At 73.3% G+C, this 114,825-nt stretch carries 91 protein-coding genes (2 of these 91 running past the window's edge); 24 read left to right on the top strand and 67 right to left on the bottom strand.

Annotated features, from left to right (window positions below):
• Window positions 1-1,322, top strand: the 3' portion of a protein-coding gene (locus R4Z62_RS33365; RefSeq protein WP_491521777.1) for a sensor histidine kinase. 7 nt of this gene lie to the left of the window's left edge; only the last 1,322 of its 1,329 coding nucleotides appear in the window; the start codon falls outside the window, past its left edge; the stop codon is at window positions 1,320-1,322.
• Here R4Z62_RS33365 and R4Z62_RS33360 read toward each other — a convergent pair.
• Window positions 1,228-2,763, bottom strand: coding sequence for an aromatic amino acid ammonia-lyase (locus tag R4Z62_RS33360; RefSeq protein WP_491521776.1), 1,536 nt, complete (start codon window positions 2,761-2,763; stop codon window positions 1,228-1,230). The two genes, R4Z62_RS33365 and R4Z62_RS33360, sit on opposite strands and share 95 nt — an antisense overlap.
• 62 nt (window positions 2,764-2,825) lie before the next feature.
• Here R4Z62_RS33360 and R4Z62_RS33355 point away from each other — a divergent pair, with 62 nt between their 5' ends.
• The 4 genes from R4Z62_RS33355 to R4Z62_RS33340 are packed head-to-tail and all read left to right on the top strand — an operon-like array spanning window position 2,826 to window position 8,099.
• Window positions 2,826-4,400 carry an FAD-dependent oxidoreductase gene (locus R4Z62_RS33355; RefSeq protein WP_491521775.1) on the top strand — a complete coding sequence of 525 codons (1,575 nt, stop codon included), beginning with the start codon at window positions 2,826-2,828 and terminating at the stop codon, window positions 4,398-4,400.
• On the top strand, window positions 4,397-5,467 hold the full coding sequence (locus R4Z62_RS33350) for an alpha-hydroxy acid oxidase (RefSeq protein WP_491521774.1): 1,071 nt from the start codon (window positions 4,397-4,399) through the stop codon (window positions 5,465-5,467). Before R4Z62_RS33355 ends, R4Z62_RS33350 begins: the two co-directional genes overlap by 4 nt.
• Window positions 5,464-6,828 (top strand): cytochrome P450, encoded by a 1,365-nt coding sequence (locus tag R4Z62_RS33345; RefSeq protein ID WP_491521773.1) that lies wholly within the window; start codon window positions 5,464-5,466, stop codon window positions 6,826-6,828. Before R4Z62_RS33350 ends, R4Z62_RS33345 begins: the two co-directional genes overlap by 4 nt.
• Window positions 6,825-8,099: a cation:proton antiporter gene (locus R4Z62_RS33340; RefSeq protein ID WP_382845455.1), complete on the top strand. Its 1,275-nt coding sequence runs from the start codon at window positions 6,825-6,827 to the stop codon at window positions 8,097-8,099. The genes R4Z62_RS33345 and R4Z62_RS33340 overlap by 4 nt, the downstream gene beginning before the upstream one ends.
• A gap of 94 nt (window positions 8,100-8,193) precedes the next feature.
• Here the strand turns inward: R4Z62_RS33340 and R4Z62_RS33335 are convergent, their stop codons facing one another.
• The 4 genes from R4Z62_RS33335 to R4Z62_RS33320 all read right to left on the bottom strand — a co-directional run bounded on the left by R4Z62_RS33335 (window position 8,194) and on the right by R4Z62_RS33320 (window position 13,475).
• Window positions 8,194-9,642 (bottom strand): class I adenylate-forming enzyme family protein, encoded by a 1,449-nt coding sequence (locus R4Z62_RS33335; RefSeq protein WP_491521772.1) that lies wholly within the window; start codon window positions 9,640-9,642, stop codon window positions 8,194-8,196.
• Entirely contained in the window at window positions 9,635-11,179 is a 1,545-nt protein-coding gene (locus tag R4Z62_RS33330) for an NAD(P)-binding domain-containing protein (RefSeq protein ID WP_491521771.1), read from the bottom strand. Before R4Z62_RS33330 ends, R4Z62_RS33335 begins: the two co-directional genes overlap by 8 nt.
• A 118-nt stretch (window positions 11,180-11,297) precedes the next feature.
• Window positions 11,298-12,902, bottom strand: coding sequence for an ABC-F family ATP-binding cassette domain-containing protein (locus R4Z62_RS33325; protein ID WP_491521770.1), 1,605 nt, complete (start codon window positions 12,900-12,902; stop codon window positions 11,298-11,300).
• Window positions 12,903-13,097: 195 nt separating this feature from the next.
• A complete protein-coding gene (locus R4Z62_RS33320) occupies window positions 13,098-13,475 on the bottom strand; it encodes a winged helix-turn-helix transcriptional regulator (RefSeq protein WP_491521769.1) in 378 nt (125 codons plus the stop codon).
• Between the two features lie 134 nt (window positions 13,476-13,609).
• Here R4Z62_RS33320 and R4Z62_RS33315 point away from each other — a divergent pair, with 134 nt between their 5' ends.
• Window positions 13,610-14,449 (top strand): SDR family oxidoreductase, encoded by an 840-nt coding sequence (locus R4Z62_RS33315; protein ID WP_491521768.1) that lies wholly within the window; start codon window positions 13,610-13,612, stop codon window positions 14,447-14,449.
• A 64-nt stretch (window positions 14,450-14,513) separates the two neighbouring features.
• Here R4Z62_RS33315 and R4Z62_RS33310 read toward each other — a convergent pair whose 3' ends face one another.
• Both R4Z62_RS33310 and R4Z62_RS33305 read right to left on the bottom strand, forming a co-directional pair.
• Window positions 14,514-15,251 carry a serine aminopeptidase domain-containing protein gene (locus R4Z62_RS33310; protein ID WP_491521767.1) on the bottom strand — a complete coding sequence of 246 codons (738 nt, stop codon included), beginning with the start codon at window positions 15,249-15,251 and terminating at the stop codon, window positions 14,514-14,516.
• A gap of 314 nt (window positions 15,252-15,565) precedes the next feature.
• Complete coding sequence (locus R4Z62_RS33305; RefSeq protein ID WP_491521766.1) at window positions 15,566-17,341, bottom strand: M4 family metallopeptidase; 1,776 nt, start codon at window positions 17,339-17,341, stop codon at window positions 15,566-15,568.
• Between the two features lie 266 nt (window positions 17,342-17,607).
• Here R4Z62_RS33305 and R4Z62_RS33300 point away from each other — a divergent pair, with 266 nt between their 5' ends.
• A complete protein-coding gene (locus R4Z62_RS33300) occupies window positions 17,608-18,462 on the top strand; it encodes a transposase (RefSeq protein ID WP_491521765.1) in 855 nt (284 codons plus the stop codon).
• Here the strand turns inward: R4Z62_RS33300 and R4Z62_RS33295 are convergent.
• From R4Z62_RS33295 to R4Z62_RS33285, 3 genes are all read right to left on the bottom strand, one after another.
• A complete protein-coding gene (locus R4Z62_RS33295; RefSeq protein ID WP_491521764.1) occupies window positions 18,366-19,901 on the bottom strand; it encodes a sigma-70 family RNA polymerase sigma factor in 1,536 nt (511 codons plus the stop codon). The genes R4Z62_RS33300 and R4Z62_RS33295 overlap by 97 nt on opposite strands.
• A 195-nt stretch (window positions 19,902-20,096) precedes the next feature.
• On the bottom strand, window positions 20,097-20,771 hold the full coding sequence (locus R4Z62_RS33290) for a lysozyme family protein (protein ID WP_491521763.1): 675 nt from the start codon (window positions 20,769-20,771) through the stop codon (window positions 20,097-20,099).
• Window positions 20,772-20,918: 147 nt separating this feature from the next.
• Entirely contained in the window at window positions 20,919-22,139 is a 1,221-nt protein-coding gene (locus R4Z62_RS33285; protein ID WP_491521762.1) for a TerD family protein, read from the bottom strand.
• Between the two features lie 275 nt (window positions 22,140-22,414).
• On the opposite strand from R4Z62_RS33285, the gene R4Z62_RS33280 reads away from it, so the two are divergent.
• Window positions 22,415-22,948: a hypothetical protein gene (locus R4Z62_RS33280; RefSeq protein ID WP_491521761.1), complete on the top strand. Its 534-nt coding sequence runs from the start codon at window positions 22,415-22,417 to the stop codon at window positions 22,946-22,948.
• 95 nt (window positions 22,949-23,043) lie between these two features.
• Here R4Z62_RS33280 and R4Z62_RS33275 read toward each other — a convergent pair whose 3' ends face one another.
• The 9 genes from R4Z62_RS33275 to R4Z62_RS33235 form a co-directional block, all read right to left on the bottom strand.
• Window positions 23,044-24,942 (bottom strand): ABC transporter ATP-binding protein, encoded by a 1,899-nt coding sequence (locus R4Z62_RS33275; RefSeq protein ID WP_491521760.1) that lies wholly within the window; start codon window positions 24,940-24,942, stop codon window positions 23,044-23,046.
• Window positions 24,939-25,517, bottom strand: coding sequence for a TlpA family protein disulfide reductase (locus R4Z62_RS33270; RefSeq protein WP_491521759.1), 579 nt, complete (start codon window positions 25,515-25,517; stop codon window positions 24,939-24,941). Before R4Z62_RS33270 ends, R4Z62_RS33275 begins: the two co-directional genes overlap by 4 nt.
• On the bottom strand, window positions 25,505-26,029 hold the full coding sequence (locus R4Z62_RS33265) for a S26 family signal peptidase (RefSeq protein ID WP_355482031.1): 525 nt from the start codon (window positions 26,027-26,029) through the stop codon (window positions 25,505-25,507). Before R4Z62_RS33265 ends, R4Z62_RS33270 begins: the two co-directional genes overlap by 13 nt.
• Window positions 26,026-26,601, bottom strand: a complete 576-nt coding sequence (locus R4Z62_RS33260; RefSeq protein ID WP_491521758.1) for a MauE/DoxX family redox-associated membrane protein — start codon at window positions 26,599-26,601, stop codon at window positions 26,026-26,028. The genes R4Z62_RS33265 and R4Z62_RS33260 overlap by 4 nt, the downstream gene beginning before the upstream one ends.
• A 237-nt stretch (window positions 26,602-26,838) precedes the next feature.
• A complete protein-coding gene (locus R4Z62_RS33255; RefSeq protein WP_064537082.1) occupies window positions 26,839-27,027 on the bottom strand; it encodes a hypothetical protein in 189 nt (62 codons plus the stop codon).
• A 692-nt stretch (window positions 27,028-27,719) separates the two neighbouring features.
• Window positions 27,720-30,116 carry a SpoIIE family protein phosphatase gene (locus tag R4Z62_RS33250; RefSeq protein ID WP_491521757.1) on the bottom strand — a complete coding sequence of 799 codons (2,397 nt, stop codon included), beginning with the start codon at window positions 30,114-30,116 and terminating at the stop codon, window positions 27,720-27,722.
• A 318-nt stretch (window positions 30,117-30,434) separates the two neighbouring features.
• Window positions 30,435-31,772 (bottom strand): M20/M25/M40 family metallo-hydrolase, encoded by a 1,338-nt coding sequence (locus R4Z62_RS33245; protein ID WP_382852519.1) that lies wholly within the window; start codon window positions 31,770-31,772, stop codon window positions 30,435-30,437.
• A complete protein-coding gene (locus R4Z62_RS33240) occupies window positions 31,769-33,175 on the bottom strand; it encodes a cytosine permease (RefSeq protein ID WP_355482022.1) in 1,407 nt (468 codons plus the stop codon). Before R4Z62_RS33240 ends, R4Z62_RS33245 begins: the two co-directional genes overlap by 4 nt.
• Window positions 33,176-33,177: 2 nt before the next feature.
• Window positions 33,178-34,131 (bottom strand): DUF1177 domain-containing protein, encoded by a 954-nt coding sequence (locus R4Z62_RS33235; protein ID WP_491521756.1) that lies wholly within the window; start codon window positions 34,129-34,131, stop codon window positions 33,178-33,180.
• 260 nt (window positions 34,132-34,391) lie between these two features.
• Here R4Z62_RS33235 and R4Z62_RS33230 point away from each other — a divergent pair, with 260 nt between their 5' ends.
• From R4Z62_RS33230 to argB, 3 genes are all read left to right on the top strand, one after another.
• Window positions 34,392-35,174, top strand: coding sequence for an IclR family transcriptional regulator (locus tag R4Z62_RS33230; RefSeq protein ID WP_382852528.1), 783 nt, complete (start codon window positions 34,392-34,394; stop codon window positions 35,172-35,174).
• Window positions 35,175-35,248: 74 nt separating this feature from the next.
• Complete coding sequence (pepE, locus tag R4Z62_RS33225) at window positions 35,249-35,974, top strand: dipeptidase PepE (protein ID WP_491521755.1); 726 nt, start codon at window positions 35,249-35,251, stop codon at window positions 35,972-35,974.
• A gap of 188 nt (window positions 35,975-36,162) precedes the next feature.
• Window positions 36,163-37,026: an acetylglutamate kinase gene (gene argB, locus R4Z62_RS33220; protein WP_491521754.1), complete on the top strand. Its 864-nt coding sequence runs from the start codon at window positions 36,163-36,165 to the stop codon at window positions 37,024-37,026.
• A gap of 88 nt (window positions 37,027-37,114) precedes the next feature.
• Here argB and R4Z62_RS33215 read toward each other — a convergent pair whose 3' ends face one another.
• Together R4Z62_RS33215 and R4Z62_RS33210 are read right to left on the bottom strand one after the other, a co-directional pair.
• The gene (locus R4Z62_RS33215; RefSeq protein WP_064537075.1) at window positions 37,115-37,345 is read right to left on the bottom strand and encodes a hypothetical protein; all 231 of its coding nucleotides are present in this window, start codon (window positions 37,343-37,345) and stop codon (window positions 37,115-37,117) included.
• Between the two features lie 17 nt (window positions 37,346-37,362).
• Window positions 37,363-37,575 carry an MbtH family protein gene (locus tag R4Z62_RS33210; protein ID WP_064537074.1) on the bottom strand — a complete coding sequence of 71 codons (213 nt, stop codon included), beginning with the start codon at window positions 37,573-37,575 and terminating at the stop codon, window positions 37,363-37,365.
• A gap of 155 nt (window positions 37,576-37,730) precedes the next feature.
• Between R4Z62_RS33210 and R4Z62_RS33205 the strand changes: the two genes are divergently transcribed.
• Window positions 37,731-38,846, top strand: coding sequence for an alpha/beta fold hydrolase (locus tag R4Z62_RS33205; RefSeq protein ID WP_491521753.1), 1,116 nt, complete (start codon window positions 37,731-37,733; stop codon window positions 38,844-38,846).
• 69 nt (window positions 38,847-38,915) lie between these two features.
• Here R4Z62_RS33205 and R4Z62_RS33200 read toward each other — a convergent pair whose 3' ends face one another.
• The 8 genes from R4Z62_RS33200 to R4Z62_RS33165 all read right to left on the bottom strand — a co-directional run bounded on the left by R4Z62_RS33200 (window position 38,916) and on the right by R4Z62_RS33165 (window position 59,063).
• The gene (locus tag R4Z62_RS33200; RefSeq protein WP_491521752.1) at window positions 38,916-40,619 is read right to left on the bottom strand and encodes an ABC transporter ATP-binding protein; all 1,704 of its coding nucleotides are present in this window, start codon (window positions 40,617-40,619) and stop codon (window positions 38,916-38,918) included.
• Complete coding sequence (locus R4Z62_RS33195; protein ID WP_491521751.1) at window positions 40,606-51,522, bottom strand: amino acid adenylation domain-containing protein; 10,917 nt, start codon at window positions 51,520-51,522, stop codon at window positions 40,606-40,608. The genes R4Z62_RS33200 and R4Z62_RS33195 overlap by 14 nt, the downstream gene beginning before the upstream one ends.
• Window positions 51,523-51,576: 54 nt before the next feature.
• Window positions 51,577-53,367 carry an ABC transporter ATP-binding protein gene (locus R4Z62_RS33190; RefSeq protein WP_491521750.1) on the bottom strand — a complete coding sequence of 597 codons (1,791 nt, stop codon included), beginning with the start codon at window positions 53,365-53,367 and terminating at the stop codon, window positions 51,577-51,579.
• Window positions 53,364-54,428, bottom strand: coding sequence for an iron-siderophore ABC transporter substrate-binding protein (locus R4Z62_RS33185; RefSeq protein ID WP_491521749.1), 1,065 nt, complete (start codon window positions 54,426-54,428; stop codon window positions 53,364-53,366). The genes R4Z62_RS33190 and R4Z62_RS33185 overlap by 4 nt, the downstream gene beginning before the upstream one ends.
• An 83-nt stretch (window positions 54,429-54,511) precedes the next feature.
• Window positions 54,512-55,378 carry an ABC transporter ATP-binding protein gene (locus tag R4Z62_RS33180; RefSeq protein ID WP_064537068.1) on the bottom strand — a complete coding sequence of 289 codons (867 nt, stop codon included), beginning with the start codon at window positions 55,376-55,378 and terminating at the stop codon, window positions 54,512-54,514.
• A gap of 41 nt (window positions 55,379-55,419) precedes the next feature.
• Window positions 55,420-56,481, bottom strand: coding sequence for a FecCD family ABC transporter permease (locus tag R4Z62_RS33175; protein WP_491521748.1), 1,062 nt, complete (start codon window positions 56,479-56,481; stop codon window positions 55,420-55,422).
• Window positions 56,478-57,539, bottom strand: coding sequence for a FecCD family ABC transporter permease (locus R4Z62_RS33170; RefSeq protein ID WP_491521747.1), 1,062 nt, complete (start codon window positions 57,537-57,539; stop codon window positions 56,478-56,480). The genes R4Z62_RS33175 and R4Z62_RS33170 overlap by 4 nt, the downstream gene beginning before the upstream one ends.
• Window positions 57,540-57,695: 156 nt before the next feature.
• On the bottom strand, window positions 57,696-59,063 hold the full coding sequence (locus R4Z62_RS33165; RefSeq protein ID WP_491521746.1) for a lysine N(6)-hydroxylase/L-ornithine N(5)-oxygenase family protein: 1,368 nt from the start codon (window positions 59,061-59,063) through the stop codon (window positions 57,696-57,698).
• 330 nt (window positions 59,064-59,393) lie between these two features.
• Between R4Z62_RS33165 and R4Z62_RS33160 the strand changes: the two genes are divergently transcribed.
• Window positions 59,394-60,341, top strand: a complete 948-nt coding sequence (locus tag R4Z62_RS33160; RefSeq protein ID WP_491521745.1) for a methionyl-tRNA formyltransferase — start codon at window positions 59,394-59,396, stop codon at window positions 60,339-60,341.
• Window positions 60,342-60,624: 283 nt separating this feature from the next.
• Window positions 60,625-61,599, top strand: coding sequence for an L-threonylcarbamoyladenylate synthase (locus R4Z62_RS33155; protein ID WP_491521744.1), 975 nt, complete (start codon window positions 60,625-60,627; stop codon window positions 61,597-61,599).
• A 116-nt stretch (window positions 61,600-61,715) separates the two neighbouring features.
• Here R4Z62_RS33155 and R4Z62_RS33150 read toward each other — a convergent pair whose 3' ends face one another.
• The gene (locus R4Z62_RS33150; RefSeq protein WP_491521743.1) at window positions 61,716-63,278 is read right to left on the bottom strand and encodes an MFS transporter; all 1,563 of its coding nucleotides are present in this window, start codon (window positions 63,276-63,278) and stop codon (window positions 61,716-61,718) included.
• A complete protein-coding gene (locus R4Z62_RS33145) occupies window positions 63,275-64,828 on the bottom strand; it encodes an FAD-dependent monooxygenase (protein ID WP_491521742.1) in 1,554 nt (517 codons plus the stop codon). The genes R4Z62_RS33150 and R4Z62_RS33145 overlap by 4 nt, the downstream gene beginning before the upstream one ends.
• A 71-nt stretch (window positions 64,829-64,899) precedes the next feature.
• Here R4Z62_RS33145 and R4Z62_RS33140 point away from each other — a divergent pair, with 71 nt between their 5' ends.
• Entirely contained in the window at window positions 64,900-65,544 is a 645-nt protein-coding gene (locus R4Z62_RS33140) for a TetR/AcrR family transcriptional regulator C-terminal domain-containing protein (protein ID WP_355484447.1), read from the top strand.
• 77 nt (window positions 65,545-65,621) lie between these two features.
• Here R4Z62_RS33140 and R4Z62_RS33135 read toward each other — a convergent pair whose 3' ends face one another.
• Entirely contained in the window at window positions 65,622-66,290 is a 669-nt protein-coding gene (locus tag R4Z62_RS33135; RefSeq protein WP_237305509.1) for a TetR/AcrR family transcriptional regulator, read from the bottom strand.
• A 133-nt stretch (window positions 66,291-66,423) separates the two neighbouring features.
• On the opposite strand from R4Z62_RS33135, the gene R4Z62_RS33130 reads away from it, so the two are divergent.
• Window positions 66,424-67,035 (top strand): NAD(P)-dependent oxidoreductase, encoded by a 612-nt coding sequence (locus tag R4Z62_RS33130; RefSeq protein ID WP_491521741.1) that lies wholly within the window; start codon window positions 66,424-66,426, stop codon window positions 67,033-67,035.
• Between the two features lie 77 nt (window positions 67,036-67,112).
• Here R4Z62_RS33130 and R4Z62_RS33125 read toward each other — a convergent pair whose 3' ends face one another.
• Together R4Z62_RS33125 and R4Z62_RS33120 are read right to left on the bottom strand one after the other, a co-directional pair.
• Window positions 67,113-67,484, bottom strand: a complete 372-nt coding sequence (locus tag R4Z62_RS33125) for an ankyrin repeat domain-containing protein (RefSeq protein WP_491521740.1) — start codon at window positions 67,482-67,484, stop codon at window positions 67,113-67,115.
• A 145-nt stretch (window positions 67,485-67,629) separates the two neighbouring features.
• On the bottom strand, window positions 67,630-69,126 hold the full coding sequence (locus R4Z62_RS33120) for a catalase (protein WP_491521739.1): 1,497 nt from the start codon (window positions 69,124-69,126) through the stop codon (window positions 67,630-67,632).
• A 205-nt stretch (window positions 69,127-69,331) separates the two neighbouring features.
• On the opposite strand from R4Z62_RS33120, the gene R4Z62_RS33115 reads away from it, so the two are divergent.
• The gene (locus R4Z62_RS33115) at window positions 69,332-70,240 is read left to right on the top strand and encodes a squalene/phytoene synthase family protein (RefSeq protein WP_491521738.1); all 909 of its coding nucleotides are present in this window, start codon (window positions 69,332-69,334) and stop codon (window positions 70,238-70,240) included.
• A 6-nt stretch (window positions 70,241-70,246) separates the two neighbouring features.
• Here R4Z62_RS33115 and R4Z62_RS33110 read toward each other — a convergent pair whose 3' ends face one another.
• From R4Z62_RS33110 to R4Z62_RS32985, 26 genes are all read right to left on the bottom strand, one after another.
• The gene (locus R4Z62_RS33110) at window positions 70,247-70,792 is read right to left on the bottom strand and encodes a P-loop nucleotide/nucleoside kinase family protein (protein ID WP_355484454.1); all 546 of its coding nucleotides are present in this window, start codon (window positions 70,790-70,792) and stop codon (window positions 70,247-70,249) included.
• Between the two features lie 75 nt (window positions 70,793-70,867).
• Window positions 70,868-72,184 (bottom strand): sulfate adenylyltransferase subunit 1, encoded by a 1,317-nt coding sequence (locus R4Z62_RS33105; protein WP_491521737.1) that lies wholly within the window; start codon window positions 72,182-72,184, stop codon window positions 70,868-70,870.
• 2 nt (window positions 72,185-72,186) lie between these two features.
• Window positions 72,187-73,119 (bottom strand): sulfate adenylyltransferase subunit CysD, encoded by a 933-nt coding sequence (gene cysD / locus R4Z62_RS33100; protein WP_491521736.1) that lies wholly within the window; start codon window positions 73,117-73,119, stop codon window positions 72,187-72,189.
• A complete protein-coding gene (gene cysC, locus R4Z62_RS33095; protein WP_064537051.1) occupies window positions 73,116-73,697 on the bottom strand; it encodes an adenylyl-sulfate kinase in 582 nt (193 codons plus the stop codon). The genes cysD and cysC overlap by 4 nt, the downstream gene beginning before the upstream one ends.
• A gap of 19 nt (window positions 73,698-73,716) precedes the next feature.
• Entirely contained in the window at window positions 73,717-75,018 is a 1,302-nt protein-coding gene (locus R4Z62_RS33090) for a condensation domain-containing protein (RefSeq protein ID WP_491521735.1), read from the bottom strand.
• Window positions 75,018-76,544, bottom strand: coding sequence for an amino acid adenylation domain-containing protein (locus R4Z62_RS33085; protein WP_491521734.1), 1,527 nt, complete (start codon window positions 76,542-76,544; stop codon window positions 75,018-75,020). The genes R4Z62_RS33090 and R4Z62_RS33085 overlap by 1 nt, the downstream gene beginning before the upstream one ends.
• Complete coding sequence (locus R4Z62_RS33080) at window positions 76,541-76,816, bottom strand: phosphopantetheine-binding protein (RefSeq protein ID WP_064537048.1); 276 nt, start codon at window positions 76,814-76,816, stop codon at window positions 76,541-76,543. The genes R4Z62_RS33085 and R4Z62_RS33080 overlap by 4 nt, the downstream gene beginning before the upstream one ends.
• A 32-nt stretch (window positions 76,817-76,848) precedes the next feature.
• Window positions 76,849-77,232 carry a VOC family protein gene (locus R4Z62_RS33075; protein WP_355484645.1) on the bottom strand — a complete coding sequence of 128 codons (384 nt, stop codon included), beginning with the start codon at window positions 77,230-77,232 and terminating at the stop codon, window positions 76,849-76,851.
• Between the two features lie 37 nt (window positions 77,233-77,269).
• Window positions 77,270-78,520 (bottom strand): MFS transporter, encoded by a 1,251-nt coding sequence (locus R4Z62_RS33070; RefSeq protein WP_355484643.1) that lies wholly within the window; start codon window positions 78,518-78,520, stop codon window positions 77,270-77,272.
• Between the two features lie 125 nt (window positions 78,521-78,645).
• On the bottom strand, window positions 78,646-79,395 hold the full coding sequence (locus R4Z62_RS33065) for a sulfotransferase-like domain-containing protein (RefSeq protein ID WP_355484641.1): 750 nt from the start codon (window positions 79,393-79,395) through the stop codon (window positions 78,646-78,648).
• Complete coding sequence (locus R4Z62_RS33060; RefSeq protein ID WP_491521733.1) at window positions 79,392-80,480, bottom strand: M20/M25/M40 family metallo-hydrolase; 1,089 nt, start codon at window positions 80,478-80,480, stop codon at window positions 79,392-79,394. Before R4Z62_RS33060 ends, R4Z62_RS33065 begins: the two co-directional genes overlap by 4 nt.
• On the bottom strand, window positions 80,477-81,301 hold the full coding sequence (locus R4Z62_RS33055) for a [LysW]-aminoadipate kinase (protein WP_491521732.1): 825 nt from the start codon (window positions 81,299-81,301) through the stop codon (window positions 80,477-80,479). Before R4Z62_RS33055 ends, R4Z62_RS33060 begins: the two co-directional genes overlap by 4 nt.
• 2 nt (window positions 81,302-81,303) lie before the next feature.
• Window positions 81,304-82,314: an N-acetyl-gamma-glutamyl-phosphate reductase gene (argC, locus tag R4Z62_RS33050; protein WP_064537043.1), complete on the bottom strand. Its 1,011-nt coding sequence runs from the start codon at window positions 82,312-82,314 to the stop codon at window positions 81,304-81,306.
• The gene (locus R4Z62_RS33045) at window positions 82,311-83,198 is read right to left on the bottom strand and encodes a RimK family alpha-L-glutamate ligase (RefSeq protein WP_064537042.1); all 888 of its coding nucleotides are present in this window, start codon (window positions 83,196-83,198) and stop codon (window positions 82,311-82,313) included. The genes argC and R4Z62_RS33045 overlap by 4 nt, the downstream gene beginning before the upstream one ends.
• On the bottom strand, window positions 83,191-83,358 hold the full coding sequence (locus tag R4Z62_RS33040) for a hypothetical protein (RefSeq protein WP_018569679.1): 168 nt from the start codon (window positions 83,356-83,358) through the stop codon (window positions 83,191-83,193). The genes R4Z62_RS33045 and R4Z62_RS33040 overlap by 8 nt, the downstream gene beginning before the upstream one ends.
• A gap of 52 nt (window positions 83,359-83,410) precedes the next feature.
• Entirely contained in the window at window positions 83,411-84,340 is a 930-nt protein-coding gene (locus tag R4Z62_RS33035; protein ID WP_491521731.1) for a transketolase family protein, read from the bottom strand.
• Window positions 84,333-85,208, bottom strand: a complete 876-nt coding sequence (locus R4Z62_RS33030; RefSeq protein WP_491521730.1) for a transketolase — start codon at window positions 85,206-85,208, stop codon at window positions 84,333-84,335. The genes R4Z62_RS33035 and R4Z62_RS33030 overlap by 8 nt, the downstream gene beginning before the upstream one ends.
• Window positions 85,209-85,216: 8 nt before the next feature.
• A complete protein-coding gene (locus tag R4Z62_RS33025; protein WP_382849414.1) occupies window positions 85,217-86,482 on the bottom strand; it encodes a DegT/DnrJ/EryC1/StrS family aminotransferase in 1,266 nt (421 codons plus the stop codon).
• Window positions 86,479-87,555, bottom strand: coding sequence for a BtrH N-terminal domain-containing protein (locus R4Z62_RS33020; RefSeq protein ID WP_491521729.1), 1,077 nt, complete (start codon window positions 87,553-87,555; stop codon window positions 86,479-86,481). The genes R4Z62_RS33025 and R4Z62_RS33020 overlap by 4 nt, the downstream gene beginning before the upstream one ends.
• Complete coding sequence (locus tag R4Z62_RS33015; protein ID WP_159393138.1) at window positions 87,552-88,136, bottom strand: beta-sandwich domain-containing protein; 585 nt, start codon at window positions 88,134-88,136, stop codon at window positions 87,552-87,554. The genes R4Z62_RS33020 and R4Z62_RS33015 overlap by 4 nt, the downstream gene beginning before the upstream one ends.
• Entirely contained in the window at window positions 88,133-88,711 is a 579-nt protein-coding gene (locus R4Z62_RS33010) for a GNAT family N-acetyltransferase (protein WP_064537036.1), read from the bottom strand. The genes R4Z62_RS33015 and R4Z62_RS33010 overlap by 4 nt, the downstream gene beginning before the upstream one ends.
• 49 nt (window positions 88,712-88,760) lie before the next feature.
• Window positions 88,761-89,987, bottom strand: coding sequence for a cytochrome P450 (locus R4Z62_RS33005; RefSeq protein ID WP_491521728.1), 1,227 nt, complete (start codon window positions 89,985-89,987; stop codon window positions 88,761-88,763).
• A gap of 109 nt (window positions 89,988-90,096) precedes the next feature.
• The gene (locus R4Z62_RS33000; RefSeq protein ID WP_491521727.1) at window positions 90,097-92,748 is read right to left on the bottom strand and encodes an acyl-CoA dehydrogenase family protein; all 2,652 of its coding nucleotides are present in this window, start codon (window positions 92,746-92,748) and stop codon (window positions 90,097-90,099) included.
• 37 nt (window positions 92,749-92,785) lie between these two features.
• Window positions 92,786-95,986, bottom strand: coding sequence for a non-ribosomal peptide synthetase (locus R4Z62_RS32995; protein WP_491521726.1), 3,201 nt, complete (start codon window positions 95,984-95,986; stop codon window positions 92,786-92,788).
• 659 nt (window positions 95,987-96,645) lie between these two features.
• The gene (locus R4Z62_RS32990; protein WP_491521725.1) at window positions 96,646-99,792 is read right to left on the bottom strand and encodes an amidohydrolase family protein; all 3,147 of its coding nucleotides are present in this window, start codon (window positions 99,790-99,792) and stop codon (window positions 96,646-96,648) included.
• Between the two features lie 164 nt (window positions 99,793-99,956).
• Complete coding sequence (locus tag R4Z62_RS32985; protein ID WP_064537031.1) at window positions 99,957-100,457, bottom strand: Lrp/AsnC family transcriptional regulator; 501 nt, start codon at window positions 100,455-100,457, stop codon at window positions 99,957-99,959.
• A gap of 141 nt (window positions 100,458-100,598) precedes the next feature.
• Between R4Z62_RS32985 and R4Z62_RS32980 the strand changes: the two genes are divergently transcribed.
• The gene (locus R4Z62_RS32980; protein WP_064537030.1) at window positions 100,599-101,285 is read left to right on the top strand and encodes a nitroreductase family protein; all 687 of its coding nucleotides are present in this window, start codon (window positions 100,599-100,601) and stop codon (window positions 101,283-101,285) included.
• A 273-nt stretch (window positions 101,286-101,558) separates the two neighbouring features.
• Window positions 101,559-103,385: a hypothetical protein gene (locus tag R4Z62_RS32975; protein ID WP_491521724.1), complete on the top strand. Its 1,827-nt coding sequence runs from the start codon at window positions 101,559-101,561 to the stop codon at window positions 103,383-103,385.
• Window positions 103,386-103,421: 36 nt separating this feature from the next.
• On the opposite strand, the gene R4Z62_RS32970 is transcribed toward R4Z62_RS32975, so the two are convergent.
• Window positions 103,422-104,285: a class I SAM-dependent methyltransferase gene (locus tag R4Z62_RS32970; protein WP_491521723.1), complete on the bottom strand. Its 864-nt coding sequence runs from the start codon at window positions 104,283-104,285 to the stop codon at window positions 103,422-103,424.
• Window positions 104,286-104,420: 135 nt separating this feature from the next.
• Here R4Z62_RS32970 and R4Z62_RS32965 point away from each other — a divergent pair, with 135 nt between their 5' ends.
• A complete protein-coding gene (locus R4Z62_RS32965) occupies window positions 104,421-105,005 on the top strand; it encodes a TetR family transcriptional regulator (RefSeq protein WP_064537027.1) in 585 nt (194 codons plus the stop codon).
• 178 nt (window positions 105,006-105,183) lie between these two features.
• Here the strand turns inward: R4Z62_RS32965 and R4Z62_RS32960 are convergent, their stop codons facing one another.
• Window positions 105,184-106,011, bottom strand: a complete 828-nt coding sequence (locus R4Z62_RS32960) for a M55 family metallopeptidase (RefSeq protein ID WP_389597755.1) — start codon at window positions 106,009-106,011, stop codon at window positions 105,184-105,186.
• A 167-nt stretch (window positions 106,012-106,178) separates the two neighbouring features.
• Window positions 106,179-106,532 carry a beta/gamma crystallin domain-containing protein gene (locus R4Z62_RS32955; protein ID WP_064537025.1) on the bottom strand — a complete coding sequence of 118 codons (354 nt, stop codon included), beginning with the start codon at window positions 106,530-106,532 and terminating at the stop codon, window positions 106,179-106,181.
• Window positions 106,533-107,001: 469 nt separating this feature from the next.
• Between R4Z62_RS32955 and R4Z62_RS32950 the strand changes: the two genes are divergently transcribed.
• On the top strand, window positions 107,002-107,367 hold the full coding sequence (locus R4Z62_RS32950) for a hypothetical protein (RefSeq protein ID WP_491521722.1): 366 nt from the start codon (window positions 107,002-107,004) through the stop codon (window positions 107,365-107,367).
• On the opposite strand, the gene R4Z62_RS32945 is transcribed toward R4Z62_RS32950, so the two are convergent.
• Window positions 107,316-108,494 (bottom strand): response regulator, encoded by a 1,179-nt coding sequence (locus R4Z62_RS32945; protein ID WP_355485500.1) that lies wholly within the window; start codon window positions 108,492-108,494, stop codon window positions 107,316-107,318. The two genes, R4Z62_RS32950 and R4Z62_RS32945, sit on opposite strands and share 52 nt — an antisense overlap.
• Window positions 108,495-108,947: 453 nt before the next feature.
• Window positions 108,948-109,436, bottom strand: a complete 489-nt coding sequence (locus R4Z62_RS32940; protein ID WP_491521721.1) for a hypothetical protein — start codon at window positions 109,434-109,436, stop codon at window positions 108,948-108,950.
• A gap of 209 nt (window positions 109,437-109,645) precedes the next feature.
• On the opposite strand from R4Z62_RS32940, the gene R4Z62_RS32935 reads away from it, so the two are divergent.
• The 3 genes from R4Z62_RS32935 (at window position 109,646) to R4Z62_RS32925 (ending at window position 113,265) form a co-directional block, all read left to right on the top strand.
• Window positions 109,646-111,307, top strand: a complete 1,662-nt coding sequence (locus R4Z62_RS32935) for a helix-turn-helix domain-containing protein (RefSeq protein WP_491521720.1) — start codon at window positions 109,646-109,648, stop codon at window positions 111,305-111,307.
• A gap of 439 nt (window positions 111,308-111,746) precedes the next feature.
• Window positions 111,747-112,649 (top strand): GNAT family N-acetyltransferase, encoded by a 903-nt coding sequence (locus tag R4Z62_RS32930; protein ID WP_064537834.1) that lies wholly within the window; start codon window positions 111,747-111,749, stop codon window positions 112,647-112,649.
• A 67-nt stretch (window positions 112,650-112,716) separates the two neighbouring features.
• Window positions 112,717-113,265, top strand: coding sequence for a GNAT family N-acetyltransferase (locus tag R4Z62_RS32925; RefSeq protein ID WP_382852223.1), 549 nt, complete (start codon window positions 112,717-112,719; stop codon window positions 113,263-113,265).
• A 35-nt stretch (window positions 113,266-113,300) separates the two neighbouring features.
• Here R4Z62_RS32925 and R4Z62_RS32920 read toward each other — a convergent pair whose 3' ends face one another.
• Entirely contained in the window at window positions 113,301-113,969 is a 669-nt protein-coding gene (locus R4Z62_RS32920; RefSeq protein WP_491521719.1) for a DUF5825 family protein, read from the bottom strand.
• Window positions 113,970-114,030: 61 nt separating this feature from the next.
• A protein-coding gene (locus R4Z62_RS32915; RefSeq protein ID WP_491521718.1) for a RiPP maturation radical SAM C-methyltransferase crosses the window boundary here: on the bottom strand, window positions 114,031-114,825 show its 3' end. The gene runs 1,119 nt beyond the window's last position; 795 of the gene's 1,914 nt are visible here — the last part of the coding sequence; its start codon lies beyond the right edge, outside the window; it ends in the stop codon at window positions 114,031-114,033.

Here is a 114,825-nt window from a genome sequence, read left to right as displayed (position 1 = left end):
AGCCGGAGCACGGCGGCGACGGGGCGGTGCGCCGGGCGCGGCGGCGGATCGCCTGGACCACCGGGGCCATCATCACCCTGCTGGTCACCGTCGTGGGCGGGGTCGCGTACGCCGTGATGACACACGCGCAGGACGACCAGGTGCGCCGCGAGGTGCGCTTCGGCGCGGCGCACGGCGACCTGTCGCGGCCGCCCGGGTGCATGTGGCTGTACGGTCCGGGTGCGACGGTCCTGCCGAACGCTCCGGCCGGATTCCCCCTGCGCACCGATCTGGACCGGGTGCGGCGGGGCCGCGCGCCGGTGGAGCGCACGGTGCGCAGCGGGGACGCCGTGTATCTGGTGCGCACGCAGGTCCGGGACGACGGCGCCGTGGTGCAGGCCGTGTTCGACCTGCGGTTCCAGCTCGCCGACCGCAGCCATCTGTGGTTCGCGCTGGGGGTGGCCGAGGCGGTGGGTCTCGCCGCGGCGGGCGTCACCGGCGCGGTCCTCGGGCGCCGGGCGGTGGCGCCGCTGGCGGAGGCGCTGTCCCGGCAGCGGCGGTTCGTGGCGGACGCCAGTCATGAGCTGCGTACGCCGATCACCCGGGTGCACACACGGGCGCAGATGCTGGCGCGGCGGGCGGCGGCCGAGGGGCTGCCGCCCGCGCACCGGGAGGGTCTGGTCCGGCTGGTCGCCTCCGTCGGACGGCTCGGCGAGGTGCTGGACGATCTGCTGTCGTCGGCGACGCTCGCGGCCGGACCGGCGTGGCGGGCGACGCGGCGGCGGGTGGAGCTGACGGCCCTGGTCCGCTCGGCGGCCGCCGAGGAGGCGGAGCGCGTACGGGAGCGCGGGCTGACCGTCCGGGTGGACGGGCCGCCGTATCCGCTGTGGGTCGACGGGGTGGCGTCCGCGCTGCGCCGGGCGGTCGGGGAGCTGCTGGCCAACGCCATCGCCCACACCCCGCCGGGCGGCCGGATCGAGCTGGCGCTGTCCCGTTCGGGCTCGACGGTGGTGCTGGCGGTCTCGGACACCGGTGCCGGTTTCGACGCCGGTGAGGCCGAGGGGCTGTTCCGGCGCTTCCACCGGGGCGGCGGGGGCCGGTACGGGCTGGGGCTCGCCCTGCTGCGGGAGGTGGTCACGAGTCACGGCGGCACGGTCGTGGCGGCGGGCCGTCCGGGGCACGGCGCGCGGTTCACGCTGCGGCTGCCGCAGAGCGCGCCGTCGCCGCCGGTGGCCGCGGACCGCGGGGTCAGGGCATGGCGTGGGTGGCGAGCAGCCGTGCCGCTGTCCGTACGTCCTCGTCCAGTGGCCGGTCCGGGTCGACCGGGTCGATCGCGGCGCTGAGGGCGTCGAGGAGGGCGGCGCACCGGGGCGCGGTGGGCCGTCTGGCGCCGACGTGGACGGCCTGGCGCAGGCCGAGGGCGAGGGAGCCGCACAGCAGGCCGAGCAGTTCGGCCAGGTCGTGGGCGCGCAGGGCGCCTTGGGTGCCGAACGGGACGATGTCCTGGTTGTGGAGGTTCGTGGGCAGGCTCTGCATGGCGGCGGGGGTCGCGCAGCGGCGGATCTCCGCGACGAAGGCGGTGGTCGCCAGTTGTACGCCCTGGAGGCCGTGCTGGGCGCCGGGTTCGGTGGCGAGCATGGGCGGGAGGCCGCCGTTGCGGGCCGGATCCACCAGCAGGTCGAGCTGGCGTTCGGCGAGGTTGCCGAGCTGTGCGGTGACGGAGGCGAGCAGGTCGGCGGCGAACGCGGCGGGCTGCCCGAAGAAGTTCCCGCCGTGCACGGCTCTGCCCTCCGCCGGGTCGGGGTGGACGGGGTCCCCCACGCCGGGGAAGAACAGCGGGTTGTCGCTGACCCCGGCCAGGTCGGCGGCGATCACCGCGTCGATGTGGCGCAGCGCGTCCTCGGCGGCGCCGAGCAGTTGCGGGGAGCAGCGGATGCTGTACGGCTCCTGGAGCGGGCGGGTGCCGGACGGTGTGGTCCCGGCCAGCCGGTGCCGCATGCGGGTGCCGGTGTCGACGGCGCCGGGATGGCCGTAGGCGCGCAGCAGGTCGGCGTCCAGGAAGCCGGGGTCGCAGCCGAGCAGGTCGGCCAGCAGGCAGGTCAGGGCGGTGAGCGCGCGGTGGGCCGTGCGGACGGTGTCGTGGGCCAGGGCCAGGGCGGCGGTGGTGACGGAGGTGCCGTTGACGAGGGCGAGGGCGTCGCGGCCGTCCAGGGCGAGGGGGCGCAGTCCGGTGGCGGCGAGCGCCTCGGCGGCGGGCATGCGGCGGCCGTCCGCGTAGGCGTGCCCCCGGCCGCGCAGGGCCTGGGCGGCGTAGGCGAGCGGGACGAGGTCGCCGCTGGCGCCGACGGAGCCGTAGCGCGGCACGGCGGGCGAGAAGGTGGTGGCGAACATCGCCGCGAGCCGTTCGACGACCTCGGCGGAGACCCCGGACAGGCCCTGGGCGAGGGAGCGGGCGCGCACCAGCAGGGCGGCGCGCACGATGCCGTGCGGCAGGTCGGGGCCCTGGCCGGCGCCGAGGTGGGCGAGGGTGTTGTCGCACTGGTCGGCCTCGTCGGCCCGGCCCGGGTAGCCGACGAGGGCGCCGAAGCCGGTGGTGGCGCCGTAGATCGGCCGCTCCCCGGTGCCGTCGTCGCCGTCGCGCAGGGCGCGGAAGAGGCGGCGCCCGCGGTCCAGCCGGGCACGGGCCGCTTCGTCCACGGTGACGGTCAGGGGCTCGGCCGCGCGGCGCAGGACGGCGGGTGCGAGGGGGCCGGTGAGGGTGACGGTGTCCGTGGTGGTCAGCACGTCCGGAACGGTAGGCGGGGAATCTCAGAGCGCTCTGAAATCCGCTGGATAGCTTCCGGGCCATGGCGCATGACTACGTGATCATCGGAGCGGGGCCCGCGGGACTTCAGCTCGCCGCCTCCCTGGAGCGTGCCGGTGCGGACTACGTGGTCCTGGAGCGCGGCGGCGTCCCGGGCGCGTTCTTCACCCGTTTCCCCCGGCATCGCACCCTCATCTCGACCAACAAGGTGCACACCGGTTACCAGGATCCGGAGCTGCGGCTGCGGATGGACTGGAACTCCCTGCTGAGCGACGATCCGGAGCTGCTGTTCACCCGGTACAGCCGGCGCTACTTCCCGGCGGCCGACGACATGGTCCGCTATCTGGCGGACTTCGCCGAGCGCACCGGCGTCCGCGTGCGGTACGGCACCTCGGTGGAGCGCGTCTCGCGCGACGCCGACGGGTTCACCGTGACCGACGCCGCCGGGGAGACCCGGCGGGCGCGGCGCGTGGTGGTGGCCACCGGGGTGCCGCTGGCGAACGTGCCGTCGATCCCCGGCATCGGACTGGCCGAACGCTACGACACGTTCGACACCGACCCGGAGCCCTTCACGGACCAGCGGGTGCTGGTGATCGGCCGGGGCAACTCGGCCTTCGAGACGGCCGACAGCCTGATGGAGACCGCGGCGGTCATCCACCTGGTCGGCTCCGGTTCGCTGCGCCTGGCCTGGCAGTCGCACTACGTCGGCCATCTGCGGGCGGTGAACAACAACTTCCTGGACAGCTACCAGCTCAAGTCGCAGAACGCGCTGCTGGACGGGCGGGTCCTGGAGATCCGGCGGGACGGGGACGGCTTCCGCGTGCCGGTGGCGTTCGAGCGGGCCGACGAGGTGGTGAAGGACCTGCGCTACGACCGGGTGATCGTCGCGACCGGGTTCCGGTTCGACGCGTCGGTCTTCGACGGCACCTGCGCGCCCGAGACCGTGATCGACGGCCGGTTCCCGGCCCTGACCGCCGTCGGTGAGTCGGTGAACGTGCCGGAGCTGTACTTCGCCGGGACCCTCACACAGGGCCGCGACTTCAAGAGGTCCACCACCGGTTTCGTGCACGGCTTCCGCTACGCGGTGCGCGCCCTGTACCGGGAGCTGCGCCGACGTCACCACGGCGAGCCCTGGCCGGTGGCGGAGCTGGGCCGGGAGACCGGGGCGGCCGTCGACCGGATCATCGAGCGGGTCAACCGGTCCTCCGCGCTGTGGCAGCAGTTCGGCGTCCTCGGCGACCTGCTGCTGCTCGCCCCGGACGGCACGATGCGCCACGCCGAGGAGGTCCCGGTCGGGCACGTGGCGCGGGCCGTGCGCGCCGGGGACTTCGGGGAGGTGGCCGCGTACGCGGTCGTCACCCTGGAGTACGGGGCCGACCACGACCGGGTGGACCCGTTCGACGTGTCGGCGGGCCGCTCCGCGCGGCGGGACGCGCCGGGCCTGGACGGCCGCTATCTGCATCCGGTGGTGCGCTGGTACCGCGCCGGGGAGGACGTCGCCGAGCACCATCTGGCGGAGAACCTGGAGAACGAGTGGGACAGCGAGGACGTGCACCGGGGCCCGCTGCGCGCGTTCCTCGCCGCCCGGCGCGGCCCGGCCGCCCCGGTGGCGCCGTGACGCTGCGCGCGCTGCACGAGACGGCACGCCGGGCCCTGGACCCGGTGCACTACGACTATGTGGCGGGCGGCGCGGGCGAGGAACGCGTCCTCGCGGACAACGAGCGGGCGTTCGACCGGTACGCGCTGCTGCCCAGGGTGCTGCGCGGCAGCGAGCGGCGGGACACCTCCGTCGATCTGCCGGGCGCCCGCGGGGCGGGCCCGGTGGTGGTCGCGCCGACCGCGTTCCACCGGCTGATGCACCCGGACGGCGAGCGGGCCACGGCTCGGGCCGCGGCGGCCGAGGGCGCCGTCCTGGTGACGGGCGCGGCCGCGACCGTCGCGGTGGGCGAGGTGGCCGCGGCGGCCCGGGAGGCGGCGGCCGGCTCGGCCGTGTGGTTCCAGCTCTATCCGCATCCGCGCCACGAGGTCACCGAGGCGCTGGTGCGGCGGGCGGAGGAGGCGGGCTGCACGGCCCTGGTGGTCACCGTCGACTCCCCGGTGTTCGGGCGGCACACCCGGGACCTGCGCAACGGGTTCACCGACCTGCCGCCCGGCTGCGCCGCCGAGAACATGCGCAACCTGCCCGGCGCCCCGCCGGGCGGGCTCACCGACATCCCCATGTCCCCGGCCCTGACCTGGCGGGACTTCGACGCGCTGCTGGGTACGACCTCGCTGCCCGTGCTGGTGAAGGGCGTCCTGCACCCGGCGGACGCGCTGCTGGCCGTGGAGCACGGCGCGGCCGGGATCGTCGTCTCCAACCACGGCGGCCGCCAGTGCGACACCGTCCCGGCGGCGGTGGACTGCCTGCCGGCGGTCGCCGAGGCGGTCGCGGGCCGGGTGCCGGTGCTGCTGGACGGCGGAGTGCGCCGGGGCGGCGACGTGGCCGTCGCGCTCGCGCTGGGCGCGACGGCGGCCGGGGTGGGCCGCCCGGTGCTGTGGGCCCTGGCCGCCGAGGGCGAGGCGGGCGTGCGGCGGGTCCTCGCGGAACTGCGCGACGACTACGACCACACGCTGGCCCTGTGCGGGGGCGCCCGCAACGCCGATCTGACGCGGGACATGGTCGTCCCGAGAGGCGGGACGCGGTGAGCGGCGGGCGGACGGCGGACACGTGGTGGCTGCCGCGCGCCGTGGTGGCGCTGCGGGCGCGCATCTTCGAGAAGGTGAACCACGACCGGGCCGTGACGCTGCCCAACGCGGCCCACGGGCCGGAGGTGTTCGAGCGGGTGTACGCCCATCCGGCCGCGAACGGCCGCAGTGCCGGGGCGGGTCTGTCGGATCTGTTCTGGTACTGGCTGTCGCCGGGGTCCGAGGTGCACCAGGAGCACCTGGAGCCGGGCGCGCGCTACGAGGACGTGGCCGAGACGACCCGGCGGATCCTGGCCGGCGGCTCGGCCGACCTGGCGGCGGCGGCCGCCCGCGCGGTCGCCGGTGTCCTGGACGCGCTGCCCGCGGACCGGATCAGCCTGGTGCGGCTGCGCGACCTGGTGATGCCCGCCTGGGCGGAGTTCTGCTACTGGCTGGTGTTCCGCGAGCCGTGCCCGCCGCACGCCCGAAAGCTGATCACCGCGCACGCCGACGATGTGATCAACGCCCTGAAGTGCACGGGGCTGCGCCATCCGCGGCGCAGGGCGCGGCTGACGGCGTATGTGCGCGAGCGGCTGGCGGCCGGTGACGTGCCGCACCGGCTGCCGGCCTCGCTGTCGCCCGAGGAGCAGGTGTTCTACCTCCAGGGCACGTTCTTCAACACGGCCGTCGTGCAGCTCTCGGAGGCGACGGCGCATCTGCTGCTGGCGCTGGCCCGGCATCCCCGGGTGCAGCGGCGGCTCGCGGACGACCCGGGCGACGACCGGTACCTGACCCAGGTGCTCGACGAGACGATGCGGCTGTATCCGCTGTTCGGCATCGCGCACCGCATCACCACCGACGACATCCCGCTCGACGCCCGGACCACGCTGCCGCGCGGCTCGGTGGTGTGCTTCAGCTACCCGGACTACCACGCCACGGGCTACGAGCGGCCCGACGTCTTCGACCCGGACCGCTGGGCTTCGCTGTCCGCCAGGGACGCCCATCACATCCCGTTCGGGGTGGCGGCCAACCGGCCGTGTCCGGCGTGGCGGCTGTCGCCGCTGGTGCTGCGGGCCGCCGTACGCGAGGTGCTGGGCCGCTTCCGGCTGGAGTCGACGGTCTCGCACACCCGGTCCATCCCGCACCGCGCGCCCTGCCTCATGGTCCCGCGCGGCCTGGAGCCCGGCAGGCGGCTGGCGCCGCTGCGGGGCTTTCTGCGGGTGCGCGACGGCGTGGAGGACGTCACCCGGGGGGTGCGGCAGCTCGTGCTCGGCACGGTGATGGTGCTGCACGCCCGCCGCCAGCGCCCCGCAGCACGCTACTTCGAACGGTTCCCGCCCGGCCGGTGCCCGGTCGCGCGCCCAGGAGGTGACGGCGGATGAAGCCGACGGAGCTCGCCCCCGTGTTCTTCCTCGCCGTCGTGGTGATCCTGGCCGTCTGCCGGCTCGTCTCGGGGCTGCTGCGGCGGGTGGGGCAGCCGCCCGTGGTCGGGGAGATGCTCGCGGGCGTGGTGCTGGGCCCCTCGGTGCTCGGCGCCCTCCTGCCGGGCGTCGAGGCGCGGCTGTTCCCCGAGGAGTCGCGGCCCGTCCTGTACGTGGTGGGGCAGATCGGTCTCGTCGCGTTCATGTTCCACGTCGGCTGGGACTTCCGGGTGGACCGGCTGCGCGGTGTCGCCCGGCCGGCCGCGATGGTGTCCGCGGCCGGGGTGCTGGTGCCGGTGGTGCTCGGGGCGGTGCTGGTCGCCGCCGTCGGCGAGCGGACCGGCACGCTCGCGCCGGGGGTGCCGCTGGTGGTGTCGGCGCTGTTCGTGGGGGTGGCGCTGGCGGTCACGGCGTTCCCGATGCTGGCGCGGATCATCGCCGAACAGGGCCTGGCCGGGACCCGGTTCGGGTCGCTGGCGCTCGGTGCGGGCGCCGTGGACGACGCGGTGGCGTGGGTGCTGCTCGCGGGTGTCTTCAGTATCTCCGGGGGCAGCGCGGGGCTGGTGTCGCTGGCCGTGGCCGGTGCCCTGGGGCTCGTCGTGGTGCTGGGGGTGGTGACGCGTCTGCACGGCCGCACCGTGCGGCTCGCGGAGCGGGCGGCGCCCGAGAGCCTGCTGCCGGTGCTGGTCGGCGCGCTGTTCCTGGTGGCCTGGTACACCGACGAGATCGGGCTGTACGCGGTGTTCGGGGCGTTCTGCCTCGGACTGGTCTTCCCGCGCTCGGAGCGGCTGGACCACACGGTGGAGACGCTGAAGCCGGTGGGCACGGTGTTCCTGCCGCTGTTCTTCACCTACTCGGGGCTGAACACGGACTTCGCCCTGCTGGGCTCGGGGCCGGTGCTGCTGCTGACCCTGGGGTGCGTGCTGGTGGCGGTGGCGGGGAAGTTCGGCGCGTGCTGGCTCGCCGCGCGGCTGGCCGGGGAGCCGGGGCCGGTGGCGCTGCGGGTGGGGGCGCTGATGAACGCGCGGGGGCTGATGCAGCTCATCGCGCTCAATCTGGGCCTCGCGGCGGGCATCGTGACCCAGGCGCTGTTCAGCGCGCTGGTGGTGGTCGCCGTCGTCACCACCGTGATGGCGACACCGCTGCTGCACTGGATCGACCGGCGGGAGCGGGCACGCCTCGGCCCGTCCCGCGCCGGGGCCCTCGCGCCCGGGGTGCCGGAGGGGCGCTGACACGGGGCCGGGCTCCGCCGACGCGTGCGCGGCACGTGTCGGCGGAGCCCGGTGGGCGGCGCGACGGTCGGTCCGGTGGACGGTCCGGTGGCCGTCAACCCCCAGCCGCCAGGCGCCTCTTGTCGGGTTTCCCGGCGGGGGTGAGCGGTACCTCGTCGAGGAGGGTGAGGCGGGTCGGCGCGGTGGCCTCGCCCAGCTCGGCGGCGACCAGGGCGCGCAGTTCACCGAGCCGGGGGAGGCGGCCCGGTGCGGGCACCACGAAGGCGTGGACGGCCTCACCTGTGTCGTCGTCGGGGACGGCGACGACGTACGCCTCCCCCACCGCCGGGTGCGTGGCGAGCACCCGCTCGACGGGACCGGCGTAGTACACGTCGGCATTCACGATGATCACGTCGCGGACGCGCCCGGTGAGCCAGAGCCGGCCCTCGCCGTCGAGGTGGCCGCGGTCGCGGGTGCGGACCCAGCCGCCGGTGAACACCTCCGCGCTCAGGGCGGGTTCGCCCCAGTAGCCGCAGCCCTGCGAGGGGGTGCGCACGAAGAGCTCGCCGTCCGTTCCGGGCGGCAGGCGCCGGCCCTCGGCGTCCCTGACCTCCAGCTGGACCGGGGGGACGCCCAGCGAGCCGGGTTCGTCGTCCGGGGTGGCCATGGAGATCATGCCGGTCTCCGTCTGGCCGTAGCCGTGGAAGACCACCGGTCCGAGCGCGTCGGCCGCCTCGCGCAGCCGGTCGGCGTCGAGCGGGGAGCCGGAGACCATCAGGGCGCGCAGTGCGCCGAGGTCCACGGGCCGGGCCCGGACGCTCGCGACGAGCTTCGTCAGGCGGGCCACGGTGATGACGCTTCCGGTGGCCCGGTGGCGCACCAGGCTGTCGGGGAAGGCCGGGGCATCGGCGGTGACGAGGGTGCCGCCCGCGGCGAGGGCGAGCAGCCCGTACTCCATCATGACCTGGCTGGCCAGGGTGCCGAAGACGAGGAACCGCTCCAGCCGCGGGGCGAGTTCGCGGACGGCGGGCGGCCAGCGGTCGGGGTGCGCCGCCCAGGCCGCGGTCATCGCGGCGTAGGTCTGGGCGCACGCCTTGGGGACGCCGGTGCTGCCGCTGGTGTGCAGGAGCCGGGCGATGTCCTGCGGCCGGGCCGAGACCAGCGGGCGGCGTCCGTCGTTCTCGGTGGCGAGCAGGTCGTCCAGGGCGAGGACGGTGCCGGGCCGCGCGCCGGCCGCGCCGTCCGGGGAGTCGGTGACCCGGAAGGCGGTGCCGGTGAGCACGTGCTGCCGCTGGCGTGGCGTGAGTCCCGGCCGTACGCCCACCACGCGGGCGCCCACGGCGTGGGCGGCGAGGACGGCGGCGAACGCCTCGGGGCCGACGCCGAGCAGCAGGGCGACGCCGTCGCCGGGGCGGACGCCCCGGGCGCGCAGGCCGCTCGTCACCCGCCCTGTCAGGGCCAGGAGCCGGTGTCCGGTGACGACCCGGTCGCCGTGCTCGAAGACGGGACGGTCGCCCGCCGCTTCGAGGAGGTCGAGGACGGCGCCGGGGAACTGCTCAGCCAAGGCAGGACTTCACGAACGCGGCGAGCGGCTGCCGGTGGACGGCCGGGATGTCCCAGTCGTTCTCCAGGTTCTCCGCCAGGTGGTGGGTCCCTGCGAGTTCGCCGTCGCGGTAGTGGCGCACCACGGGGTGGAGATAGGTGGCGTCCATGGCGTGTTCGGGGTCGTTCTCGCTGACGCGGGGCACGGTGACGTCGAACGGGTCGACGTGGTCGTGGTCGGGCCCGTACTCCAGGTCGACGACGAACCGGTGGCGAGCGGGGCCGAGTTGGCCGTCGGTGACATAGTCGAGGGGGACCTCCTCCTGGTGGAGGGCGTGGTCGTCGTGGACGGTGACCACGTCGCCGAGGAAGCCGAACTGCTGCCACAGGCCGGAGGAGCGGTTGACGCGCTCCACGAGGGCGTCGGCGACGGCCTCCGGGGCTGCGGGCAGGGTGCGGGCCGGCCAGGGTGTCGCGTGGTGGCGGGCGCCGAGGATGCGGTGCAGGGCGCGCACGCCGTAGCGGAATCCGTGGATGAAGCCGTTCGTGGAGCGTTTGAAGTCGCGCTGCTGCGTGAGCGTGCCGGCGAAGTACAGGCCGGGCACGTCGACCGACTCGTAGGCGGAGGTCTGGGCGGGGAAGCGGCCGTCGACGGCGAGGGCCGGCCGGCAGCCGGCCTCGAACGGCGAGGCGTCGAAGCGGAATCCGGTGCAGACCACGACGCGGTCGTAGTGGAGTTCGCGGAGCCGCTCGGTGGTCCGGGCGTAGCGGAACTCCACCCGGTAGCCGCCGTCCGCCCGCCGTTCGATCCGCTCGACGGTGCCGTCCAAAACGGCGTTCTGCGACTTGAGCTGGTAGCTGTCGAGGAAGTTGTTGTTCACCGCGCGCAGGTGGCCCACGAAGTGGGTCTGCCAGGCCAGTTTCAGCGAGTGCGGCCCGGCGACGTGGATGACGGCGGCCTTCTCCATGAGGGAGTCGGCGGTCTCGAACGCGGAGTTGCCCTTGCCGAGGACGAGCACCCGCCGGCCGGTGAAGGAGGCCGGGTCGGTGTCGAAGTCGGTGTAGCGTTCGGCTTCCTCGATGCCGGGGATGTCCGGGATGTGGGGCAGGGACAGGCCGGTGGCGACGACGAGTCGCCGGGCCCGCCAGGTCCGGCCGGTGTCGTCGCGTACGGTGAAGCCGTCGTCGTCGCGGGAGACGGAGGCGGCCCGGACGCCGTACTCGACGCGGGCGCCGGTGCGCCGGGCGAAGTCGCCCAGATAGCGCACCATGTCGTCGGCGGCCGGGAAGTAGCGCTCGCTGTACCGGGTGAACCGCAGTGCGGGATCGTCGGTGAGCAGCGAGTTCCAGTCCATGCGCAGGTCGCGTTCCGGGTCGGTGTAACCGGTGTTGACCTTGTTGATCGATATGAGCTGCCGATGCCGGGGGAAGCGGGTGAAGAACGTCCCGGGCCCGCTCCCCCGCTCCAGGACGGCGTAGTCGCGTCCCTCGCGTTCCAGCAGAGCGGCGAGCTGGAGTCCGGCCGGTCCGGCCCCGATGATGAGGTAGTCGCGCACCATGGGGCGGACGCTAGCGGGCACGGATCAGAGGACTCTGAGATTGCGGCACCGCCGCCCGTCCGCCGGACCCGGAGGCGGCCCCGGCGGACGGGTGCGGACGAGGGCGGGCGGGGGCGGGTCAGGCGAGGGCGACCAGGGCGCGGTGGTCCTCGCTCCACAGGTCCTCGTCCGCGTCCGGCAGGAGCAGGACGCGGCCGGGGCGCAGGGCGTCGATGGCGCCCTCGTCGTGGGTGACCATCACGATCGCGCCCGGGTAGGAGCCGACGGCCGCCAGGACCTCGGTACGGGAGGCGGGGTCGAGGTTGTTGGTCGGCTCGTCCAGCAGCAGCACGTTGGCACCGGAGTGGACCAGCCCGGCCAGCGCCAGGCGGGTCTTCTCCCCGCCGGACAGGACCCCGGCGCTCTTGTCCGCGTCGTCCCCGCCGAACAGGAACGCGCCCAGGACCCGCCGCGCCTCGCCCTCCGTCAGGTGCGGCGCGGCGTCCGACAGGTTCTGCAGGACCGTGCGCCCGGGATCGAGGGTGTCGTGCTCCTGGGCGAAGTAGCCCAGCCGCAGCCCGTGTCCGTGCACCACGCGGCCGGTGTCGGGCCGCTCGGCGCCGGCGAGGATGCGCAGCAGGGTGGTCTTGCCCGCGCCGTTGAGGCCGAGGACGACCAGGCGGTTGCCCCGGTCCACGGCCAGGTCCACGCCGTCGAGGACCCGGCGGCCGCCGTAGGACTTGGTCAGTCTGACCGCGCCCAGCGGCATCCGGCCGCACGGCAGCGGCTCGGGCAGCCGGATCCTGGCGGTCTTCTCCGTGCGGCGGGCCGGTTCCAGATCCGCCAGCATGCGGTCCGCGCGCCGGGCCATGCTGCGGGCCATGGCGGCGGTGGCCGAGCGGGCCTTCATCCGCTCCGCCTGCGTGTGCAGGGCCGCGGCCTTGCGCTCGGCGTTCGCCCGCTCCCGCTCCCGCCGTCGCCGGTCCGCCGCACGCTGCGTCAGATGGGCGGTCCAGCCGGTGTTGTGGATGTCGATGGTCGCCCGGGTAGCGTCCAGGTGGAAGACCCGGTTGACCACACCGGCGAGCAGAGCGGTGTCATGGCTGATCACCACGAGACCGCCCGGGTACTCGCGCAGGAACGCGCGCAGCCAGCCGGTGGAATCGGCGTCCAGGTGATTGGTCGGCTCGTCCAGCAGCAGCACGCCGCCGTGGCCGGCGAACAGGATCCGTGCCAGCTCGACCCGGCGCCGCTGGCCGCCCGAGAGGTCGCCGACCGGCTCGGGCAGCACCCGCTCGGGCAGGCCGAGCCCGGCCGCCACACGGGCGGCCTCGGCCTCGGCCGCGTACCCGCCGCCGGCCTGGAAGGCGGCCTCGGCCGCGGCGTAGGCGCGCATCGCCCGCTCAAGGTCGCCGGACGAGACGGCGCCGGCCATCGCGGTCTCGGCCGCGCGCAGGCGACGCAGTGCCGCGTCCAGGCCGCGAGCGGACAGGATCCGGTCCATGGTCGTGACCGCCGGGTCGGCGGCGCGGGAGTCCTGCGCGAGGTGGGCGACCGCGCCGGTGCGGGTGATCGTCCCGGCGGCGGACTCGGCCCGTCCGGCCAGGGCGGTCATCAAGGTGGTCTTCCCCGCTCCGTTGCGGCCGACCAGGCCGATACGGTCACCGGGGGAGACAGTGAAAGAAATACCCGAGAGCAGCAGGCGGGCGCCCGCACGCAACTCGGCATCGCGAACAGTGATCACGGGATGACGCTCCGAAAAAGCGAAAGGACACACTTCTGGCGTGGAAGCGGGTCCTCGGCTAGGAGATTCGGGGCGTAGACATGTGCTCCACCATAGCCGACGCCGCCCGGCGGGCCACAGCCCCGCCCGGCTCCCGGGGCTCCGGCAGGGGCACGTACGCACGCGCCGTGTGCCGCTCCGCGGCGGCGGTCGCGGTCAGCGGTCCTGCGCGCCGCGCGGCGGCAGCCGCCGTGTGATCCGGTCGAAGAGATCCGTCAGCGGCTCGCCGACGTCCCGGCCGAACTCGGTCAGCCCGTAGGTGACCTGAGGCGGTGTCGTCGGCTCGACCTTCCGCCAGACCAGGTCGTCCTGGACCAGCGCGCGCAGCGTCTGGGCGAGCATCTTCTCGCTGATGCCCCGGATGCTCTCGCGCAGCTCGTAGAACCGCAGGTCGTTGTTCCGCAGGGAGATCAGCACCCAGACGCCCCACCTGCTGGTCACATGGTCGACCACGTCACGCGCGGGGCAGTCCGTGTGAAACACGTCATACCGCTCCCCCGCCCCGGCCTGTCTGTCCTGCACGCCTCCCGCCATGCCATGAGCTTACCCGGAGGTACGTCCTTACCAGGAGTTAGCCCGTGCTCCTAGCGTGACGAGCGCACAGAACCGCTGACGAACAACCTCTGGCGAACAGCCTGTGACGAACAACCTCTGACAAGGAGCTACTCATGATCGTGGTGACCGGGGCCACCGGGAACATCGGCCGGCCGTTGACGCAGGCGCTGGCCGAGGCGGGACAGCGGGTGACGGCGGTGTCGCGGCGCCCGGCGGCGGTGCCGGGCGGGGTACGGCACATGGTGGCCGACCTGTCCGAGCCGGCCGGCCTCAGGCCCGCGCTGGAGGGGGCCGACGCGCTGTTCCTGCTGCTCTCCGGCGATCTGCACGCCGCCGGAGCCAGCCCCGCCGACATCCTCCGGGAGGCCACGGACAGCGGGGTCCGGCGGATCGTCCTGCTCTCCACGCTGGGTGTGGTGACCCGGCCCTTCGGCGCCACGCGGATCGCGATGCGCGCGCTGGAGGACACGCTGCGCGAGTCCGGCGCGGACTGGTCGATCCTGCGGCCGGGCGGCTTCGCCTCCAACGCCCTGTGGTGGGCCGAGTCCGTGCGCACGCGGCAGCTCGTCGCCGCGCCCTTCGGTGACGTCGGGGTGCCGGTCGTCGACCCGGCGGACATCGCGGCGGTCGCGGCGGCCTGCCTGCTGGACGACCGCCACACCGGCGGCGTCTACGAGCTGACCGGCCCGGAGGTGATCACTCCCCGTCAGCAGGCGCGGGCCCTCGCCGACGCGCTGGGCTCCCCGGTGAGGTTCCAGGAGCTCACCCGCGCGGAGGCCAGGGCCGCCATGGCGCAGAGCATGCCGGCGGAGCTGGCCGACGACACCCTGGACATCCTCGGTTCGCCGAACCCGGCCGAGCTGCGTGTCAGCCCGGACGTCCAGCGGGTCCTCGGCCGCGCCCCGCGCCCCTTCGCCGACTGGGCGGCGCGCAATGTGGCGGCGTTCCGCTGACGCATGGCCGCCCCCGGTCCCGGATCCTTCTTCGCCCGTCCGGGACCGGGGCCGGTCGCACCGCCTACACGATGACCGCGTCCGGGCTCGTCAGGCTCCGCGCGGCCAGTCCCGCCGTCCTGCCGTCCTCGGGCGCGCGGGCCGGTGGGACGAGGTCCTCGTCGCGGAGCAGGTCCGCGGTGATCTCCGCCGCGGACCGATGCCAGAAGCCGGCCCGGCGCAGCATGGCGTGGTCGCCCCCTCGCACCAGCACCGCGCCGGCGCACGCGCCGCGGGCGCGGGCGCGCCGGACGTAGGCGACGGACGCGGCGGGGCTGGTCACCCGGTCCCGGTCGCCGTGCACGACCACGAGGCGTCTGCCGCGCAGCTGGTCGACTGGCTCGTCCTCGACCACCCAGGGAGCGAGCGCCAGGACGCCTCTGACCTGAGGATGGCGGGACGCCGTCAGTGCGGCCCGGCCTCCCATGGAGTGCCCGATCAGTACGACGGGCACCGCGCCGTGGGCCCCGGTCAGCTCGTCCAGCGCGGCCAGGGCGTCCTGGGCCGGGTCGCCCTCGTTCCAGCCCCGGTGCCGGTAGCGCACCTCGCCGAGGAGCACTTCCGCGGGGGCGACAGCGGATGCGGCGGACCGGAGCACGGGGCGCATGCGCAGTGCGGCCGGGTGCCAGTGCCGGGGGCGCGCGCGGCTCTCCTCCTGGCCGCCGTGCAGCGTGAGTACGGCGGCCCGGACCCGCGGGGGCAGGTGCCGCACCCGCAGCGGGGATCCGCCCGTGTCCCCCCGGTGCTGTGCCGTCGCCGCCATCGCTCTCCTCCCCGGCCCGCCCCCGGACGCTCCCGCCGGGGATCCGTGCCCGCCCACGGGCCGGACCGGCCCGGACAGGACGGTCCCGGCTCGGCTCACCGAAGTCCGCCCGAGTTCCGGAGTGCCAGAGTACGGCCGCGCCCACGTCGGCGGCGACGACGCACGACGCCGGGCGGACCGTCCTGTGCGGACGGTCCGCCCGGGTGCACCCGCCCCGGGACCGGCGCCGACCGCGGGCGCGCTGAGCGGGTGGAGGTCCGGCCCGCCCGCCGGCTCGTGGCAGCCGGGCGGGCCGGACGTCTGGTCGCGGCGGATCAGGGCTGGTTGGCGGCGGTCACGTTGACCGCCGCCCAGGCCTTGTCGACCGCGGCGTACTCGGTGCTGGTGGTGCCGTAGAGGTCGCCCGCCGCCTTCAGCGTCGCCGTGCGGGCGTCGTGGAAGTCGGTGGTGGAGACCATGTACCGGGTCAGGGCCTGGTAGAAGACGCGCAGCGCCTTGTCCCGGCCGATGCCCTGGACGGTGGAGCCGTCGTAGGTGGCGGAGTCGTAGGTGACGCCGTTGACGGTCTTGCGGCCGCTGCCCTCGGCGAGGAGGTAGAAGGCGTGGGAGGAGACGCCGGACCCGGCGTGCACCTCGGCGTTCACGGTGGAGGTGCCCCAGTAGTCGACGGTGCCTTCGAGCCGGTCGAGGGACGGCTTGTCCAGGCGGCGCAGGAAGCCCTGGTCCAGACCGAGCTGCTCGCCCATCAGGTAGTTGCCGGTCTTCGGGTTCGTGCTGAACTCGGTGGCGCTGCCGAAGATGTCGGCGAGCGACTCGTTGAGGGCGCCCGGCTCGCCGTACTGGTTGCCCTGCGAGTCGACCCGGGTCGGTTCGAGACCGGCGGTGGCCGCGACGACGCCGTGGGTGAGTTCGTGGCCGGTGACGTCCAGCTGGACCAGCGGCTTGGTGAAGGTCTGGCCGTCCCCGTCGCCGTAGATCATGCAGTGGCAGGTGTCGTACCAGGCGGCGTTGCCGTAGGCGGTGCCCCAGTGGACCACGCCCTTGGGGCCGACGCCGTCGTTCTGGATGCCGTTGCGGCTGAACGTCTTCTTGTAGAAGTCGAAGGTGGCGGTGAGCCCGTGCGAGGCGTCCACCGCGGCGGTGGCGTTGTCCTTGGTGGTGCCGTCGCCCCAGGTGTCGTCGGAGTCGGTCAGCGGGGAGGCGGCGGTGAAGATCTTCGCGTCCTCGCGGGTGGCGTGCCTGGCGTCGCGGATCTCGGCGTCGCCGCGGGTGGTGTCCTTGAGCAGGTACGTCCGGGCGGCCGTCTGCGTGGTGTCGAGGGTGACGGTGCCGGAGAAGAGGGACAGGCCCTTGCCGACGGCGGGAGCGGGGTAGCCGGAGCTCCTGCCGGACGGGCGGACGAGCGCGCTGCCCGCGGTGCTCCTCGGGCGCGGGGTCTCGCCGCGCTGGTGGAGGCGCGTCACGACCCGCGGTGACAGGAACCCGTCGACGGTGGGCGTGCTGCGGAGCACGGCGCCGGTGGCCGCGTCGACGAGGACGGTCCGGGCGGCGTCGGGCGAGCCGTCCGCGGCCGTGACGTCGACCTCGTACGCGAGGGTGCTGGTGCCCGCCGTGTGGTCCACCACCAGCCGGGGCGCGGCGGCCTGCCCGCCGCGCACCTGGGCCGCGGCGTGCTTCTCGGCCTCGCGCGGGGTGAGGTCCGCGGTGGTGGAGGGCAGGGAGACCGCTCTGCCCGCGGCGCGGGTCACGCCGAGGTAGGAGGAGTCGGCGCCGAGGTGGACGACGAGGTCGCCGCCGACGACCGGCACACCGCGGTAGAGCTGGGCGAACCGCACGTGCCGCTTGCCGTCCTGATCGGCCATCACCTCGACGGCCCTGAGCCGCGTCTGTGCTCCGACCCCGGTGGCGGCGGCGTGGGCGAACGCGGCGGCCTGTGCGGCCTCGACGGTGGCGGACGTCCGGCCGGCCGCGGGAGCCGCCGTCGCGGGGGTGTGTCCGGCCGGTGCGGCCACGGCCGTACCGGCGGTCGCGGCCAGGGCGGTGGCGGCGACGAGGGCGAGAGCCGTTCGGGATATTCGCGCGGAACGCATGCGTGGTCCTCGGAAGTCGAAGATGTGGGGAGTGGGGAGTGCGTGCGTCTCGTCCGAGTCGGCCGAGGCGCCCGCTGCCGAGGACCCTGACATGCTTGGCATGCGCACGTGAAGAAGGTGGCGGCGCAGATTGCCGAACCCTTTATTTCCGCAGCTCATTGTGAAACGGCCGCCGTGCGGGCGGGGCCGGGCAGGAGCCGCGCGCACGACACGGCGGCCGAGGAGATTTTTCGTTATGGCCGCACGGCCGCGGGGTCACCCCCGGCATGACGCACAATCACGACCGCCCGGCGGTGCCCACCTCACCGCCCGGGACCGCGCCGGTTGCGCCCCGGGAGACGGTGTGCCCACGGCATCCGGCCGACAGCGAGCCGCACGGTGTACGGCGCGCGGATCCGTACGACGCGCGGGAGGCGCAGGCGCGTTCGGCCCTGGCAAGGGTCTGGGCGCGCGTCGCTCCCCTGCTGCCCCCGCCCGCCGAGCGGCGGTCGAGGCATCCGGGCCGAAGGCCCGTGCCCGACCGGGTGGTGCTGTCCGTGGTGCTGCACGTGCTGCGCGAGGGCATCCCCTGGCACACCGCCCGCACCGGGGAACTGGGGTGCTCCGGTGTGACCGCCTGGCGCCGTCTGCGCGTCTGGGCGCGGGCGGACACCTGGCCCCGGATCCACGAGGCCATACTCCGTGAACTCGACGGTCCCGCCCGCCTCCGCGCCGTGCACGCCCTCGGGGCGGCGCGGTCGAGGGCGGACGGCACCGCCGCGCACCCCGGACCGGCGCCGTTCGCCGCGCCGCCCAAGCCGCGCCCCCCATCGCCCACGGACACGTCGCCCACGGGCGGCGAGGACGACGACGCGCTGGTCGCGGCCATCACGCGCGCGGTGACCGCGGCGGACGAGGCGGTGCTCGGACCGCTGCTGAGGCGCCTGGCCGGGCGGGCCGACACACGCGTCGTGCTGCGTCTGGGCGAAGCGCTCGCCGTGGCGTCCGCGAGCGGCCGGACCGACCGCGCGTCCCGGACGGAGCACTACGAGCCCGCCAGCACCTCGGTCCACGCGCGCTCGCTGCCCGAGACCACGAGCCCCACGCCCACGTCGGTGTACCGGCAGTCGACGAGAAGCTGACGCATGTGGTCCTCCGCCCATTCCCGTGCCACCGCCGCGGCGTCCTTGTCGCCGAACGCGGTGGCCTCGCCGACGGACGTCCAGGCGTACCCGGCCGCCGTCACCCGCTCCCCCACGTCGGCCGTCCGGCCGCCCGGCGGGTCGACGGTGCCGCGCGCCGCGACGGCGCGTGCGTCGCTCTGGGCCACCCGCGTCAGCCGCGGATCGGTCCTCAGGGGCGCGCAACCGCTGCTCGCGCGCAGCGCGTTGGTCCGGTCGAGCAGATCGCGGCGGCTCGCGGCCTCGACCGCTCGCGCGGTGGCGGCCGGTGTCGAGGCGGGGGTACGTGCGGGGGCGGGGGCGGACGTGCGGGCGGGCGCGGGGGTGGTCGCGGCCGGCCGTACGTCGGGGCTCGTGGGCGGGTCGGGGAGGGCCGGTGGTTGCGAGGCGGCGGGGGCGGTGGCCGTGGGGCGGACGGGCGGGGCCGCGTCGGGCTCCTTCTCCGGTGCCCGGTACACCGTGATCAGGAGGGCGACGGCTGCCACCGCCGCCCCGGCCGCGGTGGCCTTGGCCGCGGTGCCGGGCCGGACGGCGCGCCGCCCGGCGTCCAGCACGCGGTGGACGGCGGCCGCTCCGTGCGCCGCGCCGCCGTGGGCGGCCAGGGCCGCCGTGCCGTGCCCCGTGAGGGGGGCGGCGTGCAGGGCGAGGGGCACCGCCACCAGTCCCATCCCGGCGAGCAGCCCGTCGACCGGGAGCAGGTCCGTGGCCGACCGCGCGCATCTGTCGCACCCGCGCAGGTGGCGGGCTATGCGCTTGCGCCACAGGGAGCCGGGGGTCCCGTCCCATGTCCGGGTCAGCGCGGCCAGGGTCCGGCACCCGTCGCGGGATCCCGTCGCCCGGACGACCTGCCGGCACACGTCCAGTTGCTCCTTGACCCGCTGCACCCGTACCCCGGTGTGGGCGCGGGAGAGTCCCAGTGCCTCGGCGACCTCCCCGCGGGTGAGTTCACCGGCCGTCTCCAGCCACCACAGGGACAGCACCTGGCGGTCGGAGGAGTCCAGCCACCGGGCCGCCTCGGCGACCTCCCGCCGCTGTCCCGACAGTCCCAGGCGCAGGATGGTCAGTTCGGCGAAGTCCCCTTCGACCGCGTCCACGGCCGCGGCGTCCAGGGGCAGCGGCCTGCGCTGGGCGACCGACCACCTCCGGCGCACCTGGTTCATGGCGATCGCCACCAGCCAGGCCCGGAACCTGGCCGGGTCCCGCAGCCCGTCGAGACCGCTCAGGGCCCGCAGCAGGGTGTCCTGTACGACGTCGTCGACGTCCGCGTGGCCGTTCAGTGCCCGGCCGACGACGTTGTAGACCAGGGGCAGATACGCGGACACCAGCCGGTCCCGCGCCGCGGGATCCCCTCGCCGGGCCGCGGCGACGAGCGCTGTCTCGTCCGTGCTCTGTTCGCGCATCAGCTTCCTTCCGGTCTCCGCACCACGGGTGCCACGATAGGGAGACCCTGCGCGATCCATCGCACAACAGGAATCGCGGACGCGGCTCGCGTGACGTCCGTCACAGCCGCTCGCAGTCCGGGGCGGCGAGCGGCGTCACGACGGCGGAGAGAGCGGCGCGGCCGGGGTGTCGGGCCACCGGGCCGGACTCCCCGGTCATCGCGCCACGGCCTCTTCCGCCTTGGACCAGTTGGCGTGCAGCTTGTCCAGGTAGGACCGGGCCTGGCTGCCGGGCCGTACGCCGCGGGCGAATGCCAGCATGTTGCCCGCGCCGGTGTTGTAGCCCAGGGCCAGCAGTTCGTCCTCGCTGAGGGAGCCGGTCCGGTGGGCGGGCAGTTGCGTCCTGAGGTCGTGCAGGTACCAGGCCGCCGCCTCGATGGCGAGGTTCCTGTCGTCGGGCAGCTCCGACCATCGCCGGTCGGCGAAGTCCCGGCCCTTCTTGACCTGGTCGAAGGTGGCGCGGTGCATGTTCGCGATGCCGAAGGCGGCGTCCGGCTTGTACTTCTGCCACGCCCGCTCGAGGGCCGGATCGTGGGGTTTGTACGCCTCGTTGCACAGGATCGCCATCAGCAGCCGGGCGCTGACACCGGCCCGTCCGGCCTGGGTGCGGACCTCGGAGGCGTAGGCGGCGGGATCGTACGCGGCGGAAGTCCCTGACGCCGAGGGCGCCGCCGGGCCCGCCGGAGAGGACGGGTGCGAGACGGGCGTTCCCCCGGAAGGCGGGGCGTCGCTCCGGGAGAAGTGGCCCGTCCGCACAAGGGCACAGGCCACCAGGGCGAGGACCACGGCGGGCAGCCAGAGGCGCCGCTTCGGTTTCCGGGACGTCGACATGCCACCTTCTTCTCTCGCGCCCCGTCTTCGGCCGATGACGCACGTGTACGGCAGGACGGACGGCCTCCCGGTCCCGGACCCGGCCGGCGGGCGGACCCGCTTGCCCCGCCGCCGGAGCCCGGGGCCGGGACCGGGACCGTCGCCCGGTCAGTCCTCGTAGTAGTTGTTGACGACCACGTCGGGCTCGTCGTCGTCGAACGCCTCGTTCAGCAGGGCGCCTCCGACGAGACCGGCCGCACCGGCACCGATGAGGGCCCCGGTGCCGAAGCGACGGCCGCCGCCCTGCTGCTGCGCGTGCTGGTCCTGGTACGGCTGGCCGTATCCCTGCTGCGGGTATCCCTGCTGGGGGTAGCCCTGTTGGGCATGACCCTGTTGGGGATAGCCCTGCGGCGCACCGGTCTGCGGGTATCCCTGCTGGGGCGGGGTGTAGAAGGGCGGCGCGGTGGTCTGCACCCGCTGGGCGCAGCCGCCGCACACCTGCACGGGCCGGGGCACGCCCCACTGCGGGGACCAGGTCACGGTCGTCTCACCGGGGCCGTGGTGGGGGTCGAAGAAGCATGTCACGGGGGAACTCCCTGAGGGTTGCGGTGATACTGCCGCCGCCGGGGCGGCCGGGGAGAAGAGGGTCGGTGTCGGCACAGGTGCCGTGGGTGCCGGTGGAACGTGGACGGGCGGCGTGTGCACCGGTGGCGGGGAGGCCGGGAACGCGGCCCGGTCCGATCCCGGGATCGGGGCCGGGGTCAGGGTCGAGGCCGGGGCCGGGGCCGGGGCCGGGGCCGAGGTCGGGGCCGCCGGGGACGGCTCCTCCAGGACGCCCACGCCGTAGTCCGTGGCGATGCCGGCGAGCCCGGAGGCGTACCCCTGGCCGACCGCGCGGAACTTCCACTCCGCGCCGTGCCGGTACAGCTCGCCGAAGACGAGCGCGGTCTCGGCGGACAGACCGCCGGGCGCCAGGTCGTAGCGGGCCAGTTCCGTGCCGCTGTCCCGGTCCAGGACACGGATGTGCGCGCGTCGCACCTGCCCGAAGGACTGCCCGCGGTTCGCGGCCTCGTAGAGGGAGACCGGGAAGACGATCTTCTCGATCTCGGCGGGGACCCGCGTGAGGTCGACCTCGATCCGCTGGTCGTCCTCACCGGCGGGGCCGCCGCTGCCGCCGTGGCGGACCGCACCCTCCGGGCTGGTCAGGTTGTTGAAGAAGACGAAGTGCTCGTCGGAGGGCACCTTTCCCGACCGGTCGCACAGCAGGGCGCTGGCGTCCGGTTCGTACCCCGTGTCCGCCTGCCAGCCCAGCCCGACCGACACGGCAGTCAGACCCGGGGCCCGCTTGCTCAGCGACACATTGCCGCCCTTGGTCAGGGTCACGCTCATCCATGTCCTCCGCGACTGCTCACGCTCTCGAATCCACCACGGTCAACGGCCCCGAGGGCCCGTCAGTTCCTCAATTGCGCAATCAAAATGATGAATCCTTGCTCGCTCCCCCTCCGGCCGCCCCTTCCCCGCCCCGCCCCGGTACAGACCGCCCCTGCGCCGTCCGGGGGACGCGTGGGCATCAGCGCGTCCGCCCGGTGGTAGGTCTGGCCGGTGTCCGGACACGTCGGTCAGCCCCCGGACCCCGGTCACCCGGCGACGGTCAGGAGCGAAGAATGCCCTCAGCCCCCGCAGCTCGGCACGCCGACGGCGACCGGCTGCCTCTGCGCCAACGGTGGCGCCGGGTGCTCGACGAGCACACCGTGCCCACCCAGCGCTCGCTCATGGCGGCCTGGCTCGGCTTCGGCTGCACCTTCGGCACCGTGCGGCTGATCACCCACGGCATCCGGGGCGGCTGGCTGCCCTGGGGCGACATCTCCACCGGCGGGACGCATCTGCACCACTACAACTTCGGTATCGCCACCCTCGCGGGTGTCGGACTCGTGGCCGTGCGCGGCGACCGGGCCCACGTCGGCCACCCCGGGCTCGGCGCCGCCTACGGCGCGGGTTCGGCGCTCATCGCCGACGAGTTCGCCCTGCTGCTCGACCTCAAGGACGTGTACTGGGCCCGGCAGGGGCGCGTCAGCGTGGACGTCTCGCTGGGCATCCTCAGCACACTGGGCCTCTATCTGACCGCCGCGCCGTTCTGGCACGAGATCACCAAGGTCACCCGCGACCATCTGCGCGCACGTGCGGCCGCCGGGATCTGAGCGGAACGGTGCCGTGGACGAAACGGTGCACGTCGGCACCCCGTGGCGACGGGGTGGTGCGCGGTTCGGCCGCTCCGGCTCCCGGCCCCGGGCGTCTACTTCTCGCGCCCTGCCGGGCGCTCATCCCGGTAGCCGTCGGCCTGGACGGTGAACAGCCGGGCGTAGGTGCCCCCGGCCGCCAGGAGCGTGTCGTGGGTGCCTTCCTCGGTGATCCGGCCCTCGCGGAGCACGACGATCCGGTCGGCGTCACGGACCGCGCCGAGCCGGTGCGAGACGAGCAGGCTCGTTCGGCCGGACCGATACCGGGTGAGCCGCAGGTGCAGGTCGTGTTCGGCCTCCGCGTCCAGCCCGGAGCTCGGCTCGTCGAGGATCAGCAGATCGGGGGCCGGCCGCAGGAAGGCGCGGGCCACGGCGAGCCGCTGCCACTGGCCGCCCGAGAGCGACGCACCGGTGCCCGGGTCGTGGCCCTGGCCGTCGGCGAAGATCCTGCTCAGAAAGGTGTCGAAGCCGCGCGGCAACGCGTCGAGCGTCCCGTCGACGCCGGCCTGCCGGGCCGCCGCACGGAGCCTGGGCCGGTCGCCGAGCGCCCGGACGTCGCCGACAGCGATGTTCTCGGCGGCGGTCAGGTCGTAGTGCATGTAGTCCTGGAACACGGCGCCCAGCCGGCGGCGCAGCTCCTGGGCGGGGACCCGCCGGATGTCCAGGCCGTCCCACAGCACCGCGCCGCGGGTCGGCTCGTAGAACCGGCACAGCAGCTTCACGAGGGTGCTCTTGCCCGCTCCGTTGGGTCCGACGAGGGCGACGGCCCGGCCGTGCGGGATGAAGAGATCCACCCCGCGCAGCACCCAGGGGAGGTCGTCGTCGTAGCGGAACCAGACGTCCCGGAACTCGATGCCCTCGCGCAGCTCCGGCAGCTCTCGCCGGCCCCGGGACCGCGGGGGACCCGGCGGGCGGTGGACGAGGGGGTGCGCGCCGTCCTGCGCCACGGCCGGTTCCGGGCCGGCTCCGACGACGGCGAAGTAGTGGCGCAGCATCAGCAGCAGGTGGTGCAGGTCGGCCAGGGACCGTACGAGGCCGGACTGGGCGGCCTGGACACCGGCGACTCCGGCGACGAACATCGAGACGTCACCGACCGTCAGCTGCCCGCGCCGTGCCGCGAGTGCCGCCCAGACCAGTCCGGCGCCGCCGACCAGCCCGCCGAGCAGGGCCAGAGCGCCCTGGGTGGCCAGTTCGCGCCGGTCGGCCGATCGGCGCTCGGCGTCCGCGGCGCGCCGTTCGCCGAGCATCCGGTCCCGGAAGAACCCGCCGGCGTCGAAGAGCCGGATCTCCTTGGCGGCGTCCAGGCTGCAGAGCAGCAGTTGGTAGAAGACCTCTCTGCGCTGGGCCGCGTTGATGCGCCAGTCGCTCAGTGCCCGGCAGCGGGAGAGTCTGAGTTCGGCCAGCAGCCCCGGCAGCGCGGCGGCCGCCACCACGGCGGTCATGGCGGGACTCACCATCCACAGGGCGCCGACGAAGCCCGCCGCGGTGAGGGCGCCGCCGAGGATCCGCAGCCCGGACCGTACGGTGCCGCCGATGGCCTGGGCGCCCGCGGACTGGGCCATCCTCAGCCGGTCCTGGAAGACGGGGTCCTCCAGCCGGGACAGTCCGGTGAAGGAGTTGACGACGGTGAAGAGCGTGTCCAGTGCGGTCAGACCGGCGGCCCGGCCCAGATGGTTGCCCGCGAACGTGGTGAGGGGCGGCACGAGCGCCGCCGCCAGGCCGAGCCCGGCGAGGGCCAGGGCGAGCCCGAGGAGGTCGCCGCCGTCCGCCCCGACGAGACGGTCCAGTACGAGCCGGGTCACCCAGGCCACGGCGACCGGCAGGCCGGACGCCGCGACGGTGAGGACGAGCAGGGCCGCCGTGCCCTGGGGCGAAGCGCGCCAGGCCGACGCGGCGGCCCTGCGGGCCGAGGCGAGCGCTTCCCGCGGCCGGAGTCTCTCCTCGGCCCTGGTCATGTGCCGGCCTCGGCCGGTTCCGCCGGACGGCCCTCCCGCTCCGCCCGGTGGGGCAGGGTCCGGCCGCTGTTCGCGACCCGCCCGCCGCGGCCCATCTCGACGTAGGCGGGCACACCGGTCAGGGCGAACGCGTTCGTCAGCTCGTCCCCGAAGTCGCAGGTGACGACCCGGGCGACCGGCGCCAGCCGTTCCAGGTACGCGCGGACGCCGTCGCCCGAGTCGTCCTTGCCCGCATCGCGCACCACGACCGCCAGGACGCGTCCGGGACCGTGCCCGCCGGCCCGCTCGGCCACCAGAGGCAGCAGTTCCTCGCAGGCCGGGCATCCCGGTGACATGAAAGTGACCAGTTGGCCCTCGGACAGGTCGTCCCGGGTGAGGGCGCCGCCGTCGGCGTCACGTGCGGAGAAGGAACCGACGGTGGCACCGGCGGCCAGGACCGAGCGGGGGATGTCCGGCGACCGGCTGTCCGCTCCGTCCGCCCGCCGGGACAGGCGGCGGATCACTCCGTAGGTGAGTACCAGGTTGAGGACGCAGAGCAGTCCGACGAACACGACGCTCGCGATCAGCCAGTCCATGAGGGTTCGCCCTTTCCTGTGACGAGGCGTGGCCGCGCGCCGGTGGCCTGGACGCGCTCGGGTTCCGCGCGCGGCAGGCGGCGGACGACGACACCGATGATCTGCTCGGCGCGGAAGTAGCCGCAGAAGCGGGAGTCGAGGCTTTCTTCGGGGTTGTCGCCGAGCAGGACGATCCGGCCCCGTGGCACCCGCTCCTCGGGGAGGTCCCGCAGGGCCGGCGCGCCGTCGCGCGGCACCGGGTCCCCCGGTACGGCCGCCGCGCGCTTGATCATCCAGCGTGACGGGCTGACGGCGCCCCAACGCCCGTCGGCGGGCGGCCTGGTGACGACGAGCCGTCCCGCCGCGATGGCGGCGAGCCGCACGCGGTGGACCAGCACACGGTCGCCGTCGGCGAGCGCGGGCACCATGCTGGAGCCTTCCACAGTCACCACGAGGTAGCGGCTGCGGATCAGCGCGACCGGGATCAGGCAGGCCGCCGGCACGGCCCACAGGGCCGCCGTTGACGCCTTCACCGGGTCGTCTCCGCGGTGGCGTCGATCGGGGCGTCCGTCGCCGTGAAGAGGTTCACCAGTTCGTCCAGGGTCACCGTGATCAGGGCGAGGACGGCCGACACGCCGATGGTCAGCAGGAGCCCCGCGGACGGGGCCGCGCCCGCGTGCGGTGCGGCCGGCGCCGCCGCCGTTCCGGCGAGAGCGACGGTGACGAGGATCAGGTTGCGTACCACGTGCCGGGGCGCGATCCGTGCCGCGCCGGCGCCGAAGCAGTGGCAGGCGGTGCCCGCCTCCCGGCGCAGTGCCCCGGTGAGTCCGGCCGTGAAGGCCAGCAGCAGCAGCGCGGCGAGAGCGAAGCCCGCGACGGCGGACGCCGGAACGGCCAGCAGGACGACCACCGCGGCCTCGGCCGCGACCACCGCCGCGGCGACCGGTGCCGTACGGCGCCGAAGGGCGGGCACCAGGTGTCCCACCGCCTCGCGGAAGCTTCCGTAGGCGTCCGCGCCGCGTGCCTTGCCCAGGACGGAGCACAGAAAGACCAGGCCGAGGAGGACCCGGCCGCCGACGACCGTGCAGTCGACCGGATGATGCACAGCGATCCCAACCTTCCACCACGGCGGGGCGCGTCCGCGACGGCGGGCGCCCCGCGGACAGGGCTTCCGTCCGGACCGGGTCCGGCTTTCGAGCCGGCCCGGTCCGGACGGGAGACAAGTGGTCCAGGTGCGCGAGTGATGTCCGTGTCCACGCCCGGCGCATGCCGTGCGGGACCCGGATCAGGTGTCCCGTGGCCTCTCGCCGCCGGGGGACGTCACGCACCGGGCTGTGTGCGGTCAGCAGCCGCCGCAGGTGATGCGCTGCTTGTCGTTGCACGGGTCGACCTCGTACAGGCCGTTCCGGTTCTTGCCGCAGTAGTCCTTGAAGCAGCCATCGGGCTGCCAGCAGGAGAGGGCCGCCGCGGCCTTCTTCGGGGCCACCATGTCCATCAGCCGGTCGGACACGGTCTGGAGTCGGATGCGCATGAAGTGCTCCTGGTCTCTTGGGTGGTTGGCGAGGACGGTGCGCATGGTGCGCCGACCCCGTCCGGTGCGTGGAGCGGGGAGCGGGCCGGCAGCACAGAGCCTGCTGAGCGGGGCGCGCTCAGGCAACGGATCTTCCCTGTCCCGGACAGGTGCCGTGCTGTCCGGGCTGGTCAGGGCCTTGTTCGGAAACGTCCCGGACAGCCGGGACCGAAAAGAACGGCCGTTGTGAGGGGTGCCACGGCCGCAGCGGTCCCTGGAACGACTGCGGCCGGGCCACCGTCTTCCGGGCAAAAGCCACCGCGTCCGGCGGCGCCGGGGGCTTCTGGCTCCGCCCGGCTGGCAGCGACGGCCGCATCGGCATCACCGCGGACGACGTCGCCACGGGAGCCGAGGTGGTCGAGGAACGGTGTACCGGCGCGGCCGACCAGCGGTTCCTCATCCAGACCGGCTGTCGGTCCGCGGCGGTCGCCCGCTCTCCCGCCGTGGCCGGGCCGCCGTCCGCGCGCTGCGGCAGGGCGGGTTCGCGGGCACGTACGGCGGCACGTACGGCGCCGATCAGGGTCCGGTCCTCCTCGGTGAACCCGGCGATCGCGGAGCGGCGGTGTTCCGTCCCGGTTCCGTCCCGGTGGGCGCGGTCGACGGCGCAGCGGACGCACCGGGCCACCTCGCCGCCACGGCGGTCCGCCGCCGGATCAGCCCCGGCCCCGGCCCCTCTCCGGCCCCCGTCCTCGGCCGGGGGCCGGGGCGCCCGCGAGGCCGGCCGGGAGGTCCTGTTCCACCCAGAGGGTCTTGCCGTGGCGGGTGTAGCGGCTGCCCCAGCGGGTGGTGAGCTGGGCGACGAGGTACAGGCCGCGGCCGCCCTCGTCGGTCAGCCGGGCCCGGCGCATCCGGGGCTGGGTCGCGCTCGGGTCGGACACCTCGCAGGTCAGGCACTCGGCGAGGATCAGCCGCACCTGCAAGGGGCCGCCCGCGTAGCGGATGGCGTTGGTGACCAGTTCGCTCAGCACCAGCTCGGTGGTGAAGACCAGTTCCTCCAGGCCCCACTCGCGCAGCCGTCCGCTCGCCAGTTCGCGCACCTTGGCGACCGCCGCCGGGTCGGCCTCCAGGGACCAGACGGCCGTGTCCGCCGCGGGGACGCGCCGGGTGCGCGCGAGCAGCAGGGTGACGTCGTCGGCGAGCTCGTGGGCCGGCAGGTCGGCCACGACCTCGGCGACCGCCTCCCGCAGGGGCGGGTCCGGGGCGCAGGCACCGGCCAGCCGCCGGGCCAGCTCGGTCATCCCGCCGTCCAGGTCGCCGCCGATCTCTTCGAGCAGGCCGTCGGTGCACAGGGCCAGGATGCTGCCGGGCCGCAGTTCGATCTCGGTGGCCTCGAAAGGCACTCCGCTGACGCCGAGCGGCGGGCCGGGGCTGACCGGCACGTACGTGACCCGGCCGTCCGGGTCGACCACGGCGGGCGGCGGGTGTCCGGCGGAGGCGACCGCGCACCGCCCGGACACCGCGTCGTAGACGGCGTAGACGCAGGTGCCGCCGATGGCGAGCGGCCGCCACTCGGCGCCTTCCGGCTCGCCGTCCTCGACGACCAGTTCGGCGACCAGGTCGTCGAGGTGGACGAGCAGTTCCTCCGGGTCCAGATCGAGGTCGGCGAGGGTGCGGACGGCGGTGCGCAGCCGGCCCATGGTGGCGCTGGCGCCCAGACCGTGCCCGACGACGTCACCGGCGACCAGGGCGACCCGGGCCGAGGAGAGCGGGATGACGTCGAACCAGTCGCCGCCGACGCCGGTGGAGGAGTCGGCGGGCAGATAGGCGCCGGCCGTGGTCACGGCGGCGTTGCCGGCCTCGGACGGCGGCAGCAGGCTGCGTTGCAGGCCGACCGCGGCCCGGTGCTCGCGGGTGTAGCTGCGGGCGTTGTCCAGGGCGAGGGAGGCGCGGGCGGCGATCTCGCGCAGCAGGTCCAGGTCGGCGGCCTCGTAGGCGCCCCGGTGCGGTGCGCGCCGTACCGTGACGTGGCCGAGGAGGATGCCCCGGGCGCGCAGCGGGGCGGTCAGCTCCGGCGGTGCGGCGGCGCCCGGGTCGGTGGTCTCCTCGCGGGCGGCCAGGACGGCGCCGCCGGCGGTGAGACCGTCACGGGTGGCGGTGGTGCGCCGCAGCAGGAGCCTGCCGTCGGGTTCGACGGCGGGTTCGGCGCCCGAGAAGACGGCTTCGGCGATCTCGACGACGGCGGTGTCGGCCAGGTCGGGCACCAGGACGGCGGCCAGTTCCTCGCCGGTGCCGGTGACGGACAGGAGTCGGCCGACGGCGGCCGTGGCGCGGTGCAGGAGTTCGAGGCGGGCGCGCGAGCGGTGCAGTTCGGTGATGTCGGTGAACAGGGCGGTCAGTCCGACCACCCGGCCGTCGGGGGCCTGGAGGCCGAACGCCGAGAGGTCCATCACGACTCCGCCGCGCGGGTCGTCCAGCGTCCGTGCCAGCACCTCGCAGCGGACCAGCGGGCGGCCGGTCTCCAGCACCCGGCTCAGGTTCCGTTCGATCTCGGCGGCGTCCTCGGGCATCAGGAAGCCGCCCAGAGCCTGGCCGGTGAGGTCGGGCGGGACTCCGGTGTACGGCAGGAAGTGGATGTTGGTGCGCATCAGCCGGAGCCGGTCGTCGAAGACGGCGAGGCCCACCCGGTCCTGCCGGAACAGCCCCCGGGTGAGGGCGCGGTCCTGACGCCAGTGGGAGACCTCCGGGGCGGCCGCGCACAGGACCAGGCAGCGGGCCTTCCCGCTGTCCGTCGCCTCGGCCCCCTCGGCCCCCTCGTCTTCCTTCTCGTCCCCGCTCAGGGGGAGCACCCGGAAGACGACCTTCTGCTCGCTTCCGGAGGCGTGCCGGAGCACGGCCTCGCCGTACCAGGAGGCGCCGCTGTCCCGGTCCGGTGGGGGCGCGGGCCGGATGTCGGGGTCCCGCAACAGGCTCCACACGGGCCGGCCGCAGACGTCCTCGGCCCGGTGGCCCAGCAGTTCCTCGGCGGCCGACGTCCAGCCGACGACGACGCCCCGCCCGTCGAGAACGACGCCGGCCATGCTGTCGGCGAACGGAAAGAGCTGGCTCTCCATAGACGCACCTCGGGGGCTTCCGGTCCCTTACATGGTCTGCCGGATCCGGCCCCGGCGCACCGGCAGCCGCCCGGGTAGGGGCCGGGGCGCGGGCGGCGCGGGCGTGCGCTCCGGAGCCCGTGGCCGCCCCCGGAGCCCAGTGACCGCCTCGGTCCCCGGACCCGCCCCCGGACCCGCCCTGCCGAGGGCCGGGTGCGCCCCGCTACGCCGAACGACTGAGGCCGGGGCGCGCGCCGCGCGGGTCCGGGTGCGCGGCGGCCCGGCCCCGCCGTACGCGGGACCGGGCCGCCGTGGGATGTCCGAGGTGCCGTGGCCGGTTCAGCAGTCCTGCCACAGCCGGGTCATCACCCGTACGCCGAAGCGCAGTCCCTCCAGCGGCACCCGCTCGTCCACGCCGTGGAACAGACGGCTGTAGTCGAGGTCGTGGGGCAGCTTGAGGCCCTTGAAGCCGAAGCAGCGGATGTCCAGCTTGGTGAACGCCTTGGCGTCGGTGCCGCCGGGGTTGCAGTACGGCACGGGATGGCCGTCGGGGTCCTCGGCGCGCACGGCGGCGCACATGGCGTCGACGAGCGGGCCGTCGAAGGAGGTCTCCATGGCGATGTCGTGGTTGACCCACTCGCGGGAGACCGAGGGCAGCAGCAGCGCGTCGACGGTGTCGATCAGCTCCTGCTCGTGGCCGGGCAGGAAGCGGCCGTCGACGCGGGCGGTGGCGCGGCCCGGGATCACATTGGTCTGGTAGCCCGCCGAGAACATCGTCGGGTTGGCCGAGTTGCGCAGGACCACCTGGAGGAAGTCGGCGACATGGCCCAGCTTGGCCAGCTCCGTCTCCAGGTCCTCGGCGTCCTCGGTGTCCAGGTCGACGTCGACGCCCTGGAGCCGGGCGGCCTCCTCCAGTACGGCGCGCACCGGCGCGATCAGCCGGACCGGGAAGGTGTGGCGGCCGATGCGGGTGAGGGACTCGGCGAGGTCGGTGACGGCGTTCTCGGTGTTCGGGGACGAGCCGTGCCCGGCGCGTCCGGTGGCCGTCAGCTCCATCCAGGCCATGCCACGCTGGGCGTTCTCGATCGGGTAGAGGCGGCGGGTGTCGTCGAGGGCGTAGCTGAAGCCGCCGCCCTCCCCGATCGCCTCGGTGACACCGGTGAACAGCTCCGGCCGGTGCTCGACCAGCCAGTGGGCGCCGAACCTGCCGCCCGCCTCCTCGTCGGCGAGGAAGGCGAGGACGATCTCGCGGGCGGGCCGGGTGCCGGTGCGGGCGAAGTGCCGGGCGGTGGCCAGCATGACGGCCACCGTGTCCTTCATGTCGATGGCGCCGCGGCCCCACAGATAGCCGTCGCGGATCTCGCCGGAGAACGGCGGGACCTGCCATTCGGCGGCGTCGGCGGGTACGACGTCCAGGTGGCCGTGGACGAGCAGGGCCCCACGGGCGGGGTCGGTGCCGGGGATGCGGGCGATGACGTTGGCGCGGCCCGGGGCGCTCTCCACCAGCTCGGAGGCGATGCCGACGTCGGCGAGGCGGGCCACGACCCAGTCGGCGCAGGCGCGCTCGTCGCTGGTGGGGTTGGAGGTGTCGAAGCGGATCAGCTCCGCGCACAGGTCGACGACTTCCTGCTGCGCCTCCTCGGAGGCGGGGACGAGGGCGGGGGCGGTGCTGGTCATGGTGCTCCTACGGGGGCCGTGCCGGAGGCGGCCGGGGTCGTGGTGCCGGTGTCGCCGGACTGGTCCTCGACGGTGGTGGTGCCGTACGGCCGGATCCAGCCGGCGAGGCCGAGGGCGGCGTAGAGGACGAAGGCGGTGAGCAGGGAGTTCAGGGCGGGGATGCCACCGTCGTAGAACTTGCCGACGCAGAACGCGGCGGCCCAGATGACCAGGGACATGGGGACCCAGGTCGGCGAGGTGGCGGGCAGGGTCCCGGCGTCACGGGTGGCGTCGAGCGGGGCGCGCATGCGGCGCACGACCCAGTACTCGGCGACGATGATGCCGCCCACCGGCGGGATGGCGACGCCGAGCACGGACAGGAAGTCGGTGAAGTGGGTCATGATGCCGATGGCGGACAGCACGGTCCCGGCGATGCCGAGGACGATGGTGACCGCGCCGCGGTGCAGGCGCTTGGCGAAGACGACCTGGAAGAAGTTGACGACGCCGAGCGAGGAACCGTACAGGTTCCAGTCGTTGATCTTCGCCGTGGACATCAGGACGACCAGGACGCCGAAGACGCCGGAGGTGGAGAGCACGATCTGCGAGACCTGGCCGTTGCCGACCATGTGGCCGAGCAGCACGCCGGTCAGGCCGACGATGTACTCGGACAGGATCATCGACGAGGCGCTCTGCAGGAAGACGTGGCTGCCCTTGCGGTTGTAGCGGGTCATCTCGGGCGAGACGATCGCGCCGGTCATGTAGCCGCCCGCGATGGCGGTGGCGGCGACGGAGAGCGGGATCGCCTGGCCGGGCGCCGGGGAGTGGATCAGCTCGGACAGCGAGTGCTCGCTGAGCGCGTCGGTGACCGACCAGGCCACCATCGCGAAGAACAGCGGGGTGACGATCTTGGCGAAGACGGCCATGTAGCGGAAGCCGAAGATCACCAGGACGGTGATGGCGATGCCCGCGACCACGCACCACAGCCAGGACGGCCCGCCGACCAGCGAGGACACGCTGTCGCCGAAGATCGTGTTCTGGACGCCGAACCAGCCGACGAGGCTGATCGAGATGACCAGGCTGACCAGGGCGGAGCCGTTGCGGCCGAAGCCGGCCCAGCGGGTGAGCAGCGGGGTCGCCAGGCCCTCGCGCATCCCGGCGAGGCCGATCGCGAAGATCACGACCTCGAGGATCACCGCGCCCAGGGTGAAGGCCCAGAACGCGTCGCCGAAGGACATGCCGACGCCGATGGTGGCCCCGAGCGTGAACTGCGAGATGGAGCCCGACTGGGCGAGCCATTGGAGCAGCATGGTCCAGAAGCCGAGCCGCTTGTCGCGCGGGACGCGGGACAGGGCGTAGTCGTCGCTGCCGACGGCTCTGGCGCCGCCCTCCTGCGGGGGCGCGGCCGTGTTCTCGTGTGTGGCCATGGTCACGACTCCCTGGGGGCGTTGCCGAGGGTCTGCAGGTGGGCGAGCGGGCCGTAGCGGGCGACGAGGGCGGCGAACTCGGCCTCGTCGTGGAAGTCGAGGCGGCCGCCGCCGTACGCCTTCGCCGTCTCGACGGCGAACCGGGCCGCCGCCGCGATGTCGCCCTCGTGGCTCGCGCCCGTCTGGCAGCCGGGCACCGCCGCGGCGGAGGTCACCGCGACACCGACGACCGGGGCGGAGGTCGCCGTGGCCGGCTGCAGGATCGAATTGATGTGGTGTACACCGTTACCGTACGGGGTGATGTCCTGGGTGGTCACCGGGTACGTGACCAACGGCTCACCGGTGACCACGGCGAGCAGCTCGCCCAGCTGCTCGCTGACCCGGAGCACCCAGCCCTCCTTCACGGTGGGTGACAGGGCGAGGCCCTTGTGGTTGATGATCCGGTTGCCCTTGGTGGTGTCGATGGACAGCACCGCCTCCATGTCGGCGGTGACCTCGTGCCGGTTCATGGTGGCGATGTCGACCGGCGAGTCCATGAACGGGACCGGGTCGTGCGGCGCGGTCGGGGCGTTCGGGCAGATGTGGGTGGCGACGACCACGTCGCCGTCCAGGACGTCGCCCCGGCGGCGCATGTCGAGCAGCTTGGCGGCGGTGGCCAGCGCGGCGACGGCGCCGTCCGCGTCGGAGACCAGCCCGGTGATCTCCGGGCGCGCGCCGACGCCGCCCAGCCGGCCCACCACGCCGAGGGTGCGGGCCGTGCCGCCGGCGGCGCGGCCGCCGCGCCCGGGGATCCGCACGAGGACGAAGTCCGTCGAGCCGCGCTCGCCGGTGACGGTGGTGACCTGGGCGCCGGAGCCCTCGGGACCCGCGAAGGTGTCGAGATGGGCGGCGACGCGCTTGCCGTCGACGTCGGGGTCGTCGAGCAGCTCGACGAGGCCCAGGACGTACTTCAACATGGGCAGTTCTCCTGATCCGCACCCGGGGCGGTGCTGACAGCAGGTTCGGGATCCGTTAACGTTCTCCGCAACTGTTTCCCGTTATCTGCAATACACGTCTGGATGGCGAGACGCTTCGTCCGGCGCGGCGAGGAGACGGCAAGCGAGGGACAAGCGAGGGAGAGGAGCCGTCCGTGCCTGATCAGCCCGGTAGGTCCGGTCAGCCTGACCAGTCCGGTCAGTCCGGTCAGCCCGCCGACCGCAGGACCCCGGCCGGGGCGCTGCAGACCGTGGACCGCGCCCTGCTGGTGCTGCTGGCCTTCGAGCGCTCGCGGCCCGACTGGGGGGTGACGGAGGTGGCCGGCGAGTTCGGCTGGGACACCTCGGTCGCCCAGCGGCTGCTGTCCACGCTCGCGGGCCGCGGCTTCCTGGTCTCCGACCCGGCGACCCGGCGCTACCGCATCGGCCCGGCCGCGCTGCGCCTGGGCCGGCTGTGGGAGCGTTCGGGCTCCCTGGAGCTGCTGGCGGAACCGGTGCTCCAGGAGCTGCGGGCGGTGACCGGCGACACCGTGCTGTTCTGTCTGCCGGACAGCTTCCACATGCGCTGTGTGGCGGCCGTCGAGGGCGAGGAGGGGCCGCTGCGCTACTACCCGCTGGTCGGCGAGCTGTACCCGGCGCACGCGGGCGCCACCAGCAAGTCGTACTACGCCTTCCTCCCCGACGAGCAGCGCCACCGGCTGTTCCGCAGCCGTCCGATGGCGCGCTTCACCGAGCGCACGGTCACCGACCCCGACCGGCTGGAGCGCGAGTTCCGCGAGGTGCGCGCGCAGGGGTACGCCTGGACCGTGGGCGAGTACGACGCCGGGATCGGCACCGTCGCCGTGCCCGTCTTCCTCGGCGCCGAGCCCTACGGCAGCCTCAGCCTCGGCGCCGCCAAGGAACGCTTCCCGGACGGGCCCGAGGACCGCCTCGACGCGCTGCGCCGCGCGGCCCGGCTCCTGGAGCGGCGCCTGACGCATCCGCCGCAGCACCACCGCAGGCCGCGCGCCGCGCGCCCGGCCTGACCCGCACCTCACCATCGCACCCGTATCACCCCCGTGTCGCACCTGTGTCGCACCCGTTCAATGAGGGACACCCCGTGAATCTGCTGCTCCTGTCCAACTCCACCCAGTACGGCCGCGGTTACCTGGAACACGCCCTGGACACCGTGACCGGCTTCCTGCCCGCGGGGGCGCGGCTGGCGTTCGTGCCGTACGCGCTCGCCGACCACGACGCGTACACCGCCAAGGTGCGCGGCGCGCTCGCGGACGCCGGGATCGAGGTGCGCGGGGTGCACGAGGGCGGCGACCCGCTCGCGCGACTGGCCGCGTCGGACGCCGTGTTCGTCGGCGGCGGCAACTCGTTCCGGCTGCTGAGCGCCCTGTACCGGACGGGACTGCGCGAGGCGCTGCGGGACGCGGTGCGCGGCGGGCTGCCGTACATGGGGGCCAGCGCGGGCACCAACATGGCCGCGCCCACGCTGCGCACCACCAACGACATGCCGATCGTGCAGCCGCCGTCGTTCGAGGCGCTGGGCCTGGTCCCCTTCCAGATCAATCCGCACTACCTGGACCCCGACCCGCGCTCCACGCACAAGGGCGAGACCCGCGAGGAGCGGCTGACGGAGTTCCTGGAGGAGAACGACGTGCCGGTCCTGGGGCTGCGCGAGGGCTCCTGGCTGCGGGTGGCCGACGGCCGTGCCGCGGTCGGGGGCGAGCGTCCGGCCCGGCTGTTCCGGCGGGGTGCGCAGCCGCGCGAGCTGGCCGTCGGGTCGGACGTCTCCGAACTGCTCACGGTGACACCGGAGTTCGACCGGCGGGCATAGCCTGCGCGCGCCTTGGCCCGGTGCCGTTGATCGTGCTTAGGTTAGGCTAAGCTAAGTGCGAGATCCGGCGTGGGGCACCCTCTCCCCGCGCCCAGGGCGTACAGCTCGTGAACGGGGCGGAGATGACGGAGCCGAGTACGGCGCAGGCCGCGGGAACGACGAGGACGGCGGGGGCGGCCGGGAGGCCGGTGCCCGCTCCGACGCCCGGCGGCCGGGACCTGCCGTGGGCGAAGGAACTCCGGGGCCGCACGGTCGTCGTGAAGTTCGGCGGCAACGCCATGGTGGATCCGTCCCTGCACCGGACGTTCGCCCAGGACCTGGTGGAGCTGCGGCACGCGGGCCTGCGGCCCGTCGTCGTGCACGGCGGCGGCCCGCAGATCAGCGCCCTGCTCGACCGGCTCGGCCTGGAGGTGCGCTTCGAGGCCGGGCTGCGGGTGACGACGCCGGAGACCATGGACGTCGTCCGGATGGTGCTCACCGGCCACGTCCAGCGCGAGCTGGTCGGGGCCATCAACGCCCACGGACCGTTCGCCGTGGGCCTGTCGGGCGAGGACGCCCACACGATGACCGCCGTGCGGCGCCCCGCCTGGGTCGACGGCCGGCCGGTGGACATCGGCCTGGTCGGCGATGTCGTGGCCGTGGAGGCCGCCACGATCGACACGCTGCTGGAGCAGGGCCGCATCCCCGTGGTCTCGCCCGTCGCACGCGGCGAGGACGGCCTGGTCTACAACGTCAACGCCGATCTCGCCGCCTCGGCCCTGGCCGTGGCACTGGGGGCGGACCGGCTGGTGGTGATGACCGACGTCGAGGGCCTGTACGCGAACTGGCCGCACGGCACCGAGGTGATCGGGCGTCTGACGGCCGGTGAGCTGGACGCGCTGCTGCCGGGGCTCGCCGCCGGGATGCTGCCCAAGATGGAGGGCTGCCTGCGCGCCGTACGGTCCGGGGTCACCAGGGCCCAGGTCGTCGACGGCCGGGTCCCGCACGTGCTGCTGCGCGGCGTCTTCACCGGGACCCCGTCCGGCACCACGGTGGTCCCGGACGGGACCTGACGGCACGTAACGCGCCGTGTGACCACCCGGACATGACGGTGGCCCCGCCCTCGGGCGGGGCCACCGTCATGTCCGGGACGCCGGGGCGCTAGCCGCAGCGCCGCCCGGGATAGGAGTCCGTCTCCGGCGCCCCGGCCTCGCGCATCCGGCGCAGGACCTCGGCGAGCGACGTGTCGTCCACGTCGACGGGGATGTTGAGGTGCCGGTCGAAGACGAAGGTCTCCCCCGCGTCCGCGCGCCAGATGATCCAGCGGGGCAGGACGTCGGGCTCCTCCCAGAGGTGGGCGTACCGCTCCAGGACGTCCGTCGGGCTGCTCATGGTTGTCCCGCTTCCGGTCAGGCGTCGGCGGCTTCGGCGAGGGAGCGGGGGCGCAGATCGGTCCAGTGGGTCTCGACGTACTCCAGGCAGGCGTCGCGGGTGGTCTCCTCCAGGGCGACCGTCCACCCTCCGGGCACCGCGGCGAAGGACGGCCAGAGCGAGTGCTGGCCCTCGTCGTTCACCAGGACCAGGAAGCGGCCGTCGGCGTCGTCGAACGGGTTGGTGCTCATGTCCGGTTTCCTCCTGGCCCGTTGGGACGGCGGGTGCCATGTCCACGGGGTGCTCGGTCGGGGATGGGTTCGGCAACAGAGGCGGCCACACACTTAGGTTAGGCTCGCCTAATCGCAGCTTAACGTTCCCTCTTTCCCCTCACAAGGAGACACCGATGCGTCGTCCAGTCGAACGGGTCCCGGACGCGGACGGCACGCGGAGCCCCTTCGCCGCGTTCGGACTGTCCGGTACGCCCGGCACCGACGCGTTCTGGGCCGCCGCGGCTCCCGTGCCCGTGCCGTCCGGCGACGGCGGCTGGCTCACCCTGTTCCTGCGGCGCGGCGGTCCGGCGGTCGTCGCGTTCGAGAGCTGGCCGGACCCGGTGCCGCTGGTCCGGTGGCGCGACACGGACTGCTGGTACGCCCAGGTGCCCCTGCCCGCGCGGTTCCGGGCGACCTACCGGTTCGTGGCGGGCGACATCTCCTGCGCCGATCCGCTCAACCCCGTCGGGATGGGCGGCGACCGGTCCGTGACCGCCACACCGGACGCTCCCCCGCAGCCGCACTGGCCGTCCGTCGGCGCCGGCGACGTGCTGCCGCTGCCCCGCACTCGGATCCGCTGGCCCGCCGGGCGGCTGGGCGGGCGGCGGACGGTGCGGGTCCATCCGGTGGGCGGCGGCGGCCCGGTGGTCCTGCTGCTGGACGGCGACGACTGGCTCTACCTGCATCCGGCCATGGCGGCGTTCGACGCGGCCGTCGCCGCCGGTGACGTGCCCGCGGTCACGCTGGTCTTCGTGCCGTCCCGGGACCGGCCCGCCGAGTTCGGGTGCCGGCCCGAGCTGTGGGAGTCGGTGCGGGAGGAGTTGCTGCCGCTGGTGGCGGACAGCGGGGTGCCCGCCGACCCGGACCGCCTGGTGGTCGCCGGGCAGAGTCTGGGCGGGCTGAGCGCGCTGTACGCGGCGCTGGAGTTCCCGGAGCTGGTGTCCCGCGTCGCGTGCCAGTCGGGCTCGTTCTGGTGGACGCCCGGGGCCATGGAGCTGCCGGACCCGCTGGGCGGCCCGGTCGGCGGCACCGTCGCCGCGCGGCTGCGCGAGCGGCCCGCCCCGGCCGGACTGAGGATCGCCTTCGACCTGGGCGAGCACGAGACACGTATGCGCCCCCACTGCGAGCTGGTCGAGGACCTGACCCGGCGCTCCGGTGCGACCGTACGGGTGTCCAGGTCGGCCTCGCACCATGACCGGGCGGGCTGGCGGCACTCCCTGCTCAGGGATGTCGCCTGGGCGCTGGGCTGACGGGCGCGGGGCCCGGGTCACCGGCGGACCGCCGCGCGCCCCGGGCCCTCGGGGATCCGGCCGGGCCGCTCACCTCGTCACGGCCAGGCGGTACGCCTCGTCGCTCGCCAGGAGTTCGCGGTGGGTGCCCCGGGCGGTGACGACCCCGCCGTCCAGGACGAGGACCCGGTCGGCGGCGTCCAGCAGGGCCGGGCTGGTGGTGACGACGACGGTGGTACGGCCCCGGCGCAGCCGCGCGATGTTGCGCGCGACGAGCTGCTCGGTCACGGCGTCCACCGCCGTCGTCGGGTCGTGCAGCACCAGGACGTCGCTGTCGGCGGCCAGCGCCCGCGCCAGGGAGAGCCGTTGGCGCTGGCCGCCGGAGAGGTTCGAGCCGCGGTCGCGGACCTCGTGGTCCAGCCCCTCCCGGTGCAGGGCGACCACGTCGGTCAGCAGGGACGCCTCGACCGCCTCGGCCACCATGCGGCTCGTCCCGGACGGGTCGATGTTCGAGCGGAGGGTGCCGGCGAAGATCTCCCCGTCGTAGGGGTTCACGAGGAGGTGCTCGCGGACCGACTCGACCGACAGCTCCGCGAGCCGCCGCCCGCCGACGCGCACCGTCCCCTCGTAGGCGTCCGGCGGGACGGACAGCGCCAGGATCGAGGTCAGTTCGCCCGCCGCGCGCGGCTGGTGGGCCGCGATCGCCGTGAAGGAGCCCGCCGGGACCCGGAACTCCACGCCGCGCAGGGCCCCGTACCGGACGCCGTCGACCTCCAGGTCCCCGCCCGGGTCCGGGCGCCCGGTCCCCGGGGTCGTCACCGGCGGCCCGGACAGCACCAGGGCCATCCGCTCGGCCGAGGCGCGCGCCATCATGACGTACTTGGGCATGTCCGAGAACAGCTTGAGCGGTTCCATGATGAACTGCGCCAGACCGACGGCCGTGACCAGTTCCCCGATGCTGATCCGCCCGTCGAGGGCCAGCCACCCGGCGGTCAGCGTCACCGAGGCGGCGAGGGCGGCGTTCAGGCCCAGCGCGGCGCCCGCGTAGAGACCGTTCACCCGGGCCACGGTGACCGCCTGCTGCCTGGCCTCCTGGCTGACCTTCCGGTAGGACAGGAACGCCGCGTGGTTGCCGCCGAAGCCGTGCAGCGGGCGCAGGCCGATGATCAGGTCGGCGACCTTCGCGCCCGCTCGTGCCACCCGGGCCTGCTGCTCCTTGGTGCTGGTGCCGATGCGCCGGGACATCACGCTGAGCACCGAGAGGATGGCGACGGTGCCCACCAGGACGAGCAGGCCGAGCCGGAGGCTCGCCAGGCTCAGGGTGACCGCCGCGATCAGCACCGCGACCAGGGAGCTGACCAGCATGGGGACCACCTCCACGATGTCGGCGGTCTGGTCGGCGTCCTCGGTGGCGATGGTCAGCACCTCGCCGGACTTGAGGCCGGTGTCCCGGGCCACCGGCTGGAGGCCGCAGGCCGCGACCCGCACCCTCCAGCGGTGCGCCTCGGTCGTGTTGGCCTTCTGGAGGACGCGCATCCCGAAGCGCCACGACAGCGACACGGTCGTGACGATCACGGCGAGCGCCGCGACCGACAGGCCGAGCGCCGCCGCGCTCCGGTGCCGCAGGGTGTGGTCGACGATCAGGCCGAGTGCGATCGGGAAGGCGGTCTCGCCCGCCTGGTACAGCCCCATCAGGAGGGTGCCCCAGGCCATCGCGCCCACGTTGCGGCGCACGGCGGTGCGGAGGATGCCGGATCCCTGGGCGCGGGACCGCTGGACGTCAGGAGTGGTCATCGAGGTGGCGGGCAATCGCTTCCGGGGTGCGCAGGGTGAACAGGTCGCGGATGGTGATCACGGGTCCGAACTCGCGGCGGAGCAGCCCGTTCAGGCGGACGGCGAGCATGGAGTGGCCGCCGAGCGACACGAAGTCGCTCACCGCGCTCACCTCCTCGTCGTCCAGGTCCAGGGCCTCGGCGAAACACTCGCAGACCAGTGTCTCGGTCCCGGTCCGCGGGCGGCGCTCGCCCCCGGTGGTCAGCGCTCCCAGCGGCCGGGGCTCGGGCAGGGCCCTGGTGTCGGCCTTGCCGTTGACGGTGAGCGGGATGCGGTCGACCTCGGCGTAGTGGGTCGGGCGCAGGAAGTCCGGCAGCGCGGCGCCCACCTCGGCGGCGACCGTCGCCAGGTCGGCGCCGTCGAGCACCAGGTAGGCGGCCAGCCGGTGGGCGCCGTCGACCCGCGGGTCCGGCTGGGCGACGGCGGCGGCGAAGCGTACCGCCGGGTGGGCGGCGAACGCCGCCTCGACCTCGCCGAGTTCGACCCGGTGGCCGCGGATCTTGACCTGCTGGTCGGTGCGGCCGAGGTAGGCCAGATGGCCGTCGGGCCGCCGGACCACGAGGTCGCCGGTGCGGTACATGCGTTCGCCGGGCCGGCCGAAGGGCGAGGCGACGAAGCGGTGCGCGGTCTGCGCGCTCTGGCCGAGGTAGCCGCGGGCGATGCCGATGCCCGAGACGTACAGCTCGCCGGGCACCCCGTCCGGCAGCGGCCGCAGCCACGGGTCCAGCACGAACACGTCGGTGTTGTCGATCGCCACCCCCACCACCGGGTCCTGGCACTCGAAGGTGCCCACGCCCAGGGTGTTGATGGTGTACTCGGTGGGTCCGTACAGGTTGTAGCCGACGGTGCCCTCGGTGTCGGTGAGCCGCTGCCACAGGGCCGGGGTGACCGCCTCGCCGCCCAGCAGGACCAGCGCGGGACGCCGGCCGGGGGTGTCGAGCAGTCCCTCGGCCACCAGCTGCTGGGCGTACGTGGGGGTCACGTTGACGACGTCGATGCCGTGCTCACGGCAGTAGGCGGCCAGGGCGGGCGCGTCGCGGCGCAGCTCCTCGTCGCAGATGTGCACCTCGTGGCCGTCGGCGAGCCACAGCAGCTCCTCCCACGACATGTCGAAGGCGAAGGACACGGTGTGGGCGATCCGGAAGACCCGGTCGCCGTGGCCGGCCAGCACCGGACCGAAGACACGGCGCTGGTGGTTGACGAGCATGTTGGTGAGGCCGGCGTACTCGGTCACCACGCCCTTGGGCCGCCCGGTGGAACCGGAGGTGTAGATCGTGTAGGCCGGGTGCCGCAGGCGGTGCGGGTCGTCCGGCGCGAACGTCACGAACGGCTCGGCCGGCGGGAGCGGCCGGTCGAGTTCGATCAGGTCGCCGGTGAGCCGGGGCGACACGGTGCTGACGGTGAGGGTCACGTCGGGGCGGGCGTCGGCGACGATCGAGGCGATCCGCTCGTCGGGGTGGTCCAGCTCCAGCGGCACGTACGCGGCTCCGGTGCGCAGCACGGCGAACAGGGCGACGATCGAGTCGAGGGAGCGCGGGAGGGCGAGGGCCACGGTCCGCTCGGGTCCGATGCCGCGTCCGGCGAGCACGCCCGCCAGTGCCCGGCTGCGGTCGCGGAGTTCGGCGAACGTCATGCTCCCGCCGTGCGAGACGAGCGCGGTGCGCCGCGGGGCGCGGTCGGCCGCCGCGTCGAACCGGTCGACGACGGTGTCCGTGCCGATGTCCGTGCGGACGGCCGGCTCGGGCTCGGGACCGAAGCCGCGCAGGGCGCCCACCGGTCCGCTCGCCGTGGCCAGGTCCTCCAGTACGCGTACGTAGCCGTCGAGGAGGCGGCGGGCGCCGTCGCTGTCGCCGTGGCGGTGCTCCAACTTGATCGTGAGCCGGTCGCCGGGGGTGACGACCCAGGTGAACGGGTAGTGGGTGGAGTCGTCGGAGCGCACGGCGGTGATGCCGTGGCGGGCGTTCATCTCGGCGAAGGCGTCCAGGTCCAGGAAGTTCTGGAGCACGAAGAGGTTGTCGAACAGGGTGTCGTGGCCGCCGGCCCGCTGGATCTCGCCGAGGCCGAGGTGTTCGTGCTCCATGGCCGCGACCCGGGACGCCTGGACCGCCGTCAGATAGTCCTCGACCGTGTCGTCGGGCCGGGCCCGGGTCCACATCGGCACGGTGTTGAGCAGCACTCCGACGATGTCGGCCAGTCCCTCGCCCTCGCGGCCGGAGACGGTCACGCCGAACACCGCGTCGGCGCGGCCCGTGTGTGCGCCCAGCAGCAGGCCGAACGCGCCGGTGAGGACGGAGTTGAGGGTGACGCCGTGCTTCCTGGCCGCCTCCCGCAGCAGGTCCGACTGCTCGGCGGTGAGGGTGCGCACGAGGGCGGGCGGCAGGTCCGCCGAGAGGGCGGGTGCGGGTCCGGCGAGCAGGGTCGGGCCCGGGAGCGCGGCCAGGTGCTCGGCCCAGAAGCGTTCCGATGCGGCCTGGTCCCTGGCGGCGAGGGTCCGGGCGTGGTCCTCGAAGCCGGGTGCGACGGGGTGGGTGTCCGGCTGTTCGCCCGCGAGGACGGCCTCGTAGGCGGCGAACAGGTCGCGCAGCACGATCGCGCGGGACCAGCCGTCCCACAGCAGCAGGTGGTAGCTGAGGAGGAGGTCGTCGCGTCCGCCGGGCCGCCGGATCACGGTCAGCCGGATCAGGGGCGGATCGGTCAGGTCGAATCCGGTGCCGCGGTCGCGCGCGCACAGGTCCCGCACGTCCGCCTCGGTGGACAGTTCGACCGTGCGGACGGCCGCCCGCAGGCCCGCCCTGAGGAGCTGGACCGGGTTGCCGTCGTCGTCGGTGGTGAAGGCGGCGCCGACGGCGGGGTGCCGGGCGATCACGGCCGCCATGGCCTCGGCGAGCGCGTCGGTGTCCAGTCGCCGGTCGAAGCCGAAGTGGCTCTGGGCGACGTAGTGCCCGGACGGGCCCGCCAGTTGGGCCTGGAAGAACAGTCCGCGCTGGAGCGGGGTGACCGGTGCGGTGCGTTCGGCGGTGGCGGCGGCGTCCGCGATGCCCTCCAGGGCGTGCAGCCAGTGGGCGGTGATCTCGTCGGGGATCTCCTCGGCGAGGGTGAATTCGGCGTGCAGGCTGCCGGTGGCCGCGTCGGTCCAGGCGTTGACCTCCACGGCGTACGGGCTGCCCTGGTCGCCGCCGGTGATGCGCGGGGCCTGGGACTCGCCGCCGCGGCCGAGGTAGTTGAAGAGCACCTGCGGGCGGGCGGTGAGCATCGGGGCGGTCTGCGCGTTGAGGTGGCGCAGCCGGCCGTAGGCGAGGTGCCCGGCCTCGTCCGGCTGTCGCTCGGCGAGTTCGCGGGCCGCGGCGACGGGGTCGGTGTGCGCGGTGAGCCGTACGGGGGCGATGGCGGTGAACCAGCCGACCGTGCGGGTGTAGTCGTGGTCCTCGCGCACGGGGACGCGGCCGTGCCGCTCCAGGTCGATCGCGAGATCGGTGGGGGCCGGCTGGATCCGGGTCAGCGCGGCGCGCAGTGCGCCGCAGAGCAGTTCGGTGAGGGCGACGCCGAGCGCGGCGGGCGCGGTGCGCGTCACCCGGTCGCTGGTGCCGGGATCGAGGACGGCGGTGGTCTCGCGCAGCGCGCCGGTCGCGGGCAGCAGCGCGGGTGCCCGGAGGGTGTCGATCCAGTGGCCGAGGCCGGTGGTGTCGGCGGACTCCTGGACGAGTGCCTCGGCGTACTCGGCGTAGGACGTGGTCGGCGGTGCGAGTTCCCGCCCGCGCAGGGCGTCCGCCAGGTCGTCCAGCAGGATCAGCCAGGACACCGAGTCGACCGCGAGATGGTGGACGGTGACGACCAGGGTGCGGGTGGCGGGGAGCCAGGTGAACGCGGTGAGGTCGCCGGTCGCGGGGTCGAGCCGGGCGGCGGCCTCGTCGGCGGCAGTGGTGGCGTCGGCCGTGTCCGCGCGTACGACGGTGGCCTCGCGTGCGGGGCCGGTGCGCAGCGTCCACACGCCGTGCTCCGTGCTCAGCCGCAGCCCGAGGGCCGGGTGGGCGGCCAGGACGGCGTTCGCGGCGCGCTCGATGTCCCGGTAGGCGATGCCGTCGGGCACCTCCAGGGTCCTGGCCTGGGCGAACCGGTCCAGAGAGCCGCCCAGTTCGCGCCGGCGCAGGATGACCGGGGTGGGCGGCACCGGGCCGTGCTCGCGCCGAGCGGACGCCGCGGCGGCCTGCGCGCTCCGCGGTGCGCGGGCGGCCAGCTCACCGGCGAGCGCGCGCGGTGTCTTCAGCAGGAACACGTCGCGGGGCGTGACCGGCAGGCCGAGCGCCCTGGCCCGGTTGACGACGGTGATGGCGACGATGCTGTCGCCGCCGGCGCCGAAGAAGTCGGTGTCGGCGTCGGCGCCCGGCTGGTCCAGGGTGTCGGCGAAGATGCCGGTCAGCGCGGTCAGCGCGGAGAGTACGGAGTCGGGGGCGGCCGCCGGAGCCTCCTCGGTCTGCGCTGCGGCGGCCCGCTCGGCCAGGGCCTCGCGGTCCAGTTTGCCGTTGACGGTCAGGGGCAGGGCGTCCACCGCCAGGACGCGGCCCGGCACCATGTGCGCGGGCAGCTTCGCGGCGAGGAGTGCGGTGAGGCCGGCGGGTGCGCGGCCCACGACGTGGGCGACGAGGTGGTCTCCGCTGTCCGCGACGGTGACGGCGGCGTCGGTCACGCCGTCGAGGTCCCGTACGGCGGACTCGACCTCGCCCAGCTCGATGCGGAAGCCCTTGAGCTGCACCTGGTCGTCGGCGCGGCCGGTGAACTCCAGCTCGCCGCCGAGGGTGCGGCGGGCGAGGTCGCCCGTGTGGTACATGCGGGAGCCGTCCGCGGCGAACGGGTTCGCCACGAACCGGCTCGCGGTGAGCCCGGGACGGCCCAGGTAGCCGAGGGACACCTGGTCACCGGCCACGTAGATGGCGCCCTCCCGGCCGGGCGGCACCGGCCGGAGCCGGTCGTCGAGCAGATGGGCGACCAGGCCGGGGACGGGGCCGCCGATGGGGCTGACGCCGTCGGAGCCGAAGTCGTCGCCGGTGAGCACCCGGTGGGTCACATGGACCGTGGTCTCGGTGATGCCGTACATGTTGACCAGTTCGGGCGCTGCGGTGCCGTGGCGTTCGGTCCAGCCGCGCAGCCGCGCGAGGTCCAGCGCCTCGCCGCCGAAGATGATCCGGCGCAGCGCCGGCAGGGGCAGGCCCGCCTGCCGGTCGGCCTCGGTGAACCGGTGGAAGGCGGAGGGCGTCTGGTTGAGCACGGTCACCCCGCGCTCGCGGACCAGCCGGTGGAAGTCGACCGGGGAGCGGGTCAACGCGTAGTCGGGGACGAGCAGTTCGCCGCCGTGCACCAGGGCGCCCCACAGCTCCCAGACCGCGAAGTCGAAGGAGTACGAGTGGAACTGCACCCATACGTCGTCCGGGCCGAAGCCCATGTCCCGGCGGGTGTTGGCGAGCAGCGCCACCACACTGGAGTGCGGGACGACGACGCCCTTGGGCCGTCCGGTGGAGCCGGACGTGTAGATGACGTAGGCGGGGTCGGAGGGGCCGGCCGCGTCAGCGGCGGAACCGGCGGCGTCGTGCGGCGGTTCGTCGCCCTGCACGAGGACGCGGGCCGCGACGCCCGCCCGCTCCAGCAGCGCCGTGAAGCGGTCCCGCTCTCCGGGGCCGACGAGGACGGCCTGCGGGGCGGCGTCGGCGAGGATGTACTCCAGGCGTTCGTCGGGGTAGGCCGTGTCCAGCGGCACATAGGCGCCGCCCGCGGAGACGATCGCGAGCAGGGCGACGACCTGTTCCACGGAGCGGGGGACGGCCACGGCGACGCGACGGCCCGGCCGGACTCCGGCCGCGCGCAGGGCGGCGGCCAGGGTGTCCTTCGCCGCGGCCAGTTCGCCGTAGGTCAGTGAGCGGGTGGTGCCGTCCAGGGCGCACTGGGTGACGGCGGTGGCCGCCGGGTCGCGGAGCGCGGCGGCGTCGAACAGGGCGCCCAGGGTGGTCGGTTCGGTCGGCGCCGCGCTCCGGGTCTCCCCCGGCAGCAGGTCGGCGACGGGGGCGTCCGGCCGGTCGAGCAGTCCGGTGAGGATGCGGGTGAACCTGCGCAGGATGTCCTGGGCGCCGTTCTCCCGCAGCAGCGCGGTGTCGTGGATGAGGTTGAAGCGCGGGTGCCCGTCGGGGGTCCGCTCCACGACCAGGGTCAGCGGGTAGTGCGGGGCGCCCTCGTTGGCGATGCCGGTGACGGAGAGGGTGTCGCCGGGGCGGCGCAGGGCGGAGACGTCGGTCGCCACGTCGAACACCACGAGGGTGTCGAAGAGGGGGCCGACGCCGGCCCGGCGGCCGATCCGCGCGAGCGAGACGTGCTGGTGTGCGAGGACCGCGCTCTGGTGGGCGCGCACCGAGGAGAGCAGTTCGCCCGCCGTGGTCCCGTCGTCCCACCGGGCCCGCAGCGGGACGGTGTTGATGAAGAGTCCGATCATGTCGCCGATGCCGGGGACGTCCGCGTCGCGGCCGGAGACGGTGGAGCCGAACACCACGTCGCCGGTGTGCAGGAGGCCGCCCAGGGTCAGTGCCCAGGCGCTGTGCACGGCCACGCTCAGCGTGACTCCGGCGGCCCGTGCGGCCGCGTCGATGTCCTGCGGCAGCCGCACGGAGGTGTCGGCGAACCGGCCCGAGGGGGTGTGGTCCGCCGCGACCAGCGAGGGGCCGGGCAGCCCGGCCAGTTCGGCGTCCCACACCCGGTCGCTCTCGTCGGCGTCGCGTCCGGCGAGCCAGGCGACGTAGTCGGCGTAGCCGCCCGCCGGATACACGGTGCCGGGCGCGTGGTACTCGGCGAGCAGGGTGCGGAGCATGGGCGGCACGGACCAGCCGTCGGCGATGATGTGGTGCACGGTCTGCACCAGCACGTCGCGGCCGGCCGCCGTGTCGCGGAACAGCGTGTACCGCATCAACGGGCCGGTGGCCAGGTCGAATCCGGCGCGGCGGTCCTGCTCGGCATGGTCGCGGATCTCCGCGTCGGTGATGCCGGGCCGGTCGAGCACGGTGAACGGCGCGCGGGCCCCGCTCTCCAGGACGGAGACGACGCGGCCGTCGGAGAGCGCGGTGAACCGCGCGGCCAGGTTGGGGTGCAGGGCGAGCAGCCGGGTGGCCGCGGCGGCGAGCCGGTCGGCGTCGGCTTCGCCCTCCAGGGTCAGCACCTGCTGTTCGACGTAGCTGCCGGTGGAGTCGTCGTCGAAGACCGAGTGGAAGTACAGGCCCTCCTGGAGCGGGGTCAGGGGCAGGATGTCGCGCAGCGCGGGGCCGTCCAGGGCGTCGACGTCGGCCTGGGTGAGCCGCACCAGCGGGAAGTCGCTGGGCGAGTGGCCGCCGCCGTCCAGTGCGGCGAGCCCGGCGAGGGCCGTACGGAGGTAGCCGCCGATCGTGTCGATGTCGGTGCCGGTGAACATGCCGTCGGGCCAGGTGAGGGTGGTGACCAGTTCGTACTCGCCACCGGCGGCGGGTTCGGCGATCGCGTTGAACTCCAGGACGCGGGGCAGGCGCATGCCCGGGTCGCGCCTCTCGCCCAGGTGCCCGGTGGCCGCGGTCAGTTGCCAGTCCCCGGACGCGCCCGCGTCGAAGCGGCCCAGGTAGTTGAAGAGGACCTGGGGTGCGGGGGCGGTGAAGGAGGCGTCGGCCAGGTGGCGCAGGGCGCCGTAGGAGAGACCGTTGCCCGGCACGCGGGCGAGGTCCTCCTTGACCGCCTTGAGCGCGGCGGCGAGGTAGCCGGGGTCGGTGAGGTCGTCGGCCGTGCCGGGGTCGACGGTCACGGGGAAGAGCGTGGTGAACCAGCCGACGGTGCGCGACAGTTCCGGCTCGACGCCGGTGGCGGCGGCCACATGGCGGCCCTCCCGGCCGTGGCCCTCCAGTTCGATGTGCGCGAACGTCTGGTCCTGGCCCCGGTCGCGGCGCCACCGGGCGAGGGTGACGGCGAGCGCGGTCAGCAGCACGTCGTTGACGCCCGCGTGGAACCGTGCCGGTACCTCGCCGAGCAGGGCGGCGGTGGTGTCGGGGCCGACCGTGACGGTCCGGGACCTCTCCCGTGCGACGGTGTCGACCCCGGACAGCGCCCGTCTGCCGAGCGGGGCGTCGGGTCCCGGCAGGGGACGCTCGTAGTACGCGCGGTCCCGGCCGAAGTCCGCGCTCTCCAGCAGTTGTGTCCAGCGCCGGAACGAGGTGCCGACCGCGGGCAGTTCGACGGGTTCGCCCGCGGCGCACCGGCGCCATGCCGTGGCCAGGTCGTCCATCAGGACCCGCCAGGACACGCCGTCGACGACCACGTGGTGGGCGACAAGGGCCAGTTGGCGTGCAGCGCGGCGCCAGACGGCCCGCAGCATGATTCCGCCGTCCGGGTCCAGTCCGCCGGTGGCGAGGGCCACGCACTCCTCCAGCGGCCGGTCGCTCTCCTGCCAGTGGGCCCGTGCCGTGCCGGCCGCCGGGATGTCGAAGCTCCAGCGTTCGCCGCGCACGAGCCGGGCGCGCAGCATGTCGTGGCGGGCGACGACGGCGGTGAGGACGGTGTCGAGGGCGTCGGCGGTGAGCTGCGCCGGGGTGTTCAGCACGACCGACTGCACGAAGCCGTCGATCGCGTCGGTGGTACCGCCGAGCCACTGGACCACGGGCGATCCGGTGACGGGGCCGGTCGGTACGTCGCCGTGGTCCACGCCGGTGACGTCCTCGCGGCCGGCCACCGCGGCCAGTGCGCCCAGGACGCTGTGGGCGAAGATCTGCCCGGCGGTGACGTAGAGACCGGCGTCGCGCAGCGCGCTCAGCAGCGAGATGGCGAGGATGCTGTCGCCGCCGAGCTGGAAGAAGTCCTGGTCGACGCCGACCTCCTCCAGCCGCAGCAGCGAGGCGACGGCCGCGCACACCACCCGCTCCTCGTCGGTGACGGGCCGGACGGTCGGGCCGGTGGCGATCTCCGGCTCGGGCAGCGCGCGCCGGTCCAGCTTGCCGTTGGGGGTGAGCGGGAACTCCGGCAGGACGACGATGTGGGCGGGCACCATGTACTCCACCAGGTGCCCGGCGGCCCAGGACCTGACCTCGGCCGCCCGCAGTCCTTCGTGCCCGGCGGCCGGGATCACATAGCCGACGAGACAGGTGCCGCCCGCGCTGTTCTTCCTGGCGACGACGCAGGTGTGCCGTACGCCGGGGTGTTCGGCGAGACCGGCCTCGACGTCCTCCAGTTCGAGCCGCATACCGCGGATCTTGACCTGGTTGTCTGCCCGGCCGAGGAAGTCCAGCGATCCGTCCGGGGCGAACCGCGCGAGGTCGCCGGTGCGGTACAGCCGGGACCCGTCGTCCGCGAAGGGGTTGGCGACGAAGCGGGTCGCGGTCAGGCCGGGCGCGTTGACGTACCCGCGGCCCAGCAGGAAGCCGCCGACGTAGAGTTCGCCGCCGACGCCGACCGGGACCGGGCGCAGTTCCTCGTCCAGGACGTACAGCTGGGTGTTGGGGTTGGCCCTGCCGATGGAGGTCGACAGGCGTTCCGCCGCGCCCCGGTAGACGACGTGCGAGACGCCGATGGTGGTCTCGGCCGGTCCGTAGCCGTGGTACATGGGGATGTCGAGCCGGGTGCGGAACCGCTCGTACAGCTCCGGGGTGAGCACCTCGCCGCCGCACCACACGTGTCGCAGGCTGTCCAGCCGCCCGGAGTCGCCGGCGATCTCCAGCAGGACGTCCAGCATGGACGACACCAGGTAGGTGAAGGTGACGCGCTGTCCGGCGATCACGCTCAGCAGGTGGTGCGGGTCGCGTTCGCCGCCCGGCCGCAGGACCACCAGCCTGCCGCCGCACACCAGGGGCAGGAAGATCTCGTTGACGGAGATGTCGAAGGACAGCGGTGCCTTGAACAGCGAGGCGTCGTCGTGGCCGAAGCCGAGGATCTCGCCGGACTGCCACAGCAGGCGCTCGCTGATCGCCTCGTGCCGGATCATCGCGCCCTTGGGGCGGCCGGTCGAACCGGAGGTGAAGATGACGTAGGCCAGGGCCCCCCCGGGGATGGTGGTCCGGGGTGCCTCGTCGGGGTGGGAGCCGTGGCGCCAGTCGTCGAGGCCGACGGCGACGGCGGGGGGTTCGGCGGCGTCGTGCTCGCCGGAGGCGTTGAGCTGCACCACGACCTGTGCGTCGGCGATGACGACGGCGCGGCGCGCGGCGGGCCACTGCGGATCGAGCGGCACGAACGCGCAGCCCGCCTGGAGCACGCCGAGCAGGCCGATCACCATGTCCGCCGAGCGCTCCAGCGAGATGCCGACCACCTGTTCCGCGGTGAGTCCGCGGGCGATCAGGTGGTGGGCCAGCTGGGCCGACAGGCGTGCCGCCTCGCGGTAGGTCAGCGACCGGTGTCCGTCGACGACGGCGACGGCGTCCGGCCTGAGCCGCGCCTGTTCGCGGAACATCTCGACGATGGTCGGCCGGACCCGTTCGGCGGCGGTGTCGTTCCACGCGGCGAGGGTCTTCAGCCGCTCGGCCGTCCCGGACGGGCCGATGGAGCCGAGGGGCCGGTCCGGGAAGTCGGCCAGGTCGTCCAGCGTGAGCTGCGCCCGGGACGGCGACACGCCCTCGGGGACGGCGACGCGCATCCCGTCCGGGGCCTCGTCCACCTCCCAGCCGCGCGGGGCGCCGCCGCCGTTGCGGACCCAGCCGAGCACGTCGGCGAAGAGGGTGCCGGGGGCGAGGTCGATGCCGTCCGGGCTGCGGTCCGTCGCCCAGTACGACAGTGCGATGGCACATGCCTCGGCGATGGTCCGGTCGGAGTGTTCGCCGATGCGCCGCCGTACGTCGGCCAGGCGCGTGGAGGAGATCTGCACGAGACGAGCGCTCGGTTCCATCATCGAAGTCTCAGCACCTTCCAGGAATTAAGGCAAGGCTAACCTAACTTTCGGCGCCTAACCACCCTCTCGCCAGGCCCTCCAGAGCCGTGCGTAACGGCCGTCCAGAGCGACCAGTTCCTCGTGCGTCCCCTGCTCCACGACCCGTCCCGCGTCCAGCACGGCGATCCGGTCGGCGGCCACCGCCTGGGTCAGCCGGTGCGCCACGAACAGCGCGGTCCGGCCGGAACACGCGGCCAGCACCGCCCGTTCGAGTTCGGCGGCACCCTCGCTGCCCGCCTCCGCCGTCGACTCGTCGAGCACCACCACCGGCGCCCGGCCCAGCACCAGCCGGGCCAGGGCGATCTGGGCGGCCCGGGTGCCGTCCAGCCGCTCGCCGCCCTCGCCGACCGCGGTGTACAGCCCGTCCGGCAGCGCCTCGACCCACTCATGGGCACCGGCGGTCCGCAGCGCGTCCGTCAGCTCGGCGTCGCTCGCGCCCGGCGCGGCCAGTCTCAGGTCCTCGGCGAGCGGGCCGGAGAAGACATGTGTCTCCTGGGTCAGGATGCTCACCAGCGCTCGCGCCCCGGCCTCGTCCAGCTCGGCGAGATCGGTCGTCCCGACGCGCACCGACCCGGCCTGCGGGGTGCCGATACCGGCGATGAGCGCGGCCAGTGTCGTCTTGCCCGCGCCCGTCGCGCCGACCAGGGCCAGCGAACCGCCCGCGGGGATCGCCAGGTCGACGTCCCGCAGCACCGGCTGCTCGGCGCCGGGATAGGTGAACGTCAGCCCCTTGACCGTCACGGAGCACGCGGCGCCCTCGTCGTCGGCGGCGGCGGTCGAGTCGCCCACCAGCCGCTCCTCGGTGGGTTCCGCGAGCACCCCGACGAGCCGCGTCAGGCTCGCGCCCGACTTCTGGGCCTCGTCGAAGGTGAACATGATGGCGCCCAGCGGGGTGAACAGGCGGTGGAACACCAGCGGCGCGGCCGCCACCTCGCCGAGCGTGGCGGAGCCGGTCTCCAGCAGGGCGTAACCCACCACCAGGATCAGGACCAGGCCGATGAACTCCGCGCGGTTCTCCCGCCCGACGAACCGGCCGAAGAAGCGGAACACCTCGATGCCGAGGTCGCGCACCCGCCGCGAGTCCGCGTCGACCTTCTCGCGGAACGCCTCCTCCAGGCGGTACGCCCGCACCGTCTCGATGCCGTTCAGGCCGCTGATCAGCGACTGCGCGCGGTCCGCCTGGGCGGCCCGCTGCTTCCGGTAGAGCGGGGCGGACCGGGGCAGGTACCAGCGCAGGGCCAGCGCGTAGGCGGGCAGCGCACCGGCGCCCGCCAGGCCGAGCCGCCAGTCGAGGCCGAACATGCCGAAGGTCGCGACGGCCACCAGCACCCCCGCGGAGAAGACCGTGGGGACGGCCGCGCGGATGCCCTTGGACAGCACGGCCACATCGTCGCCGACCCGGGAGAGCACATCGCCGCGGCCCACCTGTTCGATCCGGGCGCTCGGCATGCCCAGCACGGCGCGGACGGCGCCCTCGCGCAACTGCGCGAGCAGGTCGGCGCCGAGCCGTCCGATCAGATAGGTGGAGACGGCGGTGGCCGCCGCGCCGAGCAGCGCGGCGGCCACCATCAGCACTCCGACGGTCAGCAGCGCCGAGCGCTCCTTGCCCCCGGTCACCTCGTCGACCACCCGGCCGAGCAGGAGCACCGGGAGCATCTGGAGCGCCGCCCCGGCCACCGTGCTGAACACGGTGCCGGCCGTCAGCCAGGGTGCGCCGCGGCAGTGCGCCGCCACCCACCGGGCCGCCTCACGGCCGGTCGTGGTCCGCAGGACGGCCGGGGCGACACGCGTCCGCGGGGTGCTCACCCCTGACCGACCGACTTGACGAGCTCGTCGACGGCGTACGGCAGGGAGAGCAGGGTGGCCTGCGACATGGCGGCGCCCACGGCCGGGCCCTCGCTGTCGAGGAGGTACGACACCTTGCCGTTCTTGACCACCTTCAGGTTGGTGAAGAGGGCGAACTTCTTCAGCGCCTCGGTGTCGGCCTTGTCGTTGATGACGAACACCCGGTCGACGTCGACGAGGTCCATGCGCTCCGGGGAGAGCGTCGTGTAGAACTTGTCACCCGCGATCTTGTCGATCTCGGTCTGGCCCTTGAAGCCCATGCCCGACAGGAGCTGTCCGCGGACGTCGGTGGTGGTGAAGGGCGCGACCGCGTCCTTGTACCAGGACAGCGCGACAGCCTTCTGGCCGGCGAACTCCGGGTGGGCCTTCCTGACCGCGGCGAGCTGGTCCCGGATGCCCTGGACCAGCTTCTTGCCCTCGTCGGCCTTGCCGAGCGCCGTGGCGATCTGGAGGGCGTTGTCCTGCCAGGGTGCGCTGAACGGCTCCTTCTCGGCCTTGGTGCGGCCCACCGTCGGAGCGATCCTGGAGAGCTTGGCGTACGCGCTCTGGTCGATCTCGGAGTAGACGGCGATGATCAGGTCCGGCCGCAGGGCGGCGATCTTCTCGTAGTTGGGGCCGGAGTCGCCGTTGCTCATGATGACCGTGGGCCGGGCGTCGCCCCACTTGTCCTTCACCCACGGCCACTGGGTGTTGATGTCGGGGCTCCTGCCCGCCGGGTTCGGGTACTGGTCGACCATGCCGACCGGCTTGACGCCGAAGGCGAGGACGTCCTGGTCGTCCGTGTAGCCCACGGTCACGACCCGCTCGGGGGCCTTGGTGATCGTGGTGGATCCGAACGCGTGCTGCACGGTGACCGGGAAGGCGCCGGACGACGCCGAGGCACCGGCGCCCGCGCTGTCGTCCTTGTCGTCCGACGAACCGGAGCCGCACCCCGCGAGGAGACCCGCGCCGAGGGCCACGGCGGACACGGTCGCCGCCAGCCGCCGCCAGGACTTCGTACGTGCCGTTCGATCGAGGAGCATCCGGGATCCCTTGCTTTCGTGCAGTCCGCTGCGGCCCGTGCGGGCAGGCACACCTTACCCGCGATGAGTAAGGTAAACCTAGCCTAAGTTGCGGGAGTTGCCTTCCGGCCGCCCGGATCCCGGACGTGGGTCCGGCCGATGGGCACGACGAGCGGCCGCTCCCCCACCGGATCGACCATCACCTCGGCGCGCAGACCGAACGCCTCGTGCAGCAGTTCGGGGGTCACCACGTCGCGCGGATGGCCCTGCGCCAGCACCGAACCCGCCTTCATCACGACGAGGTTGTCGCTGTAGCGCGCGGCCAGGTTGAGGTCGTGCAGCACCATGACCACCGTGCGTCCCGACTCGTGCAGGTCGTCGACGAGGTCCAGCACGTCGACGGCGTGCGCCAGATCCAGATAGGTGGTGGGCTCGTCGAGCAGCAGCAGGTCGGTGCCCTGGGCGAGGGTCATCGAGATCCAGACGCGCTGGCGCTGCCCGCCCGAGAGCGCGTCGACCGGCCGGCCCGCCAGGTCGGACACCCCGGTCATGGCGAGCGCGCGCTCCACCACCGAGGCGTCGTCGGAGGACCACTGGCGCAGCCAGCTCTGGTGCGGATGACGGCCCCGGGCGACCAGGTCGGCCACGGTCAGGCCCTCCGGGGCGACCGGCGACTGCGGCAGCAGACCGAGCTTCTTCGCCACGTCCCTGGTCTTCAGCTCCGCGATGTCCGCGCCGTCCAGCACGACCGAGCCCCGGGTCGGCTTCAGCAGCCGCGACAGGGTCCGCAACAGGGTGGACTTCCCGCAGCCGTTGGGGCCGATGATGGTGGTGATCACACCCGGCGGGATCGCCACGTCCAGCGTGTCGATGACGGTCCGGTCGCCGTAGCCGACCGAGACGCCCCGGGCCGCCAGCCGCGGGACGTCCTGTGTCGCGGAACCGGTCTCGGTGGTGTACTGAGCGACCACGGCCTCCCCCTTGAGTTTAGGCTTGCCTAACTTTCTATCACCTAGCGGCGGTTGGCCCGCACCAGGAGGTAGACGAGGAAGGGGCCGCCGATCGCGGCGGTGACCACGCCGACCGGCAGGGAGACCGGCAGCGCGGTGCGCGCGACGAGGTCGGCGCCGGTCAGCAGCACCGCTCCCGCCATGGCGGACGCCGTCATCGGCGGTGTCGGGGACTTCGTCAGGCGCAGGGCCACCTGGGGCGCCACCAGCGCGACGAACGGCACCGGTCCCGCCGCGCTCACCGCGAACCCGGCCAGCAGCACCGCGCACAGCATCAGGACGGCCCGCACCAGGCGGTGGCGGACGCCGAGCCCGGCGGCCACGTCGTCGCCGAAGTGCAGCGGTTTGAACTGGAAGGCGGCGCACGTCACGACGGCCAGGACGGCGAGCGTGCCCCACAGCGCCAGCCGGACCTGGTCCCAGGAGCGGTCGTCCAGCGAGCCGACCAGCCATGCCTGGGCCCGCGCCACGTCCCGGATGTCGGCGGTGGCCAGCAGCCAGGTGGTGAGCGCCTCCGTCACGGCGCTCACCGAGATGCCGATGAGGATGAGCCGGAAGCCGTCCATCCCGCGGCGCCACGCCATGAAGTACACCAGCAGCCCCGCGCCGAGACCGCCGGCCAGCGCCGCGGCGGGCAGGCCGACCGAGGTGACGACCGCCGTGGTGGCCCCGCCCGAGACCGTCACCAGGAACACCGAGACCGCGCCGGCGCCCCCGGTGATGCCCAGCACGTCCGGACTGGCCAGCGGATTGCGGGCGATGGACTGGGTGATGGCCCCGGACACGCCCAGCGCGACGCCCACCACGAGACCGGCCAGGGCCCGCGGCATGCGCAGGTCCATGATGACGAACCGGTCCACCCGCTCGCCCCGCCCGAACAGCGTGGCGATCACCTGGCTCAGGCTCAGGGGGAAGTCCCCCACGGCGATGGACAGGCAGAACACCAGGAAGGCCGCCGCCGCCAGCACCAGCGTGACCAGCGCGACCCTGGGCCGCCACACGAAGGACACGGAGCCGATGCGCACACCCGGCGCCACCGAGGACTTCGCCACTGTCGTGTTCATGCGTTCCTGAACTTTCCCCGCCACACCAGGACCGCGAAGAACGGGGCGCCGAGGAGGGCGACGAGGACTCCCGCCTCCAGTTCCCCCGGACGCACCACCAGGCGGCCCACGATGTCGCAGACCAGCAGGACGACGGCGCCGAGCAGACCCGCGTACGGCACCAGCCAGCGGTAGTCGGGCCCGGCCAGGTAGCGGGCCACGTGTGCCACCATCAGCCCGAGGAAGGCGATGGGACCGCACGCCGCCGTGGCCGCGCCCGCGAGCAGGGTGACGGCGACGATGCCGACCGTCCGGATCAGCGTGATGTTCACGCCCAGTCCCCGTGCCACGTCGTCACCCAGGTTGAGCAGGTTGACGGAGGGCAGGGTGGCGAGGACCAGCACCAGCCCGACCACGATGAAGGCCGTCATCGGCCAGATGACGTCGAACCGGACGCCGGCCACCGAGCCCGCGTTCCAGAAGCGCAGCGCGTTCAGCGCGGCCTTGTCCGACAGCGCCACCGCCGTCGTCATCGCCGCGAGGAACACGGTGACACCCTGTCCGGCCAGCGCGAGGGTCAGCGGGTTGCCCGCGCCCCGGCCGATGCTGGAGAGACCGAAGACGACGACACCGGCGATCGCGGCGCCCAGGAAGGCGAACCACACGTACTGGAAGGGGTTGGTGAGCCCGAGCAGGGAGATCGCCGACACGACGGCGAACGAGGCGCCGGTGTTCACCCCCAGCAGGCCGGTGTCCGCGATGGGGTTGCGCGTGTATCCCTGGATCAGCGCCCCGCTGGTGCCCAGCGCGATCCCGGCCACGATCGCGAGCACCGTACGGGGCACCCGTACGGTCCGCACGATGAGCCGGATCTCCGTGGCCCTCTGGTCGGGGTCCGGCGCGCCGAACAGTCCGTGCCACACCTCGGCCGGACTCAACGCCCGCGCGCCGACGGCCAGGGAGAGCACCGCGGCGGCCACGAGGATCCCGACGATGATGCCCAGGCCCGCGATCCGCCGCCGCCGGGCCCCCGCGACCACCCGCGAGGGCGCGGGACGTTCCACTGTAGTCGTGCCCATGTCGACGAAGGTTATCCCTTGCCTCGGGACCGGCCGCCGGGGTGCCGGGGTGCTCCGCGCCGGCCGGGGGGCCGGCCGCCGGGACGCGGGCGGGTGACAAGGGGCACCGACGTTCCTTTCTGCTGTGCCACGGATCTGCTGGGTGCCGCGGACGGGCTAGCCGGCGGGCTGGTGGATCTGGCCGCCGGCTCCCCCGGCGACGGGCCGGATGGCGTCGGGCGCGGCCTTGAGGCCGTGGTCGAGGATCGAGTCCAGGATCTCGCCGACGCGTACGGCGGTGTTGGACAGCAGGGAGGAGGTGATGCCGTGCGTGTGCTCGGTGCCGCCCTGGAGGTAGATGCCGCAGGCCAGTTCGGGATCGGTCGCCACCCGGTAGTCCCGTTCGACGCGGACGCGGCCCTGGTCGTCGCGGAGGCAGCGGTCCGCCACCTCGCCGAGCAGGCCGAGGCCGTCGGCCTCCAGGTACCCGGTGGCGCACACCACGGCATCGGCGTCCAGCCGGGTCTCCTCGCCGGTGACGAGGGACTTGACGGTGACCTGGACCCCGTCGGGCGTCCGCGCCACGTCCGTCAGGCGCGAGACGTTCAGGAAGCGCAGCCGCTCGGTGCCGAGCACCCGCTCCTGGTACGCCTGCCGGTACAGGTCGTCGATGAGGTCGATGTCCACCACGGAGTAGTTGGTGTTGCCGTGGTAGTCCATCAGCCGACGCTTGACGTCCTCCGGCGCCGCGAAGTACTGGTCGACCGCCTCGGGGTCGAAGATGCGGTTGGCGAAGCTGCTGTCGTCCGCCGGGCTGTAGCCGTAGCGGGAGAAGACCGCGCAGACCTCGGCGCGGGGGAAGCGGCGGTGCAGATAGGCGACGTTCTCGGCGGCGCTCTGGCCCGCGCCCACGACGACGAAGCGGGTCGGCTCGGTGCCCGCCAGGCCGTCCACCTTCGCCAGCAGGTCGGAGTTGTGCCAGATGCGGTCGCCGCGCTCGACGCCCTCGGGCATGAGCGGGCGCAGTCCGGTGCCCAGGACGAGGTTGCGGGCGCGGTGGACGACGATGTCGTCGCCGGACCGGGCGGTCACGTCGACGTACTCCACCACGCCGTCGCGCACCACGGGGTCGACGGCGACGACCCGGTGCCCGTAGGAGACCATGTCGTCGACCTTCGCCGCGGCCCACTCGAAGTAGTCGTGGAACTCGACCCGGAGCGGGAAGAGGTTCTTGTGGTTGACGAAGTCGATCAGGCGGCCCTTGTCCTGGAGGTAGCACAGGAAGCTGTACTCGCTCGCCGGGTTCCGGAGCGTCACCAGGTCCTTCAGGAAGGACACCTGCATCGTCGCGTCGTCGATCAGCATGCCGCGGTGCCAGCCGAAACCGGCCTGCTGTTCGAAGAAGTGAGCGGTGACCGTCTCGTGTCTTCCGACGCGCGCGTTGTGCTCGCTCAGCGCGATCGCCATGGCGACGTTCGACGGCCCGAAGCCGACACCGATCAGATCGTGGATCAGTGGAGCGTCGCCAGGAAGAGCCTGTGACATGTCACTCCCATTCGTGCGGGACAGCCGCCCGCGGGCGTCCTGTCGGGGTGGGGAAGCCGGGAGACCGGAGGAACTCCGGTACCGATGCGGGGATGTGGGGATACAGCGGTTGCGGGGACGGGGCGGTACGGGTTCCAGGCACCCCGAGGACCGGCGGCCGAGCGGAACTTAGGTAAAGCTAACCTCATCGCGCGACGCTGTCGACCAGACAAAGCGGACGGCCTGTCCGCTCACCGGCCAACCGCACCCGGAAACACGGCTGTTGCAACGTTAGGTAAGGCTTGCTTTACTCACTCTGGTGCTGTCGCTCTCCCCGAGGAGGAACCCCTGATGCGGGTCGTCATGTTCGGCTATCAGACCTGGGGCCATCGCACCCTGAAAGCGCTCCTGGACTCCGAACACGACGTCGTGATGGTCGTGACCCATCCCAAGAGCGAGCACGCCTACGAGAAGATCTGGAGCGACTCGGTCGCCGAACTCGCCGAGGAGCACGGCGTCCCGGTCGTCATCCGCGACCGCCCCGACGACGACGAGCTGTTCCAGCGGCTCAAGGAAGCCGACCCGGACATCATCGTCGCCAACAACTGGCGGACCTGGATCCCGCCGCGCGTCTACACCCTGCCGCCGCACGGCACCCTCAACGTGCACGACTCGCTGCTGCCCAAGTACGCCGGTTTCTCCCCGCTGATCTGGGCGCTCATCAACGGCGAGTCCGAGGTGGGCGTCACCGCGCACCTGATGGACGAGGCGCTCGACGCCGGTGACATCGTCCTCCAGCGCGCGGTCGCCGTCGGCCCGAGGGACACGGCCACCGACCTGTTCCACAAGACGGTCGACCTGATCGCCCCGGTCACGATCGGCGCCCTCGACCGGATCGCCTCCGGCGAGACCGAGTTCACCCGGCAGGACCGGTCGCAGGCCAGCTTCTTCCACAAGCGGGCCGAGGAGGACATCCGGATCGACTGGGGCTGGCCCGCCGAGGACCTGGAGCGCCTGGTCCGCGCCCAGTCCGCCCCCTACCCGGCCGCCTTCACCTTCCACCGGGGCAAGCGCCTGGAGATCCTCACCGCCGTCGTGTCCGAGGGCCGCTACGGGGGCACCCCGGGCCGTGTCTTCTACCGCGAGGGCGACGGCGTGGTCATCGTCGCCGGTGCCGACGCCCGCACGGGCCGCAACCACGGCCTGGCCGTCACCCGCGTCCGGACCGAGGACGGCCGCGAACTGCCCGCGACGGAGTACTTCCGGTCCATGGGCGGCTATCTCACCGACCGCCCCTGACCCGGCCGGCGCACCTCTCCCCCGCCCGCCCCAGCGCCGCTGCGGCACACCGGCACACCGGTACACCGGTGCCGGGACTCCGCGGGTCGGTCCGGCCCGCGCCCTCCCGGGTCCGCGCCCGCTGCCCGGACGGCCGCTGCGCGGTGGTCCCGATCGGATGACGGGCCGGGTCCGGTCCGCGGCCGGGTGCCCCGGCGTCCCAGGGGTCGCGGCCCTCCCCGGACGGCACCCGGACCTCCGGCGGCCGTCACCGGGTCCCGGCGCGCCTAGGATGGCGAGGGTGATGGCAAGAACCAGTGACATCGAGAAGGCGGCCGGTGTGCTGCGCGGCGGCGGGCTCGTGGCCCTGCCGACGGAGACCGTGTACGGGCTGGGGGCCGATGCCGAGAACCCCGCCGCCGTCTCGCGCATCTTCCAGGTCAAGGGCCGTCCGCCCTCGCACCCGCTGATCGTCCACATCGGCGGCGCGGACCACCTGGACGACTGGGTCCAGGAGGTGCCCGAGACGGCGCGCCTGCTGGCCGGGGCCTTCTGGCCGGGGCCGCTCACGCTGGTGCTGCGGCGCGGCGCCCGCGTGCCCCTCGAAGCGACGGGCGGCCTGGAGACGGTGGCCGTGCGGGTGCCCGACCACCCCGTCGCGCTCGCGCTGCTGGCGGCCTTCGGCGGCGGGGTCACGGCACCGTCCGCCAACCGCTTCGGCTCGGTCAGTCCCACCACCGCCGACCATGTCCGTGCGGAGCTGGGCGACGCGGTCGACTTCGTGCTGGACGGCGGCACCTGCGAGGTCGGCGTCGAGTCGACCATCGTCGACGTCACGGGCGATGTCCCGAGCATCCTCCGGCCCGGCGGGGTGACGCGCGAGGATCTCGAAGCGGTGCTGGGCCACCCGCTCGCGGTCCCCTCGACCAGCCACGTCCGGGTGCCGGGCCAGCATCCGTCGCACTACGCGCCGCGGGCCCGGGTCGTCCTCGTCGGGCCCGAGGAGGTCGTCGCCGAGGCGCGGCTCGCGCGGGAGCGCGGGCACCGGGTGGGCGTCTTCCTCCCGCCCGCCCTCACCGGCACCGCGGTCGAGGCGCACGCCGTGGTCGCGGTCCCCGCTTCGACGGCCGCCTACGCGCGCGGTCTGTACGGGTTCCTGCGCGAACTCGACCGGCAGGAGTGCGACCTCATCGTCGCCTCCCTTCCGGCCGAGGAAGGGCTCGGCCTGGCGATCGCCAACCGGCTCCGCCGCGCCGCGGGCCCCCGGCCCACCGCCTGACCTGCGCCGACGCCGCGCCCACACCCCTCCCCGGGATGCGGGTGCGGCCGGCCGGCCCGGCGGAGGAGCACCGGCGCGGGCGCTCGCGCGGGAACGGGCCGACGGGCAAACAGGTGTCACCCCTGGCGGTCGACGGCGTCAACGCGTTTCTCGGCGGGCATGTGTGTGACAGCCCTCACGGTCCTCGTGCGGCCCGAGGTACGTATGAGGAGTGTCGCGAGCAGGGCGAGGGCGCTGACTCCCGCCGCGACCAGTCCCGTCCGGTGCATCGCGCCGAGGAAGGCCGGCCCGGCGGCGTGCACCGCTGCCGGGTCGCCGGTGGCCAGGGCCGAGGTCAGCGACTGCCCGGCCGTTCGGCGGACATCCGCCGGGAGACCGGTGAGCCGATCGTGCATCACGGCCCCGTACCGCGACCAGAGAACCGATCCGAGGACGGCCACGCCGAGGGCGCTGCCGAGCTGGCGCAGCGTGTTCAGCAGCGCCGAGCCCGCTCCGGTGCGCTCGGCGGGCACGGAGGAGGAGGCCAGGGTGGTGCCCGGTGCGAGGACGAGCGCGAAGCCGAGTTGCAGGACGAACGCGTCCAGCACGAACCAGCCGTCCCAGGTGTGGGCGCCCAGAGTGGCCACACCCGCGAACGCCGCGGTCATCAGGGCCGTACCGGCCGCCATGGTCGTCCGGGCGCCGAACCGCTGGGTCGCGGTCCGTGAGAGCGGGGCGCCGACCACGAGTCCCGCCGACAGCGGGATCAGGAGCAGCCCGGTCCGCAGCGGCGAGTAGCCGCGCAGGATCTGGAGGTAGAACGTGGTGAGGTACAGGTAGCCGTAGACGACGAACGAACCGAGTGTGAGCGCCACCGCGGAGACGGTGAACGAGGTGTGCCGGAACAGGCCGATGTCCACGAGCGGTTCGCGGTGGCGCACCTCGATGACGACGAGGACCGCCAGGACGGCGACGCCGGCCGCCGCGGGCAGCCAGGTGCCGGGGTAGGCCCAGCCCCTGTCGGTGGCGTGCACGACCCCGAACACGAGCAGGCCGATCCCCGCCAGGGAGGCGGCGACGGGCGTCATGCGCAGTTCGCCGCGGCTGCCCGCGGGGATGACGGGGATCCACACCGCGCTCGCCGCGAGACCGGCGAGCGCGAAGAGGGCGACGAGTTCCAGCACGGAGCCCCACCACAGACCCGCGCTCAGCAGCGCCCCGCCGAGCAGCGGGCCGAGCGAGATGGACAGGCCCGAGGCGGCCGCCCAGGAGGCGATGGCCCCCGCGCGTTCCCCGGCGGGGAAGACGCGCAGGATCACCGCGAGGGTGGTGGGCATGACCGCGGCGGCGGCCACGCCCATGAGTGCGCGCAGGACGATGATCGCCAGAGGTGAGTCGAGGAACCCGGCCACGGAGGACGTCACGGCGAAGGCCGCCGAACCCGCGAGGAGCACACGTTTCAGGCCGAACCTGTCGCCCGCGCTGCCCGCCACGAGCAGGAAGCCGGCGAAGGTGAGGGTGTAGGCGTTGAGGAACCACTGCTGTTCGGTGTTCCCGGCACCCAGATCCCGCTGCATGGTGGGGAGCGCCACGTTGAGGACGGTGCTGCCCAGCAGGACCGCCGAGACCGTCAGCGTGAGGGCGAGGAGGGCTCTGCCGGGGCGGGGGACGCCGGCGCCCGGTGCGGCGCGGTGGGTCATGCGGGGTGCCTTTCGGTGCGGGTGGTGCCGGTGCTGTCGGCGGCACCGGTGGTGCGTGTCGTGTGGAGGGTGCTGATCACGTGTCGGACCCCGGCGGCGAGGGCTTCCGGCTCGGTCTCCTCCGATGCCCAGCCGATGTGCCCGTCCGGCCGGATCAGGGCGGCGGTGACACCGGCCCAGTCCGGGCGCGACCGGCCGGCCGGCCGCGCGCACCGGTGGCGCACGAAGTGACCGGCCGCGTCGGCGGGGACGGCGTCGCCGGCCTCGAAGCCGTCGACGCGGCCGAAGTCGACGAGGGCGGGCCTGCCGTCCTGCAGCAGACCGAACAGCGACTCGGTGTCCGACAGGCTCAGGTCCGGTGCCCGGCGGCCGGTGAGCGGATGCGCACCGGCCGGCGGGGTGTACGCGACGGACAGTCCGGAGAGGCGTTCGGCGAGGGCCTCGCCGAGCCGCGGCTGACCGGCTATCAGCTTTCCCAGCAGCGAGCGCAGTGCCTGGCCCTGCGGGGAGAAACCCATCATGAGCGCGGTCTGGGCCTGGGTGTGTTCGATCGTCTCGGCCCCCACCGGGTGCCGTTCGGTGTGATAGGTGTCGAGCAGTGCCCCGGGTGCCCGGCCGGACACGGTCGCGGCCAGTTTCCAGCCCAGGTTCATCGCGTCCTGCACACCGACGTTGAGTCCGACGCCGCCCGCCGGCATGTGCTGGTGTGCCGCGTCGCCCGCCAGAAGGAACCGGCCCTTGCGGTACTGGCGGGCCAGCCGGGTGGTGTTGCTGTACCGGGACAGCCAGGACGAGCTGTGCATCCCGTAGTCGGTGCCCGTGACGCGCCGGACCCGTTCGCGGAACTCGTCGAAGGTGAGGTCGCCCGGCCGGTCCTCGCGCGCGTCCTCCGGCGAGTGCAGCGCGATCCGGTGCCGGCCGCCGGGCAGCGGTACGAGCATGAGGGTGCCCTGCATGGTCCAGGCGCTGGTCACGGGGCCGGGCGGAGGATCGTCCAGGACCACGTCGCCCAGGGCGCCGAGGGCCGTGAAGCGGGACTCCTCGACGCCGATGCCCGCGCGGCGCCTCACCAGACTGCGGGTGCCGTCGCAGCCGACCACGTACGCCGCGTCGAGCGTGTAGGGGCCGTGCGGTCCCTCGACGGACACGGTGACCGTGTCGCCGCTCGGCGCGCAGTCCGTCACCCGGTGGCCGCGCCGTACGTCGGCGCCGCGGCTCAGGGCGAGTTCCTGGAGCAGTTCCGTGGTCCGCGCCTGCGGGATCGTGAGGGTGTACGGGAACGCGGTGTCCAGCGTCCCGAAGTCGAGCCGCTCGTCCAGGATCGCGAAGTGTCCGCTGGGTATCCGGCCGCCCTCGGCCAGCAGTCCCCGGTGGGCCCCGCGCAGCGCGAGGACCTCGATCGTCCTGGGGTGGATCGTCAGCGCCCGGGAGTTCGGATCGATGCGCGGTTCCTGTTCCAGGACCACCGTGGGGATGCCGGCCAGGCGCAGTTCGCAGGCCAGCCACATGCCCGTCGGCCCACCACCGACGATGACGACGTCGTCCGCCATGACCACCTCTTCGGAGAGTTCTCTTGGTTCTCTATCACTGACCAAGACGCTGAGGCAGGTATACTTGTTCAGTGACCAAGAAGCAAGCCGCCGACCGGGCCAGGGTCGGGATCACGCTCGGCCAGGTGGTCGACGCGGCGTTCGACGTACTCGACGCGGGCGGTGTCGCCAAGCTCTCCACCAGGGCCATCGCCGCCCGGCTCGGGGTGAGCATGAACACCGTGATGTGGCACATCGGCACGAAGGAACGGCTGCTGGACACCATGGCCGACGCCGTGCTCGGCGAAGTCGCCCTGGAGGACCTGCCGGAGCCGTGGGACGAGCAGGCGGCCGAGCTGCTGATGAGGCTGCGGCGGGCCATGCTCGGGCACCGGGACGGCGGCGTGGTCGTCGCGGGCACCTTCCCGGCGCTGCCGCGCACCCTGGCCTACACCGACCGGCTGATGGCGGCCCTGCTGCGCGGCTGCCCCACGCCGAGGACGGCCGCCTGGACGGCCTGGAACCTCTTCTACTTCACGCTGGGCCTGGTCCAGGAGGAGCAGGCCGCACCCGCCCACGACCGCGCCGGCCTGCGCGCCACCCTGGAGGAGGGACACTTCCCGGGACTCGGCCGCGCGGTGGAGGACTTCATGTCGGTCGAGTTCGAGGAACGCTTCCGCTTCGGGATCGGGCAGATCCTGCGCGCCGCCGCGGCGGTGGCGGCACCGGAGCGCTGACCTCGGCGGGGAGGCACTTCAGCGGTCCCGGCGGCGGGCGGGCGACCTGGCCCGGCGGCCGGTTCCCGGCCCGGGTCTCAGCCGCCGTCCTGGACCAGGAGCGCGGCGATCTCGGCCGCGGGACGGGCGGTGTGCAGGCTGATCAGATCGGCGAGCAGGTCGTCCAGGGGCGGCCAGGGCATGTCCCCATGGTCGTTGTAGAGACTGATCAGACCGTGCATCGCGGTCCAGAGCAGGAGCCCCGCCTGCCACCGGTGTTCCGCTTCGGAGCTCGTGTCCGTGCCGGTGACGGCCGCCAGGGAGGCGACGACGGACTCCAGCAGTTCGGCACCGGCGCCGTGGGCGGATCCGGGGACGAGGTCGGCCGGCATCCGCCCGCCGAAGAGAGTCCGGTAGTGGCCGGGCTGCTCGACACCCCAGCGCACATACACGGCGCACCGGGCGACGAGGTCCGCCAGCGGGTCCGGCGCGGACCGCGCGGCCTGGTGCATCAGACCGGCCAGTTCGTCGTAGCGCAGCCGCAGCACGTGCTCGACCAGCGCGCCCAGGTCCGGGAAGTGGCCGTAGATACTGGCGGGCGCGATCCCGACCTCCCGCGCGACCTGCCGCAGCGTCAGTGTCTCCGGCTGGTCGAGGGTGGCCAGGAGCTTCGCCGCGGCCTCCACCAGCTGGGCCCTGAGCACCTGCCCCTGCCCGCGCGGATTGCGGCGGCGACGGGTGGTGGCGGCTTCCTCGTCAGTCGACACGTTCCCCCTTCCGACCAGCGTGGACCGTTGACCAACAGCTGTTCATGCTACAGCCACGGAGCGCCTTGACAGCCCTCACCAACACTCGTTTACTTACGTTACCAACGGTTGTTCAGTTAAGGGACGGAGCATCATGCGCATCGCGGTACTCGGCGCGTCGGGCAGGGTCGGCGGCCTGCTCACCACCCAGGCCCTGGAGCGGGGGCACGAGGTCGTCGCCCTCGTCCGCGACCCCGACCGGGCCGCTGTGCCGCCGGGGCGGCACAGCGACATACGGAAGGCGGACGTCTTCTCCCCGCACACCTTCCCGGGCCTGGACGACGTCGACGCGGCCGTCTCGGCCATCGGCATCGGGAAGAAGGACGGTCCGGGCGCCCTGGTCGCCGGGGCCGGGCTGCTCGCCGCGGCACATGTCCGCACGGTGTGGCTGGGCGCGCTGGGGTCCGGCGTCTCGACCGGCGCGGGCGGGCGCCTCTACCAGGCGGTGATGCGGATGGCGGTCGGCGCGGAACTGGCCGAGAAGGCCGAGGCCGACCGGATCGCGCTGGACGCGGGCGCCACCGTGTTCCACGCGCCGGATCTGACCGGCGGGCCCCTCGGCCCCGGGCGCCGCGTCGTACGGCTCGCGGAGCTGCGCCGACCGCTGCTGCCGCCGAGGATGTCCCGTGCCTCCGTGGCCGCGCTGATGCTGGACGAGGCGGAGAAGGCCGCGTACCGCGGTGAGATCGTCGTACCGCTCGGCTGATCGGCGGCGGGTACGGTCCTCGCCGGTCCGCCGCGCCGCAGCGGGTGCGCCGCGGGATCCGGGCCCCGTGCCCGGGTTCAGTCGGCGAGCAGGTGGGCGCGGCCGAACAGGGCGGCGGCGGCCCGTGCGGTGGGGGTGCCGGAGTCGAGGTCGGCACCCGCCTGCCGCAGGACGGTCACCACGTCGTCGGCGCCTTTGAACAGAGCGCCGGCGATGGGTGTCTGGTCGCGGGCGTTGCGCAGGTCGGGGTCGGCGCCGAGCCGGATCAGGGCGCGGACGGAGCCGGCGTGGCCGTGGTAGGCGGCGAGCATGAGAAGGGTGTTGCCGGACGGGTCGCCGACGTCCACCGGCAGCCCGTGCTCCACGAACTCCGTCAGTTCCCCGGTGCGGCCTTCCCGGGCCAGGTCCAGGGCCAGGTCGACGACGCGACGCGTCTGTTCGGGGGTCACGGTCCGCCTCCGCTCATGCGCGACTCCTTCTGGTCCGGTCGTCACGGGCGAAGATGCCCGTACAAGTGATCGTGGTCGTACGGGGCGGTCGTGCGGGAACGGGTCCGGCCCGGCGTGGACGGGCTGCGCCCGCGCCGGGCGTGCCTCAGAGGTCGCCGGCGGCCAGGGCCTCGATCGCCTTGCGGACGCCCTCGCCGTAGGCGGGGTCGGCCTCGGTGCAGTTGGCGATGTGCCGCTCGACGGTCCGCCGCGAGGCGCCGTCGATCGCCCGAGCGGTGTTCTCGAAGAGCGCCTGCCGCTGCTCGGGGCTCATCAGGCGGAACAGGTCGCCGGGCTGCTCGAAGTAGTTGTCGTCGTCCTCGCGGAAGTCGAACCGGTCGGCGAAGGCTCCCACGGCCTGCCTCGGCTCGCGGTACGCGGGCTGCTCCTGCCAGCGGCCGTAGGAGTTGGGCTCGATGCCGGGGGTGGCGCCCCGGTTGCCGTCCACGCGCATGCCGCCGTCGCGGTGGTAGGAGTTCACCGGGTTCCTGGGGGCGTTGACCGGGATCTGGTGGTGGTTCACACCGAGGCGGTAGCGCTGGGCGTCACCGTAGGAGAAGAGCCGGCCCTGGAGCATGCGGTCCGGGGAGAAACCGATGCCCGGGACCACGTTGGCCGGGGTGAACGCGGCCTGTTCGACGTCCGCGAAGTAGTTCTCGGGGTTGCGGTCGAGCTGCCACTCACCGACCTCGATGAGCGGGTGGTCCTGCTTCGGCCACACCTTGGTGAGGTCGAAGGGGTGGAAGCGGCAGTGCTCGGCCTCGGCCTCCGGCATCACCTGGACGAAGAGCTTCCACCTCGGGAAGTCGCCCCGCTCGATGGCGTCGAACAGGTCGCGCTGGTGGGACTCCCGGTCCTTGCCGATCAGTGCCTCGGCCTCGGCGTCGGTGAGATTCCGGATGCCCTGCTGGGTACGGTGGTGGAACTTCACCCAGAACCGCTCGCCGTCGGCGTTGACCAGGCTGTAGGTGTGCGATCCGAAGCCGTGCATGTGCCGGTACGAGGCGGGGATGCCGCGGTCGGACATCACGATCGTGACCTGGTGCAGGGCCTCGGGGAGGCTGGTCCAGAAGTCCCAGTTGTTCTCGGGGTCGCGGAGGTTGGTGCGCGGGTCGCGCTTCACCGCGTGGTTGAGGTCGGGGAACTTCAGTGGGTCGCGGAAGAAGAACACCGGGGTGTTGTTGCCCACCAGGTCCCAGTTGCCCTCGTCCGTGTAGAACTTCACGGCGAAGCCGCGGATGTCGCGCTCGGCGTCGGCCGCGCCGCGCTCGCCCGCGACGGTCGAGAACCGCGCGAACAACTGCGTCTGCCTGCCGACCTCGGAGAAGATCTTCGCGCTGGTGTACCGCGTGATGTCATGGGTCACGGTGAAGGTGCCGAACGCGCCGGAGCCCTTGGCGTGCATCCGGCGCTCCGGGATGACCTCGCGGTCGAAGTGGGCGAGTTTCTCCAGGAACCACACGTCCTGGAGGAGCATCGGACCGCGCGGGCCGGACGTCAGGGAGTTCTGGTTGTCGGGGACCGGCGCACCGGCGACCGTGGTCAGGGGCCTCTGGCTGCTCTCGGGCACTGCTCGCTCCTCGGTGGAAGTGGTTCTCGGCATGGCTCACGGCCCGGTGGTCCCGGTCGGCCGGGCACCCGTATATGTGTGCCCACGCCTCACATCTGCGCACACCCTATAGCGGACGTCGTCCCTGTCGGGCCGGGTTCCCGAAACACATGTCCTCGGCTCGCCCTCAGCATACGTGTGAAGTGGGCCGAGGGACCGTGCGTGACCGGACTTCAGGCAGTGCGCCTACGATGCGATCATGAGCGCATGGAGCCGGTCCCTGGACGCGGCGGGAATACGGGAGCCGGGGTTGCGCAGCGACTACGGCGCACAGCGGGACCTGGTGGCGCGCTTCCGGCGCAGTGCGTACCTGGCGGCGAGGACGCTGCTGCCCCGGCCGCTGCTGCCGCACGTGGTGGCGGCTACGGCGGTGATGCACCACGGCGACGATCTGCTGGACACCGGCCCCAAGCCCCGCCGGGCCGAGGCGTGGGGGGCGTTCCGGCGGGACGTGCGCGAGGCGCTGGCGACCGGGCGGAGCACGGATCCCATGATCCGCGCGCTGACGCACACGATCGGCGCCCGTCCGCGGCTGCGGGACGTGGTCGAGGAGTATCTGTCCACCGCCGACGCGGAACTCGAGTTCACCGGGTTCGCCGACGAGGCGGACTACCAGGCCTACCTGGACGCCTACTCGATGCCCGCCTTCCTGCTGGTCGGCATCCTGCTGGCGCCGGAGGGGGACGACGGGCCGTACCGGACCGCCTGCCGCACGCTCGTCGACGGCACCCAGCGGCTGGACTTCGTCAACGACCTCGCCGAGGACGCGCGGGAGGGGCGGACCGGTGTCCCGGCACGGACGCTGGAGCGCTTCTCCGTCACGGCGCGGGACATCGCCGCCGGACGGGCCTCGCCGGGCGTCGGTGCACTGGTCCGGCATCAGGTCGAAGCGGCCCGAGCGGATCTGCTCACCGCCCGGGAGCTGCCTGTCCTGACCTCGTCCCCGTACAGCGCCCTGATCGGCGCGCTGATCGACATCGAGCTGCTGACGGCGGACGCGGCGCTGGCGCGCGGCACCGGGCTGCTGCGCGGATCGGCGAAGCCGCCCGTGGCGGGGGCGCTGCGGGTCCTGCTGGGCGCCCGCCGCCGGGCCCGCCGACAGCGCTGAGCGGACTCAGCTCCCCTGAGCCCGGGGGATCCGCGCGAGCACGGCGTCGGCCAGCTCGGACGGCGCCGACCGGCCGTCCAGCAGCACGGTGTCCCGCGGCAGGGCGTCCACCACGGCCAGGCACGACGCGATCCTGGCTCTGCACCAGGCGCGGACCTCCGCGTCCTTGGCGGGATCGTCCGGGGTGAGACTCCGCCCGTCGATCCGCCCGACGAGGACGTCCTCGGGGACCTGGAGGAAGAAGTGGTGCACCTCGACGCCCGCGTCCTTCAGGGCGCCGAGGATCTCGTCGAGGTAGGCCGGGTTCACCAGGGTCATCGGCACCAGGACGGGGCGCCCGTACTCCTCCACCAGGCCCACGGCCATGCTGACGACCTGGCGCCGCCACTGCCGCAGGTCCTGGAAGTCACCGGTCGGCACCTCCACGATCCGGCGCAGGACGAAGCCCACCAGCTCCGGGTCGAAGACCAGCGCGTCGGGCCGGCGCAGACGCAACTCCTCGACCAGCGTGGTCTTCCCGCTGCCGAACGCGCCGTTCACCCAGACGATCACAGGCTCTCCCCCACTTCTGGCGGTCCCCTCGGGCGACCCGCCCGTGGTCGTCCTGCACCCGCCGGTCCGCCCATCCTAGAAGTCCCACCCGTCGCCGTCGGCGGCCGGTCCCGCGGCCCGGGTCGCGCACGCGTCGCCCACCATGCAGGCCGCGAGCGTGGTGCCGTCGGCCGGGTCGATCAGCAGGAACGAGCCGGTGCGCCGCGAGTCGGCGTAGGAGTCGAGGACGAGCGGTTCGGCGGTGCGGACCCGCACCCGGCCGATGTCGTTGGCGACGAGCTGCCCCGGTTCGGGATGCTGGGAGAGGTCGTCGAGGGTGAGCCGCGAGGGGATCTCCGTGACGATCGCCTTCACGGTGCGTGTGGTGTGCTTGAGGAGCACCCGGTGGCCGACGGTCAGCGGGGTGTCCGCGACATGGCAGACGGTGGCCCCGGTCTCCTTGGCGATCCGGGGCGGCCGCGGTCCGGCGGTGAGCATGTCGCCGCGCCCGACGTCGAGTTCGTCCGCGAGCCGCACACTGAGGGACCGGCCCGCGCACACGGCGTCCGCCGGCTGTCCGAGGACGTCGAGCGAGGTGATGGTGGTGACGCGGCCGGAGGGCTGCACCGTCACGGTGTCTCCGACCCGGAGCCGGCCGCTGAGCAGCTGCCCGGCGTAGTGGCGTTCCCCGCCGTGCCGGATGACCGTCTGCACGGGGAAGCGGGAAGGCCCGCTCGCCGAGGTGTCGCCCAGCCGGACGGTCTCCAGGTGTTCGAGGACGGTGGGTCCGCCGTACCAGTCCATGACCGCGGAGGGCTCCACCACGTTGTCCCCGGCCAGCGCGGAGATCGGGACGGCCGTGACCTCCGGCACACCCAGCTCCGTCGCGTACGCCATGAACTCCTTCGCGATGGCCGCGAACACCGGCTCCCGGTAGCCCACCAGGTCCATCTTGTTCACCGCCAGCACCACGTGCGGGACGCGGAGCAGCGCGGCGATGGCGGCGTGGCGGCGGGTCTGCTCGACGACGCCGTTGCGGGCGTCGACGAGGATCACCGTCAGCTCCGCGGTGGAGGCGCCGGTGACCATGTTCCGGGTGTACTGCACATGTCCGGGGGTGTCGGCCAGGATGAAGCGGCGTCGGGGGGTGGCGAAGTAGCGGTAGGCGACGTCGATGGTGATGCCCTGCTCGCGCTCGGCGCGCAGGCCGTCGGTGAGCAGGGCCAGGTCGGGTCCGTCCTGGCCGCGGCCGGCGGAGGCGCGTTCGACGGCTTCGAGCTGGTCGGTGAGGACGGACTTGGAGTCGTGCAGGAGGCGGCCGACGAGGGTGGACTTGCCGTCGTCGACGGATCCGGCGGTGGCGAAGCGCAGCAGGGTGGTGGCCGCGAGGTGTTCGGGTGTCACGGTGGTCATCTCTAGAAGTACCCCTCGCGTTTGCGGTCTTCCATCGCGGCTTCGGAGAGCTTGTCGTCGGCGCGGGTGGCGCCGCGTTCGGTCAGGCGGGAGGCGGCGATCTCGGTGATGACCTTCTCGATGGTGGTGGCGTCGGAGTCGACGGCGCCGGTGCAGGACATGTCGCCGACCGTGCGGTAGCGGACCTGGCGTTTCTCCACCCTCTCGCCCTCGCGGGGGCCGCCCCACTGTCCGGCGGTCAGCCACATCCCGCCCCGCTCGAACACCTCGCGTTCGTGCGCGTAGTAGATGGCGGGCAGGTCGATGCCCTCGCGGGCGATGTACTGCCACACGTCCAGCTCGGTCCAGTTCGACAGCGGGAACACGCGTACGTGCTCGCCCGGTGCGTGGCGCCCGTTGTAGAGGTTCCACAGCTCGGGGCGCTGGCGGCGCGGGTCCCACTGGGAGAACTCGTCGCGCAGTGAGAACACCCGCTCCTTGGCCCGTGCCTTCTCCTCGTCGCGGCGCCCCCCGCCGAACACCGCGTCGAACCGCTCGGTGCGGATCCTCTCCGTCAGCGGCAGCGTCTGCAGCGGATTGCGCGTCCCGTCCGCGCGTTCGCGCAGCACACCCCGGTCGATGTAGTCCTGCACCGACGCCACATGCAGCCGCAGCCCGTACCGCTGGACCGTGCGGTCCCGGTAGGCCAGCACCTCGGGGAAGTTGTGACCGGTGTCCACATGCAGCAGCGCGAACGGCACCGGCGCCGGAGCGAACGCCTTCAACGCCAGACGCAGCATCAGGATCGAGTCCTTGCCCCCGGAGAACAGGATCACCGGATTCTCGAACTCCCCCGCCACCTCACGGAAGATGTGCACCGCCTCCGACTCCAACGCGTCCAGATGCGAGAGGGCGTAGAGATGGCCCATGTCCAGACCGGTGTGACGGGAACTCATGTCAGCCGCCTTTCCCCCAGCAGGCTCAGCAGAGCCGACGCCGATTCGGCGACGGACTGCACATGTGCGGGTATGCGCAGATCAGGGGCTTCCGGGACCTCGTACGGGTCGTCGACACCGGTGAGTCCGGACAGCTCGCCCGCCGCCTGTCTGGCGTACAGGCCCTTCACGTCGCGCCGGGAGCAGGTGCTCGAAGGTGTGGCGACATGTACTTCCAGGTAGGGGGTGTGGGACGCCTGGTGTCGTCGCCGCACCGCCTGCCGGCTGTCGGCGTAGGGCGCGATGGCCGGCACCAGCACCAGGACGCCGTTGCGGGCGAGCACTTCGGCGACCAGGCCGATGCGCTGCACGTTGGTGTGCCGGTCCGCGCGGGTGAATCCCAGACCCGAGGAGAGGGTCTCGCGCAGTTCGTCACCGTCGAGCACCTCCACCCTGCGTCCTGCGCCGCGGAGGTGTCCGGCCACGGCGCGGGCGATCGTCGTCTTGCCCGAGCTGGGCAGGCCCGTCAGCCACACCGTCGCACCGCAGTCGCAGGCGCGCCGCTCCGGACCGGATCGCGGCTCAGTTCTCACCGGCATGTCGCTCTCCTTCTGGACGTCATCCGATCTCGGCCAGCCTGTCGAACAGGGTCCGCACCGGTACGTGGGGGTCGTCGGCGGCCGTCGTCAGGACGGTCAGCCACTGCCGGAGCATGTCCACCGCCTCGTCGGCGGTGAAGTAGTCCGTGGCGTAGTCGGCCCGCACGTCCCAGCCCTCGCCGTCGGCGACGACGTACTGGAGCCAGTCGAACTTCGCCGAGGCGCCCGCCACGTGCACCCGTTCGCAGCGCAGTCCCGGCAGCGTCAGCCTGCTCGGGATCTCGTCGAGGACGAGGCAGATTCGGCCCATGTGCTCGCCGGACAGCACTCCCCGGGTCCGGGTGACACCGCCGCCGAGCATGGCGTAGGGCACCTGGCGGTGCCTCAGCACGTCCAGCGAGCTGCGTTTCGCGGCGGCGCACACCTCGGCGAACGTGGCCCGCTCGGGGACCTGGAACCGTACCGGCAGCAGGTCGGTCAGACAGCCGAAGACGTCGTCGAGGTCCGGTTCGCCGCGCCGGGACACCGGGATGCCGATGACGATGTCCTCGCCGTTCACCGCCGCCGCGGTGACGGCCGTGCAGGCGCTCATCAGCACATGGGGCGTGGTGCGCAGCGTACGGGCCGCGGTGCGGACGGCCCTGCCCAGCTCGGCGGGGACGGTGGCGCGCACGCAGTCGCAGTCGGGGCCGCGCCGGGCGGCCGCCGGGCGGATCCGGGGCGGCAGGTGGGTGAGCGGCGGTGCCCCGTCCAGGTAGTCGGCCCAGAAGGCGAGGTCCCGCGGCGCGATCCCGGCCGCCCGCGCCCGGACGGCGTGCTCGCCGAGTGTCAGGGCCGGCGGGGTGAGCTTCGCCGGTTCGCCGCCGGTCTCCTCGGTGTACAGGGCGGACAGCTCGTGGTCGAGCAGTGCCAGGGAGGCGTCGTCGACGGCGATGTGGTGGATCTGGAGCAGCAGCACGTGTTCGTCGGGCGCGTAGTCGTACAGCGTCAGCCTGGCCGGTGACACGGTCAGGTCGAGGGGGCGCCGGCCGGCCCGGCGCAGGGTGTCGTGCAGGTCTCCGCCGGGCCACGGGAGCCGTTCCAGGGGGACGGTGCCGGCCGGGTCGATGCGCTGTACCGCGCCGGTGTCGTCCAGCTCGAACCGGGTGCGTAACGCGGCGTGCCGCCCCACCAGCGCGGCCAGGGCGCGTTCCAGGGCCGGTACGTCGAGCGGTCCGGCGATGTACTGCGCCCATGTCTCCAGGAACGGCGAGGGGTCCGGCATGAACTGTTCGGCGATCCAGAGCGCCTCTTGCTCGAAGGTCTGCGGGAATGCGCGCATCACACCCGGCGCCTCTCCAGAGCGGGCAGGTCCACCTTGCCGTTCTCCCTGCGGGGCAGGTCGTCCAGTTGCTCGAACCTGCCGGGGACGGCGTAGGCGGGAAGCAGTGCGCCGAGCGCCGCGCGTAGCTCCCGCGGGGTCAGCTCGCCGCCCTCGGCGAGGGTGTAGACCAGCGCGATGTGTGCGACGGTGCCGCCCTCGTCCGTGCGCGCCACGGCTGCGCAGGTGCGGATCTGCGGGACGGTGGACGCGGCGGCCTCGATGTCGCCGAGTTCGATCCGGTTGCCGCTCAGTTTGACCTGCCGGTCCCGGCGGCCGTGGAAGTGCAGGACGCCGTCGTCGTCGAACACTCCCATGTCGCCGGTGCGGTAGGCGCGGCGCTTCTCGCCCGCCACGTCCAGTTCCGGGAACTTCTCCCGGGTGAGGATGGCGTCGTTGAGGTAGCCCAGGGCCACTCCGGGGCCGAGTGCGACGATCTCGCCGCGTTCGCCGGGCCGTGCAGGTGAGCCGTCCTCGCGCAGCAGGATCACCGTGGTGCCGGGCACCGGCACACCCGCCGGGATGCCCGCGGGGGCGTTCCTGTCGTCCGGTCCCATCCGGTGGACCGTGGTGAGCATGCAGTTCTCGGCCGGGCCGAAGCCGTTCCACAGGGGCAGGCAGGGGAAGCGCCGCAGGAACATCTCGACATGGCGGGGGGACTGCTTCTCGCCGCCGACGTAGAGCGTCTTCAGCCCCTCGAAGGCGTCCAGGTCCTCGTCGACGACCAGGTTGAACAGCGAGGTCGTGAGCCAGACCGTGTCGGTCTGCTCGTCGGCGACGAGGGAGCGCAGCCGGCTGGGCATGAGGTGGTTCTCGTCGACGACGACCACGGCGCCGCCGGTGGTGAGCTGGCCCCACAGCTCGAAGGCGTACATGTCCCAGGCGGCGGGCGCGACCTGTGGGGTGATGTGTCCGGGTCCGAAACCGTCCAGGCCGCCCGGTCCGAACATCCGGGTGACCGCCCGGTGGGGTATGAGCACACCCTTGGGGACACCTGTGCTGCCCGAGGTGAAGAACACCATGGCCACATCGTCCAGGGCGACATGCGCCGGCTCGGGCCGGTCCGCCCGCGCGGCCCCGGCGATCGCGGCCAGGGGGACCGGGTCGAGGGCCCGGGTGACGCCGAGGGGTTCGCCGCCGGGACGGCCGACGACGACCGGGCGGTCGAGCTGGCGGAGGATCGACTCGACGCGGGGGGCGGGCCAGCGCGGGTCGAGGGTGGCGTAGGCGGCGCCGCTCATCAGCACCCCGAGCTGGAGGGCGACCAGTTGGGCGCCGCGCGGCACCAGCAGCGGGACGATGTCGCCGGGCCGTACGCCCCATGCGGTGAGCTGCCCGGCCAGTGCCGCCGCCGCGTCGGTGAGGGTCCGGTAGTCGATGCGTTCGCCGCCGTGCACCAGGGCGAGGTCGCGGGGTGCCGTGGCGGCGTGCTCCATGACCGCGGCGTGCACACTGCGCAGCGGCGGCGTGTTCGTCGGCTCGTTCACGCGGCACCGAGCCTGATCTGCTCGGCGAAGTCGGCCAGTTCGTCGTGTTCGAGCAGCCATGCGGGGTCGACGCGGATGCCGAGGCGGCGTTCGATGCGGGCGCAGATCCGGATGGCCGACAGCGACGCGCCGCCGAGGTCGTAGAAGCTGTCGCGCCGGCCGACCTGGTCGACGTCCAGCACCTCCGCGATGACGGCGGCGAGCACCTCCTCCAGTTCGTCCGCGGGTGGCTCGTACTCGACCTTGCACACGACGTCGCGGTTCTCGGTCACGGGATCTCCTGTTCTCGTCTGGTCGGCTCGGCTCACGATTCCGTAGGTGCGTCGGTGTGCCGCGAAGCGGTCAGGATGCAGAACTCGTTGCCCTCCGGGTCGGCCATGACCACCCAGCCGCCGCTCTCCCGGAAGTCGGTGACCACGCTCGCTCCCAGTCGGAGGGCGCGTGCCACCTCCTCGTCCTGCGAGCGGTCCTTGGGGCGCATGCAGAAGTGCACGCGGTTCTTCACCGTCTTCGCGTCGGGCACGAGGATGAAGAGCACCGTGTAGCCGTGCTCGGTGATCACGTAGCACTCGTCCGAGCCCGGCCGCACTCCCTCCTGCGGGGAGAACTCGGCCATTTCGCACCACCACCGGGCCTGCGCGTAGGGGTCGCGGGCGTCGATCGTGGTGTGGGACAGGGTCAGGCTCATCTGGTGCGCTCTTTCCGGATCCGGTGCGGTGTCGTGGTCAGGCGATGGGTTCGGCGGCGGTGGGGTGGACGGTCTGCTCGGCTTCGCGCAGCGCCCGGGTCGTGACACGTGAGGCGAAGACGAGCGCGGCGAGCGCCAGTCCTGTGCCGCACACCACGAAGGTGCTCTCGGGTCCCAGCCAGCGTCCCAGTCCGCCGCCGAGGAACGCCCCGACGGGCACCGCGCCGAGCACGATCAGGCGGTATCCGGCCGTGGCGCGGCCGAGGAGTTCGTCGGGCACGGCTGCCTGGCGGAGCGTGCTGACCACGATCTGGTTGAGGGCCGTGGCGATCGCGGCGAAGAACATGAAGACCTCGACGAGGAAGACGTTCCCGCTGAGGCCGAGCACCACATAGCTGGCGGCGGGCACGAGCGCGGCGAGCCAGGTGACCGGTCCCCCGCCGATGGCCGGGACCACGCGCGCGGCGATCAGCGAACCGATGACGGCTCCGACCGCCGGTACGGCGATGAAGATGCCGTACCAGGACTCGGAGACGCCCAGGGGGCCGGTGGCCAGGAGGACGAGCAGGCCACCGGTGGCGGACGAGAACAGGTTGATCGAGCCGGAGATGAACGCCACGCGGCGCAGCAGCCGGTGGTTCCAGAAGTAGGACCAGCCCTCCTTGATGCTGCGCACGACCTCGCCCGGGGTGTGCTTGGCGCCGCTGGTGTCGCTCGCGGTCGGCAGCATCCGCGGCAGGGTGAACGCGGCCAGCGCGGCGAGGGCGAAGAGGCCCGCGCTGGAGGTGAACACGACGATCGCCGACATCGCGAACAGGGCGGCGCCCGCGGTGGGTCCGACGAAGTTGTTGATGGCCGACTGGGTGGCGAACAGGCGGCCGTTGGCCCGTTCGAGGTCGCTCCGTTTGACCAGGCGCGGCGGGACGGTCAGGGCCGCGTTGTCCACGAGTGTCTCGGCCGTGCCGGCGAGGAACACGGCGAGGTAGAGGATGGTGATGTGGCGCAGGTCGGCCACGAGGGTCAGGACCAGCAGGCCGAATCCGACGGCGCGGATCACGTTGCCCCACACCATGATGAGGCGTCGGTCGATGCGGTCGGCGAGTGCACCGGACGGCAGCGTGAACAGCAGCCACGGCAGGAACTGGGCCACCGTCATGCCGGAGATGAGCAGGGGGTCGCGGGTCATCGTCACGGCGAGGAGGGGTACGGCGGCCAGCACCAGCCCGTCGCTGAGGTTCGATAGGCCCTGCGACCACCACAGCTTGGTGAAGCTACGGCCCAATGTCATGTCCGCTCCTCTGTCGTCCTTGCCGGTACCTGTTGCTCGTGTCTCACGCGCCGTGCGGCAGCGTCAATCTAGTGTCCCGAGCCCTGCCGAGGACGGTGGTTGAGCCGGTCGAACTCGCTTGTTCTTCAAGGGACTTCGGGCTCGTGGTCGCCGTCCCTGCCCAGGGCCGCCGTGATCAGCTCGTAGTACGGAAGCTGGTCGCGCTCGAAGGCGGCGGCGGTCCGCTCCAGCTCGTCCGGCAGGGTGCCCTTCCCGGCCGGGGCGGCTCCGAGCGCGCTGGACTCACTGGCGCCGGCGTGCCAGCGCCCGGTCGCCCGCCAGCTGGGCGGCGGTTCCTTGCGGAAGGCGAGCGACTCGGGCAGGAACGCGATGTCCATGGCCGCGCAGTACCGCCGCATCTCCGTCTCCGGGTCGCCGGCCACCCGGTCGCCGTCGACCAGGTGCATGGGCAGCCCCGAGGACGTCACGGTCGAGACGATGTCCCACAGGTGTCCGAAGCCCATCGCCGCGGAGGTGGCGTCGGACTGCATCCTCAGGTGTGAGCGGACCGTGTCGCGGGGGTTGCGGACCATCGCGGCGTGCCGGCACCGCTTCAGGAAGGCCGGGTCGGCGGCGAGCCGGTCGAGGGCGAAGTCGGTGGTGTCCTTGAAGAAGACGGGCCGGTCGGCCGCCGCGTCGGCGAGCGCGGCCATCACCTGCTCCTGGCCGGTGCAGGTACGGCCGGCCACCTCGGCGGTGCCGAAGTCGCACACGCGCGAGAACGGCTCGTGCACCACCAGGAAGTCGCCGCGCTCGTACATCGCGCGCTCGAACGCGGTCGACCGCGAGCGCGGTACGCACCACAGCGCCAGGAGGTCCGGCTGCCGCTCCGTCATGAGGCCGCCTCTCGGAAGGAGTTGTCCAGTTCGCGCAGGGCCGTGCGGAGGATCCGTACGCCGTCCAGGTACTCCTGGACCAGGATGTGCTCGGTGTCGGTGTGGTCCTGGCGGCAGTCCCCGGGGCCGTAGGTGGCCATCGGCACCTGCCAGCTCCTGCTGAGCGTGTTCATGTCGCTGGTGCCCGTCTTGAGCTTGTGCGCGGGCCGGAACCCTTCGAGGCGGATGGCGCGGGTCAGCGCGCGTACGCACGCGGAACCGCGCGGCACCATGACGGCGGGTACGTCGTACACCGGGACGACGTCGATCCCCTCGCCGAGGGTCGCCGTGACCTGCCGCAGCAGTTCCTCGGGCGAGAGGCCCGGGGGTGTGCGGAACACGAGGGAGCACGCACTCGAGAACGGTTCGAGGCGGCCGTCCCTGACGACCATGCCGACGTCGCCGAAGTTCGCGTTGCCCCGGGTCCCGTAGGTGTCGAGGAGCCGGCCGAGCGCCCGTACCAGGATCTCGCCGGCCTTGGGCCCGGGGGTGGCGGTGTGGGTGCGCGGGACCTCGCACCGCACCTCGAACTCGGCCATCCCCTTGTAGCCGATGGTCACCGCCGAGGCACCGCTCGGTTCCCCCACGATGACGGCGTCGGGCACCGGCACGGTCCGGCGGACGTGTTCTGCGCCCCGGGACCACAGGGTCTCCTCCTCGACGACGCCCACCCAGTGGACGCGGATGCCGAGGTCGCGGCTGCTGAGCGCGGCGACCAGCATGGCCGCCAGCGGTCCCTTGGCGTCCACGGCGCCGCGCCCGCGGACGAGGGTCGCGGTGTGCTCGAAGGGGACGGCGCCCGGCACGGTGTCCAGGTGGCTGAGGAGCATGACCGTGCGCGGGCCGCGGCCGACCAGGGCGTGCACGTTGCCCACCTCGTCGATGTGGCTCCGCGCGCCGTGTTGGGCCGCGATGTGCCGCAGCCGCTCGGCCAGTCGCCGCTCGTCGCCGGAGACGGACGGTGTCGCCACTGCCTCGGCGAGCAGTCCGACGGCTTCGGCGTCGGTCAACTCGCTTTTCTGGGTGCTGAGATGTTCGATCGTCACGGCGTGCCAAGACCCTTCCCGATGAGGGTTCCGCTCCCTCGTAGAGCTTTCGCGACGGGCGAGTCCACCCGTCCGTCGCACACCTGTACCGCCTGCGCGCCGTTCTCCAGGGCCTCCACCGCGGCGGCGACCTTCATCCGCATGCCGCCCGTCAGCTCCGGCACCAGCCGTCTCGCCTCGTCTCGGCTCAGTGCGGCGATGACGGACGAGGGGTCCGCGGGGTCGGCGAGGACGCCCGGCGCGTCGGTGAACAGGAGCAGCCGGTCCGCCTGCCAGGCCGCCGCGATCGCGCAGGCCATCCGGTCCGCGTCGACGTTGGTCGCCTGGCCGTCGGCGGTCATGCCCGGGGGACACACGACGGGGACCATGCCGCAGGTGTGCACCGCGTCCAGGACGGCGGTGTCCACACCGGTGATCCGGCCGGCGAAGTTGTCGCGCACCACGCGCACGGCGCCGTCGAAGACCGCGCGGACGGCCGCCTTGCGTACGGTGCGCACCAGTCCCCCGTCCATTCCCGACAGGCCCACGGCCGTCACACCGCGTGCGGCCAGTTCCGAGACGATCCGCGCCTGGGTGCGGCCGCGCATCGCCATCATGAGCGCGCCGAGCGTCGGCTCGTCCGTGTACCGCGTGACCATCCCGTCCGGGGAGCGCAAGGTGCGCCGCGGCAGCCCCAGTTCGCCGAGGGTGTCGTCGATGTCCCGGGAGCCGCCGTGCACCACGGTGACGCGGTGGCCGCCGCTGAGGGCGGCGATGTCGTCGGCGATCCGCGCGCTGTCCTCCTGGAGGCTGCCGCCCCACTTCACCACGAGTCTCATCATGTTCACACCGGATGCAGGCCGGGAAACGTCAGACCGCACGTCTCCGGGAGACCGAGCATGAGATTCATGCACTGGACCGCGCCGCCCGCGGCTCCCTTCATGAGGTTGTCGAGCGCGCCCATCACGAGCGCTCTGCCGCGGTGGTCGGCGACGATCCCGACGTCGCAGTGGTTCGAGCCGAGCAGGACCTTGGCGTCCGGGTAGCGGTAGGTGCCGCGCGGGCTGTTCACCAGGCGGACGAACGGCTCGGCGGCGTAGTCCTCGCGGTACATGGCGAGCAGTTCGCGTTCGCTCACCTCGCCGACGGCCACCTTGGTCACCGTCTGCACGCCGCGCACCTGGGGTGTCGCGGTGACCGTCATGGACGCCCCGACACCCAGCGCCTCGACGACCTCCGCCTCGTGCCGGTGGTCGAACGGCGCGAACACCCGTAGCACACCGCTGCGCAGCGCATGGGAGTTGGCCGGGCCGCCGGAAGCGCCGGAGCCGCTGCTGCCGGTGCGCGCGTCGATCTGCACCTCCTCCAGGAGACCGCGGGCCGCGAGCGGCGCGAGGCTCAGGATCGCGCTGGTGGCCATGCAGCCGGGGACCGCAACCCGGTTCGCGTCGGTGATCTGCTTGCGGTGGAGTTCGGGCAGGCCGCGCACGAAGGCCCTGGCGTGCTCCCCCTCGCGCCGCCAGCCGTAGTAGCGCTCCATCAGGGCGCCGTCCTCGATCCGGAAGTCGGCGGTCAGGTCCACGATCTTCGGTGCGAGCGCGGTCATCTCGTCGAGGATCTTCGCCGTGGAGCCGTGCACCCCGGCGAGGAAGACGAGGTCGGCCGGTTCCAGGTCCGCACGTCCGCTGTAGCGCAGCCCGCTGCCGCGCAGCGGCGGGTGCGCGCTCTCCACCGCCTTGCCGGCGTGGGTGTCCGAGGTCACGGCGGTGACCTCGACCCCGGGATGGTGGACGAGCAGGCGAAGCAGCTCGCCGCCCACGAATCCCCTGCCGCCCACCACCGCGACGCGCTTCATACGGGCACCTTCACATCGGTCGGCTCGGACACACATGCCTCCACGATCCGCGCGGCGACATCGACACCCGTCGCCCGTTCGAACCCCTGGAACTCCACGCGGGAGTTCACCTCCAGCACCAGGTGGCGCCCGTCCGCGCCCTCGACCAGGTCCACCCCGGCGATCCGGGCGTCCACGGCGGCCGCCGCCCGGACGCACAGCCGCTGGATCTCCTCGTCCGGCGGGTGCTGCTCCACCGTCGCTCCCCGGGCCACGTTGTTGCGCCAGTCGCCGCCCGCCCGGACGATGACGCCCAGGCAGACACCGTCGACCACGATGCCCCGGATGTCCGGCGCGCCGGGTCTCACCGCTTCCTGCACGATCACCGTCCGTGTGACCGCCGAGGGCAGCGCGGCGCAGTGTTCGAGCACGGCGTCGGCCGCGTACCGGTCGGTGATCAGGCTGACCCGGTTGCCCCACGACGAGCTGAGGGGCTTGACCACGGCCGGGTAGCCGACCGCCTCGATCGCCTTCCTCCCGGCTTCCGGGGACGGCGCCAGCAGCGTCGTCGGGGTGGGGATGCCGAGCTGCCTCAGCCGCACATAGGTGGACCACTTGTTGCCGCACACCCGGCTCGCGGTCGCGCCGTTCACCGGGTGCGCGCCGAACGCTTCCAGCGACTCCGCTGTGAGCGCGGCCCGTTGGCTGGAGATCTCCCGGTTCAGGACCCGCATGCCCCGCAGCCGCTCGGCGTCCCGTGGTGCGAAGGACAGGGTGCGGGGGTCGAGCCGGACCGCGGGGATGTCGCGGCGTTCCAGTTCGTCCAGAAGGCGGCGCTCCTCGTGGCGGACGGTGGACAGGAGGATCCCGAGCGGCCGCTGTCGTCTTCCCGGGCGGTCACTCACCCCAGTCCTCTTCGGGCTCGGGCGCGATCGCCAGGGCCAGCGGGGCCGTCGACTGGATCTCCAGTTCCGCCGCGCACCCCGGACAGCTCACGATCTCCCCCTGATAGCTGTCCGCCGGTATCTGCAACGGGCCGGCGCAGCTGACGCACTGCGTGTCCATCTCATCTGTCCCTTCTCGAACGGTTCCCGGTCGGTTCTCGGTCGGTTCTCGGTCATCGCGGGTCGGTGACGAACTTCAGCACCTGGCGGAGCACGGAGTCGGCGGTGAGCCCGCCGACCTCCAGCAGGGACGCGTGGGTGCCGGGTGGGAGGAAGCCGGTGACGCCGATCGGGAGCCACGGGATGCCGCGGGCTCCGACCGCCGCGGCGAGCTGCGCGCCCATTCCGCCGGAGGTCCACGCCTCCTCCAGCGTGACCAGCAGACGGCACTGCCTAGCGAGGACCCGTCCGGTCGCGGCGGCGGCCTCCTGGTCGACGGTGTGGGCGTTGACCACCTGGGCGCTGTGTCCCTCGTCGGCCAGGGCGCGGGCGACGTCCAGGGCGGTGGAGAGCATCTCGGGTCCCGTCGCGACGAGGGCGATGTCGCGGCCGGTCCGGACCACCTGGGGCACGCCCAGCTCCGGTACGGGCAAGCCCGCGAACAGCGGCGACGCCTTGCGGCCGAGCCGCAGGTAGGTCGGGCCGTCGTGGCGCAGGCACTGCTCCAGCAGCGGCGCCGTCTGGTGCGCGTCGGCCGGGGCGACGACGCGCATGTGAGGCAGCGCGCTCATCAGGGCCAGGTCCTCGGTGGCGTGGTGGGTCGGCCCCAGCCAGCCTCCGCTGGCGCCGCCGTGGGTGCCGACGATGCACACCCGGCGCCGCGGATAGGCGATGTCGAGCTTGATGAACTCGAACGCCCGGCTGACGGCGAAGGCACCGAACGTGCAGACCAGCGCGCGCCGTCCGCAGTGCTCGGCACCGGCGGCGAGCCCGATGGCGGCGTTCTCCGCTATGCCGACGTTGAGGTAATCCATCTCAGCTGTCGGTTTGACGCTGCCGGTGTCGGTGTCGACGACGAGTACGCCGTGCCGTGCCGCGAGTTCCGGCAGGGCGTCCGCGAAGGCGGCACGGGTGCTCGCCCGCTCCGCTGTGACCTCAGGCATGGCCGGGCGCTCCCTTCGTGCCGCCGTTCGTGCCGCCGAGCGGGGCCGTCCGTCGCAGGCCGGCCAGGACGCGTGCGCGTTTCGCGGTGTCGAGCCGGACGAAGTGGGAGACGGCCCGGCCCGCGAGGACACCGGTGCCCTGCGCCTTGACCGTGCGGCAGACCACCGCCGTCGGCCCGTCCGTCTCCGCCGCCTCCTCGAAGGCCGCGCAGAGGGCCGCCGGGTCGTGTCCGTCCACCTCGACGGTGTGCCAGCCGAAGCCGTTCCACCGGTCGGCCACGGACGCGCCGGGGCTCACCTCGCCGACGGCCCCGGTCTGCTGGAAGCCGTTGACGTCGATCACCGCGACGAGGTTCCCGGCGTTCAGGGCGCGGCTGACCTGGGCCGCCTCCCATACGGATCCTTCCTGCAACTCGCCGTCACCGAGCAGCACATAGGTGCGCGCGGGTGTCCCGCTGTGCCGGCGCTGCGCCCAGGCGGTGCCGTTGGCGAGGGCGAGGCCGTGGCCGAGGGAGCCGGTGGCGAACTCGACGCCGGGGACGGCGACGTTGCCGTGGGTGGCCAGTCTGCCGCCGGGGCGGCAGAAGGTGCCGATCTCCTCCGGCGCGATGAAGCCGCGCTCGGCGAGTACGGCGTAGAGGGCCATCGCCGCGTGGCCCTTGCTCAGGACGAACATGTCCCGCTCGGGCCGTCCGGGGTCGGCGGGGTCGACGTTCATCGTGTGGAAGAACAGCGCCACCAGGATCTCCACGCAGGACATCGATCCGCCCAGGTGGCCGCCCTCGGGGCCGGAGCACATCTCGACGATGTGCTCCCGCACGCGGTGGGCGTGGTGTTCCAGCTGTTCGCGTGCCGCCGGCTCGTGCACGGATCTGGTCAGCGGTCCGCACCTTCCGCGAGTTCCGCCAGGACCTTCAGATGCGACCAGACCTTCTCCAGGACATCGGCGAAGTCCTGGAGCAACGGCCCGGCGTCGGGCGGCAGATGGCGCTGCTGGAGGGTGAAGCTGCGGTCGACGACGTCCTGTGTGACCGGCCACGAGCCCGGCTCCTGGGGGCATATGGACCGCAGCGCGGGCTGCTCGGGGACCGGCATCATCTGGTACCTGGTCGCCGGAAGGCCCTCGGCGCGCAGGGCCCGGATCAGCAGGTTCCGCGCCGTCGCGGTGTCCGCGCCGGGCAGGAGCCGGCCGAGGTCGACGACGAACCGCAGGATGTGCCACGCGTGCTCGTACCCTTCGGGCTCCGCCGGGCACTGCAGGCCGTCCAGGTGCTCCAGCCGCGCCAGGAAGGCGGCGACATTGGACCTGCGGGCCGCGTGGTACTCCTCGAAGCGTTCCAACTGGCTGGCGGTGTAGGCCGCCTGGACGTTGCTCAGCTTGGCGTTGAAGCCGAGCCGGTGGCTCACGTACCGCCGGGGGCGGTCCGCGCGGATGGTCTCGCCGAACTGGCGCAACTGGACGATCCGGTCGGCCACACCGTCGTCGTCGGTGACGACGAGTCCGCCTTCTCCGCAGGTGGGGAGGTTCTTCGTCATCTGGAGGCTGAAGGTGGCGGTGTTGCCGGACGCGCCGCACAGGGTGTCCCGGTAGCGGGCGCCCTGGGCCTGCGCGGCGTCCTCGACCACCACGCAGCCGTGGCGGCGCGCGATGTCGCCGATCGCCTCCATGTCGGCGCTCAGACCGTGCAGGTGCACCGGGACGACGGCCTTGGTCCGCCCGGTGATCTGCGCGGCCAGGCTCCGCGGTGACATGGTGAAGGTGACCGGGTCGACGTCGGCGTAGCGGGGTGTCGCCCCGACGTGCACCACGGCCATCGCCGTGGCGACGAAGGTCAGCGCGGGGACGACGACCTCGTCGCCGGGGCCCACCCCGTGGGCCAGCAGGGCGAGTTCGATGGCGGTGGTGCCGTTGCTCACTCCGACGCAGCGCCGTACGCCTAAGTAGTCGGCCCAGGCTCTCTCCAGCCGTTCGACGGCGGTCGGGCCGCCGGTGCGGTCGGAGACGAAGACGTTCGAGTCCAGCACCGAGAGCACCGCTGCGCGGTCGGCGTCCGTCGTCTTCGGCCAGTCCACCGGCGCGAGCGTGCCCAGTACGGGCTCGCCCCCGGTGAGCGCCAGGGTGTCCGCGGCTGCGCCGTTCATGAGGCGTCCGTCCGTTCCGTCGACAGGGCGAGCCGCCAGTCGACGGCCAGTTGCTCGTAGGCGTGCGTCAGCTCTTCGCCGCGCCGCCGGATCAGTTCCGGTGCCCCGGGGGTGTGTGCCGCGTGCGCGCTCAGCAGCCGTACGTTCGACCAGGCGGAGACGACGCGGTCCGCCGAGGCCGCTACCTCGGCCAGATGGCCGGGGCGCGTGCGGAGCGCGCACTCCTGGGCGAACCGTCCGTGCAGGTACGCCTGCGCCTGCATCGCCCAGCCGAAGGTGTACGCGGGCCGCAGCCGGGCCGGGTCGGCGCTGTGCTCCTCCAGCCGCTCGACGAACCGGCGCAGCCCGCTGCGGCCGGTCCAGACGCGGTCGGCGGGGCCTGCCGTGCCGGTGTCCCACCGGTCGAGGTTGCCTCTGAGCGCCCGTACGACCTGGTCGTCGGTGAGCGGTCCTGGTTCCGGCCGCACCTTCACGGTCAGCACCCGGCCGCCGATCTCCCGGCTGGAGAAGAACACGTCCTGGGTGTCGGTGGGGTTGCCGGACATCCAGCTCTCCACCAGGTGCTCGGCGGCCAGCCACCCCTGGAATCCCGGCGGTTGGGCGTCGGAGACGTAGAACTCCGCCTGTCCGCCGCCGGTGCGCCGCCAGGCGGGCACCACGACCAGGTGGGCCGCGTGCACGTCGTGGTAGGCGGGCCGGAAGGGCAGATGGTAGTTGTCCACCGCGACGATGACGGCGGCGTGCTCCTCGATGAGGCCGATCAGGTCGTCGGCGTCCTTCCCGGACGTCCAGGCCGACTCCACGTCGTGGTAGGGGCACAGGTCGGCCGCCACACCGCGGCTGCTCTGCGCGGGGCGGTAGAACTCCTCGCACATGGCGTCGTCGGGCGCGAACGCGAACTCACAGGCCTGGCCGAGCACTTCGACCGGCCGCAGACCGTGCTCCAGCAGGATGCTGCCGAGGGTGGTCTGCAGGCAGCTCAGCGGGTCCTCGTACCACTGGGGGTAGGTGCCGGTGGTGCCGTTCCACCGCGGAGTGCGCAGCGCCGTCCCGGTCGTACCGCCTGCGTTCACGACTGGTCCCCTTCGTCCGCCGGCCGGCCGTCCGCTCGCCGACCGACCAGCGTCATGGCGAAGAGGTGCACGGCCGGGTTCTTGGGCAGTGACATGGCGCCGAGCGGCTGCCGGGAGGTGATCGGCACACGTTGGCACCAGAGTGTGATCCCTATGCGTTCCTGCACGTGGTACGGGTAGTGGATGACGTCGGTGCGCAGCGCGAGTTCCTCGCCGTAGCCGGACCGGCCCTCCCACAGGTCGGAGAGCGCCAAGTGGTCGCGGTCCACCGAGCCGTTGGAGAAGTGCCAGGTGAGGACGTCTCTGACCCGCCGCTCGCCGCAGCCGATGACATAGAGCCAGTCCCAGCGCCGCTCGGGTACCGCTATCCGCTGTCCCGAGCAGAGCACGTTGTCCGGCCCCCGCCCGTCGAGCGGTGCGCTGCGCAGCGGCACACCGTCCACGACGACCTCCAGCGGCTCGCTCCGCGCCGGGAGCGAGTTCCGCCAGATGTTCAGCCGGCCGTCGGCGAGATTGTCGGGTGTGGTCGCCGCCTGGTTGTTCAGGAACGGCTCCAGCACGAGCATCTTGTGAACTGTCAACGGAGATCCTTCCGTACCAAGGCTCTGCGCTGCAGGCGGGGTTCGACGACGGTGAATCCGCAGGACTCGAAGGTGCTCACCCGGCCGTGGAAACTGTGGCGGTCGAATGCGGCCCCGGGATCGCGGTCGTCCTCGGGAAATGCCTCGATGAATTCCGCCTTCTCCTCCCGTGCCCACTGGACCGCCCGGTCGACGAGCACCTTCACCAGTCCCCGGTGGCGGTGCTCACGAGCCAGGTAGAGGCACACGATGGACCAGATGCGCTCGGGGTCGTCGCCCTCGATCGGTTTCGCCGCCCGGGATCCGCGCAGCCGCGGGAAGGCCGAGCGGGGACCGGCCCCGAGCCAGCCGGCCGGGACGCCGTCGACCGAGCCGAGGACGCCCACCCGCTCGCCGGACGTGACCAGGTCGCGCAGCCGGTCCCGGCGTGCCGCGGTGCCGCAGCCGGAGCGTTCCTTCGATGTCATCCGGAAGTAGGTGCACCAGCAGTTCTCCACGAGTCCTTTCGGTTCGAAGAACTCGCTGACGGCGGGCCAGTCGTCGGGTCCGACAACAGTGGTGACGAATTCACTCATCAGTTCTGCCTTCCGCGGTTTCTCAGTCGACCCGGCCGGTCAGTCCCGGTCATTTCCAGGTCACTGTCAGCGGCAGACACACTACGCCGTTCAAGAAGTTCGAGATGAGATGTCCGGGATCTCCGCCGAGCGACACGGAACGGACATTCTTCCGCCAGAGATCGAAGAATATCCGCATGCCGAGGGCGGCGACATGCTGCCCGATGCAGCGGTGCACACCGACTCCGAAGGCCAGGTGCTGGTTCGGGGAGCGGTCCGGAAGGAAGGCGTACGGCTCCTCGAACACCGCCTCGTCGCGGTTGGCCGAGGCGATCCAGGCGGAGACCAGCGAACCGGCCGGCACCTCGGTCCCGGCGAGCGCGGTGTCCGCGGTGGTGCGCCGCAGGACGTGGTTGACGGGGCTCGCCCAGCGCAGTGCCTCGTCGACGAACCTCTGGTCGGTGCGCTCCTGGCGGGTGAACCACGACCACAGATCGTCGTCGCTCGCCAGGAGGATCAGCGTCTGGTTGATCGTCTGGGGCACGGTGGGGTTGGCGCCCATGAGGAACGCGTACGCGTTCAGCAGGGCGACGTCCCTGCCCTCGTCGCCGACGACCTGGGCGGTGACCGGGCACCGGCCGCTCACCGTGTCCCCGGAGGGGTTCGCCTCCAGCACCTCGCCGAGGACGGTCATGATCGTCGTGTGCGCCTCGAAGAGGTCGAACCGGCGCTGGTACTCCGACCCGGCCGAGTCCACTCCCCCCATGGCGCGCACCGTGGCCCGGCCGGTGGTGGTCCACTCCTGCTGCGGGATGCCCATGAGCTGCCCGGTGATCGTCATGGGCAGGGTGACCATCGCCTCGCAGAAGTCGAACGACTCCCGGCCGCGCACGGTCTCGAACAGCTCGGACATGCGGTCCGTGATGCCCTGTTCGAGGCGCTGCGTGGCCGGCACGGTCATCAGCGGGGTGAAGGCGCGTTTGATCTCGGAGTGCAGGGGCGGGTCGGTGAGGTGGATCGCCGCGCCCGCCGCGACGTCCCCGTCCCCCCGTACGGTGAGCATGGTGCTGTACGCCGAGGAGAACGTCCCGGGGTCGCCCAGGACCTCACGGACGTCCGCGTAGCGCGTCGCCGCGTAGAACTCCTGTCCGTCGGGGGTCCGCTGGCGGTGCAGGCCGCCGCTGTCGCGCAGTTCCTGCCAGACCGCGTGCATGTCCCGTTCGGCGTACTGCGCTTCCTCGTAGACGTCCGGCGACACCGCGTCCGAGGGCTGAGGGCCTTTGAGGGAGACTCGCATCGGAAGACCGCCTTCGCATGGGGGGGTGAGGTGACTCGGACACTGCTCGTGCGTTCCGGCCGGTGCCGGGCTCGCCGGCGGCCCGCTCGCGGCGGCTGTGCCGCCCGGGTCATCCGTCCGCCACCCTGCCCTCGTGGTCCAGGAGTCCCATGTTCTGGGCGCACTTCATGTAGAAGCGCGAGGCGACCGACCACTCCGTGATGCCCTGGGCGCCCAGCACCTGCATGGCGCTGCGCACGACGCGCACCAGGGCGTCCTGTTCCACCAGTTCGAAGCGCCGTACGGCGTCCTCGTCCACGTTCTGCGCGTGCTCGGCGAGTTCGTGGAGCCGCGCGCCCAGGGCGGTCAGCTCGGCGTAGCCGCGGATCAGCGGGAACATCAGGGAGTCCTGATCGACCAGGCGGCGGCCGAACTGCTCCCGGGTGACGGCATGTTCCCACGCGGTGCGGAAGAGGCCGATGCCGAGGCCCAGGACGTAGGCCGCGTGGCGCAGCCTGCACGCACGCTCCGGGCACGGGCCGTGCGGGGTCTGCGTGCCGCCGTCGCCCGCGAAGTGGTGCGGGGTGTAGGCGTTCTCGTACCCGAGGTAGCCCATGCCGAGGCTGATGCCGCAGCCGGCGGTGAGGCCGAGTCCGAGGCCGCCCGCCTCCTCCGGGCGTTCGACCAGGTCGAAGCCGAGGTCGGTGAGGGTCTTCGCCAGCGCCTCGCGCCGCTCGTCCGAGTAGGCGAAAAGCGGCTCGGCCTTGATGCGGGCGCCCTCTGGTTCGAGGACCTCCACGACGGTGTCGACGAGGTCGCCGCCGAAGCGGTGCAGGATCTCCAGGCAGCGACGGGAGCACTCCTCCTTGAGATCCGCCGAGAGGGTGGACAGCATCATCTCCGACGTGCCGGCGGACAGGGTGAGTCCGGGCGACTCGGTCAGCGCCGAGAAGAGTTCCTCGTGGACCAGGTCGTCCGCGCCGGGCGCGCTGGCGAGGGTGCTCCAGCGGCGCAGCACCTCGTGCCCGACCTGCTGGCAGGTCTCGCTGGTGTACAGCTTGGCGACGGCGGTGTCGGTGGCCCTGACGTCGGCGCGCAGGAACACCTCGGTGGCCGCGCGTGCCAGGGTCGTGGCGCACTCGACCTGGCCCTCCAGCCGCCGCAGCCGCTCGGACGGCGCGGTCGTGGTGTACAGCGCCTTCAGCCAGCGGGCCGCCCTGACGACATGGTCGATGCCGGTGCGTTCGATGGCCAGGGCGCCGTCGAGCAGGGCCCAGCCGCGGCCCTCGTCGCCCACCCGGCGCCAGCTCTCGACCTCGACCTCGTGGAGGCGTACGCGGCACATCCGTTCGCGTTGCACCGTCTGGACGAGTTCGACGCTCACGCCGTCGGCCGCCAGGTCGATGACGAAGAGGGTGATGCCGTCGTACTTGTGCCCGTCCTGGCCGGTGCGCGCGGCCACCAGCGCCGAACCCGCGATGTCGCTGTAGATGCTGAACACCTTGACGCCGTTGAGGACATAGTTCTCGCCCCGGCGCTCCGCCCTGGTCCGCAGCGCCGCGAGGTCGCTCCCGGCGCGCGGTTCGCTGTAGAGGACGGTGGCGAACTCCTCACCGCGGGCGATGCGCGGGAGCAGCTCGCGCCTGAGCCGTTCGGAGCCTGACTTCAGGACGAAGTTGCCCACGATCTGCACGGTGAGCGCGTACACCAGGTCCGGCAGCCCGGTCGAGGAGAAGCCCTCGAAGAGCTCGATGGCGCGGCGCGTCGGTGTTCCGGCGCCGCCGTACTCGCTCGGCCAGTCCGGGGTGAGCAGTCCGCGCCGGCCCAGTTCCCGGTACGCCTCGGTGATGGCGTCGGGGTCCATCCGCCGGGCCCTGATCACGAGGTCGCGCCAGTGGGGTGTGTCCACGAGCTGCTTCAGCGACGCGTGCAGAGCGGCACCGTCGGCCTCGGCCGCCGGGCCGTCCGGGTGCGGGACGGCTGCCGCCGCTGCCGGGGGCTCGTCCCGGACGGCCCGTTCGATGGCGGCGAGGTTGCCGTCGTCCCGGAGCAGGCCGTAGTGGTCGCCGGGCAGGTCCTGGAAGCGCACGCCGCCCGAAGTGACCGTGCGCCAGTCGCACTTGGCGGACTCCACGGCGCGTACGGAGACGACGTCGAGGTCTCCCGGTGTGGGCTCCCACTCGCAGATGAGCCGTCGGTTGTGCTCGAAGATCTCGAAGCGCTCGGTGAACGTCTCCAGGTCCATGTCGAGTGCGGCGGCGGCCTCCGCGCGGGTGTCCGGCGCGCTCTCGCCGTCGCGTCCGCTCAGCCTGGACACGTCGTCCACGAAGGCCCGTACCGCCTCGCCGGGTGTCCAGCGCGGGTAGACGCCGCCCGACCACGTCGAGTCGAGGAGCACCACCCTCGGGCGGCGTCCCCGGGCGGCGAGCAGGCAGGCGATCTCCCAGGCGAGGGCGCCGCCGAAGGACCAGCCGCACACCAAATCGACCTCGGGTCCCCGGCCGGCGAAGCTCTCGACGTACCGCCGGGCCAGTTCCTGCATCGACTCGGCTGGTCCGCCGTCGGCGAGTGTCCTCGCGGAGGCTTCGAGGCCGAAGCACCGGTGGTCGCCGAGCCGGCGGACCAGCGGCTGGTAGGCCAGCAGACTGCCGCCCACCGGGTGGGCGAACAGGAGCACCTGGCCGGAGGAGTCCGGCCGGCTCAGTTCGATGAGACTCGTTGTGTCCGCCCCCGCCGATCTCGTCCGGAGATAGGCGTTCAGGCGTTCCCCTTCACGTTGCATCACGTGTTTCCTGCCCTTGTGGTCGATGTCCGGCTGCTCACTCGGCCAGGAGTCGGGAAACGTCCTCTTCGGACATCTGCTCGATGACCTTCTCGAGTTCCTCGGGGGGCAGGCCGGCCAGCCGGGCCCGTTCCACCTCCAGGGCCATGCTCCGAACGCTGGAGTCAGCGAAGAACGCGGCCAGGGAGATGTCCGTGGCGAAGATCTTCTTGATCTTGGAGACCAGTTGGGCGGCCTGCAGGCTGGTCCCGCCCAGGTCGAAGAAGCTGACGTTCTTGGCGAAGTCGGTGCGGCCGAGGATCGGGCCGAACGCCTTGGTCAGCATCTGCCGTTCGACGTCGCTGAGCTGCTCCTCGGGCTCCGGCTCGGCGGTGGCGTCGACACCGGGCAGGGCACGCTCGTCGATCTTCCCGCTGGCGTTGATCGGCAGTTCGTCCAGCACCAGGAAGGTGCTCGGCACCATCGTGGACACGAGATACCTGCGGCAGTGCTCCCGCAGCGCCGCCTCGGACACGTGGGGTGCTCCGCCGGTGGCGCAGTAGGCGACGACCCTCTTGTGGTCCTGCACCTGCTGGACCTGGACGTACACGTTGCGGATCCCGTCGAAGGCGCGGATGACGCTCTCGATCTCGCCGATCTCGATCCGCACGCCGTTTATCTTGACCTGCTTGTCGGCGCGGCCGACGTAGACGAGGCGGCCGTCGCCGTTGAGCCGCACCAGGTCACCGGTCAGATAGAGGCGCGCCTCGGGGTCGTCGCCGACGGGGTCCCGGATGAACCGCCGCCGGTTGTCCTCGTCCCGGTGCCAGTATCCGGCGGCCAGTCCGACGCCGCCGATGGCCAGCTGTCCGATGACACCCTGCGGCACCGGTGTGTTCTGCTCGTCCAGCACATACGCGACGTGGTTGTCCATCGGGGCGCCGATGGGCAGGGCGGCGGCCGACAGCGGCTCCTTCAGCTCCTCGACGATGCTGGTGACGGTGCACTCGGTGACGCCGTAGCCGTTGAAGATGCGCCGGCCCCTGCCCCAGGCCCGGACGAGTTCGTGGGAGAAGGCCTCACCGCCCACGAACACGATGCGCAGGTCGTCCAGCGGGGCCGGGTCGAGCAGTTTCATGACCGACGGCGGCAGGTCGGTGACCGTGACGCGGTGCTCCTCCAGGAACCGCTGGACGCCCGACATGTCCAGGCGCATCGCGGACGGCACGAGGTGGAGCGAGGCGCCGGTGAGCAGGGCGCCGAACATCTCGAAGACCGAGACGTCGAATCCGCAGGACGCGTAGCCGAGGAACCGGTCCTGAGGTGTGAGTTCGAACAGCGTCCGGACGTTGCGTATGAACCCGAGTATGTTGTCGTGGCTGACGAGTACGCCCTTCGGGGTGCCCGTGCTGCCCGAGGTGTACATCAGGTAGGCGATCGCGTCCCCGCCAGGGGCCGTGCCGGATGTGTCCGCCGCGTCCGGGAGATCGGTCGGCAGCCGTGACTCCAGGGCGGGTGCGACCCCGGCCGTCGTCGCGTCGCAGACGACGCGCCGCGGTTCCGCGTTCTCGATGATCGCCTCGATGCGGCCCGGCGGATTCATCGCGTCGACCGGCACATACACGGCGCCCAGTGCCAGCAGTGCCAGTACGGTCGCGGGGAAGTCGGGTGACGGTGTGAGCGCGACGCCCACCCGGTCCCCGGCGCCGACACCCTGCGCGGCGAGGTGGGCGCGGATCGCCTCGGCGCGCCGCCGCAACTGACCGTAGGTCAGTTCCTCGTCGGGGGTGCTGACGGCCACGCGCTGCGTGTGTGCGTCCGCGATCTCACAGAAATGTGTGAAGACATTTCCGGTGGGTGTCGGGACCGTGCGTCCTTGACCGAAACGCAGTTGGGTTTCGCGGGATTCCTCGTCGTGGGCCCAGGACTGCCGCAGGCTGAGCTCGGGAAGGGAGATCGCCCTGCGCAGGATTCCGACGAAGACCCGCTGCATGGTGTCGATCGTCGCCCGGTCGAATATATCGGTGTTGTACCCGATATTGATCTCCAGATCCGGGCCGTTCTGCGTGACCGTCCAGGACTGGAAGAACTTCGCGCGCGAGGTCTCCGGTATTTTCTCGTCGGCTGTAATCCCGTCGAGCCGGAGCGGCTCCGCCCACTCGTTCATCGTCAGTGTGTACTGGAACAGGGTGGAGCGCGAGGGGTCGCGTTTGACGCCGGCGCCCGCGATGATCTCCTCCAGCGGGAGCTGCCCGTGCGCCTGGCCGTCGCGGAATCGCCGCTGAATTCCCGCGAGGCATTCCTTGAAGGTCTCGTCGGGATCGATGCGGCAGCGCAGCGGAAGCATGTTGATGAAGAAGCCGACGGTTCTTTCGCACTCGACTTCGGAGCGGTTCGCGGTGGGCATTCCGAAGATGACGTCCTCGGAACCCGAGTACCGGTGGAAGAGGCAGGCCATCGCCGTGGCGTAGACGGTGATCGGGGTGGTGGACAGCGACGAGGCGAGATCGTTGACCTGTGCCGCGAGCCCCGGCCAGCTGCTCTCCAGCGCGGACCCCTCGTAGGTCGCCTCGGGCGGCAGCGGGCGGTCGCCTGCAATGTCCATGACATCCACACCGCTGAGCGTGTCCGCCCAGTAGTCCGCGCTCTCCTGCCAGGCCCCCGCGCCCATGCGCTTGCGCTGCCACTCGCTGAAGTCGGCGAACTGCACGGTGGGGGGCTCGATCTTGGGGGTGGTGCCGGTTCTTCGGGCGTTGTACTCCTGTTCTAACTCCTCGAAGAAGATCGAGGTCGACACGCCGTCGAAGATGATGTGGTGGACGACGAAGCCGAAGTAGTGCAGGTCGTCACCGACGGTGACCAGAGCGGCCCGCCACAGCGGGAACCGCGTCAGGTCGAGCACGGTGTCGCCGAGTTCGGCCATGAACCGCTCGGCCTCTTCCTCGGACTGCGCGGACTTCCGCTCGACGACGATCTCCGGGCTCTCCACAATGCCCTGGAAATACTCGTCGTTCTCCACCAGGACATAGGTGCGCAGCGCCTCATGACGCATGATGATGCTCGCGACGGAATCGGTGAGGGCGTCGACGTCGAGATCACCTTCGAGACGGAACAGGAATCCGACGTTGTAGGTCGACATTCCGGTCCGCAACCGGTCGACGAACCACAAGGTGTTCTGCGAGTACGAAAGGGGGACGTTGTTCCGGTCCTGACGGGGACGCGGCCCGTCGGTGACCCGGGAGCGTGCACGTGCCAACATGCTTGCGAGTGACTGCTTCTTTTCCGTCGCGGTACCGTCATGCACTGAACTCACACAAAGCTCCCTTGACGTCAATTGGCGATACAAAGCAGCAGTTCTGCGGTATTTCAGCAGTGCAGGCACGTGATCGTGCAACACGAGGCACGTCCGACCCCGGCGCATACCCTGCCCCACCGACACCAGGCGGTCAAGGCAGCCAGGAATGTAAGATCCTGCGATCGGACTTGTAAAAGTTCCATGGTTTACCCGGGTGATTGGGTATCGACCGGCCGGCGGCGCGGAGCGGTGCGCGACGGTTTTCAAGATCCGCCCGCGTCCGGTACTGCTTCCGCTTCCGGAACGCCTGCGCCGAGTCTTCGCTGATGCGGCCGGATCTCCGTGCGGTGGAGGGAGAATTCCGGCCGTCCGCTTCGCTCGCACCGGGCCACGGCACGGCGGGCCTCCCCCTCCGGCTCCGGTCTCGCCGTCTGCGGGCGCTCGGCGGAGCGGGCCGCACACGGCCGCGCACCGTGCCCCTGCTCCCCCGCCCGGCCGACACCCGCCGGCCGCCCGCCGCGGCGGTGTCCGGCATCAGCTCGGCGGCGGACCACCGCGCCGTACCGCCGCCCGACACATCGTCAGAAATATACAGGTGTGTGTGCACACCCCGGCGCGGCCGATCACGCGGGCGTCCGGGACGAAGACACCTTGTGATGCCGGGCGACGAGGTCGTCCCGGTGGTGGGGAACACCGGCACGTACCACCGCGACGGTGTCGACGAGCGCGGCGAAGTCCGTGAAGGGGTCCCCGTCGACCACCGTCAGCTCGGCCAGCCTGCCCGCCTCGACCGTGCCGAGGTCCGGGGCGAGACCGAAGAGACGGGCCGGGACGGTGGTGGCGGTGTGCAGGGCCTCGGCCGCGGTGAACCCGTGGGCGTGCAGACCCCGCAGCGCCAGATGGAGGGAGAGACCGACCGGCACCAGCGGCGAGTCGGTGCCCAGGGCGAGCCGGGCCCCGTGCTCGGCCAGCCGCCGGTAGTCGCCGAACTCGACCTTCAGCGCCGCGAGTTCGGGAGCGCCGGGGCGGGTGCGGGCGCGGTCGTGGACGGTGGCCGCGTCCCAGGGCGGCATGAGGACGTCCACCCGGGGATCGTCGGCGAGCGCCGGGGCGGCGCCGAGCAGGACCTGTGCGCTGAACGGCGTCATGATCAGGGCGAAGCCGCCGTCGGCGTACTGCTCGACCAGGTCCTGGTGGATGTGGCCGAGCGGGGTGGTGGCATGGCCGTACGGCAGTCGCTGGGTGGCCTGGAGATGGGTGGTGAGATCCTGGCCGGCGGCCCGGCCCGGCGCGCACAGATGGCTGCCGCACGGCACACCCAGCCGGTGCGCCGCCTCGGCGGCCCGTGCCATGTACGTGCCCGGGGCGCGCACATAGGTCTTGACGAAGTCGACGTCCAGGGCGGCGGCCCGCGCCAGGGTGCGCCGTACCCCGCTCTCGGTGCGGTGGGCGCGGCCCATGCTGTAGGCGGTGCGCGAGCCGTCGATCAGTTCGGCGCAGGCCAGTGAGCGCGGCCCCAGGCAGGCGCCCGACGCGGTGGCCTCGCGCAGCCGGGCCGTCTCGTACAGCGGGCCGCCCATGCAGGCGGTGGTCGTGATGCCGTAGGCGAGGGCCGTCAGGTTCTGCCGGGCGCCGTAGGTGGCCTGGTAGGGGTGGGTGTGGCTGTCGAACAGGCCCGGCAGGACGGTCCACGAGGAGGCGTCGAAGGTGCGGTGGCCCGGTCGGCGCGCGCGGTGCGGTGCGACGGCGGTGATCCGGTCGCCGCGCACGAGGATGTCCACGTCGTGGCGCGGCGCCCGGCCGGTGCCGTCCCACAGCTGCCCGGCGTGGACGCGCAGCGGTTCCCGGCCGCCGGGGCCGTCGCGGCGGGCGGCGGGCACGGTGGGGACGCCGGTCAGGGTGCGCGTCCGGCCCGGCATGCGGGCGTCGTCCAGGGACAGCAGACGCAGGTGCCCGCAGGACAGGTACAGGAGGGTGCGGGAGTCCGCCGCCCAGCTCGGGTGGTCGGCCGGCTCGTCGGTGAGCCTGCGGGCGGGCCCCGCCGGAGTGCCGTCGGGGGTGACCGGCAGCAGCCACAGCGCGGATTCGGCGACGAGCGCCATCCAGCGGCCGTCCGGCGACCACACGGGTCCGGCCGCGACCCGGTCGGACAGCGACTGGTGCGCGGCGGGCAGGTGGCGCCGCTCGGTGCCCGTGCGGACGTCGACGACGCGGATGACGTTGTAGCCCTCGCGGAAGCGGCGGTTGAGCCGGTTGCGGTCGCAGAAGGCCACCCGGCGGCCGTCCGGCGACCAGGTGGGGGTGCCGGGCGGGCCGTCGGTGGCGAGGGGGCGGGCGACGGTCCGTTCCCCGCCCGTGGCCAGGTCGCGGACCAGCAGGTTGCCGTGGACGTCGAGGCAGGCCAGGTGTGTGCCGTCCGGCGACAGGGCCGGGGAGAGGCGTCCGCCGCCGGTCACGGCCTCGTCCGCCGAGCCGTCCAGGCGGATCCTGCGTACGGCCGTCAGTCCGTCGCGGTCGGTGCAGTACAGCAGGCTGCGCCCGTCGGGGGCCCAGGCCGGCATCTGCACGTACTCCGTACCGGCGGCCCGCAGCAGCTCGCGCGGCGGTTCGGCGCCGGCGCCCGGGGCCCCGGACGGCAGCAGCCACAGGGAGTTGAGGGCCGCGCACGCCACCCGGCGCCCGTCCGGGGACAGCACCGGGCGGTGCAGACCGCGCACGGGCACGGGGGCGGTGTCGGTGTCGGTCCGTGATGTGTCGCGCCCTACGCCGCGGCGGTGCGGGCCGGGGACCGGCATCCGGGCGGTGAACGGGATGTCGCTGACGGCCGGGTTGGTCAGGGAGCGGATCCGGATCCGGCCGTCCGCGACGTAGAGGAGGCGGTCCTCGCCGAGCCAGCACGGCGGGGCGGCGGCCAGGTCCTCGTCCGCCGCGACCACCTTTCCGTCGACCAGCAGTTCGGCCCGGGACGGCGGGAGGGAGGGCGGGCCGTCCGTGCCGGACAGCCGCAGCCAGGCGATCCGGCCGCGCGGGGACACGGCCGGGCACAGCAGACGGCCCGTGGCCGTGGTGTGCACCGGCTGGGCTGTGCCGTCCGCCAGGGAGACCCGGACCAGTGAGAGACCGCCGTCGTTCCCGCCGTCCGGTGTGTGGGCGGCGCGCACGCACACCAGGGTGCGTCCGTCCGCGGACCACACCGGGTCGTAGTCCTCGAAGGGGCCTGCCGTCACCCGGGTGAGCCGGGTGCTGCCGACATCGAGGGTCCACAGGCCGTAGGAGCCGCCGGTCACCGGGTCGCCGCCGCGCTCGGAGGAGAACGCCAGCCGGGTGCCGTCCGGCGACCACGCCGCCCCGCGGTCGTCCCACGGGCCGTCGGTGACCCGGCGCAGTCCGCCGCCGTCGGCCCGCATCGTCCACAGGTGGAAGGCGCCGCCCGCGTAGCCGCACAGGGCCACCGTCCGGCCGTCCGGCGCGAACGCGGGCCGGGTCGCCTCCACCTCCCAGCGGGTCAGCCGCTCGGCCGCGCCGCCCGCCCGCGGCACGCGCCACAGCACGCCCTGCACCTCGGCGATCAGCGCGTGTCCTTCCGGGTGCGCGGTGACGGACCCTCCGGTCGTCTCGCGGTACGTCAGGACGCGCCCCGTCCCGGCCGCGGCGAACGCCCGGCCGGCGGGCGCCCCGACCGGCGAGACCGGCGCGACCGAGGCGGCCGACGCCCCCAGGAAGCGCCGCCTGGTGACGGACCCGTGCCCCGCATCCGTGCCGTGGTCCATGGCGCGTTCCTCCCGTGTCCCGATCTCACCGGCCCGACCGACCACCTGGTCAACCGGCGGCGGCCCGGAGGGTCACGGGTCCGGTCGGGTGAAGTGCCGTGGAGGCGACGTGAGGTGACACCGCTTCGTGTTCTGTACCGGGCAGCCGGGGCGGACGTCGGTGGTCACTGCCGCACGTCCGGGCCGGGTGGCAGGCCGGCCACCTCGTCGACCAGGGGCTGGACCCGGTGGGGGACGACGGCGCTCAGGGCGATGACCGTCGTGCTGCGGCGGACGCCCGGTACGGCGAGGACATCGTCGATCACCTGCTGGACGTGCTGGTTGCTCGTGCCCGCGATGCGGCACCAGATGTCACCGGGGCCCGTCACGATGTGGGCCTCGATGATCTGCGGGACGGCCCGCAGACGGGCGGCGATGGCCTCGCGGGCCGGCTGGTCCACCTCGAAGGTGGTGAACGCCTGGACCACGTGGCCGAGGGCGGCGACGTCCACGTCCGGGCCGTAGCCGGTGACCACGCCGGAGGCGGTCAGCCGGTCGAGCCGGGCCTGCAGCGTGCCGCGTGCGACGCCGAGCCGGCGGGCGATCTCCAGCAGGCCCTCGCGGGGGCGCTCCCGCAGCAGGCGCAGCATCCGGCCGTCGAGCGGGTCGAGTCCCTGGCGTGCCATGGCGCTGTGCCTGCCGATCTGCGATCTCGGAGGCATCGTCCGGCCTCATTCTTTGTCAGATTAGCAAGAGGAAAGGGACTGCGTTGCCTATTCGGCTGCCCATGGCTCACGCTGTGGTCCCCCGGCCGAGGAGGAGCAGCAGTGAGGCAGCACACCCACCCGTTCGTCCCGTACCGGCCCGAGCGGTACGGGGAGGCCGAGATGGTCCGGCGGGGCGAGGACTTCGTGTCGTTCCTCGACCGCCGCCGCAGTGTGCGGTTCTTCAGCGACGAGCCGGTCCCGCGCGCGTGTGTCGACCTCGCCATCGCCGCGGCGAACACCGCCCCGTCCGGCGCCCACTTCCAGCCGTGGAAGTTCGCCGTGATCGGCGACGCGGGGACCAAGCACCGCATCCGGGTCGCCGCCGAGGAGGAGGAGCGGGTCAACTACGAGGGCGGGCGGATCCCGCCCGAGTGGCGTGCCGCGCTCGCGCGCCTGGAGACGGACGCGGACAAGAGCTATCTCGACGTCGTGCCGTGGATCGTCGTCTGCTTCGCCGAGAAGAGCACGGCGATGCCGGACGGTTCGCTGCGCAAGAACTACTACGTCAACGAGAGTGTGGGCATCGCGTGCGGCTTCTTCATCGCCGCCCTGCACGCCATGGGGCTGAGCACCCTGACGCACACACCCAATCCGATGGGCTTCCTCACCGAGATCTGCGAGCGGCCCGGCAACGAACGGCCCTACATCCTCTTCCCGATCGGCCGTGCCGCACCCGACTGCGAGGTCCCGGACCTGGCGCGCAAGTCGCTGGCGGAGGCGACCGCCGAGAGTCCGGGCCTGACCTGAACGGCCCTTTCCCCGGCGGCGGTCCGCCGTCCGTCGTGGTCACGCGGGGTCCGGCGGGCCGCCTGGCGATGTCATGATGTGCGCCGGAGACCGACCGAGCGGGCACGGGGGCACAAGTGGCAGGCGCGGGGCCCGGCGGTCCGGGCGGCATGGCGGCGGACCGGCTCGGGGCGATGCTCGGACAGGTCCAGGACAAGGAGGCGCGGCGCGCCCTGAAGCGCGTGCTGCGGCGAGGCGGCCGAGGAGGACTGCCACCCCCTGTTCGTCTCCCTGGTGCGGGGCACCGGGGGCCTGACGTCCGCCGCGACCGCCGCGCTGCCGGTCGTCCTCGCCCTCGCCTGCGACCCGGGCATGGGCGCCCGGGTCACCCTGGTCGAACTGGTGGCCTGTCTGGCGAGGGCGGCGGCCGGGCCCGGACCGGTGGACGCGGGGTGGCGCGAGGCGTGGCGGTCCCAGCGGCCCCGGCTGAGGGCGCTGCTCGCGGATCCCCGACCAGAGGTGCGCAGGGAGGCGCTGTCCCTCCCGGTGGGCGCCGATGCGCTGCTGGAGCGGTGGCACACGGAGACGGACCCCGCCGTGCGGCTGCCGCTGCTGCTCGCGCTGGGGACGGCCGTCGCGGGCGAGCCGGCCGGTGCCGGGGCGGTGGACCGGGTGCGGGCGGTGGTCCGGGAGGTGCTGCGGACCGGCGATCCCGTCCTGCGGGTCGCGGCCGTGCACGCCTGGGCCTCCTTCGATCCCCGGGTCCCGGTCCGTGAGCTGGACCTGCTGGTGGAGGTTCTGTCGGACGCCTCCTCGCGTCCGCTGTTCGAGGCGGTGTGGTACGCACCGGACGTCGAAGGGGCCTTCACCCGCGAGGAGGTGGTCTCCTGGACGGCCCCGCTGTTCGAGGACGAGCCCGGTACCGCGCTCTCCTTCGTCGTACGGCTCATCGAGGCGGCACACCGGACCGGGGACGCGCCGCTGTGCCGGGCCGCGCTGGACGAGGCGTGGTGCGTGCTGGTGGTCAGGCCGTCCGCGGCACCGGCGCTGCTGCCGCTCGCGGGCGCCCTGCTCCGCGACCCCGACGACGGTGTGCGGTTCCGGGCGGCCCATCTGCTCGCGGTGCTGGGGCCCCGGTCGGCCGAGTACGCCGACGAGTTGGCCGCCCTGCTGGACGATCCGGGCGGGGCCGAGTTGCTGGAGGGCACCGTGGGCGACCATGCCCGCTGGGCCCTGACACGCATCGGTGATCCGCGCGGGCTGCAAGGTCTGGTCGAGCGGCTGTGCGCGCCGTACCAGGGCCACTACTCCCGCTCGTACGTCATGGGTGACCCCCGGCTGCCGGAGATCGAGGACGTGCTGACCCCGCTGGGGGCTCATGCGGACGCCCTGCTGCCCGCGGTGCGCGCGCAGCTTCGCGGGGACGGTGTGGACAGGGCGCCGGTCGGCCGCCTCCTGGAGGTGCTCACGGCGTGGGGCCCCGCCGCGGCACCCGCGCTCCCCGAGGTGGCGGCCCTGCTGGGCGACTCCCGGTGGTCGCTGTCCGCGGTCGACGTGCTGGTCGCGATGGGACCGGCCGCGTCGTCGGCCGCGGACGCCGTGCGCGGGTGTGTGGCCCTCGATCACCCGGGCAACCGGATCAAGGTGGCGTGGGCCGTCTGGCGTCTGGGCGGCGACCGGGACACGGCGCTGCGCCTGATCGGGGAGGCGCTACTGGCCGAGGAGGGCTGGGTGTACGGGCCCGTCGGCCTCGTCGGTGACTTCGGACCGGCGGCCGCGCCGTACGCCGGTCCGGTGCGTCACGCCGTGGAACACGGCCCCGACTGGCTGCGGTTGCGGGCGGCGCCGGCTCTGTGGTCGATCACCGGTGAGCGCGAGCCGAGCGTCTCCGTCCTGGAGGAGTACCTCGTCCCGCTCGCGGACGCCGACGACTCCTACGGCTGCTTCGTCGACGCGCTGCGGGCCCTCGCCGGCATCGGCACGGTGTCGCCGGGGACGCGCGACCTGCTGCGTGCGGTACGGGAGTCCGACCGGCGCCTCTCCTCGTACCGCGACTACCGGGCCTTCCTGCGCGACGAGGAGATCCGCGCGGCGATCGAGGACGTGCTCGCCCTGCCCTGATGCGCGCGTCGGTACGCCCACGCAACACGCCCGCTGTCACGGCCCCGGGGGCGCGGCCGGCCGGTCCGCGGTGACCAGCCAGGACGTGCTGAGCAACCGGACCGTGCCGTCGTCCGACTCATGGCCGCGCAGGTGGGCGGTGAGGGTGTGCCGGGCGCGGTCCCGGGCGTCCTGGTCCGCCCGCTCCATGAGGTGGCGGCCGGGGCCGGTGCCGAGCAGGAAGTCCGCCGCGTCCTCGGCTCCGTGCCCCCACGGGCCGTACGCCCGCACGTGTTCGGTGGTGATGCCGGTGTATCCGGCGGCGGTGAGGACGGCGTGCACGCGGCCGCGGTCGGCCAGCGAGAACATGCCGGGCAGCCCGGGTGTGCCGAAGTCGCCGACCGGCAGGAGGCCGCGCAGGGACGCCATCGCCGCCGTCCAGTCGTTGAGCGCGGCGTCGGCCGGGCACACGAACGCCAAGCGTCCGCCGGGTCGCAGCGCCCGGCGGACGTTGGCGAAGGCCGCGACGGGATCGGCGTAGAACATCACGCCGTAGCGGCTGATCGCCGCGTCGAACGCCCCCGTTTCGAAGGGGTGCACCTGTGCGTCGCCCCGGGTGAAGGAGACGTTCGCGACGCCCTCCTCCTCCGCGCGCGCCCGTGCCGTCGCGAGCATCGGGCCGGACAGGTCGAGGCCCAGGGCGCTCCCCCGGGGCGCGCGCAGCGCGGCGAGGAGTGTGGTCTGCCCGGAGCCGCAGCCCAGGTCGAGGCTCCGGTGCGCTCCGGTGATCGCGGCGGCGTCGAGGAGCGGCTCGTCGAAGCCCTCGTTCACGGCGTTCCAGCGGTCCCGGTGTCGGGCCCAGTGGGCGCCTTCGGGACCGTTCCACGCCTTCTCCTGCTCGTTGTTGACGATGTCCGGCACAGGGCCTCCCGCTGTCGACGGCCAGTATGGGCGTACGCCCAAACACTATGGGCATACGCCCGTACCGGCAATGCCGACTAGGATCCCGGCAGTCGGCCCTTGCCCGGTCGGGGCCACAGGACGGGAGCGAGGCACATGTCACCGCGCGGAGTCGCGACCCCGGACGTACGCGAGCGGCTGTTCGAGGCCGCCGAGCGGGTCGTGGAGAGGGACGGTCCCGGCGCGCTCACCAGCCGGGCCGTGACCACCGAGGCGGGCTGCGCCAAGGGGCTGCTGCACACGCACTTCGCGGGGCTCGACGAGTTCGTGGCCGAGCTGTGCCTGGACCGGTTCGCGCGGACGGCCAGGAAGGCGCGCGCGCTGTCGGAGACCGTCGGGCGGGGCACGGTGGCGGGGAACCTGGAGGCCGTCGTGCTCGCGCTGTTCGACTCCGGCGGTCCCGCCCTGTCGGGGCTGGCCATGACACGGCCCGTGGCGGCGTCCCGTATCCGCGCGGCCCTGGAGGGCGGGGCCCCGGGCTTCAGCGCGATCCAGGAGGCCGTCACCGGGTGCGTCGAGGCCGAGCAGGCGCTCGGCAGGGTGGCCGGGACCGTCGACCCCGCCATGGTGGCCCTGGCCGTCGTCGGCACCGCCCACCATCTGCTGCTGACCAGCTGGCCCGGCACGCCCGACCCGCGGCCCGCCATGGCACGTCTGGTCGCCGCCCTGCTGAGGGGCTGAGTCGGCCGTGCCGGGCGGGGGCGGCGGCCGTGGTCGCCGCCCCCGCCCGGCACGGCCGGACCGTCAGGAGTCCACGATGGTGATGAAGGGGTCCCACTGGAAGTACCCCTTCAACTGCCGGTGCCGGTAGACGTCCAGGTTGCTCTCCGCGCGCGGACGGGCGCGACCGGGGCCGGACTCAGCCGGGCCTGACGGTGGCGAGCTGTGCGAGCAGCAGGACCAGGCGGTAGGCGGCGGCGAAGTCGTCGGCGGTGAAGGCGACGGTACGGGCACCGTCACCACGTGAGACACCCGGCACGAGCGCGGCCAGGTCGACCGTGGCCGGCGAGAAGAGATCCACCTCGACGTCGAGCGGTCCGGCGAGGGCCAGCGGGGCGACCTGGGCGCGCCGGGCCACGGCCTCGGCGGCCGCGCGGCGCAGCCGCTCGCGCGCCTCCTCGGGGTGCAGGGCGACGGCGGCGCTCTGGCCGAGGGACTGCTTGACCGCGACCGTGTGCGCGGAGGGGACCAGCGCCAGCAGTTCGGCGCAGGCGCTGTCGTCGCCGCTGAGCAGCGCCACCGGTACGCCGAGGTGCCCGGCCATGGCGGCGTTGAGGCCGATCTCGCCCATGGAGCGCCCGGCCACGCGCACGTCGAGGATGCCGTCGTTCATGGTGTGGGCCAGCACGGCCGGGCCGCGTCCGGCGCGGGCGTGGTAGCCGATCAGCAGCAGCGCGTCGGTGTCCTCGTCGAGCCCGCCGAGCATGCCCAGCGGGCGCGGTTTGCCGCGGACGAGGCGGGCCCGCCGGTCGAGCTGCTCCGGCAGCAGGTTGCGGAACGGCCCGTGCGCGTCGGCGACCCACACCACGGCGGCGGGCTCCGCGTCCAGTACACCGGCTATCACGCTGTTCGCCTCGGCCGTCATCGCCGCGCGACCGCGCTCGTAGTCGTAGCGGTCCGGGTTCGTCTCGGTGGGATGCACGATCCCCGAGATGCCCTCCATGTCCACAGAGATCAAGGTCTTCATGCCGCGGAGCCTATGTGCCGCGCGCTCCCCTCCGACAGGACATGCCCCGGGCTGCGACAGGACATGGCGCGGGCGCGGCACGGCGGACGCGGACCCGCGGGGCGCCGGGCCGGCCGCGCCCGCACCGGCGCGGCCGGCCCGCCGCGCGGCGGCCGGGTGTCAGGCCGTCACAGGATCTGGATGGCGACGACCTTCGGCGGGTAATTCGGGAAGGTGATGTCGTGCCAGCGTTCGATCTTCACCGAGTCGCCGTTGGCGTCGTAGTAGATCAGGTCGTTGTTGCCCGTGGAGATCCGGTCGACCCACCAGCCGCCGAAGTCGGTCTTCCCCGCGTTCGCGTAGCAGTCGACGCTCTGCCGGCCGTCGAGGTGCGACCAGATCTTCAGGAAGTTCTCGCCGCCCACGCACTGGACGTGGTCGATGGCGAAGGCGTTGCCGCCGGGCACGCCGATGGTGAACGAGGCCGCCGCGGCGAGCGCCACGGCCAGGGACCGCAGGGTCCTCTTGCCCTTCGAGATCACGGATTCTCCTTCAGGCTCACAGGGTGTGCTTCGTACGTCGCCGTCCCGCCGGCTCTGTCCTCCGGGCGGGAGCGGCTGCACGGAGACGCTCCCATGCCGGAACGATTCGCCTTTTTCCGGGATTTTCCGAGTGACCTTTGGTTTGTCCGGAAAGCGGCGTTTGCCGTGACGGTCGCGCTCCGGGACGGGGCCGGCGCGGCCCGAGGGCGCGGCAGGATGACGTGAACCGGATTCGCCGGTGTGGGTCTGCCCCGGTGGCCCCGTTGACGCCGGCGCCCACGGGAACGACGGCCTCCGCGCAGCCACCGGCTCCGTCCGCGCCGCTGCTGCATTGGCAGCACCCGGGTCACCGGGTCGGGGGAAGCCGCCGCCGACCGGCGCGCCGGGCCGCGCCGACCGGCGTGACCATGGCAGCAAGGTGACACGGCGAACTCCGTGCCGTCACCGCATCCGGCAGGAGGAACAACCGATGAGTCTCACCCTCAGGCGCCTGATCGGCGTCACCGCGGCGGCGGCCACGGGAGCGGCGGCCCTGCTCGTCGCCGGGGCCGGCACCGCCGGTGCCGCCGATCGCGCCCACTGCGACCGCGCCGAACAGAACCTCTGGAGCGACGGGCCGAGCCGCGGTCTGACCGCCCACCACTGCGACATCCCGTCCGGCAGGGGCCGCTGGTACACCGTCGAGATCGACACCGTCGTACAGACCCACCGCAAGGGAGACACCCTGGACGGCGCGGTCGACCGGACCAGGACCCTGCACGACCGGACCTTCAGGTGCCTCGGCTACACGTCGGACGACGGCACGGTGAACTGGTTCGGCTGCCCGCCGTCCTGAGCGGGTGAACGCTCCGGCGCACCGGGCAGTCGCCGCTCCCCGGCGAGGCGCCGCTGTTCGAGGTAGATGCCGGTGAACACGGCGACCTTGGCGCGCAGCACCCATGGATCGAACGGTTTGCCGATGTAGTCGACCGCGCCGGCCGCATAGCCGCGGGCGGAGTGTTCGGGGTCGGTGCCCATGGCGGTGAGGAAGATGATGGGCACGTCGTGGGTGCGGGGGCGCCGTTTGATGTGGGCGGCGGTCTCGTAGCCGTCCATGTCGGGCATCTGCACGTCCATGATGATCACGGCGAAGTCGTCGTGGTCGAGGAGGGCCTTGAGGGCCTCGCGGCCGGAGGCAACGGCGACCAGTTCCTGGTCGAGGGTGGCCAGCACGGCGGTCATGGCCAGCAGGTTGTCCGGCTGGTCGTCGACGATGAGAACCCTCGGCAGGGCCTGGGGGGCCGCCGGTGCCACGGACGGCGCGGTCCACTGCGTCTGTTCGACCGCCTCCAGTTGCCGTTCCAGCAGGACGCAGCGCTGTTCGGCCTCGTCGCGCTGCCGCTGTGCCGCGCGGAGCTGGGCGGCGAGCCGGGCGGCCTCGTCCCGCAGATGATCGCGTTCGCGCAGCAGGCCGGTGAGGTCGGGGTCGGCGGCGGCCAGGCGTTCGGCCCGTTCGCGTTCCGCGCTCCACTCGGCCTCCAGCTGGTTCAGCCGCACCTCCAGATCGGCGATGCGGTGCTTGCGGTCCAGCAGGGCGTCGCCCAGGGCGTCGCCGCGCGCGGTGGAGCGGCGGGAGACACGGTCGGCCTCGGCGAGCTGCTGTTCGAGCACTTCGACCGCGTGCCGGGGTGAGGTGGTGGTCTCCACGGCCGCCTGGTACAGCCTGCGCACCAGTTCGATGGCCTCCGGGGTGGCGGCGGTGCCCCGGTGTTCGGCGACATCCGTGAGCAGATCCGTCACGACCTCCCAGGGCGGGACGCGGGTGCCGCTCAGGTAGCGGGAGAAGGTACCGGCGTCGCGGATGCGGCGGGCCGCGTAGCGGCGGACCGAGACGCCCAGTCCTTCGAACAGCTCACGCAGTGCCAGGGCCAGCGCGCGCGACTGCGGTGTCAGGTCGGGCGCGAGAGGGCGCAGCTCACCCACGGACGCTCCCGCCCCTCGTCCTCGCCGACGCCTGCGGTAACAGCGCCGGTGCCGCCCACACTGGCACACGTGAACGATCCATCGAACCCGCCCTTCCTCACCCGGCACCCGGCCGGACCCCGGCCGGGACGGCGCACCCCGGTGGGCCCGCCCCGCTACGCGTCACACAATGACGCCAGGTGGATCCGTTGCGCACGGCGATCGGTGAACCGGCAACACCTCGGGGCCCGTTGCGGGCCCGCTGCCGCTCCCCGCAACACGTCCGGCACGCAGGTCACGACCGGTCCGCCGACCGGTGTTGCGGCGACGTCGGCAACGACGGCAACACCCGTGCCAGCCGCACCACTCGCCCCCACCGAGCCACCTACACCTCGGGCAGGGCTGCCGGCCCCGGCCCGGCGGCGATCAGCGCGGAGATGAGGACGGCGAGCCGGGCGCCGGGCAGGAGGGCGGTCAGGAGGCGTCGGTGTACCAGGCGCCGCAGTGGTACGGCCTGCTGCCCGCGGGGTCGATGCAGACCCGGACCGCGTAGTGCCTGACCTTGGACGTGTCCCAGTTGATGACGCTGTCGGTGGTGGAGCTGTTGAACGGGCCGCACTGCTTCCAGCCGCCGTGGGACTTCACCAGGGCCGTCGAGGGGTGCTTGGGCGTCTTGGGCATCTTGTTGCGGCTGCGGTCCACCCAGGTCCGGTCGCCCCGGTGGTAGCCGCTGATGATCTGACCGTGCGTGTAGTTGCGGGTCCGGCCGTTGAGGAGCTGGACGTTCCGGCCGGCGTAGGCGTAGCTGGAACCGCCGCCGACGACTCCGTACGCATCGAGTTTGGTCCCGGCGTCGCAGTTCTTGCCGGCGGCCGACGCGGTGGTGGCGGCGCCCGCGACGAGGCCGCCCGCGGCCAGGGTCAGGACGGCGGACAAGGTGGCGGTCCGCAGAAGTGTGCGCATGGGTGTCCCTTCGTCCTGCGCGCCGCGGATCGGCGGCGCGCGGTGCGTGTTGCCGTTGCCCCGCGAGGGGCGGCACCGGCATCGTGGTCGAGGGCCTTGCGGCACGGCAAGGAGTTCACGTCCCGCTCGGCGAGAGGGATGTGACGGCCCCTCCGGCCTGCGCGGACGCGGGGCGGCGGGACCGGGGAGCGGACCTTCGGGGGTGGGGGATGCCGGACCTGGACGCGCTGCTGCGCGAGCTGAAGGAGCGCAGCGGCCTCAGCTACGAGGCACTGGCCGGCCGCTGCGGGGCCAGCGCGTCCGCCGTGCACCGGTACTGCCGGGGCCGTGTGGTGCCGGGCAGTTACGGCATGGTGGAGCGGATCGGCACGGCGTGCGGGGCGTCCCGGCAGGAACTGCACGCGCTGTACGAGGCGTGGCGGTCGGCGAGCGCGGTCACGGCCGTACGCGAAAGGCCGGTACGCGAAAGGATGGTGGACGGAGGGCCGGAGGCCGCTCCCGCGCGCGGAGCGCCGGTGCCGCCGTCCGCGCGGCCTGCCGGGGCGCGCCGCCGACCGCTCGCGGCGGCCGTCGCGATGGTCTGCCTGGTCGCCCTGCTGGCGGCGGGCAGCACGGCCCGGGGGACGGCCCGGGGACCGCGGGAGGCCCGGCACGCGCCGAAGGCCGCACAGTGGGTGCCGGGCCCGGCCTGGTCCCAGCCGCCGGCACCGGTGCCGCCCGCGTTCTTCGGGGTGACCCTGAACAGCAGCAGCGGTGCCATGCCCGGCTTCACGGTGGGCGCGGTGCGGCTCTGGGACAGCCGCACCCGCTGGTCGCTGCTGGAGCCCGCCCGGGGGCACTTCTCCTGGACGGTCCTGGACCGCCTGGTCGCCGGGGCGCGCCGGGCCGGGCTGCCGGTGCTGCTCAGCTTCGGGGGCACGCCGGGCTGGGCCTCGCCCGGCGGTCCGCGCACCCCGTACGGCGACGGCTCGCGGACCTCGCCGCCCGACCGGCCCGCGGACTGGACGGACTTCGTGCACGCCGTCGCCGCCCGCTACAGGGGCCGGATCCAGGCGTACGAACTGTGGAGCCTCGCGCCGTCACCGCACTACTGGACCGGGGGCGCGGAAGAACTGGCCCGGATGGCGCGGGGGGCGGCGGCGGTGCTCCGGCGCGACGACCCCGCGGCGACCGTGGTGTGCCCGTCGATGGCCGGGCTCCGGGAGCCGTCCGCCCAGGAGTTCCTGCTGCGGTTCGCCGCGGCGGGCGGCTACCAGGACTGCGACGCGGCCGGGGTGAAGCTCACCCAGCGGAGCCCTGCGGGTCCGCCGGAGGACTTCGTCCGGCTCCAGGAAATCATCGAACGGACCTTCCACCGGGCGGGCGTCCACCCTCCGCTGTGGAACACCGGGACGGCGTACGAGATCGCGGAGACGGCGCCGCTGAGCGAGCGGGAGGCGGTCGACCACGCGGTGCGCTTCTATCTCGTCGGGCTGTATCTGCGGTACCGGCGCAGCTACTTCTACGACTGGGGCGGCACCAGGCTGCCCGTGGTGCTCCAGGCCGAGGGCGGTCCGCCGACCGCGGCGGGCCGGGCGGTGGGCGCGCTCCAGGGGTGGCTGCGCGGGGCGCGTATCGGCTCCTGCGGCTCCGGACGCGCGGACGGCCTGCCCGCGCACGTCTGGCAGTGCCGCTTCCTGCTGCCGCCGGACGCCTCGGGCCGCCCGGTGCCCGCGGTGATCCGCTGGGCCGACCGGGGCAGCGCGCCGGTGCCGACCGGTGCGGGGGCTCGCGCCGTGCGCCGCCTGGACGGGCGGACCGGGCCAGCCGGGCGGACGGTGACGGTCACCGGCGAACCGCTGATGATCACCTACCGGCCGGGCCGGGCATGACGGCCGCCACCTGTTCGCGCAGGGCGCGCACGAGGGACCGGGTGACGGGGTGGTCGCGGCGGCGCGGCACGGCGGCGCCGATGTGCCGGGCGGGGCCGGCGGGCCCACCGGCGCGGCCCGCGGCCCCGGCGGTTCCGGGGTCGGCGCGACGGCGGGGACAAGCGGGACACCCAGGCCGGCCGCGACCAGCGAGCGCCCGACGAAGTGGCCGGTGGTCGTGTTGCGCATCCCCGGGGTGGAGTCCGCCCGCTCGGCGCAACGGGTCGGACACGCCTCGGTCTTGGGACTGCCCGGCACCCGGGGTTCGTCCGCCGGGTCGGCGGGGCCGAGCGTCCGGCGGCCGGCCAGGGGGTGCGTCTCGGGGAGGACGACGCTCAGGGGTCCTCCATGGACGGAATCCGGATGCGCGCCGGTGACACGATGGTGTGTGATCCGGGGTATGGCGACGGAGTTGGGTACACCGGGCATCGGCGGGTTGGACGAGGTCGAGGACGCGCTGCGGCGCTGGCAGCGCGACGAGGCGCCGCTCCAGCTGCACCCGGGCGATCTGGGCTGGTACCGGCGGCGCGGCGCGCGGGCGTGCGCCGCGGCGGTCCGGACCTGGCGCAGGCGGGGGCGGGTGCTCGCCGTCGGACTGCTGGACGGCCCCGGCCTGCTGCGCCTCACGACCGCGCCGGAGGCACGGCACGACGAGGAGCTGGCGCGGAGCGTGGTCGAGGACGCGGCGCGGCCCGAGCGGGGTGTGCTGGGGGCCGGGACGGTGTACGTCGAGGCGCCCACGGGCTCGCTGGTCCAGGATCTGCTGGCCGAGCGCGGGTGGCGGGCCGACGAGTCGTGGACACCGCTGCGCCGGGACCTCGCGGAGCCGGTGGAGGACCCGGGCCTGCGGATCGAGGTGGCCGGTCCCGAGCGGGCGCGGGTGTGGGCGGCCGTGCACCGCTCGGCCTTCGAGGGGTCGGCGTTCACGGCGTCGCACTGGCACGCGATGGCGGGCGGGACGCCGTTCACCGACGCGCGGTGCCTGCTCGCCTATGACGAGCGGGACACCGCGGTGGCGGCGGTGGCGGTGTGGTCCGCCGGACCGGGACGGCCGGGGCTGCTGGAACCGATGGGCGTGCACCGGGATCACCGCCGCCGCGGCCACGGCACGGCGGTCACCCGCGCGGCGGCGGCCGCGCTCAGGCGGCTGGGCGCCTCCAGTGCCCTCGTCTGCACGCCGAGTGCCCGCACCGCCGCCGTCGCCACCTACCGGGCGGCGGGTTTCCGGCTCCTGCCCGAGCGGCGGGACCGGCGCCGGGACGCGTTGCCCGCGTCCGCGCGAGCGGACCGGCCGGATGCCTGACCGGCCGCGGCCCGCCCGTCCGGTGCGGTACTTCCCCGGGCGGGACACGGCGACGATCATGGCGGTCATGGACCGACCGAGTCAGATCATCGAGTGCGAGGGCCTCCTCCTGCGGCGCTGGCGGGCCGGGCGCGACGCCGCCCAGGCGTTCCGGCTGATCGAGGAGTCCGCGGACCATCTGCTCCCGTGGGTGCCGTGGGTCGCCGAGCACAGCGAGGAACGCACCCGGGACTTCCTGGAGAGGTCCGAGGCCAGGTGGGACAGCGGGGAGATATACAACTACGCCGTCGTGGAGGACGGCACGCCTGTCGGCATGTGCCAGAGCTACCGGGCCGAGCCCGGGGGGTGGCGGCTGGGGTACTGGCTGCATCCGGCCGCCACCGGCCGGGGCATCGCCACCCGGGCGACGGCCGCCCTGGTCGCCGAGATGTTCACGCTGCCGGACGTGGAGTACCTGGAGATACTCCACGATCTGGCCAACGTCCCCAGTGCCGCCGTCCCGCGCCGGCTGGGGTTCACCGAGGTCCGGCGTGAGCGTGCTCCCGGGCCCGTCGCCCCGCCCGGCAGCGGCGTCGACGTGGTCTGGCGCCTCGACCGGCCCCGAGAGCGGATCTGAGAGCGGATCTGAGACCGGTTCCGCGACCGGCGTCCTCAGATGGTCATCGACTCCTGGAGCCAGCGGCTGACCCGGTAGGGCAGCCACCAGGCGAGCGGGCCGACGTCGAGGACGAGTCTCTCGCCGCGGAAGTCGTCGAGGACGCCGGAGGGCAGGGTGTGCGCGGGGGCGCCGTACGCCAGGCGTTCGATGGCCTGCTCGTAGTGGGGCTCGTCGGCGGTGAAGCGGCGCAGGTCGCCCCAGCGGCGGTCGCGGATCTGCACGAAGCCGGGGCCCTTGCGCCACAGGCACTTGCACAGGTAGTGGCCGCGGCGCCAGGCGCGCAGCGCCTCGTCGGCCGCTTCGGGGCCCTCGATGCGCTGCGGGGGCTGGAGATGGCTGAGGGCCTGCCAGTCGTCGGCCGCCGCCGGTCCGGGATCGAGGCGCAGTTCCCATTCCACCAGGACGGCGCGCGCGGTCAGGTCCCGGACCAGGCTCAGCGCGGCCACCGTTGCGGCGGCCCGCCCGAGGTCGACGGTGCCCGCGAGGTCGACGGTCTCCGGCAGCCGGACGCGCCGGGCGCCGAGCTGCCACAGCCGTTCGCTCTCGTCCTCCAGCGGTCCCGGCAGGGCGAGTTCGCCGAGGGACATGCCGGGCAGTTCGCAGGCGGCGGGGTCGTGGTCGCGCCAGACGAGGACGGCGGGCGGACTGAGGGTGGTGCTCATGCGGGGGGCTCCTCCTCGGGGATCGGGGCTCAGGGCGCGGGGCTCAGGGCGCGGGGCGCGGTCAGGCGTGGACGGGTTCGGCGGGCGAGGTCAGCGGCGCGTGGGCGTGGCGCATGAAGTCCAGCCGCAGCAGGTCCTCGTTCACGGCGGCCGGGGCGATGTGGACGTACTGTCCGCCGTCGGTGAAGACGATGCCGAGGGCCGTCCAGGAGTCGAGGAGTTCCTGCACGGCGGCCTCGTCGCGGGCGGCCCCGGGGACCTGGCGGGCGGCCTTGCGGGTGAGGGCTGCGGCGGTGTGCGGCTGGTCGAGCAGACGGAACGCGGCCCGCTCGAAGGGGTCGGTGAGTTCCCTCGTCCGCCAGTCGAAGGCGCGGCGCCGGGAGACGAGGACGATGCGGTCGCCCAGGTCGTCATGGGTGAGCCGGGCGTCGGCGTGGTGCTTCTTCCAGGCGGCCAGGGCGTCGTTGAGCGCGCCGACGGTCGGTTCGCCGATGCCGCGGGCGGGTGCCTCGAAGACGTAGGCGAGGTCGTACAGTTCGTCCTCCGGCAGGTCGTACGTGAAGCGGTAGTGCTCCTCGGGCCGCAGTCCCGTGAAACCGAGTTCGGGGCGTTCGAAGTACGGGCTGAAGCGCTCGATGGCGATCCGGGCCGACAGGTCGACCGGCGGGTCGAGGTGTTCCAGCGCGGGGATCTGGGCGATCACCGGTTCGTAGTCGGCGGCGCTCTCACCGGGGAAGCCGTGCAGGTAGTTCCAGGCGACGGACAGGCCGGTCTCGGCTCCGTCGCGGAGCATCCGGACGTTCTGGCAGCCGCTCACACCCTTGTCCATCAGGTCGAGCACCCGGTGGTTGAGCGA

Source organism: Streptomyces sp. PL-25, assembly GCF_058344915.1.
The sequence above is the reverse complement of the archived record's forward strand: the minus strand, read 5'-3'. Positions and strand labels throughout refer to the sequence as shown.

What these genes read in the sequence shown, in the direction of transcription:
- R4Z62_RS33355 (WP_491521775.1), top strand. Translation starts at nt 2,826, where the DNA reads ATGGCGCATGACTACGTGATCATCGGAGCGGGGCCCGCGGGACTTCAG.
- R4Z62_RS33340 (WP_382845455.1), top strand. Translation starts at nt 6,825, where the DNA reads ATGAAGCCGACGGAGCTCGCCCCCGTGTTCTTCCTCGCCGTCGTGGTG.
- R4Z62_RS33330 (WP_491521771.1), bottom strand. Translation starts at nt 11,179, where the DNA reads ATGGTGCGCGACTACCTCATCATCGGGGCCGGACCGGCCGGACTCCAG.
- R4Z62_RS33320 (WP_491521769.1), bottom strand. Translation starts at nt 13,475, where the DNA reads ATGGCGGGAGGCGTGCAGGACAGACAGGCCGGGGCGGGGGAGCGGTAT.
- R4Z62_RS33315 (WP_491521768.1), top strand. Translation starts at nt 13,610, where the DNA reads ATGATCGTGGTGACCGGGGCCACCGGGAACATCGGCCGGCCGTTGACG.
- R4Z62_RS33310 (WP_491521767.1), bottom strand. Translation starts at nt 15,251, where the DNA reads ATGGCGGCGACGGCACAGCACCGGGGGGACACGGGCGGATCCCCGCTG.
- R4Z62_RS33305 (WP_491521766.1), bottom strand. Translation starts at nt 17,341, where the DNA reads ATGCGTTCCGCGCGAATATCCCGAACGGCTCTCGCCCTCGTCGCCGCC.
- R4Z62_RS33300 (WP_491521765.1), top strand. Translation starts at nt 17,608, where the DNA reads ATGACGCACAATCACGACCGCCCGGCGGTGCCCACCTCACCGCCCGGG.
- R4Z62_RS33295 (WP_491521764.1), bottom strand. Translation starts at nt 19,901, where the DNA reads ATGCGCGAACAGAGCACGGACGAGACAGCGCTCGTCGCCGCGGCCCGG.
- R4Z62_RS33290 (WP_491521763.1), bottom strand. Translation starts at nt 20,771, where the DNA reads ATGTCGACGTCCCGGAAACCGAAGCGGCGCCTCTGGCTGCCCGCCGTG.
- R4Z62_RS33285 (WP_491521762.1), bottom strand. Translation starts at nt 22,139, where the DNA reads ATGAGCGTGACCCTGACCAAGGGCGGCAATGTGTCGCTGAGCAAGCGG.
- R4Z62_RS33280 (WP_491521761.1), top strand. Translation starts at nt 22,415, where the DNA reads ATGCCCTCAGCCCCCGCAGCTCGGCACGCCGACGGCGACCGGCTGCCT.
- R4Z62_RS33275 (WP_491521760.1), bottom strand. Translation starts at nt 24,942, where the DNA reads ATGACCAGGGCCGAGGAGAGACTCCGGCCGCGGGAAGCGCTCGCCTCG.
- R4Z62_RS33270 (WP_491521759.1), bottom strand. Translation starts at nt 25,517, where the DNA reads ATGGACTGGCTGATCGCGAGCGTCGTGTTCGTCGGACTGCTCTGCGTC.
- R4Z62_RS33255 (WP_064537082.1), bottom strand. Translation starts at nt 27,027, where the DNA reads ATGCGCATCCGACTCCAGACCGTGTCCGACCGGCTGATGGACATGGTG.
- R4Z62_RS33250 (WP_491521757.1), bottom strand. Translation starts at nt 30,116, where the DNA reads ATGGAGAGCCAGCTCTTTCCGTTCGCCGACAGCATGGCCGGCGTCGTT.
- R4Z62_RS33245 (WP_382852519.1), bottom strand. Translation starts at nt 31,772, where the DNA reads ATGACCAGCACCGCCCCCGCCCTCGTCCCCGCCTCCGAGGAGGCGCAG.
- R4Z62_RS33240 (WP_355482022.1), bottom strand. Translation starts at nt 33,175, where the DNA reads ATGGCCACACACGAGAACACGGCCGCGCCCCCGCAGGAGGGCGGCGCC.
- R4Z62_RS33235 (WP_491521756.1), bottom strand. Translation starts at nt 34,131, where the DNA reads ATGTTGAAGTACGTCCTGGGCCTCGTCGAGCTGCTCGACGACCCCGAC.
- R4Z62_RS33215 (WP_064537075.1), bottom strand. Translation starts at nt 37,345, where the DNA reads ATGAGCAGCCCGACGGACGTCCTGGAGCGGTACGCCCACCTCTGGGAG.
- R4Z62_RS33210 (WP_064537074.1), bottom strand. Translation starts at nt 37,575, where the DNA reads ATGAGCACCAACCCGTTCGACGACGCCGACGGCCGCTTCCTGGTCCTG.
- R4Z62_RS33205 (WP_491521753.1), top strand. Translation starts at nt 37,731, where the DNA reads ATGCGTCGTCCAGTCGAACGGGTCCCGGACGCGGACGGCACGCGGAGC.
- R4Z62_RS33200 (WP_491521752.1), bottom strand. Translation starts at nt 40,619, where the DNA reads ATGACCACTCCTGACGTCCAGCGGTCCCGCGCCCAGGGATCCGGCATC.
- R4Z62_RS33195 (WP_491521751.1), bottom strand. Translation starts at nt 51,522, where the DNA reads ATGATGGAACCGAGCGCTCGTCTCGTGCAGATCTCCTCCACGCGCCTG.
- R4Z62_RS33185 (WP_491521749.1), bottom strand. Translation starts at nt 54,428, where the DNA reads ATGCTCCTCGATCGAACGGCACGTACGAAGTCCTGGCGGCGGCTGGCG.
- R4Z62_RS33175 (WP_491521748.1), bottom strand. Translation starts at nt 56,481, where the DNA reads ATGAACACGACAGTGGCGAAGTCCTCGGTGGCGCCGGGTGTGCGCATC.
- R4Z62_RS33170 (WP_491521747.1), bottom strand. Translation starts at nt 57,539, where the DNA reads ATGGGCACGACTACAGTGGAACGTCCCGCGCCCTCGCGGGTGGTCGCG.
- R4Z62_RS33165 (WP_491521746.1), bottom strand. Translation starts at nt 59,063, where the DNA reads ATGTCACAGGCTCTTCCTGGCGACGCTCCACTGATCCACGATCTGATC.
- R4Z62_RS33160 (WP_491521745.1), top strand. Translation starts at nt 59,394, where the DNA reads ATGCGGGTCGTCATGTTCGGCTATCAGACCTGGGGCCATCGCACCCTG.
- R4Z62_RS33155 (WP_491521744.1), top strand. Translation starts at nt 60,625, where the DNA reads ATGGCAAGAACCAGTGACATCGAGAAGGCGGCCGGTGTGCTGCGCGGC.
- R4Z62_RS33150 (WP_491521743.1), bottom strand. Translation starts at nt 63,278, where the DNA reads ATGACCCACCGCGCCGCACCGGGCGCCGGCGTCCCCCGCCCCGGCAGA.
- R4Z62_RS33145 (WP_491521742.1), bottom strand. Translation starts at nt 64,828, where the DNA reads ATGGCGGACGACGTCGTCATCGTCGGTGGTGGGCCGACGGGCATGTGG.
- R4Z62_RS33130 (WP_491521741.1), top strand. Translation starts at nt 66,424, where the DNA reads ATGCGCATCGCGGTACTCGGCGCGTCGGGCAGGGTCGGCGGCCTGCTC.
- R4Z62_RS33120 (WP_491521739.1), bottom strand. Translation starts at nt 69,126, where the DNA reads ATGCCGAGAACCACTTCCACCGAGGAGCGAGCAGTGCCCGAGAGCAGC.
- R4Z62_RS33115 (WP_491521738.1), top strand. Translation starts at nt 69,332, where the DNA reads ATGAGCGCATGGAGCCGGTCCCTGGACGCGGCGGGAATACGGGAGCCG.
- R4Z62_RS33105 (WP_491521737.1), bottom strand. Translation starts at nt 72,184, where the DNA reads ATGACCACCGTGACACCCGAACACCTCGCGGCCACCACCCTGCTGCGC.
- cysD (WP_491521736.1), bottom strand. Translation starts at nt 73,119, where the DNA reads ATGAGTTCCCGTCACACCGGTCTGGACATGGGCCATCTCTACGCCCTC.
- cysC (WP_064537051.1), bottom strand. Translation starts at nt 73,697, where the DNA reads ATGCCGGTGAGAACTGAGCCGCGATCCGGTCCGGAGCGGCGCGCCTGC.
- R4Z62_RS33090 (WP_491521735.1), bottom strand. Translation starts at nt 75,018, where the DNA reads ATGCGCGCATTCCCGCAGACCTTCGAGCAAGAGGCGCTCTGGATCGCC.
- R4Z62_RS33075 (WP_355484645.1), bottom strand. Translation starts at nt 77,232, where the DNA reads ATGAGCCTGACCCTGTCCCACACCACGATCGACGCCCGCGACCCCTAC.
- R4Z62_RS33070 (WP_355484643.1), bottom strand. Translation starts at nt 78,520, where the DNA reads ATGACATTGGGCCGTAGCTTCACCAAGCTGTGGTGGTCGCAGGGCCTA.
- R4Z62_RS33065 (WP_355484641.1), bottom strand. Translation starts at nt 79,395, where the DNA reads ATGACGGAGCGGCAGCCGGACCTCCTGGCGCTGTGGTGCGTACCGCGC.
- R4Z62_RS33055 (WP_491521732.1), bottom strand. Translation starts at nt 81,301, where the DNA reads ATGATGAGACTCGTGGTGAAGTGGGGCGGCAGCCTCCAGGAGGACAGC.
- argC (WP_064537043.1), bottom strand. Translation starts at nt 82,314, where the DNA reads ATGAAGCGCGTCGCGGTGGTGGGCGGCAGGGGATTCGTGGGCGGCGAG.
- R4Z62_RS33040 (WP_018569679.1), bottom strand. Translation starts at nt 83,358, where the DNA reads ATGGACACGCAGTGCGTCAGCTGCGCCGGCCCGTTGCAGATACCGGCG.
- R4Z62_RS33035 (WP_491521731.1), bottom strand. Translation starts at nt 84,340, where the DNA reads ATGCCTGAGGTCACAGCGGAGCGGGCGAGCACCCGTGCCGCCTTCGCG.
- R4Z62_RS33025 (WP_382849414.1), bottom strand. Translation starts at nt 86,482, where the DNA reads ATGAACGGCGCAGCCGCGGACACCCTGGCGCTCACCGGGGGCGAGCCC.
- R4Z62_RS33010 (WP_064537036.1), bottom strand. Translation starts at nt 88,711, where the DNA reads ATGAGTGAATTCGTCACCACTGTTGTCGGACCCGACGACTGGCCCGCC.
- R4Z62_RS33005 (WP_491521728.1), bottom strand. Translation starts at nt 89,987, where the DNA reads ATGCGAGTCTCCCTCAAAGGCCCTCAGCCCTCGGACGCGGTGTCGCCG.
- R4Z62_RS33000 (WP_491521727.1), bottom strand. Translation starts at nt 92,748, where the DNA reads ATGCAACGTGAAGGGGAACGCCTGAACGCCTATCTCCGGACGAGATCG.
- R4Z62_RS32995 (WP_491521726.1), bottom strand. Translation starts at nt 95,986, where the DNA reads ATGTTGGCACGTGCACGCTCCCGGGTCACCGACGGGCCGCGTCCCCGT.
- R4Z62_RS32990 (WP_491521725.1), bottom strand. Translation starts at nt 99,792, where the DNA reads ATGGACCACGGCACGGATGCGGGGCACGGGTCCGTCACCAGGCGGCGC.
- R4Z62_RS32985 (WP_064537031.1), bottom strand. Translation starts at nt 100,457, where the DNA reads ATGGCACGCCAGGGACTCGACCCGCTCGACGGCCGGATGCTGCGCCTG.
- R4Z62_RS32965 (WP_064537027.1), top strand. Translation starts at nt 104,421, where the DNA reads ATGTCACCGCGCGGAGTCGCGACCCCGGACGTACGCGAGCGGCTGTTC.
- R4Z62_RS32960 (WP_389597755.1), bottom strand. Translation starts at nt 106,011, where the DNA reads ATGAAGACCTTGATCTCTGTGGACATGGAGGGCATCTCGGGGATCGTG.
- R4Z62_RS32950 (WP_491521722.1), top strand. Translation starts at nt 107,002, where the DNA reads ATGAGTCTCACCCTCAGGCGCCTGATCGGCGTCACCGCGGCGGCGGCC.
- R4Z62_RS32940 (WP_491521721.1), bottom strand. Translation starts at nt 109,436, where the DNA reads ATGCGCACACTTCTGCGGACCGCCACCTTGTCCGCCGTCCTGACCCTG.
- R4Z62_RS32935 (WP_491521720.1), top strand. Translation starts at nt 109,646, where the DNA reads ATGCCGGACCTGGACGCGCTGCTGCGCGAGCTGAAGGAGCGCAGCGGC.
- R4Z62_RS32930 (WP_064537834.1), top strand. Translation starts at nt 111,747, where the DNA reads ATGGCGACGGAGTTGGGTACACCGGGCATCGGCGGGTTGGACGAGGTC.
- R4Z62_RS32925 (WP_382852223.1), top strand. Translation starts at nt 112,717, where the DNA reads ATGGACCGACCGAGTCAGATCATCGAGTGCGAGGGCCTCCTCCTGCGG.
- R4Z62_RS32920 (WP_491521719.1), bottom strand. Translation starts at nt 113,969, where the DNA reads ATGAGCACCACCCTCAGTCCGCCCGCCGTCCTCGTCTGGCGCGACCAC.